A 115,343-nucleotide genomic window follows, 5' to 3' on the forward strand; every position below is an offset into this window, starting at 1 on the left:
GAAACTAAGAAAGCCAGCAAGAAAACGATGAAATTGACGGTAAAGTAAACTTGGAGTTTGGTTTTTTGGCTGACCAATCGGTCGAGTTGGGATTTGTTGGGGCGATTGATTAAATCTTTTTTGCTGTCGTAAAAATTGTTGATGATATAGCCTGAAGCAATGGTTAATCCGGAAACCAAAACAATGATAAACAAGTTGAAATCGAGTAGAACATCGAGTGCTCTTTTTTCGGGAGCCAAAATGAATATGGCCGATAAATATTGAGCTAAGGCAATAACGGGAATATTATAGCCACGAACCACCGAAAACATGCTGATGATTTTCAGTAAAGTGTGTTTGGTTTTTCGGCTTAACATTTTGACAAAATTAGAATTGGTAAACCACTTCCAATTTGTAATCTTTTAGAGAATTTTTTGCCTTTTCTAAATCTTCGGTAAAGCCAAGAATATAACCACCACCGCCTGAACCGCAAAGTTTTAGGTAGTAATCATTGGTGTCGATGCCTTGTTGCCAAACGCCGTGAAAGGCTTCAGGAATCATGGGTTTGAAGTTGTTCAAGACTACTTTAGACAATTGTTTGGTATTGGCAAACAAAGATTTCATATCGCCGCCGAGGAAATTTTCCACACAAGCGTCGGTGTATTTGATGAATTGCGATTTCAGCATTTTTCGGAAGCCTTCTTCTTTTAGGTTTTCCATAAAGATATTTACCATTGGAGCGGTTTCGCCTACGATTCCTGAGTCTAACAGAAACACAGCGCCTTTTCCTGTTGCGCTTTGTGACGGAATGCCGGTCGCTTCGATATTGTCTTTAGAATTAATTAGAATAGGAATGCTCAAATAGCTATTTAAAGGATCAAGACCAGAACTTTTCCCATGGAAGAAAGACTCCATTTGAGAAAAAATGGTTTTGAGTTGCAATAATTTTTCGCGTGTTAAGTTTTCTAAAACCGTGATTTTGTCGTTGGCGTATTTGTCGTAAATCGCTGCCACCAAAGCACCACTACTACCAACACCGTATCCTTGCGGAATGCTAGAATCGAAGTACATACCACGCTCTACATCGGTTTTTAGAACGTCTAAGTTGAAAGTCACTAATTCGGGTTGGTCTTTTTGGAGTTGCTCCAAATAGGTGGCAAAGCGACGTAAACTCGCATTAGATTTGATGGCTTCTTCGGATGGATTTTCGTCCACTTTCAAAGCGCCGTTGTAAAAGTTGTAAGGAATGGATAATCCTTTAGAATCCTTTATAATTCCGTATTCTCCGAAGAGAAGAATCTTTGAGTAAAATAATGGTCCTTTCATATTTTAATTGATAATTAACAATGGATGATTGATAATTATTTTGTTTTAGAAGTATTGATGATACTAGTCAGTAACTTTAATAATTCTATTATTTTTGGTTTTATATTTTCAAACTCAATTTTAGTTAGATAATTTGTTTCAAATAATAAATCTATCCAATATTCAGTTTCATTTGCTTCTTTAAGCGAAATAGATAACTTATTTATAAAATCAGCTTTGCTTTGAGCGTGTTCAGCCTCTCTTATATTAGCACCAATTGATGTTCCGGAGCGTAGCAGTTGTTTTGATAAAACAAACTCTTTTCTTTCAACTAAAATTTTATAAAGAGAAACAACTTCTATCGCAAAAGAAAAATGACTTTTCCTTGATAACGTTTTTCTTCTCCATATTTTAATTTTGCATTATCAATTATCAATTATCAATTATCAATTGACTTCCAACTCCAATTGCATCACAAATATAGTTACCATTTTGACAATAGCCAACTAATTCTGTAGTAATAAATTGCATCGCTTGAACTCTAACGTTTTCGGGATACAAAACATGCACATTGGCACCGGCATCGAGGGTAAAACATATAGGAATATTCGTTTCGTTTCTGAATTTCCAAATCTTATTGATGATTTCCAACGTATTGGGTTTCATTAGGATAAAATAAGGAATTGAGGTCATCATCATTGAATGCAGCGTTAAGGCTTCGCTTTCGACAATTTTGATGAACTCGGTTAAATCACCGCTTTCTAAAACTTTTTTGATCGCCGATAAATTTTGATGTGCTTGCGCGAATCTTTGTTCGGCAAAAAGATGATTGTGCATTAAATCGTGTCCGACTGTGCTCGAAACTTGCTTTTCGCCTTTGTCAACTAACAGAATGGTGTCTTGGTAATTTTTGAAATTGTCGTGAATCTTGGTTGTAAATTCTACTCCGAATAAATCAGAACTGCCTTCAATTTCAGTATGATTTCCCCAAACTACAACACTTCCTTTTACACTTCGGCAAGCGCTTCCAGAACCTAATCTTGCTAAAAAAGACGCTTTTTGGTTGAAGAAGTTTTCGGTCATTTCCAGGTTCAAAGCTTTTTCCAAACTCATAATATTCATTGCCAAAGCTGCCATTCCTGAAGCGGAAGAGGCAATACCTGAACTGTGCGGGAAAGTGTTTTCGGTATCGATGGTGAAATGATAGTCTTTTAAGTAAGGACAATAAACCTCAATTCGCTCTAGGAACTTTTGGATTTTCGGCTTGAAATCTTCTTTGGCTTGGCCTTCGAACAGCAAATCGAAGGAGAAATTACTATCGTTTTCTTTTTTGGTGAAAGCCAATTTAGTTATCGTTTTACAATTGTTCAAAGTAAAACTAATGGAAGGATTGGCCGGAATTTGGTTTTCTTTTTTGCCCCAATATTTTACTAAAGCGATATTGCTGGGTGCGCTCCATTGAAAACTCCCGTTTTCGATTTGCGTTGAAAATGGTTTAGAGATAAAATCCTTTTCGGAAAGCATAGATTAGAAATTTAGACAAAGATACATTTTTTATAAAAAGAACATTATTTTGTTTAGTATATTTGAATAATATTTAAACAAAAATACTATGCAAAAGATTTTAAGAATAGTGCTCGTTGTGGCCACGTGTTTGGTTATAGGTTATTTGTCGGGAATGGTTACCCGTGAAAGTATTACGACTTGGTATCCGACATTGGTCAAGCCTGTTTTTAATCCGCCGAATTGGATTTTTGCTCCGGTTTGGACCATGCTTTATATTATGATGGGTGTTGCCGGAGGTATGATTTGGAATCGAATTGACACTGATGAAGCCAATGTCAAAAAGGCTTTTACCTTTTTTATGTACCAATTAGGGTTAAATGCGCTTTGGTCTTATTTGTTCTTTGGATTGCACAATCCGTTATTGGCTTTGATTGAAATCATTTTGCTTTGGTTAGTGATATTTGAAACCTACAATCAGTTTAAGAAAATTGACAAAGTAGCCGGAATGTTGTTTATTCCGTATTTGGCTTGGGTCAGTTTTGCCACGGTTCTCAATGCGAGTATTTGGTGGTTAAATAAGTAATTTGTATTTAATGCAAGCTAATCACTTTAGCGATTTTCCATTGGTCATTCACTTTTTTCCAAAAAATGGTAAACCGACTGATTTTTTTGGGTTCATTAGGCGGATTAGTGTTGTTGCTAAAAGAATGTAATCCAATTTCAATCGCGCCATAATCTTTTATCGGATAGACTTCAATACTACCCGGAATGAGAGTTCGCGTCACTTTACCGCAAATGTTTTTTTTAGTTCCTTCGAGGATGTCTTTTTTCGAATTGGATAAACCGCCTTGGTCGTGATAAAATTCAATGTCATCCGAATAGAAATCGGCATACGTCTCAAATTTGGTGTCGCAATTATTGTAAGCATCAAAAAACGTACTGTCTTGTTTTACAATTGTTTTGTACAACTCAGGATTATCCGGCGTGTAGTTTTTCGTCAGTTGGAAGTCGTTTGGTTTTGAAGTTCTGCAACTAATGAATGAAATCATTACTGTGATTAAGGCCAAAAAAGAAATGATTTTTTTCATGATGTTGTAATTGAATTCGCTACGATAAAACCACTCGTCCAGGCGTTTTGAAAGTTAAATCCGCCCGTAATCGCATCGATGTTAACAATTTCACCCGCAAAAAATAAGTTTTCATGCAACTTGCTTTCCATCGTTTTGAAATTGATTTCTCTTAAGTCGACGCCACCCGCGGTAACAAACTCTTCCTTAAAAGTACTTTTGCCATTCACCTGAAATTGACCGCTGGTGAGTTGGTTGGTCAAATTCGTCAATTGTACTTTAGTCAAATCGGCCCATTTGGTTTCATCCGAAATACTGGAAGCCAAAACCAAACTTTCCCAAAGGCGGTTCGGAAAGTCAAAAGGTGATTTTTTACTCACGATTTTCTTCGCGTGTTCTTGTTTGAGTTCTTTCAAACTTTCCATCGCTTCGTCAAAAGTGACGTCGTTGAGCCAATTGATTTCGATTACAAATTGGTATTTTTTCTCCGCCAAAATAATCGCACCCCAAGCCGAAAGTCTCAAAATTCCCGGTCCGCTCATTCCCCAATGCGTAATCAATAATGGTCCGGAAGCTTCCAGTTTTGTGCCTTTGACTTTGACATGAGCGAAAGCCGAAACACCCATCAAATCTTTAATGCGAGCGTCTTTGATGTTAAAAGTAAATAGCGAAGGAACAGGAGGAATAATCGTGTGATTCATATTTTCGAGCAGTTCCCAAATCTTAGGATTGCTGCCCGTGGTCATGACTAATTTTTGACATGAATAAGTCTCGTGGTTGGTTTCTACTTTCCAGTAATTGTCGCCATGAAAAAGCGATTGCACACTTTGACCGGTTAGGATATCAATTTTTAATTTCTGGGTCAAGCCAAAAAAACAGTCGATGATGGTTTGCGAGGAATCCGAAGTGGGAAACATTCGGCCATCGTCTTCGATTTTGAGTTCGACGCCGTGTTTTTCAAACCATTCAATCGTATCGCCCGAGCAAAATTGGTGAAACGGACCGCGCAATTCTTTTTCGCCACGCGGATAAAATTTGACCAAATCATTCGGCACAAAACAAGCATGCGTTACATTACAACGTCCGCCGCCTGAAATGCGCACTTTTTCCAAAACAGTTTTGCCGCGTTCTAAAATGACGACTTTGAGTTTGGGATTGTTTTCTACGATGTTGATGGCTGTAAAAAAACCTGCCGCACCGCCGCCAACAATTATAATGTCATAGTTTGAGTTCATAGTCTTTCCGGAAAATCAGTAATGATACCGTCAACGTTTAACGATGTCACAAAGGTAATATCTTCCGGCTCATTTATCGTCCATGGAAAAATTTTAAAGTGCTTTTCCTTTATCTTTTGGACATTTTCAGCGGTTAACAAATGATAATAAGGATGAATGGAATACGCTTTGATAAATTTGGCGAAAGCCAGCGCCAAGTCTAAATCGGTCTCTGTTAAAACGCCAATGCGAATGTCATTATCATGAAAACGAACTTCCTGCAAGGCATTCCAATCGAAACTCGAAATCAGAATTTTGTTTTTATCGAATATGTTTTTGGACATCAAATCCAAAATACTTTGCGTCGCCGAAAACGTTTTGATTTCTACATTAATGTCGCATCGATTTTGGATCAAATTGAAAACGTCTCTTAAAGTCGGAATCCCTAACTTTTGCAACTCTTTAGCGGAATAATCCTTAACTGACCCAACATTTGAAGTAGTTCGGTCAATGGTTTCATCGTGAATCACCATCGGTACTTTGTCCAAACTCAACTGTATATCGAGTTCAATCATGTCAACGCCCAAGTCGATTGCCTTTTGGAATGAAGCCAAAGTGTTTTCGGCTGCATGACCTTTCGCACCGCGATGACCTATTTTGAGCATGGCTATAGTTTTTCCAGTAAAACTAAGGTAAAATTGGTGTCCAAAGTCACTTTGCCATTTTCAACCACATAAGACACATTAGAATAAGCATCTCTGACTTTAGCACCATTCGCAAAAATAGTTCCGACAGCGATTTCTTTTGGTCCTTTTGGCAAATCTAAGCCAACAACTATTTGGTCATTGAAACTACCTTGCTTGTAAGTTCTACTGAAGACATATGGCGATTGCGAAATCAATTGGTGAACTCCGGCACCAACCGCAGGATGATTTTTTCTAAACGTACCCAAAAGTTGATAGTGCATCAACAACTGGTTTTTGATTCTATCCATTTTCAAATCGTCCCAATTCATAAATGAACGCAACGTGGCATCGCCTTGAGCGCCTTCAATTTCTAGTGAACGAGCAAGTTCGTCTCCGTAATACACTTGTGAAATTCCGGGTGACAATAACAATTTGGTTCCGGCTTCGAAAATCTTTTCTCGTTTTTTGTCAAAAGGATAACCGTCGTCATGAGACGTAACGTAGTTCATCACCGTGTTTCCTTTTAAGTCATTTTGCAAGATGTTGGCATATTTGGAGAACAACTCTTCGTAGTTCATTTTGGCTTCGTTTCTAAAGTCGAAATTGATTAATCCGGTGAAACCGTTGGCGTAATAATCGACTTTTTTATCTCCGAAATCATATTGTCTTTTGGCACCGATATTATAACCGTAAACTTCTCCCACGGTAAAGAAACCATTGTTATCTAACACTTTTGAAGGGTTAGTTTTCTTGAAATCGCCGAAAGCTTGGTCACAAACTTTTTTGAAATCGGCCCAAACGTCTTCGGTGGTGTGTTTGGCGGTATCGACTCTATAACCGTCAATTCCATAATCAGTGATATAATCCGAAAGCCATTTCATAATGTAATATTTCGGCGCACGAGGATAACCGGTTTTTTTGAAAAAAGCATCCAATTCGGCTACTTCTTGGTCGTAGCGACCTTCTTTTTTCCATTTTTCGGCTAACATTGGCGGTAAAGCCACGTTTGCATTGCTTTCAGTTTTTACATCGGGAAGATTTTCTACCAGCGTACAATTGATATAAGTGTCGTAAGATTGGTAAGTACATTTTGGCGACGTTCGAACCCAATCGCTCGGATAAACCGGGTCTAATTCGGTTACCGGACCGGTATGATTGATTACGGCGTCCAACATGATGCGAATGCCTTTGGCGTGAGCTTTTTCGACTAATTCTTTTAAGTCTTCTTTAGTGCCGTAACTTGGGTCAACTGCAGTCCAATCTTTGGTCCAATACCCATGAAAACCATAAGTGTTTCCTGTTCCTTCATCGACAGAGCCATGAATTTGTTCCACTACCGGTGTCATCCAAATGGCGTTGATGCCGAGATTGGTAAAATAACCCTCCTCTAGTTTTTGAATTACGCCTCGAATATCACCGCCTTCAAATCCGCGTAAAACTCCGGTGGGTTTGTTTCGATTGATAATTTTATCGTTATCGGGATTACCGTTTTGGAACCTATCAATTAAAAGAAAATAGACATTGGCACTTTCCCAAACAAAAGGCGTTTGGGTAGAAGTTGGTTGTGTTTTTACCGTTTCTTTGGTACAATTACAACCGAACAATAGGAGCGAAGCGGATAGGGTTAGCAATATATTTTTCATATTTTTTAATATTCAATTTTAATTTCTGGCGTAGTGCCTTTTTTCCATTCAATAGGAACTAATAAAGGTTCGTTAAAGGTTTTGAAAACCATTTCTTGACCGTTGACAAAAATGCGTTTGGCTTTAATATTGTGAATCAATACCGAAATGTTTTTATCACTGGTCGTGTAGTTTTTTCCAACGGTTGAAGTTAGTTTTATAACCAATTCTTTGCCATTGTTATTGCTATTGAAATTGAGTATTTCAAATTGTCCTTTTTCAAAAGCTTGTGGCGTTTCCCCGTTGTCGTTGTATAATTTTCCGGTAGAAGTTTTCACCGTTTCGTCAAAATAGAAATGCAAATTGAAGTTTTCTAACGAATATTTAGAAGTGTTTGGAATGGTTTCAATCATTGGGACAAAAGCACCGCCACGAACGAATGTTGGGATAGATATTTCTTCCACTTTTACGGTTTCAGTGGAACCCGCATTGTATTTTTTCCCTGAATAAAAATCAAACCAGTTACTGCTTTTCGGAAAATAAACTTCGGTTGAGGTTACTCCCGATTTGGTGATTGGTTTTACCAAAAACGCATTACCCCAAAGGTAACTTTCCTTTTCGTTCAATAATTTTTCATTCGTTGGTTCTTCGAAGAATAACGGACGCATTAACGGTGTTCCTTTTTGGTTGTTTTCGAAAGCCAAAGTGTAATTGTAAGGCATCAATTGGTAACGCAATTCCACTGCTTTCTTGGCTTTAGCTTTAGTGTGTACATCTTTATAGGTCACTTCCGAAGCCACGTCTTCCTGCGCATGCGGACGGAAAATCGGGTTGAAAACGCCGTATTGCAACCAACGCAAATACAATTCGTTGTCGAAATAATCTCCGGCAAATCCGCCAAGGTCAGAGTGCATATAGGCCATACCTTGCATTCCCATTTGCATCGCGATTTCCATTTGGGATTGCAATCCGCCCCAACTTCTGGACACATCGCCGCTCCAAGGCATCATCCCAAAACGTTGCGAACCCGAATAACCGGCGCGCATCAGGATAAATGGACGTTGGTTTGGAAAATCTCTTTTATAACCGTCGGCTATTAATTTGGCCCAATTATGCCCGTAAATATTATGCACTTCATCCGCTGTTCCGGCTGCCGTCATGGCTTTGGATGGAAAGACTTCGGGTTCTCCCAAATCACCCCACATACCGCCAACACCTTGGTTGATTAAGCGTTTGTAAACGTTCCAAAACCATTGGTTGCCTTCGGGTTTGAAGATGTCTACTACGCTAGTATTTCCGAAATAAAAATCCCAAGTCGCCGGTTTTCCGGTTTTGTCGGTGACCAATATTTTTTTATCGACGGCTTCCTGCCATTTGGATGAGGTGGTTAAGATAAACGGTTCAGTAATCAGTATGGTTTTGACACCTTTCGCATTCAAATCGGCTATCATTTTCTCGGGATTCGGGAATTGGTCTTTGTCCCATTCGAGATTGCCCATCGTGCCTTGAACGGTTTTGCCAAACCAATACAAGTCGAGGATAATCGCGTCCACGGGAATTCCGTCAGCATTAAATCGATTGATGGTTTTTTCAACTTGCTCTTGGTTGTGATAGCCAAATCGGCTCGAAAAGTTACCAAAAGTCCAGCGTGCCGGCATCGGTTGTTTTCCGGTCAAATCCGTATAATTGGCTACTAAATCTTCCCAAGTATCTCCCACAATTACCTGATAGGTTTTTCTGCCCGAAATGGTTTCGTATTCTAATGTATTGTTCTTTTTACTGTCTAAATCTAAATGACCAATCGCAGCGTTGTCGAAATGCACAGCGTACAATTTTGAGGACAACACCAGCGGAATACAAAAGTTCATCAACTCGGCTCGGGTTTCATAACCATAATGGGCTCGGTTGTACAAAGCCAAGCGATTCCCACGACGGTTCATTCCTAAAGCTCGTGCGCCACCGCCGAATAAAACTTCGGAATTGTCTAAGTTGAACTGTAAAACTTCGGTGCTGTCTTTTTTGATGTAGCCGTTTTTCTCGGACAGTAAAACCTTGCCTTTGTTGGAATAGGTAATTCTGAATGGTGATTTATTGATGACTACTGTAATGTCTTTTGTGGAAAGCGAAATGAAACCGGTTGCTTTTGTTATCGATGTTTTAACCTTTTCGGGTGTTTTGATTACCGCATGTGAATTCGGATTAAATAATTCTCCATCCGGAACAAATGATGTTTCAATTATTTTATCGGAATAAGGTTTTATGCGATAAGTTCCGTCACTGGTTTTTATTTCCAACAGGTTGTTTTTCCAGCTGTGGGAAAGGTAATTTCTATTCGCGTTTTGGGCGAATGTTAGAGAAGAGACAAGTAATAAAAAGAGTATTTTCTTCATGCGATTATTTTAATTCCAGTACCAAAACTGATTTTCCTTCGATACTAATATCATTTTTCAAATCAAAAGAAGCGTCGCTTAAAACGTCTTTTCCCGATTTGTAATTTTTTAGATTTTCTTGAAACGTGTTGGATTTGAACGTTTGTTTTTCTTCGTTATTGTTAACTACAACCATTATACTTTCTTTCTCGTTGTAGCGGAAATAAACATAAACGTTATTTTCGGGAATGTAGTGCGTAGTTTTTCCGTTGTGGATTACCGTTTTACTTTTTCGCCAATTGAATAGTTTAGCGGTAAAGTCGAAGAATTTATTTTGTTCTTCGGTTCTTCCGGTTTTGGTAAACGCATTGTTGGTGTCGCCATTCCAGCCACCCGGAAAATCTCTACGGATATCACCGTCGCCTTTGCCTTTATCTCCTGCCATTCCAATTTCGGAACCGTAATAAACTTGAGGAATACCGCGAACAGTGGCAATAATTGTCATTGCCATTTGGTATTTCTTGAAGTCGTTTTTATACACTTCATTGAGGCGATTGGTGTCGTGGTTTTCGGCGAAGAGCAAAATTTTATTGACGTCCGGATATAAAAAGTCATTGGTAAAACTATCGTACAATTTGGTTACGCCTTCATTCCAATTGCCTTTATTTTCATTAAAAACACCACCGCCTAAAATGCCTTGTAACATAAAATCCATCACACTCGGCAGATTGGAATTGTAACTTTGAATGGCGGCAACTTTACTGTCTTTTTGCCAATAGGCAATTTGGGCATGAGTGTACAACCAAGCTTCTCCTACGATATTAAAATTCGGATATTCATCGGTGATGGCTTTGGTCCAAGTAGCAATGCCTTGTTTGTCTGCATAAGAATAAGTATCTACGCGGAAACCATCTAAATCGGCATATTCTATCCACCAAATGGCATTTTGAATCAAATAATTCAACACCAATGGATTGTTCTGATTTAAATCAGGCATTGATTTGACGAACCAGCCGTCCATACAATTTTTGGTGTCGATTGCTGAAGCATTGGGATCGAATTGGGTAGTCATTTTGTAGTTGGTTTGTTTGAATCCCGGAAATTGGTTTAGCCAATCGTAAGTCGGTAAATCATTCATCATCCAATGTTTGTAACCCCAATGGTTGGTCACATAATCCATGATATTTTTCATGCCGCGTTTGTGCAATTCGGCACTCATGCGTACGTAATCTTCATTGGTTCCGAAACGCGCATCAATTTTATACACGTCGGATTGGCCGTAAGTGTGATACGAACCTCTTTCGTCATTGTCTTCGCAAAGCGGTGTTGGCCAAACGGCAGTAGCACCTAATTCTTTGATGTAGTCTAAGTTTTTGATGATGCCTTCGATATCGCCACCGTGTCTTCCGTTGTCTTTGGTTCGGTCGGCTTTTTCGGTTAAAGCATCATTGTTGTCGTTGTTTGGATTGCCATTGGCGAATCGGTCCGACATGATTAAATACATCATATCCGAGCTGTCAAAGCTTTTGCGAAAGCGGGAGTTTTCTCTTCTTGATTTGAGCGAATAGGTTTGGGTAAATGACTTTTTACCGTTTTTAAACGTGAAAACAAAATCCTGGGCAGGGATGTTTTTGGTTTCAATGGTTACGAAAAGATAATTCGGGTTTTCGGTTTTTTGAATGCCTTTGATGATAATGCCATTGGAAACAGTGACTTCGTTTTGGGCAATATTTTTACCGTAGAACATAATTTGTACATCGGAATGTGTCATGTCATTCCACCAAAACGGTGGCTCGACTTTGTCAATTTGGGCGAAAGCCGAAATAGAAATCAATAAAGCGAAGAGCAGTTTTTTCATTTGATTATAAATAAAAAACCCTCTCAGCATGGTGTCCGAAAGGGTTTTGATTGTTTGAATTATACGGTTACCAAGCTGTTTGGCTCAACTAAAACTTCTTTTCCATTTACAAAAACTGAAATCGCTGTTTCGCCTTCTAAAGTAAAGTTGGTTTCATTTTGGTGAACAGCAACTTTTAGGATTTGGTTTCTGAAATTGATTTTGAAGGAATAGCCATTCCAGTCTTTCGGAATTCTTGGTTCGAAATGCAAAGTGTCATTTTTCACTCTCATTCCACCAAAACCTTCTACGATACTCATCCAAGTTCCGGCCATGGAGGTGATGTGTAGACCTTCTTCGACTTCTTTGTTGTAATCATCTAAGTCCAAACGTGACGTTCTTAAATAGAAAGTATACGCTTGTTCCATTCGGCCCAAATTAGCGGCTTGAATCGAGTGAACACATGGTGATAATGAACTTTCGTGAACAGTAAACGGTTCGTAAAAATCGAAATGTTTCTCCAATTGTTCTCTGGTAAAATGATCTTCGAAGAAGTAAAAACCTTGCAATGTATCAGCCTGTTTGATATAAGGCGAACGCAGGATTCTGTCCCATGACCATTTTTGGTTTATTGGTCGTTGTGATTTGTCTAAATCGTGTACTTTGACCAATTCTTTGTCTAAGAAACCGTCTTGTTGTAAATACACATCGTGTTCTTCAGAATAAGGGAAATACATGTGGTCTGCCACTTTTTTCCAATGAAGGATTTCAGTTGGTTCCAATTTCACTTTGCTCATGATTCTTACAAAATCAGAAGCATATTCTTGTTTTACTTTTTCGATTTGCTCGATGGTATAATCGATACACCATTTGGCAATATAATTCGTGTAGAAATTATTATTGACGTTGTTTTCGTATTCATTCGGACCGGTTACGCCCAAAATCACGTACTGATTTCTATAAGTAGAGAAAGTCGCTCTTTGGTGCCAAAAACGGGCTATTCCGATTAATACTTCCAACCCTTTTTCAGGAATATAACTGTAATCTCCGGTGAATCGGTAATAGTTGAAAACCGCGAAGGCAATCGCACCGTTTCGGTGAATTTCTTCGAACGTGATTTCCCATTCATTGTGACATTCTTCACCGTTCATGGTTACCATAGGATATAATGCTGCGCCGTTTTTGAAACCTAATTTTTCGGCATTTTCGATGGCTTTGTCCAATTGGTTGTAACGATACGCCAAAAGGTTTCGCGCTACTTGTTGGTCTTTAGTGGCCATGTAAAAAGGAATACAATACGCTTCGGTGTCCCAATAAGTGGAACCGCCGTATTTTTCTCCGGTAAATCCTTTCGGACCGATATTTAAGCGAGAATCTTTGCCTAAATACGTTTGGTTCAATTGGAAAATATTGAAACGAATTCCTTGTTGGGCTTTTACATCACCATCAATAGTAATATCACTCATTTCCCAGATTTTGGCCCAGGCATCGATTTGGTTTTGCAATAAAGTATCATAGCCTAAAGCCAATCCTTGTTGGATAACTTTTTGCGCAGCCGGAATCAATTCGGCAGCAGCATGATTCATGGAAACGGTGTAACCACCCAATTTTTGGAACGCTACGTTTTGGCCTTTTGAAACCAATTGCTCGTAGGTGAAAACCACTTTATCTGAAGTAGTGTCTACGAAAGTTGGTTCGGCATTTTGATTTTCGTTATTGATAAAGATGCTATTGTGCATGTAAGTTGCTACTTCAAAATGCGTTTTGAAAGTACGCGCTACCACAAAAGCTTCGTTATTTTTATGTTGGGTTTCCAAGGGTTCCCAAAATTTTTCTTCCCAGTTGGCGTCTTCGTTGTGTACTCCGGCGTCTAAATAAGGTTTGAAAACTATAGTGGCATCATTGTTTTTCGGCGTGATTTCGTATTTGATTACGCCCAATTCATCTAAATCCAAAGACAAGAATCTTCTAACGTTAACATCGATTTCGATTCCTTTGTTCAAAGTGGCTGAGAAAGAGCGATTGTACCAACCTTCTTTCATGTTCAATTCTCGTCTGAAGTTGGTTAATTTGCAAGCCGCAATATCTAGCGTTTCGCCATTGATTTCGATTAAGATTCCAATCCAAACCGGTGCGTTTAATACTTTGGCGAAATATTCCGGGTAGCCGTTTTTCCACCAGCCCACTTTGGTTTTGTCCGGGTAATAAATCCCGGCGATATAACTTCCTTGGAAAGTATTTCCTGAATAGAATTCTTCAAAGTTGGCTCGTTGACCCATAGCACCGTTTCCGATGCTGAATAAACTTTCCGAGGATTTTACTCTTTCTAAATCAAATCCTTCTTCAATAATTGACCAGTTGTCCGGTTTTATATAATCTTGGTTCATTGTAATTTTTTTATTGTCCTTTTATCATTCAATTTTAGTCGAGGAGCGCTTCTATAAAAGAAAAATCCATAAACGTAAAATCTTTAAAATTGTATTTTGCTTCGTGTAATATTTCGGCATCACCAATACCGACGCTTATCATGTTGGCAACGTTGGCGGCTTGAATTCCGGCAACACTGTCTTCAAAAACGATACAGTTCTTGTTATTGGCTTTTACCAGTTTTGCGGCTCTTAGAAAAACTTCCGGATCGGGTTTGGCATTGGCTACATCATTACCATCAACGATGGCGTCAAAGAAGTGCAAAATTCCGGTCTTTTCTAAAATAGGTCGGGCATTTTTACTGGCCGAACCTAAGGCAATCAGTTGTTTTTTTTCTTTAATAAATTGAAGAACGTTGATTACTCCCGGTAATAATTCGCTTTCGTCCATATCTACCAAATAGGATAAATACTCTTCGTTTTTTTGGATTAGCCACTTGTTTTTGTCTTCTTGAGAAGCTTTGACATTGCCCAGTGCTAAAATAATGTCAAGAGAACGAACGCGGCTAACGCCTTTTAATTCTTCGTTGTGTTCCGGGGTAAATTCGATTCCTAGTTCCTGAGCTAACTTTTGCCACGCCAAAAAATGGTATTTGGCTGTGTCAACGATTACTCCGTCAAGGTCGAAAATGAATGCTTTTTTACTCATTAATATCAATCTTTTTGTTTGTCGATACGGTCAGGGTTAATAAACCTGCCAATATCATAGAGATTCCGCCAATTATTAGGGCATAAATGGGTTCGTCATTAAAAAATGTGTTGACCAAGAAGCCTAAAATGGTTCCGGCCACAATTTGCGGGATTACAATAAAGAAGTTGAAAACTCCCATATAATATCCCATTTTGCTTGAAGGTAAAGAACCCGAAAGCATAGCATAAGGAATGGATAAGATACTTGCCCAAGCAATACCAACTCCAACCATGGCTAATAATAAACCAACTTTGTCCGACAAAAAATAAACAGAAATCAATCCTAATCCTCCGGCAATTAAAGCCAGCATATGAGTGAATTTGTTGCTTGTTCTTTTGGCTAAAACAGGTAATAAGAAAGCGACCGCAGCAGCCACACCATTGTAAACAGTAAACATCACAGAAACCCAGTCGGCAGCGTCATTGTAAACTTTTGAGGTGGTGTCATTGGTTCCAAAAACATGGCCGGTAACGGCTTTGGTAGTATAAATCCACATGGCAAATAAAGCAAACCACGAGAAAAATTGTACCCAAGCCAATTGTTTCATGGTTTTTGGCATGTTTAATAAATCAGTAATGATAATGGTAAAACCGTTGCGGACTTTGTTTTTTCTAAGTAGGGAAACCAAAGCGAATAAAACACCTGCGACAAGAATTCCGATAGAAAGAATGTATAATTCTTTGTGGCTGTTTTCACTTTTGGCATTCATGTCATGAACGAAATAAGACAATATCAATCCGATAACGGATAAAACCACACCGATGTTAAATTGTCTTTTTTCTGTACAACTTGTCTCAGTATCTTTTTCATTTGTTTTTTGCGCTTCTTTTTTGGCGTTTTCGAAAGCCTCTAATTCTTCAGGAGAATATTCCTTGGATTTCATAACAGTCCATAAAACCGCTAAAAAGAAAACAATTCCGCCTACATAAAAGGACCATTTTACTGACGGTGGGACAATTCCCTCCGGTGCAGTATTTTCGATATCAAACCAATTGGTAAAAACGTAAGGCAAGGCCGAACCAACAACTGCACCAAGTCCGATAAAGAAACTTTGCATGGCAAAACCCAGTGTGCGTTGTTTCTCGGATAGATTATCTCCTACAAAAGCTCTGAAAGGTTCCATCGAAATGTTGATAGAAGAATCCATAATCCACAAAGTTCCAATGGCAATCCAAAGGGTTGGTGAATTGGGCATAAAAATCAGTGCGATGGAGGATAAAATGGCACCAGCCAGAAAATAAGGTCTTCTTCTGCCTAATCGAGTCCAAGTTCTATCTGAAAAATAGCCAACAATTGGTTGGATGATTAAACCGGTTAAAGGAGCAGCAAGCCAATAAAGTCCTATTTTATCAACTTCGGCGCCTAAGGTGTCAAAAATTCTTGAAGTGTTCGCGTTTTGCAGGGCAAAACCAAATTGTATCCCTAAGAAACCGAAACTCATGTTCCAGATTTCCCAGAAACCTAACTTACGCTTTTCCATTATCGTAATGTATTGATTTATAAAACGATAAGCGCTTTGCTTATCAAAACTTTAATCTATTTTCGAAGTAAAGTACAAGCTTTGATAATTATGGTAAAGATAATAAAGAATTTATATTGTGATGATTCTCTTTAAAAAAAATGACATTGACAAGTTACGCAAACGTTTTTTGTTGATAAAAATCCTTTTATTTCGTGGATTCTCTTTCGACCAATTCGGTTTCGATAACCTCGGTTTTATATTGTTCTTCGTCCTCTTCTTCTGCTTCTAGTCTTTCTATCAGCATTTTGGCGGCTTTGCCACCCATTTTTACGCCGTTTTGACTAACAGTAGTAATGCTTGGAGAAGAATATTTCGAAATAATTCCGTCTGTAAATCCGATGATAGAGATGTCTTCCGGGACTTTTTTGCCCAATTTATTGGCTTCTTTTATGGCGGTTACGGCGAATAATTCGTTTACGGCAAAAACGGCATCAATTTCATTGTTAGCCAAAAGATTGGCTATACTTTCTTCAAAGTTTTCTGTGTCTTCGATTTTGAGAATGAGATTTTCCTCTATTTTTAAATCATTGTTTTTTAGCGCTTTGATGTAGCCTTCAGTTCTTAATTTTCCAACACTGACATAATCTACGGTTGAAATAAGGCCGATTTTTTTAAACCCTTTATCAATTAAGTATTGAGTGGCGTTGAAAGCAGCCAAGTTGTCGTCAATGATTACCTTGTCGCAAAGAATTTCATTGGTTACACGGTCAAACATTACAACCGGCATTCCTTGATTGATTACTTCAACGATATGGTGAAAATCTTTCTTTTGTTGGGTTTCTTTTGATAGCGACATGATAAAGCCATCTATGCTGCCATTGGCCAACATTTCCATGTTAATTACCTCTTTATCAAATGATTCGTCAGAAAGGCAGACTAAAACATTATAACCGTTTTCATTGGCAACATTTTCGACGCCACTGATTACGGTGGCAAAAAAGTGATGAATAATTTCAGGAATAATTATACAAATGGTCTTAGTTTTTTTGTTTTTTAAACTTAGCGCAATATTATTGGGTTTGTAGTTGTATAATTTGGCAAATGCCTGAACTTTTTGACGGGTGTCTTCGCTGATTTCTAAACTGTTTCTAAGGGATTTGGAGACAGTTGAAATGGATACGTCCAGCTCTCTGGCAATTTGTTTGAGCGTTACTTTTCTTTTCATGAGATAAATACTGATTTCTGAATAAAGATATACGTTATTTTTTATTCTGTCAATTTTAACCTTAAAATAATGAAATAACGAAAAAGTTTTCAACACGAAAACGTTTTCGGTGTATAAATAACAAGTGTTAATTCGGTAGATTCAATTTTTTACATAAATTTAACATTCGAAGTAATAAATACAAGCACAAAATTAAATTTTTAACCTAAACAAAACGTATGAAAACAATTTACAAAAAGTTGTTATTTTTATTCCTGCTACTCCCTTTCGGCGCTCTTGCACAGAGTACTTTGAGTGGAGTTGTTGTTGATAGTGGATCAAACCAACCATTACCGGGCGTAAATGTAATTGTTCAAGGTGCGAACAGCAGCACCACAACAGATTTTGACGGAAAATTTCAGTTAGGAGGCCTAAAAAACGGAGACAAAGTTGTCTTTTCGTTTATTGGTTACGATTCCAAAACGGTTACCTTTTCAGGTCAAAAAACGGTTAACATTAGCTTAAGTGAAAGCGCCAACCAATTACAAGAAGTTGTAGTTCAAGTTGGTTATGGAACTGTTAAGAAAAAAGATGCTACCGGTTCTGTAACAACAGTAGGAGCCAAGGACTTTAACAAAGGAGCTAACGTTACAGCAGAGAATTTGCTTAACGGTAGAGTAGCCGGTTTGACCGTAAATACTAGTGGTGCACCGGGCTCAGGTTCTCAGATTAGAATTAGAGGAGGTTCGTCTTTATTTGCTTCGAATGATCCTTTGATTGTTATTGATGGATTACCTATTGATAATACAACCAATACAGGGGCAACATCAATACTTTCTTCATTGAATCCAAATGACATCGAAAGTTTTACCGTACTCAAAGATGCTTCTGCTACTGCTATTTATGGTTCACGAGCTTCAAATGGTGTAATTATCATTACTACCAAAAAGGGAGGAAAAAAACTAGCGGTTGATTACAACTTCCAATATGGTTCAGGAAGGTTAGTAGATAAAATTGATGTATTCAGTGCTAATGAATACCGTAATTTAATAGCCGGTGTTTTTGATGAACAAGGAAACCAAATTACTCCAGGAATAGGTTCGCCTTCACAAGTGGCATTATTAGGAAATGCAAATACTGATTGGCAAGATGAAATCTATAGAAGAACGGATTTCGTAGATAACAATATCTCTATTAGAGGAAACTTGTTTGGAAAAATTCCTGCTCGTTTGTCTTTTGGTAATACTTACCAAGAAGGATTGAGATTAACTAACAATTTTACTAGAAATACAGTGTCAACTACATTAAATCCGAGCTTTTTTGATGATCATTTAAAATTGAGATTAAATGCAACTTATGCAAATGAGAGAAATAGATTTGCGGATGGTGTTGAAGGTTCGGCTTTGAGATTTAACCCAACAAATCCGGTTTATGATGCTGATTCTCCTTATGGTGGATTTTTTGAATACTACAATCCAGACGGAACTCTTGTCGCAGGTGGAAGAAACCCTGTAGCACAATTGCTTCAAAAGAATGACACCGGTATAAATAATAGAATATTTGGAAATTTTGAATTAGATTATAAATTCCACTTTTTTCCTGCTTTAAGAGCGGTTATTAATGTTGGTTTTGATGAGTCAAACGGAGAAAGAAACACATTTGTTTCCAATCAAGCAGCCTCTGGACCAAGTAACGCCAACGTGCCATTTGGTCAAAATGAGCAACAAGAAAGAATTGCAAGAAATAAGTTGTTTGATGCTTACTTGGTATACACAAAAACATTTGGTAAAGTAGATTTTGAAGCACAGGCAGGATACTCCTATCAAATACGTCAATCGCAATATCAAACTACAGGAAATACTTTCGATCCAAACTTACCGGACAACTTCCCGGAAACCACAATTGATACTGATAATGTTCTTTTAGGATACTTTGGAAGAGCGAAGTTCTCTATTAGCGATACGTATTTATTTACTTTCACTATGAGAAGAGACGGATCTTCAAGATTCCCTGTTGATGAAAGATACGCTAATTTCCCTTCAGCAGCTTTTGCTTGGAAGTTGAAGAATGTTGCGTTTAAAGATTCAAAAACTATATCTGACTTAAAATTAAGATTAGGTTACGGTGTTACAGGTCAACAAGAGTTTGGTAGTGGTGCAGAAAGAAATTTCTATTTGCAACAATATACTACCGGTAGTGGATCAAGTCAGTATATATTTGGTGCTGTTCCAACTCCAATTGCTATCTCAAACCCATACAATCCTGTGTTGAAATGGGAAGAAACTACAACATACAACGTAGGACTTGATTACGGATTATTTAACGATAGAATTACCGGAGCTTTAGATCTTTTTTACAAACAATCGGATGATTTAATTGTGAATGCAGCTTTCCCTGATGGAGGTAATTTCTCTAATGCCGGTTTCCAAAACATCGGTAGTTTTACCACTAAAGGTATCGAATTCTCTATAGCTTCAGATATAGTAAAGAATGATAATTTTACTTGGAATGTTAATTTTAACGCTACTAAATTTGAAAGAAGAATTCAAGATTTAGCGTTTGATTCTGATATTTTCTTAGGCGCAACTGGCGCAGGAACTGGTGGAACAGCTCAAATTTTAAGAGAAGGTTACACCCCGTATTCATTCTTTGTATACAAACAATTATATGACACATCCGGTGCGCCTATTGAAGGAGCTTACGCAGATTTGAACGGTGATGGTATAATTAATGGTGATGACCGATACATTTATAAAAATTCAGATCCTGATGCCACTTTCGGTTTTGCATCTACAATTAATTACAAAAACTTAGATTTCTCATTCAATGTAAGAGCAAGTGTTGGTAATCGTATTTACAATGCAGTAAATGCCGGTAGAGCTCAGTATGATGCGATTCAGGATGTAGCTGTAATTGCCAATTTACCAACATCAGTATTAGATACCAATTTCAATACTACTTCTGATGTTGTTTTGTCAGATGTTTACATTGAAAATGGATCTTTCTTAAGATTGGACAACGTGACCTTGGGCTATACTTTCCCTAAATGGATTGATGGAAAAGCTTCATTAAGATTGTTTGCCGGAGTTCAAAATGCCCTTTTAATTACGGACTACTCCGGACTTGATCCTGAGATAACAAATGATGGTATTGACAATACTATCTATCCTAGACAGCGCTCATTCTTATTTGGTGCCAATATTAAATTTTAAAAAAAAAACTATGAAAAAATTAAAAATCAATGCCTTTTATTTGCTAGGCTTTTTCCTTGTACTAAGTTCTTGTACAAGTGATTTAGATGTAGTGCCTGAAGATGATGATATTTTCTTATCAGAGCAATTTTTTGCTCAGCAAGGTGCATACAAATCAGGTTTAGCCGGGGTTTATGGTAATTTATCATTAACCGGTGCCGGTGATGCAGGTTCATCTTTCCTTCAAGGAATTGATGCAGGAACTAGTCAGTTTGGAAGATGTTTATGGTATCTTCAGGATTTGACAACCGACGAAGTATTGTGGAGTTATGAAAATGACCCGGGAACCAGAGAGCTTCAAAGAAATATTTGGAACGATAGTAACCCAATTATTCTTGGGATGTTCAGTAGAACTATGGCAGAAGTAGCTTTGGCTAACGAATACTTAAGACAAACTACTCCGGCTAAATTAAGCGGAAGAGGAGTTACAGATGCTGCTTTATTAGCTGAAATTGAAGATTATCGCAATGAAGTAAAAGTTTTAAGAGCTTATGCCTATTACAACTTGATGGATTTATACGGTAAAGCACCTTTCTTAACTGAAGCAGATCCTGTAAATTTTGCAGGTCCTGAGTATAACAGACAGCAATTATTTACCTTTATTGAAACTGAATTAACCAATGTTTTGCCTGACTTAAAAGCACCACGTACTAATGAGTATGGTAGACTTGATCAGGCTTTTGCCCGTATGGTTTTGGCTAAAATATATTTGAATGCAGAAGTATATATCGGCACCGCTAAATATGCTGAATGTGTAGCGCAATGCAACCAAATTATTTCAGGTGGATATACATTAAATTCAAACTACCTTAACAATTTCACCGCTGATAATCACACTTCTCCGGAAATGATTTTCTCATTGCAATCTGATGGTCAGGTTACGCAAAACTATGGACCAACCACTGTAATGGTTAACGGACAAGTTGGTTCTATTGAACAAAATGGTGTTTCTTTCGGAGTAGGCTCTGGAGGATGGGGTGGAGCTTTACGTTTGAGAAAGCAGTTTGTTCAAAAATTTGATGGCGCTGATTTTGATAATGATGCTAGAAATACAATTATTTCAGGGGCTAGAGAAATAGAAATCAACGATGTTGCCAACAGAGATCAAGGATATATTTTGGCTAAGTTCTCTAACAGAACATCAGCAGGAGTTGCAGGTCCAAACTCTACCTTCGTCGATACAGATTTTCCTTTATTCAGATTAGCAGATGTATATTTAATGTATGCAGAATGTGCTTCAAGAGGAGCTGCAGGCGCTACGCTATCACAAGCTGTAACTTATGTAAATGCATTGAGAGAAAGAGCTAATGGCGGAAGTACTGCTGCTAATATAGATGCAGGAGAATTGAGTTTAGATTTTATCCTAGACGAGAGAGCCAGAGAACTACACTGGGAATCTCACAGAAGACAGGATTTAATTAGATTTGGCAAATATACAGGAGGAAGTTATAACTGGGCTTGGAAAGGAAACGGTACAAACGGTATCGCAATTTCTAACAACCTAAAATTATTTCCAATCCCTGCACAATCTTTAGCTTCAAACCCTAATTTGACTCAAAATCCAGGTTATTAATATTTTAAATAAATAAAAAGATACAACAATGAAAAATATAGTTAAATCATTATTAGCAGTTACCCTAATCACCGGGTTTGCCTCTTGTACAGACGAACAAGATTTAAAATTTTTAGATAATGCAGCCGAATTTAAAATTCTTTCACCTGTTTCTGGTGAAGGAGTTGTTCTAAATCCGGAAACACCAACCAATCCTGGTCTGTCAATGACTTGGGAAGAAATGGACTATGGTACACCAACAGAGGTAACCTACACTATTCAAGTAGATAAATCAGGAGATGATTTTGATTCACCAATTGATTTAGTAAGTACTACTAATAATTATGTAACGGTAACTTCTGATGCTTTGAATGGCGCATCATCTGCAGCAGGTTTAACACCTTTTACCCAAGGTGGACTTGAAATCAGAGTTCGTTCAACAGTAGGTACTACTGGTAGTGAAGAAAAATTCTCTGATGTTATTACTTACTTAGTAACTCCTTACTCAACGGATTTACCAAAATTAGCCGTACCAGGTAATCACCAAGGGTGGAATCCTCCAACAGCACCAAGAATAGCTTCTTCTGCTTTCGGGGAAACTGATTACGAAGGATATATTTGGTTAGATGGTGGATTCAAATTTGTAGCGCCGGATCCTGCAGGAAACTTCAATTGGGGTAATACTGATTATGGAGATGACGGTTCATTCTCAGGAGTTCTTGCCGAATCAGGAGAGTCTGATATTACTGCCACTGCGGGTTATTACAGAGTTAGAGCAAACACTAGTACACTATTGTATACTATAGAACCAACTACTTGGGGAATTGTTGGAGCTGCCACACCAGGCGGATGGGATAACAGTACTGCTTTAACCTATAATTCTTCAACCAAAAAATGGGAAGGCGCAATATCTTTATCTGCCGGTGAATTTAAATTTAGAGCTAACAATGCTTGGTCAATTAATTTAGGAGGTGATCCGGATGAAGATGGGTCTATGAACTATGATGGTCCAAATTTATCAGTTGCTGCAGCCGGAACTTATAATGTTGTTTTAGATTTAAGTAATCCAAGACAATATGCTTATTCGGTGACTTTACAATAAGTAATTTACAATAACTAAAAAAGGGTTTCCTTTGGAGACCCTTTTTTTAAAATTTCACGCTATGAAAAAAGTTTTTTTATTCCTTTTGTTTGGAATAGTTAGTAATGCAACTTTTGCCCAAGTTACTTGGCAAGGAGGAACAAATCCTGATGCTACAGCTCCGGCTACTATACTCTTTGATAAAACAGGAACTGGATTAGCTACATATACAGGAACAATTTACGCACACACAGGGCTTACTGTAAACGGAACGCCTTGGCAAAATGTTAAAGGAAGTTGGGGCAATAACACTACACAACCCGCACTGACTTTAGTCTCAGGAAATATATATAAACTAGATTTAACACCAACAATTTTAGCTTTTTATGGTTTGGCCTCTGGTTCAGTAACCAAAGTTAATATAGTTTTCAGAAATGCTCTAGGGAATGCGCAATCAGTTGATTTGTCGTTAGATGTAGGAGCTTTTCAAGCAGCATTAGTAACCCCTTCAGAATATAGTAATACCATAATCAATAGCGGTCAAAACTTGACAATAACGGCTAATAATACTAATGGATCTGCTAATTATAATTTGTTGGCCAATGGTGTAAGTATCAATACTTTTACAGGAACAAGCTATAATTATACGGATACTAATATCACCGTGAATAAAAGTTATGAATTGCAAATTACTCAAGGTGCTACTTTTTTTTCAAAATCTTTTGGCGTAATTGTTAATGCAGGAACGGTAAACCAAGTAATGGGCTCCGGCTTAGAAGATGGTATCAATTATAATCCATCGGATGCAACTAGAGCCACAGTGGTCCTTGATGCACCGGGAAAGGATTTCGTTTATCTTGCCGGAAGTTTTAATAATTGGCAGCCGGGAACAAATTATTTAATGAAAAAAGACCCGGGAACAGGTAAGTTTTGGTTAGAATTAACCGCTTTAACTCCGGGACAACAATATACTTACCAATATTGGGTTGTTGACAGTACACCAACTACCAATTCACCTGCAGTAGTAAAAACAGCGGATCCTTATTCTACTTTAGTTTTATCTCCTTTTGATGATCCTTATATTCCAGCCTCTAGCTATCCTAATTTACCGGCATTTCCTGCTGGACAAGAAAGAGAGGTTACTGTATTACAAACCGGTCAATTGCCATACAATTGGAGCTCAGCGACTACCGGATTTGTAAAACCCAAAAAAGAAGATTTAGTAGTATATGAAGTGCTTGTAAGAGATTTTGATGCTGATAGAAACTACCAAGATTTAATTGATAAAATTGATTACTTCAAAAACTTAAAAATCAATGCCATTCAATTGATGCCTGTAATGGAATTCGAAGGTAATGAAAGTTGGGGATACAATACCTCTTATCATATGGCATTAGATAAATTCTACGGTAACGAAAATAAATTCAAAGAGTTTATCGATTTATGCCACCAAAATGGAATTGCAGTAATTTTAGATTTAGCCTTAAACCATGCCTTTGGAAGAAATCCAATGGTAAGAATGTGGATGAAAGATGCAGATGGTGATGGTTGGGGAGATCCAGCCGCTGACAATCCTTATTTCAATGAATTCGCTAAACATAGTTATAGTGTTGGATCCGATTTCAATCATTCTAGCGCGAGAACTAAATATTATACTAAAAGAGTTATCAAACAATGGATTGAAGAATTCAAAATTGATGGTTTCCGTTGGGACTTAACAAAAGGTTTCACTCAGGCTTGTTCTGGAGGAGATGATACTTGTACCAATGCCTACCAAGCAGATAGAGTAGCGGTTTTGAAAGAATATGCAGATTACTCATGGTTACTGGATGCCAATCATTATGTAATCTTCGAACATTTAGGTGGTGATTCTGAAGAGCAACAATGGGCAAACTATCGTTTAGGGGAAACTCCAAGCAAAGGAATAATGATGTGGGGAGAATTACACGAAGCTTACAAACAATTGGCTATGGGGTATTCTACTAATGCCGACATTACCAGAATGGGTCACGTGAGTAGAGGATTTACCGGTAAAAGATTGTTAGGCTATCCTGAAAGTCACGATAAAGACAGATTGATGTATGAAGCTGTAACCTTTGGAAACGGTGGCGGAACTGCTCCACCATTAAACAATTTAAACAATGCCGTTGGAAGAATGTCAGCGATTGGAGCATTGTCTATTTTAGTTCCGGGACCAAAAATGATCTGGCATTTCGCAGAATTGGGAATGAACACCTCAATTTATACTTGTGAAAACGGGACTGTGAATTCAGAGATCGATGTAACAATCGGAGACTGTAAATTAGCCACAAAACCACAACCACAATGGGTAAACAATTGGCTAACGATGACTACTCCCAACAGACAACAAGTTTACAATGATTGGAAGCGTTTAATCCAAATGAAAATCGACGAACCGGTTTTTGAAGGGGATTATACCATCAGTCCTGATGGAAATAATATCAGACAAAGAATCTATGTATATAATAACTCATTTCCGTCAACACAGTTGAAAAATGTAGTAATTATTGCCAACATGTCTGTAGCCAGTCAAAACATTAATCCTAGTTTTCCGTACACTGGAAACTGGTATAACTTAATGGACAATACACTTTACAATGTATCCAATACAACCGCAACAATTACTTTACCACCAGGTGGTTTCAGAGTATTCGGAAACCAGCCTGCAACGTTAAGTAACGATGAATTCAGTGCAGCATACAATGTTAGTTTATACCCAAATCCAACTTCCGGAACATTTAATATCAAAGGTGAAGTGACTAAAGTTGACATCTATTCCATTACCGGTCAATTGGTTAAGTCTTTTGATAATGTTTCCTCTGAAGAGTACCAATTTGACATTAATGACTTAAACAATGGGGTTTATTTGGTCAAAGCATTTGACCTTAATAACAACTCAAAAACCATGAAAGTCATCAAACAATAAGGTTAGATTAGTTATATAATTATTTTACAAAAGCCACGTTTTTCTATCCGTGGCTTTTGTTTTTAATAAATATTTTCACATTAAAATTTTTTTGTCTCTCCGATGAATTGTATTTTTGATTTATGAAAAAACCACCAAAGGCTGTCATTGTCAAAATTTTAAAGGTTACCGGAATCACTTTTGGCTCCATAATCTTGTTCCTGTTTTTGATGCCAATTCTTTTTCCTGGGAAAATTGCGGAAGAGGTAAAAGCATTCGCTAATAAAAAACTAAACGGTGAGTTGAATTTTAAAGAGGCCAACCTTTCCTTCTTCAACCACTTTCCTTCATTGACTTTAACGCTAACGGATTTTTCTTTAAAAGGATCGGCACCTTACCAAAAAGAAACGCTGATTTCTGCTAATGAAGTGTCGTTTGGAATTGACATCCGCTCTTTGATTTTTGACAAAAGTGTTACTATCGATAAAGTTTTTGTGTCCAATGCGCTGATTAATGTAAAAGTTAATGCTAAAGGAGAAGCCAATTATAACGTCTATATAGCCGAAGAAGAAACTAAGCCAAAAGATACTACCAGCAATACCTCACTTCGATTAGATAAAATTGCAATTGAAGATTCTCATCTGGTTTACAATGACCAATCAACTAAAGTTTTAATCGATGCCAATGGCTTTAATTACATTGGGAATGGCGACTTAGACCAATCCATTTTTGATATTTATACCGAAGCTGAAATAGAAGACTTCGACTTTACTTATGATGGCCAACAATACCTGAAAAACAAAAAAGTCAAAGCCGATTTGATTACCAAAATTAATACCAATTCCCTAGCCTTTGTTTTCCAACAAAACAACCTAAAAATCAACAAACTACCGGTTGAATTTAATGGTAAGTTTGACTTCCTCAGCAATGGCTATGATATGGATTTCAACATCAAATCCGAAGACAGTAAGCTCAACGATTTCTTTACCGCATTGCCACCGGCTTATGTAACTTGGTTGGACAAAACCAAAGTCAAAGGAAGAACCGATTTGTCCTTTACGCTAAAAGGAAAATATATTGCGTCTAAAAACCAAAAACCCGATGTGGCTTTCAATATGAAAATCCGCGACGGTTTAATTGAATACAAAGATGCACCATTTCCGGTGTCGAATATCTTCTTGAATTTTGATACTAAATTACCGTCATTGGACACCGAAAAATTAAAAGTCAATATCGATTCTATTTTCTTCAATGTCGATAAAGATTATGTCAAAGCAATTATTAAATCGGAAGGATTGTCGAAACCGTACATCTCTGCCAGAATCAACTCTAAAATCGACTTAGCCCAAATGGACAAAGCCTTCGGATTGGAAAATATGGATTTGCGCGGCGTTTTGAATATGGACATCAAATCCATAGGGGTTTACGACAAAAAGAACGCTAAGATTCCGGTAACCAACGGGAAAATCAATTTCAAAAACGGCTACGTTAAAACCGATTATTACCCAAATCCTATTCAAAATATCAACGTAATTGCTACAATTTTAGATAAAAAAGGCTCGCTCGAAGATTTGAGTATCAACATTACTCCAGCCTCTTTTGAGTTTGAAGGCAAACCGATTTTTGTCAATGCCAAGTTGCAGAATTTCGAAAATATCAAATACGATATCAAAGCCAAAGGCGAATTGGATTTAGGTAAAATCTACAAAGTGTTTTCCCAAAAAGGACTCGATGTTGAAGGTTATGTCAATGCCGATGTTTCTTTCAAAGGTTCGCAAGATGATGCCACTAATGGCAGATATGCTAAGTTGCAAAACAAAGGAACTTTGATTCTAAAGAACATCAAAACTACCTCAGAATATTTGCCTAAACCTTTTGTCATCAAAGAAGGAACATTTGTCTTCAATCAGGATAAAATGAACTTCAATGATTTTATCGCAGCTTATGGTCAGTCCGATTTTAAAATGAATGGTTATCTGCAAAACGTAATCGATTTTGTGTTGACTGACAAAGCCATTTTAAAAGGAAACTTAGAACTCCACTCTGATTTTATCAATGTCGATGAGTTTATGGCACAAACAATAGCGGTTACGGATACCATAGAAAATACGGAAGCCAATGCTACGCCGGCGGGAGTTGTGGTTATTCCGTCAAATTTCGATTTGCAGTTCAATGCCACGGCCAATAAAATCAATTTCGATGGTTTGACGATTGATAATCTGAAAGGTAATATGAAAATCAACAAAGGCCAATTGGAATTAAAACAATCCGGTTTTGATTTAATTGGTTCCAATGTTAAAATGGATTTGGTTTACGGAAGTCAATCAACAGAAAAAGCCTTTTTCGATTTTAAAGTTTTGGCCAAAGAATTCGACATCAAACGCGCTTACAACGAAGTGAAAATGTTCAAAGAAATGGCATCCGCTGCTGAAAGTGCTGAAGGTATTGTTTCGTTAGATTATAAAGTAGCCGGAATTCTTGATGCCAATATGCAACCGGTATATCCATCATTAACCGGTTCCGGAGTTTTATCGGTGAAGAAAGTCAAAATGAAAGGCTTTAAACTATTTGGCGCCGTTAGCAAAAAGACTGGCAAAGACGCCATCAAAAACCCCGATTTGTCTCAAGTCGACATCAAAACGACCATTAAAAACAACATCATCAATATTGAGCGTTTCAAGTTCAAAGTCGCGGGTTTCCGTCCGAGAATTGAAGGCCAAACGAGCTTTGATGGCAATCTGAATATCAAAATGCGTTTGGGTTTACCGCCATTCGGCATAATAGGTATTCCAATTAAAGTCACCGGAACGCAAGACAATCCTAAAGTTAAATTAGGCAGACAAACCGAGGATTTACAAGAAACTGAATACGAAGGCGATGTGCCGCAACCCATTTCTGCGGAAGTAAAACCACAATAATTTTCAATGCTTTTTTGGGCAACAAATTCACTCGCTATCACTTATCTTTGTAGCTACTAAACTTTACGATTTTATATGAATAATGCAGTTGCCGGCTTTTCCAAATTGACCAAAGAAGAAAAAATCAATTGGATTGCCAACGAATATTTCAGTAATCCAATAGAAGCGATTGCCACCATCAAACAATATTGGAACAACGATGCCCAATTGCAACAATTGCACGACGAGTTCATAGAAAACACGATTACCAATTTCTATTTGCCAATGGGTATCGCCCCAAATTTCCTTATCAACGACAGGTATTATTCGGTGCCAATGGTGATTGAAGAAAGTTCTGTAGTTGCGGCGGCGGCCAAATCAGCTAAATTTTGGAGCACGCGAGGCGGATTCAAAGCGACCGTTTTAAATACGGAGAAAATAGGACAAGTTCACTTTTTGTTTAAAGGAGATTCGGCTAAACTAGAATCGTTTTTCAATACAGTTAAATCCTCTTTAATCGATTCTACCGAAAGCATTACCAAAAACATGCAAAAGCGTGGTGGTGGTATTTTAGGATTGGAACTCAGAGATAAAACTTCAGCTTTAGAGAATTACTTCCAATTGCACGCCACCTTTGAAACCAAAGACAGTATGGGCGCGAATTTCATCAATTCGTGTTTAGAGCAATTGGCTAAAACGTTAAAAGAGGAAGCTCAAAACTATACCGACTTTAACGAAACCGAAAAGAACATTACCGTTGTAATGAGCATCTTGTCAAACTATGTTCCGAATTGCATTGTTCGTGCCGAAGTGTCTTGTCGAGTAGAAGAGTTAGCAGAGAAAAAAATCGAAAACCCACAAGAGTTTGCCGAAAAATTCGTCCAAGCCGTTAGCATCGCCGAAATAGAACCTTTCCGTGCCGTAACGCACAACAAAGGGATTATGAATGGTGTTGATGCAGTGGTTTTGGCTACCGGAAATGACTTTCGAGCCGTAGAAGCCGGAGTGCATGCTTATGCTTCGCGTAACGGACATTATTCAAGTTTGTCTCATGCTAAAATTGAGAACGGTATTTTTACCTTTTGGATGGAAATTCCTTTGGCATTAGGAACCGTTGGCGGATTGACCTCCTTACATCCGTTAGTTAAAATGGCTTTAGAGATTTTAGGTAAACCTTCTGCAAAAGAATTAATGCAAGTAGTTGCCGTTACCGGATTGGCCCAAAATTTTGCCGCTTTGCGTTCGCTTACCACAACCGGAATTCAAGAAGGACACATGAAAATGCATTTGAATAATATTTTAAACCAATTTGAAGCCAATCCTGAAGAACGAAAAGCAATCCTAAAGCATTTCGAAAAAAATACCGTGACGCATGCTGCAGTAGTAGCGCTGATTGAAAATCTAAGAAAATAATCTTTTGAAGAAAACCTTTTACAGCAACGGAAAATTACTCATCACAGGAGAATACGTGGTACTTGATGGTGCCCAAGCTTTTGCATTACCAACCAAATACGGTCAAAATCTGATTATAGAGGAAGCTGAAGGCAATGCCATTCAATGGACGAGTTATGACAGCGATAAAAGTATTTGGTTTGAAGACACTATTTCGTTTGACTCGATTCTTAGAAAGGAACGTCATGATGATGTCAAAAGCATCAAAAATACTTTAATCGAAATTCTACACGAAGCCTATTTGATGAATTCCGATTTTATTTCGACCTCCAAAGGACACAAAATTACTACCGAATTGACTTTTCCCAAATTATGGGGTTTAGGAACGTCTTCTACGTTAATTAACAACATTGCCCAATGGTTGCAAATTGATGCCTTTGAGCTGCTGAAAAGAAGTTTTGGTGGTAGTGGATACGATATTGCCTGCGCACAAAATGACTCCGGAATTTTATACCAAATTGTCAATGAAAAACCGGTAGTGGAAATTGTGGATTTCAATCCTGATTTTACCGACAAAATCTTCTTTGTTTATCTGAATAAAAAGCAAAACAGTAAAAACGCCATTGCTTCTTATTACAGCAACCAAGTTGACATCAGAAAAACGATTCCGGTAATAAATCAAATTACTAGATCAGTTGTTGAGGCTGTTGAGCCCAAAACATTTGCTTTGGCTTTAGCACAACACGAAATTGAATTGAGCAATATTTTAGAATTAGCCACTGTAAAAGAAATTCTTTTCCATGATTTCGATGGCGTTGTTAAAAGTTTGGGTGCTTGGGGCGGCGATTTTGTTTTGAGTATTTCCAAAGATGATCCAACCAAGTACTTTAAAGAAAAAGGTTTTGAGATTGTCATTCCCTACGACGAAATGATATTATAATAAAAAACCCTGTCTCATTTCAGTATGAGACAGGGTTTTTTTAGGATTGTAATTTACTACTAGTAAAAATCAGCTCTATTGTCTTGGATGTCTGCATCATTTTTCAATGCTTGCATAAATCTTCCGGCATTACCTACAGCTTGTGGTTTTAATTTATTCACATAGTCTGTGTATTTTGGAAGCGCAGGTGCTTTAGAAACTGTTTTAGTTACCAATATATAAACACCGGAGTTACCGTCGATAGTTTTTGAAAGTTGACCAGCTTTTGAAGAGAAGGCAGTTCCCACTACTTTAGGTTCAAATCCGGCACCCGGAACCGCAGCGTTTTCGATAGTTAAATCAACTGCACTCATAATGGTTACTTTATTTGAAGCAGCAATAGCAGCTAATGAACTTCCGGTCATTTTTGCTTTGATCATTTCCGCTTTCTTTTTGTTTTTCAAAAGACCTTCTACTTGTGGTCTGGCTTCTTCAACCGACATTAAGCCTTTTTCAGTTATTTTTTTCAATTTGGCAATTACATGACCAACATTTGCAATTTCGAAACGTTTTACATTACCAATATTTGTATCACCGGCAAATGCCCATTTTACGATTTGTCTTTGGTTACTAATTTGACCAAAATTCTCATCAATAGGTTTTACTCTCACAGATGGATTAACCGTTAATTTAGCTTCTTTGGCTAAAGCAGCAAAGTCTTTGTTGGCAGCATCCATTTCAAATTTAGTTGCTTGTGTATAGATTTTGTCATTGGTAGCTTCTGAAGGCTCAATTTTTTCTGCAATAGTAGCCAATCGGATAGCATCTTGCTTGTCGGTAACGTTGATGATGTGGTAACCAAATTCTGTTTCAACTAAACCAATTTTTCCAACCGGATTGTTGAAAACAAAATCATTAAATGGTTTAACCATAGCACCCGGAGCAAAATAGCCTAAATCACCACCTTGTTGTGCTGATGAATCATCAGAATTAGACATGGCTAAAACCATGAACATAGCTGGATTGGCTAGTGCTTGTGCTAATAAACCTTCAGCTTTGGCTTTCGCTTCTTCTTTGGTTCTTTTTTCTTTTTTGTTTGGCACTTGAGTACCTTCCCAACTGATTAAGATGTGACTTGCTTTTGATTTAGCACCCGCTTTTCTTCCTAAAGCTTTAGAAATACAGTAGTAGTTGCTAAACATATAAGGTCCGTAAACTTCACCTGTTGCCAAGGCAAACAATTGCTCAGCGTGTTCTGCCGGCAAATCTTGTTTGGCAATGTAAGTAGAGTCAAAAGGAATATCTGAATTTTGGTTTACAAAGTCAGCCACATTAGTAGCAGATCTGAAACTTGGAAGCGTATCATTTTTACCGTCTTTAAATTCAACACGACTGGTTAATAATGAATTGATTTTGTTTTTAACTTCTGCTTCGTCTTCTGCCGATGGTTTTTCTTGGATAAGAACGTAATCCAATTCACGAGTTTCTTCTGATTTGAATTTTTTCTCTTTGGTTTTCATGTAAGTTAAAATCTCTTCGTCGGTGATTTTAACGTCGCTGTCTTTGATGCTTGAGAAAGGTACAGAAACAAAGTCAAAAGTCACTTTGTTCATTTCAGCTTCATATTTAAACTTACCTTCTGCTTCAGTAGTGAATAAACCACCTTTTACTAAAGCATTGTAAATTTGGTATTTCGCATTCAATTCTGCGTCTTTTTCTCTTTCTTTCAAGATTTGAATTCCTTCCGGATTGGATTTGAAGTACTCTTTGAATTTTTTTACATCAAATTTTCCTGTAGCGTCCAAAAACATTTGGTTTTGGCCAATGTTTGGATCTGCTTTGAATACTTCAACAATATGTTTTTCGCCAACGCGCAAACCTAATTTTTCAAACTCAGCGGTAAGTAAATTAACACTTACTTCTTGGTTCCAAACTTGGTTTGAAGCTTGTAATGTAGTCAGCTGTTGCCCATTTTGCCCATTTTTTTCTGCATTTGCTACTTTTATTCTGAAGTCTTCGTAAGCAATATCTTTTCCATTAACGCTTCCAACGTCTTTTGAGATGCTTTTGAATCCATTGCTAAATAAATCTTGCACGACGAAAGCCAATAATGCAAAACCTATAAGTATTAAAAGTAAGCCTGAGCGATTTCTAATTTTTGATAAAATTGCCATTTCTATTCTTGTTAATTTTTAATTCAGTTTGCGAAAATACAATTATCTGTGAAATAATAATACTCACTTAGTTATAATTTCAACTATTTTTTAAATTTTTTACAGAAACTAATCGAATAGTGTCATTTTAACCAATTCGATTTTCTTATTCGATGCTTCTTCAATCGTAAATTGGAAGTTTTGAATGGTGATTTGTTCCCCTTTTTGGGGTATTTCTTTGGAGAAATCGACTATAAATCCTCCCAAAGTACCATAAGAATCACTTTCAGGAATGTTCAATTTATAGGTTTCATTAAGGTATTCTACATCTAACCTTGTGGAAAACAAATAAGTAGATTGGTCCAATTGTTCTTCTATCAAAGCTTCATCGGAATCGTGTTCGTCCTCAATTTCGCCAAATAGTTCTTCTACAATGTCTTCAATAGTAACAATACCGGAAGTTCCGCCATATTCATCAAGGACAACGGCGACGCTTTTTCGTTTTTTCGTAAGGATATTCATGACGTCTTTGATGAAAATAGTTTCGGGTACAAATTCTACCGGAATCATAACCGATTTGATGGTTCTAGGTTTTTTAAAAAGTTCAAACGAATGAACGTAGCCAACAATATCGTCTAAAGTGTTGATGTAAACTAAGATTTTGGAATACCCCGTTTCTATAAATAGCGTTCTCAAATCGACTACAGAACTGTACAAATCAACCGCTACCAATTCGGTTCGTGGTGTCATAATATCTCTTGCTTTCACGCCTGAAAATTCCAAAGCGTTTTGGAAAATCTGAATTTCTGAATCTACAGTTTCATGGTCTTGCACGGAATTCATTTGTTCCGAAATGTAATTGCCCAATTCGATTTTACTAAACGAAAGAGTTATTTGATCGCCTTCGGTTTTGAAAAATTTCTTCAAAATATAATCGGAAATCCAAATCATAAAGGAGGAAATATAGTAAAACAACCAATAGAAGAAGTAAGCCGGTAAGGCAAAAAACTTCAGGAAACTATTGGCATAAATCTGAAAAAACACTTTGGGTAAAAACTCAGAAGTCATTAAAACAAGCAATGTTGAAAGCAATGTCTGCAATAATAAGTTGGTTAAATCCGAAAATTGATAGCCTAAAGTAACAAACCAGCCCATCAACAAATCGCCCATAAAAAAACCGTAAACAACCATGGCAATATTGTTGCCTACAAGCATACTGGCAATGAATTTTGAGGGTTTTTCGGTAAGCTTGATTAAGATTTTGGAAATGAAATTATCTTGCTTTTTTTCAATTTCGAGATAAATTTTATTGGAGGAAACAAAAGCAATTTCCATTCCTGAAAAAAATGCGGAAAGTATCAAACATAGGATGATGATTCCGATTTCCATGGTTTAGGGTTTTTTATTGCGCTCAGCAAATTTTTGGGCAAACCTTCTTCTGAAGAAAAAAGTAAACACACAAACGGCAGCAAATAATGCGCTGATGATAAAATTTTCGCCGTCTCTCCATGAGATAAAAGCATCTACGGCAAATAAAACTGCAGCAAGTAAGTAAGCGTATTGGGTAAATCTTAAGTAGTTCATAGTTATTCTGATGATTGGACTTGTCCGGATATTTTTTGAGAGTTTACTTTTTTGAAATCTTTACTAAAATCGATTCCTTCTCCGTAGGAAACTCCTTTTAATGAGGTAAATTTAAACTTTTTTTCGGTAAAAAACCATTCGTTTTTTTGGTCGTAATACAATTGTTCGGTTTCCAACAATTCTCCGTTTTGGTTGGAGATTTTCACATCGCCTTGCAGGTCAATGATGTTGGTTGTTTTGTGCGAAATCGCATATTTGGCATCGATTAGGGTTTGTTTGCCGTTTTTATCAAATAAAGTCAAATGTATGCCATTCGGAAATTCGGTATAAGGAAATTCCACAGTAGCATAATCGAGCATTTTCGGGCTGATTAGATTGGCCGTAATTCTACCCGAATCGGTGTATTTTAAATTGATGGAATCGGCGTCTCCACTTGGCGTAAATTCGGAAACGCTCATTTTTTGGACCTCTCTGAAATTCCCTTCACAAGAAGCAATTAGCAAGCAAAGTAAAAGGGCTAAGTACGGAAGTTTATTTTGAGAAGCGCGTTTCATTATTTCGTTGGAAAAGTAATGGTTTCATTAATCCAACAACCAATAGTTAATGATTTGCCATTCATTTTTTCTTTATTGATTTCGGCTTGAGAAAAAGATTTTGGAGTCAATCTTTCTACCATCTTATCGGCAGCACCTTTCAATGTTGGTTCTGCTGCACTGGCTTTTTTAGCGGTTTGTATGGCTAAATAGTTAATCGCTTTTTTATCAAAATCGGTCTTGCCACAATCTTTAGAAGCATTGGCATAAAGTTCGGCTAGAAACAAATAAGCACTTCCCATTTTTGGATCGGACAAAACGGCTTTGTTTAAACTTTCTTTAGATTTTGCTTTGTCACCATACAATAATCCGGTTGCTAAAGTGTAATATATTTTGGCTTTAGCTTGCGGATTGGTTTCTAAATCTGCGGATTGGCTGTAAAACTTTATAGCTTCATCAAATTTCTTTTGTTTTAATGAGGCCAACGCCATAAAATAAGAAGATTGCGCTGTGGTTTTGTTGGCATATAAATTTTCTGCCATTTTGCCAAAAATGGGTTGGGCACTACATTTATCTCCAATACTTGTTAAAGCACTTGTAATCCAATCTAAATTGGTTTGATTGAGCTGGTATTTTTTTTCGTAATAAATGGCCAAATTATCACAAGTTGCCAAATCTTTAGCCAAAGAAATTATCCCGCGTTGTGCAGTTCTGTAATCATTGGCTTTTTCAGTATTTGTATTCTGTAATTTGGTTAACATGCTGTTGACTAAAGTGTATTTGTCCAAAAGCAATTCGGTATTGAACTTTGGATTACCGGCTTTGTATTTTTCATGACACAAACTAAAATAGGTGTAAATAGCATTGGCATTGTTAATACTGTCGGAGGCTTTAGAAAAACCGTCATCGAGTAAACTTAGAATTTCATCTTTGACCTCAATTTTATTGTCGTGTAAAGCCATGGCTTTGTTGACTTCAAAATCGGTTGTTGTTAATGGGAAGTTTTTATTGTATTGGTCGTACAATTTCATTAGGTCACGTACCAAAGATTCTTTTTCTTCGGCCTCAGCGGCATTGTCAATTTTGTATTGAAGGATACCTATTCCGTCGGTGTAGATGGTTTCACTTTGTTTTGGGCAATTTTTTCTTACTTGGCTCCAAGTTTCAAAAGCATCTGCAATCTTCCTGTCCTTAAAAAGTTCTTGGTAGGTTGTAATTGTGGATGAACAGTCAAACTTTTGAGCATTGCTATTGGTGAAGCACAAAATAGCAATTAGTAAAAAAAATGCTTTCATAATGAACTTTTTTTAGTCGATTTTGCGTTTCACAAACCATCTGTCGCTTAAGGATAATCCAACGCTGAGGTTAAAATAGTTTTCTTCAACCAAGTTGTAATAAGTTGTGCCTCTTTTACCCATTTCTAATCCAATGTTAATTTTGGAAAAAATACCGCCTAACGGAAGTCCGAAACCCGCATTTACTGCAGTGTCTGTAATGGATTTGCCTTGAATTACCAAACCGGTATTTTCATAACGTATTCCGGCACGGTAAGTGATTCTTTTAAAATAACTGGAATAGGAATTGAAGTTAGGGATAAAATATCCGCCCAAACTATATCGGGTTGCATTTTCGAAATAAGCACCTTGAATGTCAGTAAATCTATTAGTAGTTACACTGGTATTCAAGAAAGTTACTTCTGCACCAATCAACCATTTTTTTATTTGACCAAAACCTGTACCCAATGCCAATTTTGATGGGAGTTTGATGGTTGTGTCGTCAATACCTTCAACTTCTTGTCTTTCAATCACATCAATTGAGCCAACGCTTGAAAACTGTATAATGTCAATGGTTCTTCGGTTGCCCAATTTAACCTCAGATTCAGGAGAATATGTTAGACTGCTGAAAAAAGAAAATTTACTGTTTATTTTGGTTTGATATGTTGCTCCGAATGTAGCATTCAACCCACTTACTTCGGAAGTGTTAATTTCTCGGGTACCATATTGAATAACGTTTTGGTATCTTAAATTGGTGGTTTCAATCGTTCCGAAATTATATTGAATATCGGCACCGATATTGATTTTTTTTGTCAATTGATATCCTGCGCCTACAAATACTTTATTCACGCCGCCAATTCCACTGTATCTTGAAAAAATAGGATTTTCATCATCGGATAAAGTTTGAATTTTGTACCCAACAGAAGAATAAGGAATTAATCCAAAACCAAAGCCTAATTTTCCAACCGGAATTCCAATGGCTAAGTAGTCTAAAGCTGTTCTTCTGGCTTTTTCTTCTTGAGTTTCAGTTTTAGATTTGGTATTGGCATAAGTACCGCCAAGGGCAAAAACAGTCAGTTTCAAACTCGCTAACTGGGCTGGATTTTGAAGATTTAAGTGAATACTGTCCGGAAAAACAGAGACACCACCCATAGAACGGGTGTCAATGGTTCCTTTAAATTTTACGTCTCCGATTCCATAAAAAGAATAAGGTGAAGATGTTCCTTCTTGAGCAAAGGCAGAGAATGAAAAAAGTAAACAAAGGCTTACTATAATTTTTTTAATCATTTTTGATTGTATTGAAAAGTTTGGTTCAAACTTTCCAGCAGAAAATTTGAATTGGCAAATATGGTATTTTTTAATCGTTTAGCCAAAAATTCTGCATCGCCACCCGTTAAAATTATGATAAATTTAGCGTATTGTGCTTTATATTGTTCAATAAAGCCGTCAATTTCAAGAGTTATGCCATTGACTACACCAGAATGGATGGATTCTTCTGTAGAATTCCCGATCACATATTCCGGATAAGCTTTATTTAGTAAAGGCAGTTTAGCGGTAAATTGATGCAGTGATTCATAACGCAAACGAATACCGGGTGAAATAGCGCCACCAAGATACCGATTGTCTTCATCTACAAAATCATAAGTGATACAAGTCCCGGCATCAATTACCAAACGATTTTGATTGGGAAATTGCAACGTAGCACCTGTGGCCAAAACCATGCGGTCAATGCCAAGCGTTTTTGGGGTAGTATATAAATTAGCAAACGGAAACTGACTTTCATGAGAAATAAAGTGAATCGAAATCTTTTTTTCTAAAGTATGAAAGACCGATTTATCCATATTTCCGACAGAAGCAACCACAATTGAAGTTATTTTCAAAAATTTTTCTAGTATAAATTCAATTTTTTCGACCATTTCTTTTTTGTCGAAAATGATAAGGTCTAAAAGAGTATTATCTTCAAATACAGCCGCTTTGATTCGGGTATTTCCAATATCTATGGCTAATAGCATGCTAGTGTTTTTAATGAGGCTAAGGTACGAATAGATTTTTTTTATTATTTGTTTTGGATAAATTAAAAATCGTTCTATATTTGCACCCGCAACAAAGCAAGGTATCTTAGCTCAGTTGGTAGAGCAATGGACTGAAAATCCATGTGTCCCTGGTTCGATTCCTGGAGATACCACCACAAAACCTCGATAAGAAATTATCGGGGTTTTCTGTTTTTAGTAATTCTGCAATTCAAAAATTCAGCTCAAACTGCATTTAACATAAAAATATGAGGTAGTTTCTAATTTTTTCACTAAAATTGACCTCTTTTATAATCAATCGTTACAATGAAATTAAAACAAGCAGTTGTAGTGTTCCTGTTATCGTGCTTTTCACTATCGGCACAACAAAAAATTAGTGTAGAAGAAATTTACACGGGAGCATTCAGAGCACAAGGCATGGACGAACTCATCGCCATGAAAAACACCAACCAATACACGGTGCTTAACTTTGACAGAACTTCCAGAACCATGCAAATCGATTTATATGATTTTGCAACACTTAAAAAAGTCAATACCTTGATTGACACCAAGAACTTCTCAGAATTAGCTAACGGTATTGACAGCTATGTTTTTAGTAAAGACGAAAAGCAATTGCTGATTGCCAATAATTCTAATCCAATCTTCCGTCATTCATTTACAGCAGATTATTTCCTGTATAATTTAGAAACCAAAAAACTAACCAAAGTACTTGAGCAAGTACAGGAACCAACCTTTTCTCCGGATGGTACTAAAATAGGTTTCGCCCAAAACAACAATCTTTTTATTTATGAAATCGCTTCCGAAAAAGTAACTCAGGTTACTTCAGACGGGAAGAAAAACAGCATTATCAATGGAATTACCGACTGGGTTTATGAAGAAGAATTTGCCTTCGTAAGAGCTTATGATTGGAGTGCCGATGGAAAAAAATTGGCCTACATTCGTTTTGACGAAAGCGAAGTGCCCGAATTTTCAATGAATGTTTTCAAGAAAGATTTGTATCCAACGGTAGAAACGTTTAAGTATCCAAAGGCAGGTGAGAAGAATGCTGTCGTTTCCTTGTACGTTTATGATGTGACCTCGGCCGCTTCAAAAACCATCAATTTAGGAAATTACAATGATTTCTACATCGCCAGAATGAAATGGACTAATGATGCCAATGTGCTTTCGGCCCAAGTTTTAAACCGCCACCAAGACAATTTAGACTTGCTTTTTATTGACGGAACTACCGGAAATGCAAAAGTGGTTTTGAACGAAAAAGACAAAGCGTATGTAGATGTTACTGATAACCTAACATTTTTAAAAGACAATAGTTTCATCTGGACTTCGGAAAAAGACGGATACAATCACATTTATTTATATGACAAAACCGGGAAGTTGAAAAACCAAGTTACCAAAGGCAATTGGGAAGTGACCGCTTATTACGGTTTTGATGAGAAAAACAAAACGGTTTTCTATCAGTCGGTAGAAAATGGTTCAATTGGTAGAGATGTGTACCGAATTGGGTTAGACGGAAAAGGGAAAGTGAAATTATCTCAGCAAATAGGTACTAATTCAGCGACTTTCAGTCCGAATTTTGAGTATTTCATCAATACGTATTCAAGTACGACTCAGCCAACAGCTTACACTTTGAACAGTTCAAAAGACGGAAAACAAATGCAATCCATTGTTGACAATAAAGCTTTAGCCGAAAAACTTAAAAAATACGATTTACCTAATAAAGAGTTCTTCGAATTAACCACTGAAAAAGGACACAAGTTGAACGCATGGATGATCAAACCCAAAGATTTTGATGCCACCAAAAAGTATCCGGTTTTTATGTTCCAATATTCAGGTCCGGGTTCACAACAAGTGGCTAACCAATGGTTGAATTCTAATGATTATTGGTTTATGATGTTGTCTCAACAAGGCTATATTGTGGCTTGTGTAGACGGAAGAGGAACCGGTTTTAAAGGTGCCGATTTCAAAAAATGCACTCAAAAAGAATTAGGTAAATTCGAATTAGAAGACCAAATTGATGCTGCAAAAGTAATCGGAAATTATGCTTATGTAGATAAAACCAGAATCGGTATATTTGGCTGGTCTTATGGCGGATTCATGAGTAGTAATTGTCTTTTCAAAGGTGCCGATGTTTTCAAAATGGCCATTGCCGTAGCACCGGTTACCAACTGGCGTTTCTATGATAGTATTTACACCGAAAGATACATGCAAACACCACAAGAAAATGCTAGTGGTTATGATGACAATTCGCCTATAAATCACGTAAGCAAACTAAAAGGAAATTTCCTTTTAATTCACGGAACAGCAGACGACAATGTGCATGTTCAAAATACGATGCAAATGATTGAAGCGCTGGTTCAAGCTAACAAGCAATTTGATTGGGCTATTTATCCCGACAAAAACCATGGGATTTACGGAGGCAAAACCAGAATTCAATTGTACAACAAAATGACGAATTTTATCAAAGAGAAATTATAACTAACCAATACAAACTAAAACCAATATTATGAGTGAAACTACAGTAAAAACAGGACATCCTAAAGGACTTTGGGTGCTATTCGGAACCGAAATGTGGGAACGATTCAACTTCTACGGAATGCGCGCGATTCTGACATTGTTTATGGTAAATGCCCTAATGTTAGGAGAGTCAAATGCATCAATTATTTATGGTGGATTTTTGGCTTTATGTTATCTAACACCTCTTTTAGGAGGTTTTATTTCAGATAAATATTTGGGAAACAGAAGTTGTATTATGCTTGGTGGAATTTTGATGGCAATTGGTCAGTTTTCATTGTTTTACAGTGCTACCATATATGATAATAATTTAGGTTTATCTAAAGGTGTTTTTTGGTTAGGTCTTTTTGTTATTATTTTTGGAAATGGATTCTTTAAACCTAATATCTCCTCTATGGTTGGAAGTTTATATCCACCTCAAGAAAAGACTAAATTAGACTCTGCTTTTACTATTTTTTATATGGGAATTAATATTGGTGCTCTATTAAGTCAATATTTTGTTCCACTTTTTGCCGATGTAAAGATTAATGGAGTACAAGATCCTACAGTTTTTAAATGGGGTTATTTAATGGCAGGTATTGCTATGGTTTTAGGAACATTAGTTTTTTTCTTTTTAAAAGATAAATATGTTGTTTCACCTGATGGAACTCCAATTGGAGCAAAACCTAATAAAGATTCTTCAAAAGGTGAAGTTGAAGAACAAGCAAAATTCACAAGTAAATCAATAGGAATTGCAACAATTTTATTTTTTGTTTTATTTTTTACTTTCAGATACTTATTAGTTTCAGAAATTGGATTTAGTAATTTTGAAATAGGAACTTTAGTTAAAGGAATCATTTATCCTATTATTTATGGTGCAGGAATTTCATTGGCTTTTTTAATCATGAGCTCAGCTGAAAGCAAAATTGAGAGGGAAAGAATTTCGGTGATTTATATTGTTTCGTTTTTCATTATTTTCTTTTGGGCAGCCTTTGAGCAAGCTGGTTCATCATTAACTTTTATTGCTTCAAATCAAACTGATAGAACTTTTATCTTTGGATGGGATATGCCAGCATCAATGGTTCAGATTTTTAATGGGCTTTTTGTTGTTATTTTAGCTGTACCATTTAGTATAATGTGGGATAGATTAAGAGCAAAACAAAAAGAACCAATCTCACCAATGAAACAAGCTTTAGGACTAGCTTTGATTGCTTTAAGTTATTTTATTATTGCTCATAATGTTAAAGATCTAGGGAATAGTGGTTTATTAGCAATAAAATGGTTGGTTTTATTATATTTCATTCAAACAATGGGTGAGCTTTGTTTATCACCGATTGGATTATCTTTGGTTGGAAAGTTAGCACCAAAGCGTTTTGCTTCATTATTATATGGTGTTTTCTTTATTTCTAATGCTGCCGGATATGCTTTAGCTGGTTCACTTGGAGCAATCATTCCAGCTACTGGGGATAAATTTCTAAAAGCAGAAACATTAGGTGTAAATCTTCAAGATGTTTTAGATAAAAAAACAACGTTAACAGTTGAGCAAGTTGCTATGTTCGATAAAGAACAATTACCAACCGCTTACACTTCATTTGGAGGTTTTGAAATTCATAATTTATATGAGTTTTTCATGGTTTTTGTTATTTTATGTGGAATTGCTGCGATTATTTTAGCGGTTTTGACCCCAAAATTGAAGAAAATGATGCACGGCGTGAGATAATCACATATTAAAAATATTTTATATCTTTCAAACCTACAAGAAGCTCTTGTAGGTTTGTTTTTTTAAATCAAAAAATTATGTGGAAAAGTCATCCTAAAGCACTGCCTTACTTATTTTTATCCGAAATGTGGGAGCGATTCGGTTACTATTTAATGATTGGAATTTTTACCTTATTTCTCAAAGATGTTGAAGCCGGTTTTTCCATGACTGAGAAAGAAGCGTCCGATTTATATGGTACTTTTATTGCCTTAGTATTCTTAACGCCATTTATTGGTGGTTTGGTTGCCGATCGATATTTTGGCTATAAAAAATCAATTGTCATTGGAGGTTTAATGATGGGTGCCGGTTATATGCTGATGGGAACACAAGACGTCACCATGCTTTATGTTGCTATGACATTGGTCATTGTTGGTAACGGCTTTTTCAAACCAAACATTTCAACGCTTTTAGGAAATTTCTATAACGACGAACAATACAAAGACAAGAAAGACGAAGGCTATAATATTTTCTACATGGGAATCAATATTGGTGCTTTCATTTGTAATTTCTTTGGTGCGGCACTAAAAATTCTTTTCGGATGGCAGGAAGCTTTTATGGCAGCCGGTGTTGGAATGTTTATTGGGGTAATTGTATTTTTGTTGGGAAGCAAACATTATGGAGATAAGACCGAGAAGAAAGGCGTGCAAGAAGGTGATATGCCCTTTTATAAAATTGTATTATTTATCCTTGTTCCTTCGGTAATTTTTGGAGTTATCGGTTGGTTTTTAAAAGGCGTGCAATCAGACGCAAATCCGAATTGTGCCGTTTTTGGATCAGACAGTACCGATGCTTTTATCTTTGCTTGTATTCCGGTAATTTTCTTTTATGGGAGTTTATATTTCAAGGCTAAAGTTGAAGACAAAAGACCTATCGGAGCATTATTAGCCATTTTTGGTGTAGTAATTTTGTTTTGGGCCGTATTCAAATTAAATGGTTCGGCACTCAACAATTGGGGTGATAAATATACCGATAGAGAATTAACAGGAACTACTCAAATGATAGCATCCAAGTTGGTACTTACCGATACGTTGACTTATAAGAAAGATTCTGTCGCTCTTTATGATCAAGCTTTCCGAATCCAAAAAAAAGAGGGAGAAGTGATTAAAACAGTGGATTATCCTTTATACTTCAGAAATGTACACAAAGAAAAATTGCCTGAAGAAAGCAGCAAAGTATTCACTTGGTCAGCCAATTTGAGTCAGTCTATTAATCCGGGTTGGGTGATTATTTTAACCCCATTGGTAGTGGCCTTTTTTACTTATTTGCGCAGCAGAAAGAAAGAACCAAGTACACCAACTAAAATAGCTTTCGGTTTATTAATTTCAGCCTTATCTGTTTTAGTGATGGTCGCTGCAGTGCATATTGGGAATAATGGAAGCGAAAAAGTTTCCGTTTGGTGGTTAGTAGCCAATTACGGTGTCATCACCATCGGAGAATTATTCCTAAGTCCGATGGGATTGTCAGTGGTTTCTAAGTTATCACCAAAGAACATTACTTCTTTAATGATGGGCGGTTGGTTTTTATCCACCTCTATCGGAAATAAAATGTCGGGTGTTTTAGCGAGTTTGTGGGACACTTACGATGACAAAGCCAACTTCTTTTGGGTGAATTTTGCCCTTTTGATGTTTGCTACCTTGTTGATGTTTACTTTGTTGAAACAATTGAATAAAGTAATGAAAGAAAAAGGAATTAACTAATATGGAAACCAATCAAACAATAGCACAAATACAAGATTTTAAAGGCAAATACCCTAAACAACTTTGGTATTTATTTTTCAGCGAAATGTGGGAACGATTCAGTTTCTATGGAATGCGAGGCATGTTGTACTACTTCATGGTTCATGAATTGTTTATGAAAGATACCGATGCCAATTTACAATATGGTGCTACTCAAGCATGGGTTTACGCTTTTACTTTTATAGGAGGATTGTTTGCAGATAAAATATTCGGATTTAGAAAGTCACTTTTTTGGGGCGGATTATTAATGATTGTTGGAAGTATTATTTTGACCATTGATCCAAAACAATTTTTCTTTTTGGGCGTTAGTTTTAATATTGTAGGTACCGGATTTTTTAAACCCAATATTTCTTCAATGGTTGGAAAGCTTTACCGTGATGATGATAATCGTCGTGATGCCGGTTTTTCTTTGTTTTATGCAGGAGTTAATCTTGGCGCATTAATTGGTGGATACATTTGTATTGCTGTTGGGAAAAGCGAACTTTGGGCGAATATAGTACCAGAAAATTTGCGTTGGAACGCTGCTTTTGGTTTTGCCTCTGTCGTAATGATTCTAAGTTTGCTAACCTTTACACAAACACAAAAAAGTTTGGGAGAAATAGGATTGTCTCCTCTTTTAAATGTCACACCAAATAAAAAAAGAATACTTGAATGGTCTACTTATATAGGTTCAATTTTAATTGTGCCAATTATAATAGTAATGGTCTCCAATACCCAATACACAGATTATTTTATGTATGCTATTGGCCCAATATCAATACTGTATCTTCTTTATGAAATGAAAGGGTTTTCAGTTGCCGAGAATAAAAAACTGATTGCAGCCTTGATATTTATGTTGTTCTCTATTGTTTTCTGGGCGTTTTTTGAGCAAAGCGGGGGTTCACTTAGTGCATTCGCTGCCGATAATTTGAATAATACCGTATTAGGAATAAAACTAGATCCTAATGGCGTGAATAATTCGGCCAATTCATTGTTCGTAATTGTCTTTGCGGCTTTGGTTGGAATCGTTTGGCTTTGGATGGCTAAAAAGAAAATAGAACCCAATACAGTGGTAAAATTCGGGTTAGGGTTTCTATTCTTAGCGGGTGGTTTTTGGGTGTTTTATTACACTAAATTCTTCGCTGGTTCGGATGGAAAGACTTCCTTGGATTTATTCACTTTTGGATGGTTTATTATAACTTTTGGGGAATTGTGTTTATCACCAATAGGCATGAGTGCGATGACTAAACTTTCACCTCAAAAAACACAAGCGGTAATCATGGGAATGTGGTTTTTAGCCAGTGCTTACGGTCAGTATTTTGCCGGATTACTTGGGGCAAACATTGCAGAAGCTTCTGAGAATTCGTCAAACTTAGAAAAATTAAATGTTTATGCGGATGGCTATGAACAATTAGCGATTTATGCGCTGATAGCCGGAGTTGTCCTTATTTTGATTTCTCCATTGGTCAAAAAATTAATGCAAGATGTAAAATAGCCGACAGTTTTTGGTACTGTTTTTGTATATATTTGTAAAAAATTAATAACACATGAAAAAAGTATTCCTTACGTTATTCCTGGTTTTAGGGTCTTTAACGATACAAGCACAAGAATTAACCTGGCAAACAGATATCAATAAAGCCATGGAGATTTCAAAAAAATCAAAAAAACCAATTATGTTATTCTTTACCGGAAGTGATTGGTGTGGTTGGTGTATCCGTTTGCAAAAAGAAGTTTTAAAAACACCAGAGTTTGCTAAATGGGCCAAAGATAATGTTGTTTTAGTGGAATTAGATTTTCCTAGAAGAACACCACAACTACCTGAAATTCAGAAACAAAATATGGAATTGCAACAAGCGTTAGGCGTTAGAGGATATCCTACTGTTTGGTTTGTGAATGCAACCAAGAAAGATGGTAAAATTAATCTAGAGCAATTAGGAAGCACAGGTTATGTAGCCGGCGGACCAACTCCTTGGTTGGAAGGCGCTAATAAAATTTTAGCTCCCAAAAAAGCCTAATCTATTTGTTTTAAATTTTATAGAATCCCTTTTCATTTGTATAGTGAAAAGGGATTTTTTCTTTTCTGCATGTGGCTTCCCAAAGACGGACATAACTTTTAAAGTTTGAACCATCCGCTATAATTTCTTTGGGTTTACAAACATAAAGTAAGCGCTCTAAGTTAAGTTTTGGCGAATGAGTGATAATCAATATATCAGGTTTTATTTTTTCAGAATAAATGGCCAAACTGTCAATTAACAGTATCTTTTTTTCTTTGAAATAAAATAGGTTTTGAAGCTTCATTTTTTTCTTGACTTCACAAAAGTTTCCAACCAAATAAGATTGTATAGATAAATTTTGATGCAAAGTATTCAAAATGCTGTCATTGCTGTACACGATTACCGATTCATTCTGTCTTTGGACCATAATCGTGTTTTTTCTAGCGTGGAATACAATTAATTCTTGGGTATGGTTTGTTCTAAATTTGGTGCCGATACTAACGGCTTGTAACACAATAATACTTATCAAAACTGTTGCTGTTCTTTTGAAGTCTGGTTTTTTATAGCAAAGAAATATTGCGATTATAATCAAATAGGAAGCCCAAAGCATTGTTGAAGTAAACGAAATGTTTGTGAAGACAAAATCTTCAAAGGAAGCAATCCACTGAATAAGATTGTTTTGCAATTCGATTAGTAATTCTAGAGGTTTTACAATAATCAATGGGACTTTTTCAAAGCTAGCTATTACAATAGCCACTAAACCTAAAATCATAATAATTCCCAGCAAAGGAAGTACTATAACATTGGTCAAAAAGAACAAACCGGGGAATTGATGGAAATAATATAAACTTAAAGGCATTGTGCCAATTTGTGCCGCAAAAGAAACGGTCAATATGCCCCAAATATATTGAGTGATTTTATGTTTTGGTTGCCAGATATCAGTTAACAAAGGTTGAAGCCAAAGTATAAAAAACAAGGCCAAATAACTCAATTGAAACCCAACATCAAATAAAAATGAGGGTTTCCAAAGCAGAATTAATAACATTGAAACCAGTAAGGTGTGAAAGTTATTTATGGTTCTTCTAAAATGATTTCCGATAGCAACAATCGAAAACATGGTCACAGAACGTACTACAGAAGGCGCTAATCCGGCCAATATGCCATAACTCCATAATGATAAAAGAATCAGCAGTAGTTTGATTAATGCATTTTTCCGGGTATTAGCCATTGGCTTTAAAAGAAAGGTGATAAACAACAGTATGAAGCCAACATGAAGTCCGGAAACCGATAAAATATGAACAGCGCCAGCCCATTGGTAATCCTTTAAAGTTTCCGGAGAAATGTCTTGTTGTTGCCCAAGTAATAAAGCAATCATAATATTGAGCTCTTCTTTTTTGAAATTTGAAAGCTGAAGATTTTGTATGATTTGGGTTCTAAAATTGGAAAAGGCAGTCCAAAGATTCGATTCGGTTTCGTCAAGAATAATTTGCTTTTCATTCACATAAACTTGCCCATAAATCTCTTGATTCTCTAGGTATTTGCCATAATCAAACTGATTGGGATTGTAGGGGTTTTTATTTTGGTAAATACTGCCAATTACTTCTACATGACTACCAATGGACCAATCGTCAATTTGATTAGGCTTTCTAATATTGAGAATAAGATTGCCCAAACTTTGTTGATTGTCAATGCTGGTAACTGTTGAGATATAGCGAGAATTTTTAGCAGTATTTTTTAATTTTTCATGAAGAACAAGCTTAATTTTGTGTGATGAATTCTCTTCAATCTGATGGAGATAATGATTTGGACGTAAAGATTCCTTGTGAAAAATGCAAGTTGTAATGCCAATAATAAAAGAAACCAATAAAGTGAAAGTCCCAAAAAGGAATTTATAAATGGGTTTTTTAGAAAAAAAATGAAATAGAGTTAAAAATAGGACTCCAATCAAAAGACTTATCAATGCCCAAATCGGTTCAGGCGGGTACTTTTGATAAAAAAGTATCCCCAAAACAAAGCACAAAGTTAGCCTTGCTAATGGAAATTGTAAGATTTTCATGTAACTAAATTACACGAAAACTTTCAAATATGAAAGAAAATTACATTAAAATTCTATTTATTTGTACGAAAGTTCTATTATAATAGGGTTCTCGTGTGGAAGAAATGATAACGCCACTTTGAGTAGAGGAATGGATAAACTTAACTTCATCATTGTTGACTTCAATGACCATGCCTACATGATTGATTCTTCTGCCACGATTGATAAAGAATATCAGGTCGCCTTTTTTAGCATTCGATAAATCAACTTTAGTGCCAACAGTTGCCATTTCATGAGACGAACGCGGTAATGTAATGTCAAATTTTTTGAAAGTAGAATAAACCAATCCGGAACAATCAAAACCGGATTTAGTCGTTCCACCGGGACGATAACCAACACCCAAATTGTCTGAAGCACTATTAATCAGTTGTTTGATTAAATAACTTGCCTCTTCATTTTCTATAACAATATCATCGTCATTTTTATGGTTAAGACCAATAGTCTTTTGTGTGGTATTTTGCTTTAAGGCAAGATCCTGACTTTTATTTTTCTTTATTTTCTCGGTATACTTTGCAGTAGTATTAGTTGTCGGTTTTGGCTCAGAATACAATCCTTTTTTTACGGCAAGGTCTTTTGAAGTAACTATAGTAGAAGTCGGTTTACAAGCCGTAAAGAGAAGAAAAAGAAGCGATATGTATGTGATATTTTTCAAATAAAAGTATTTGTACAAAAGTAAAAAAATGCGTTTGGAATCAAAACTACTTCAAATCATTTATGATAAATTTAGCAGTTTTTTCACTGGCCCCAATACCTCCTAATTTGGCTTCCAGTAGGTTGTATTTTGCTAAAAGTGATTTTCTGTAATCTTCATTTAGTAACTTAAAAAGTTCTTTTTTTAGATTTTTTGAGTTGAATTGGTCCTGAATTAATTCGGTTACTACTTCTTCATCCATAATTAAATTGACTAAGGAAATGTATTTCAAAGTTATAATTCTTTTAGCAATTTGATAAGAGATGAAACCGCCTTTATAGCAAACTACTTCAGGTACTTTGAACAATGCAGTTTCTAATGTAGCCGTACCGGAAGTTACCAAAGCGGCTTTGGCTACACTCAACAAATCATAAGTTTTGTTCGAAATGAATTTCACATTTTTATTGGTCAAAAATTGCTCATAAAAATGATAATCCTGACTCGGCGCACCTGCAATTACAAATTGATAATCACTGAAATCATCTACGATACTTAGCATTACACTCAGCATTTTAGAAATCTCTTGTTTTCGGCTTCCGGGAAGAATGGCAATAATGGGTTTGTCATCTAGATTGTGTTCTTTTCTAAAAGACGATTCGGTAGTTTTTTCTCTATTGTGAATCGCATCTATCAATGGATGACCAACAAAATCAACTTTAAAATGATGCTTAACTTCAAAGAATTCTTTTTCAAAGGGAAGAATGACAAACAGTTTGTCAAAATCTCTTTTTACCGCTTTAATTCGGTTTTCTTTCCAAGCCCAAATTTGGGGTGCAATATAATAATGGGTTTTGATGCCACGTTCTTTAGCCCATTTGGCAATGCGCATATTAAACCCAGGATAATCAATAAAAATAATCACATCTGGATTGAACTTTTCGATATCGGCTTTGCAAATTTTTATGTTATTCAGTATGGTTTTCAGATTCATTATCACTTCAGCAAATCCCATAAAGGCCAATTCACGATAGTGTTTTACCAAAGTGCCGCCAACGTTTTGCATCAAATCACCACCCCAAAAACGGATTTCTGCTGAAGCGTCTTCTTTGTAAAGTGCTTTCATCAAATTGGAACCATGTAAATCGCCTGAAGCTTCGCCGGCAATGATGTAATATCTCATCTGTAAAATATTATAAATCCCAAGAATTTAATTGCTGAATAGCATGATGTGCTGTCAAATCAAACTGCACAGGAACTATTGAAATATAGCCTTTAGACAATGCCCATTCATCAGTGTCTTCCCCTTTGTCTTGATTAACAAACTCTCCGGTTAACCAATAATAATCTTTGCCATATGGGGTTTGTCGTTTGTCAAATTTCTCCATCCAAATGGCTTTGGCTTGGCGACAAATTTTAATGCCTTTGATATCATCGTATTTCAATTTCGGAAAGTTTACATTCAAAATCGTGCCTTCGGGTAATTTTTTGGTCAAAACTTCTAAGGCAATTTTCTTGATAAAAGGCTTTATGGTTTCAAAATCAGCATTCCAAGCATAATCCAATAAGGAAAAGCCTATTGCCGGTATACCTTCAATACCTGCTTCAACCGCAGCACTCATGGTTCCCGAATAAATTACATTAATCGAAGAATTTGAACCGTGATTGACGCCTGATACACATAAGTCGGGTTTCTTTTTCAAAATTTCATTGACGGCCAATTTCACACAATCCACAGGAGTTCCGGAGCAAGCGTATTCTGTAATGACTGCATTTTCGGCAGAAACTTTGTTTAAATATAAAGTACTGTTGATGGTAATAGCATGACCCATGGCGCTTTGAGGACTGTCAGGAGCAACGACAATAACATCTCCGATTTCGGCCATGACGTCAATTAAAGCTCTAATTCCCGGCGCATTGATGCCATCGTCATTGGTAACTAAAATAGTGGGTTTGGTTATCATTTTTTTTAAATTCTGTAACAAAGAAAGTTATTTTAACGACTTACTGTGTATGCAAAATTAACCATTTTAAGGCTTTACCACGCTACATTTTTTTATAACTTTGAAGCAATTGCCGTTCTGTGAGGAACGAAGCAAATCATTTTAACAAAATTTTATCTGACAAGGAAAATCTTGGCATGGTTTTTTGTTTAATTTAGACCAAATAATTAATGAATATTATAATGCAGTTTATGAAAAGAAATTATAAAGCATTACTGGTAGTTTTAACACTATCGGTGGCCTTATTGGGATTCAGTTTGTTTCCAAGTAAGAAAGAATCCGATCCGGAGAAAGATAAGTTGTTGATTGAGTTGTTGACTTTTGTAATTGAAAAAGGGCATTATGATCCGGCCGCTATTGATGATACTTTTTCAAAAGGGGTTTATAAAGATTATTTGAATGCTTTAGATCCCTCAAAACGCTTTTTTTTACAATCCGATATTGATGAATTCGCTAAATATGAAACGAAAATCGATGATCAGATTTTAAACAAAGAATTGGATTTTTTCGATTTGACTTACACTCGATTAATGAAGCGAATGGAGGAAAGCAAAAACTACTATAAAGAGGCTTTAGACAAGCCATTTGATTATAAAAAAGAGGAAACTTTTAATGCGGATTATGAAAATTTGCCTTATTGTAAGTCGGTTTCAGATTTAAAAGAAAGATGGCGTTTACAAGTGAAACTTTCAGCATTATCGTCTTTGGTGGAAAAACAAAAACTGCAAGAAGATTATGCCAAAGATTCTAAAAAATCGATTGAAGAACGATTGAAAGAATACAAAGAAAGTTTAGGGGAAAGAATAACGCCTGAATTGGAAAAGAAATTTGTAGAAAATGCAAAGAAAAAACAATCAGAAGCTCCAAAAACATTCGAGCAATTAGAGAAGGAAACCCGAGAAAGTACACTAAGTTCTCTAAATGACAATTTCAACTTTATAAAAGATTTAGAACGCGAAGATTGGTTTTCGGTATATGTAAATGCCATTGCTTCTCGTTTTGATCCGCATACTTCTTATTTTGGACCAAGCGAAAAAGAACGTTTTGATTTGAGCATGAGTGGCAAATTAGAAGGAATTGGGGCGCGTTTGCAAAAGAAAAATGACTTTACTGAGATTTCTGAATTGATTTCAGGTGGTCCGGCATGGAGAGGAAAAGAATTAGAAGCAGGTGATGTTATCTTAAAAGTAGCCCAAGCTGATGGTGAACCGGTTGATGTTGTAGGTATGCGTTTGGATGATGTGGTTAAAAAGATTAAAGGGCCAAAAGGAACAGAAGTTCGTTTAACCGTAAAGAAAACTGATGGAACTATTAAAGTGATTACGATTATCAGAGATGAGGTAGAAATTGAAGAAACTTATGTAAAATCGAGTGTAGTAGAGAAAGATGGTTTCAAATACGGTATTATTTATTTACCAAAGTTCTATATCGATTTTGAAGATCAAAACAGTCGTGATGCCGGAAAAGATGTTGCTATTGAAGTAGAAAGATTGAAAAAAGAAGGTGTTCAAGGAATTGTAATGGACGTTAGAGATAACGGAGGCGGTTCTTTGAAAACCGTTGTAGATATTGCCGGATTATTTATTGAGCAAGGACCAATTGTACAAATCAAATCGGCTGCCGGTAAAAAAGAAGTGTTGTATGATAGAGATGCTAAAGTACAATGGGACGGACCATTAGTAGTCATGATTAATGAGTTTTCGGCCTCAGCTTCTGAGATTTTAGCTGCAGCGATTCAGGATTACAAACGTGGCGTTGTTATTGGAAGTAAACAATCTTACGGTAAAGGTACGGTTCAAAATGTGATTGATTTAAATCAGTTTGTCCGCGGTAGTACTTATGGTGATTTAGGAGCTTTGAAAACAACGACGCAGAAATTCTACAGAATTAACGGTGGTTCTACACAGTTAGAAGGAGTGAAAAGTGACATCGCCATTCCGGACCGATATGCTTATTTGAAAATGGGTGAAAGAGACATTGACAATGCCATGCCTTGGGACAAAATTGATGCTGCTGATTATAAAATATGGGACAAACAAAACAATTTCGATTTGACCATATCCAAAAGCAAAACCAGAATGCAAAACAATAAACAATTGCAATTGATTGATGACAATGCAAAATGGTTAGACGAGCGAAACAAAGAGAACGTTTACAGTCTAAATATTGATAAGTTTAAAGCAGAGCAAAAAGCTTTAGAAGAAAAAAATAAAAAGTACAAACCCATTGTAGATTATAAAAATGCTTTCGATTTTAATTCACTTCCTTATGAAATAGAAAGTATGAAAAATGATTCGGTACTTAAAGAGAAGCGTGACAGATGGCATGAAAGTTTGTCAAAAGATATTTATATAGAAGAAGCAATTCATATTTTAAACGACTTACAATCGGAGAACAATAAAGGATTGTCTACTAAATTAAAAAAAGATAAAGTTGTAAAATCTTAATGGTATTTATGCCAAAAGAAAAGCCACCAATTTGGTGGCTTTTTTTATTTAGCGTCTTAGTTTATTTAATTTTTTTTCAGTCTCGGCAATATCTTGTTCTATTTTTGTAACTTTTATTTGAAGTTTACTAACCTTGATGTTTTCTTTTTCAATTTCAATCGCGGAAAGTTTCCCTTTTGATTTCTGTCTCTGAAACTTTTCTGTTTTTTTTGAAAGTTCTTTTCGGGCATCTTCCAGTTTCTCCTTTTCTTTGATTAAATCCTTTTCAACAGAGGCAATTCTTTTTTGAGTTTTTTCAAATTCTTTCTTTTCATCTTCCAGCTTTTTAGAATTCTTTAATGCTTTCTTTTCAGATTTGAGTTTTTCTTTCAATCTCTTTTGCTCTTCTTTCTTTAGTTTTTCGGCTGCTTTTAGGTCGTCAGCAGATAGAGCTGCAGCGGCCACAGCTGCTTCTAAAACAGGAGCTTTGTTAATATGCAGCGAGTCAACGGTTGTTGAAGTGGAATCTTTGACTTCTTGCGTAAGACCGACATGAATATTCAAAAAGACAATAGCTAAAAAAATAATTTTGGATTTCATAATACCTAAATTTAGTTGTTGATAAATTTTAAGCAATTCAAACTTAAAGAATTGCATTATCAAATTTAAGTGATTTAATCAAATTAAGAATATTATTCCTATTTTTTTTACCATTCATTTACCTTATTTGCATCCATTTTAAGGAAAATGAAAAGAAGTATGGTAAAGCCCCATAGTCCGGAACCACCATAGGAGAAGAAAGGCAAAGGCACACCAATAGTTGGAAATACACCTACTACCATAGCAATATTGACAAAGAAATGGATGAATAGTATTCCGGCAACACAGTAACCATAGACTCGACTAAATTTGGTTTTCTGTCGCTCTGCGAGATAAATGATTCGGATAATCAGAATGACAAATAGGGCAATGACAAATAATGAACCTACAAATCCCCATTCTTCACCGACTGTTGTGAAAATATAATCGGTATGTTGTTCAGGAACGAATCCACCTTTAGTTTGCGTGCCTTCAAGATAACCTTTTCCGAACCAACCACCGGAACCAATGGCAATTTCTGATTGATTGGTGTTATAACCAACCCCTTTCATATCAACTTCTTTACCCAAAAGTATATTGAAACGATCTCGATGGTGTTGCTTAAATACATTGTCAAAAACATAATCAACCGAAAATACAAACCCAGAAATACCAACTAAAATGATAGCACTCATTATCCAATTTCGGTCAATAATTCGACTTCTGTAATAGATAAACAAGATGATGACTAAAGCGATTGCAATAATCGCTATTGGTTCAATAATTAGCGCCAAAACAAATAAAATGATGGCAATAAATCCGGTCCAAACATACCATGATGGTAGACCTTCTCTATATAAAACTAAAATAAAAACAGTATAAATTAAAGCACTCCCGGGATCGGGCTGCGGCAAGATGAGGATTACCGGAAGAAAGATAATTACCAATGCTTGTAACTGACGATTAAAGTCTTTTAGATTCACTTGTACATCGCTTAAATATTTAGCTAAAGCTAATGAGGTAGCCGCTTTGGCAAACTCTGAAGGTTGAAGGGTAAAACTCCCGATAGCATACCAACACCGCTGTCCGGCTATTGTTTTTCCAAACAGGAACAAACCCATTAAAGACAATAAGGCTACAGTAAATATGATACTGGAATATTTTTCATAAAATTTAGCATCTATTGAAAGTACCACGAAAATCATTGGAACTGAAAAAAGGATAAACAAAAATTGTTTCCCGTAAATTTGACTAAAATCAAAAATCGAAGTTTCTTGTTCAATGGATGACAATGAAGAAGAATATATATTCAGCCAACCCATTATCACTAAGACAATATAGATGACGATACTTATCCAATCTAAATTATTTGTTACACTTTGATTTTTCATCTTAGGTTGAAATTATTGTTGAGGCGTACTCTTTTTAATTTCGTTGGAATCTTTGACAGTCTTCTTAACGGGTGTTTTAATGCTTTTGTTTATTAAAGTATCCAGAATCGGATTAGCAATATACTTGTTGTATTCGGCTTGAAGACTTCCTTCTAACATTCTTTTTTCTAAATCTTTTCTGGTAATTTTTCTTTTGATGTACTTTTCAATCATTAAACTCGTAATTGGTCCAGCCCAACGGGAACCCCAATACCCATTTTCTACAAAGACCGCAATAGCAATCTTTGGATTGTCTTTCGGAGCAAAAGCAACAAAAATAGAATGGTCTTGAAGTTTGACTCTTTTGCCATTTATTTTGGTATAATTTTCTGCAGTTCCAGTTTTTCCGCAAATGTCAATTCCTTCTACATTCAATCCGTGAGCAGTACCAAGGTTATAAACATCGAATAAACCATTAATCATGGGCTCATAATATTTTCGGTCAATGGTGGTTAGATGCTTTGTGGTAAATTTTTTATCAATTTGACCACCTTTAATCTTTTTGATGATATGAGGAGTATAATAAAAACCTCTATTGGCTACAGTAGCAATCATATTGGCCAATTGGATGGGTGTCATCAATACTTCTCCTTGACCAATAGCATTAGAAACAATAGTTTTACTTGACCAACCCCAGCCAGGATACATTTTTTTATAGGTTTTAGAAGTTGGAAGGCTGCCTTTTTTACCGGTTGGTAAGTCATATCCCATGAATTGTCCTAATCCAAAACTTCTTAAATGTTTGCTCCAAGCATCAACGCCAACAGGTGGGCTTGAAAATTTATTAATGGTTTTCATGTAAATACTAGCAAAGTAGGTGTTACACGAATTATAGATTCCGTTATGTAATACAGATACGCCGGAATCGTGGCATCTCATGAATCGCCCTGGAGCATAACTGAAGCCATGATGACAAACAAAACTGGTATTTTCGTCAATTACTCCTTCTTGTAAGGCAACTAAACCGGTTAGAATTTTAAATGGCGAGCCCGGGGTATATTCTGCTAAAAGTCCACGGTCATATAATGGTTTTGCAATAGAATCATGATACAACATGGTATAATTTTTAGAGCGCTGTCTTCCCACCAAAATGGCTGGATCATAAGATGGCGCTGTAACTAAAGCCAAGATTTCACCTGTGCTTGGTTCAATGGCAACAATACCGCCACGTTTGTTAATCATTAATTCTTCGCCATATTTTTGCAATTCTGCATCGAGTGTCAAATTAATGTCTTTTCCTTGTACAGCAATAGTATCAAATCTACCTTCCTTATAAGAACCAATATCACGATTGTATTTGTCTTTTTGAATGTACTTTATACCTTTAATACCGCGTAAAATATCTTCATAACTTTCTTCAACACCTTGTCTTCCTATTAAATCACCACTATTATAGTATTTGTTTTTGGCAATAATACCTTCGTTTACTTGGGTAATAAAACCAAAAACATTAGCTCCAAAAGCTACTTGATAATCTCTTAAAGAACGTTTTTGGATGTAAAATCCATTAAATATTCTTTGCATTTCCTGAAAGGCAGCATATTCTTTTTTGTTTAATTGTGCCAAAAATACTGAAGGAAGACGTGGACTGTATACCCTAGCTTTTTCAATTTTTTTAATGAAATCTTCTTTGGTAATATTAAGTAAAGAACAAAATTCAGTGGTATCAATATCTTTGACATCTTTTGGAATCACCATGATGTCATATGAGGGTTGATTGGCTACCAAAAGTTTGCCGTTTCTGTCGTAGATATAGCCTCTCTCAGGATATTCGTATAATTTTTTAATGGCGTTATTGTCTGACTTTAACTTTAAAGTATCATCAATTACTTGCAGATAAAAAAGGCGTATTACAAGTAAAATGGCAACGACAAAAATGATGGTGGGCAACAAAACTTTTCTCATCGTTTACTTGGCTTAATGATGTAGATGATAATAATACAAGTGATAAGCGTAAAAACGGTACTTAAAAGAGTTCGCAACAAAATGTCCCAAAGGAAACTCAACTTAAATACCTCGAGTACAAATAAAACAATATGGTGTAAAACAACGGCAATTAGTATAAATGAAAATCGTTCAGGGGTTAAAACATCATTCAATTTTACCGTTTGGTATTCATAACTCAATCCGAAAGAAAATTTAAATATCGCCGGTCTGAAATAAGCCAGCATGATACAGGCGGCAGCGTGAACGCCACCCGAATTACAAAACATATCCATCAAAATTCCTATAAAGAAACTGGCCATCAAAAGACCGGTTTTATTTCCGTTTACCGGGAAAAGAATGATAAATAAGACATAGGGAAACGGATTGATAAATCCGAACAAATCAATTCTGTTAAAAATCAAAACTTGTGCAGCAAGCAACAAGATGAAACGGGCGATATTTCCTAATAAAGCACTATTCATCTTTCTTGTTTTGGTTTTCTAAGTTTGTAATTTCTGCGGCATCTTTGTTTTTAATGATGTAGACGTGACCTAAATTGGTCATGTCATTAAACAATTTAATGTTCAGTGTATAATAATTCGTTTTGTCGTCAATGTATACGTTTTCGATAGTTCCGATGCCTATGTTTGGAGGGAAAATAACCGACTGTTCGCCAGTTACAATCGTGTCGCCTTTACGAACACCAGCCAATCTTGGTACGTCAATTAACTGAACAAATCCGGTGCTTTTTCCGTTCCAAACTAAAGAGCCAAAGTGATTGGACTTTTTGATTTTAGCATTGATTTGAGATTTGACATTCAAAATACTAATAATAGTGGAGTAGTTTTTTGAGGTATTGTCTACAATTCCAATAATACCGGAGCTATTAATGACACCCATGTTTGGTTTAATGCCTGAAACGGAACCATTATTAATGGTCAAGTAGTTTTCGTGAACACTATAGGAATTGCGAATAACTTTAGATACTATGATGTCAATTTTTTTGATGCCTTTTATCGAATCAATTTGCGGTAATTTGGTGGTATCTTTTTGATTGAATAAAAGCGATTTTAAACGTGCATTTTCTTGTGCCAATTGATCGTTTTGTGATTTCAAATTAAAATACTCATCGATATTATTGACCTTTTCATAGATGCCGCCAGTGAAGAAATTGGCAGAACTTATGACCTTACTTTTATGATAGGAATGCGACTGAATTGTCAAAGAAAAGGATATTACCAAAAGCAGCAAAAACAGTAAGCGATTACTGTTTTTTAGTATGAAATTAAAAATTTGCTGCATCTTTTTTTAGTATTCAGTGTTCAGTATTACTTCGTCAGTTCGCTTGAGTCAGTGTTCAGTATTTTAACAACCAACACTATTTTATAAGTATGCTTCGGAATTTCGGAATATTTTTAAGGGCCATTCCGGTGCCGCGAACTACCGCTCTTAATGGATCTTCAGCAATATATACCGGTAAATCTGTTTTTTGAGAAATACGTTTGTCTAGACCTCTTAACATTGATCCTCCACCGGCAAGGTAAATTCCGGTGTTGTAAATATCTGCCGCTAATTCCGGTGGCGTTTGTGATAAGGTTTCCATAATCGCATCTTCAATACGTTGGATAGATTTGTCTAAAGCTTTGGCGATTTCTCTATAAGATACTTCCACTTGTTTTGGTTTTCCGGTCAATAAATCTCGACCTTGTACCGACATGTCATCCGGTGGTGTTTCTAAATCATCTGTAGCGGCTCCGATAGTAATTTTGATTTTCTCAGCCGTACTTTCTCCAACAAATAAATTGTGTTGCGTTCTCATGTAGTAAACGATATCATTCGTGAAAACGTCACCGGCAATTTTAACCGATTTGTCACAAACAATTCCACCCAAAGCGATAACCGCAATTTCTGTTGTTCCACCTCCGATATCGACAATCATGTTTCCTTTTGGTTGCATAATATCGATCCCAATACCAATTGCCGCAGCCATTGGTTCGTGGATTAAGTAGACTTCTTTTCCATTTACGCGTTCACACGATTCTTTTACCGCTCGCATTTCCACTTCAGTAATTCCCGATGGAATACAAACTACCATGCGAAGTGCCGGAGTGAACATTTTTTTCTTTAAAGCCGGTATGCTTTTGATAAACATACTGATCATTTTCTCAGACGCATCAAAATCGGCAATAACCCCGTCTTTCAACGGACGTATGGTCTTAATGTTTTCATGGGTTTTACCCTGCATCATATTGGCTTCTTTTCCTACCGCTATGATTTTGCCTGATATTCGGTCACGAGCTACAATTGAAGGGCTATCAATTACAACTTTGTCATTGTGAATTATCAGTGTGTTGGCTGTACCAAGGTCAATGGCTATATCCTCGGTCATGAAATCAAAAAATCCCATAAGTCTTTTAAGGGTTTAAACGTTTATATAATTTTTAACGCACAAAGTTAAACAAATTAATGTTTGAAATGACGTGTTCCTGTAAATACCATTGCAACTTTATTTTCGTTGCAAAAATTAATACTCAATTCATCTTTTATAGAGCCGCCGGGCTGAATAACTGCCGTAATTCCTGCGTTGTGAGCGATTTCAACACAATCCGGAAAAGGGAAAAAGGCATCACTCGCCATCACTGCTCCATTCAAATCAAACCCAAAAGTAGTCGCTTTTTCAATCGCTTGTTTCAAAGCATCCACTCGCGAAGTTTGTCCGGTTCCCGATGCTACTAATGTACTGTTTTTTGCAAATACAATCGTATTTGATTTGGTATTTTTACAAATTTTTGAAGCAAATAATAAATCATCGATTTCTTGTTCGCTGGGCTTTGTATTAGTAACGTAAGTTAGGTGTGTTTTATTGTCCGTGATGTTGTTTTTATCTTGTACTAACAAACCATTCAAACAAGTTCTCACTTGACGGTTTGGCAATTCCACATCGTGTTGCACCAAAATAATTCTGTTTTTCTTTTCGGATAAAATGGCAATTGCTTCGTCATCATAGCTCGGAGCGATTACTACTTCACAGAACAAGCTGTTGATTTCGTTTGCCGTAGCTTCATCAATATTTCCGTTGGCAATCAAAACACCACCAAAGGCTGATGTTGGATCACCCGCTAAAGCGGCTAAATAAGCGTTTTTCATGTTGCTTCTCGTAGCTAAACCGCAAGCGTTGTTGTGTTTTAATATGGCGAAAGTTGGGTCGTTTTCTTTGAATTCTAAAATCAAGTTTACCGCTGCATCAACGTCTAATAAATTATTGTATGACAATTCTTTTCCGTGTAGTTTGGTGAACATTTTTTCAAATTCGCCAAAGAAAAATCCTTTCTGGTGTGGATTTTCTCCGTAACGCAACACTTGTCCGTTATCAATGCTTACTTTGAAAATGGTTTCGTCGGTATTGAAATAATTAAAAATGGCACTGTCATAATTCGAAGAAACATGGAATGCTTTGGCCGCCATCACTTTTCTTTGTTCCAATGTTGTAGCACCATTTTGAGTTGAAATCAAATCCAGCAAAAGGGAATATTCATTTACCGAAGCTACGATTACGGTGTCTTTAAAGTTTTTAGCAGCAGCGCGTATCAATGAAATTCCACCAATATCTATTTTTTCAATAATGTCTGCTTCACTTGCTCCGGAAGCCACTGTTTTTTCGAATGGGTATAAATCAACAATCACTAAGTCAATTTGAGGAATATCAAATTCTTTCATTTGTTCCACATCTGAAGAATTGTCTTGACGGTTTAAAATTCCACCAAAAATTTTTGGGTGCAAAGTTTTGACTCTTCCGCCCAAAATTTCCGGGAACGAAGTGATTTCTTCTACGGGAACTACAGGAATTCCTAATTTATTGATGAATTCTTCTGTCCCGCCGGTGGAATAAAGGGTTACATTTTGTTCGTGTAGTTTGCGAACAATAGGCTCTAAACCGTCTTTTGAAAAAACTGAAATCAAGGCTGATTGGATTGTTTTTGGTGTGCTCATGTTGTGTGTGTTGTTGTTGTCTGTTGATACAGAGTTTTAAGGGGACAAAAGTAGTTTTTTTAAGGGTAAAATTCAAGCAAGAGTTGTAACAATATTTTGTTTTTTGACACAAATAAGTCTGTAAACAAAACAGTAGGGATTTTCAATATTTTTATTGAAATTTACCATGACTAAAATCAGCGATAAATGTTACTCTATCTAAGACTGCTTAAAGAAAGTTTTGCCTTTGCCATGAATGCTTTGCGCAACAATAAATTGCGAACCATGCTTTCTTTGTTGGGTGTAACAATTGGTATATTTTCGATTATTGCGGTTTTGGCAGCAGTAGATTCTTTGGATCGAAAAATAAAAGCAGATTTAAGTACGCTAGATAAAAACACCATTTATTTGACCAGCAGATCATTTGGTCCAAGTGATATTCCCAGATGGAAGCGAGACCAATTTCCGAAAGTAAATTATGAAGAGTACCAATATTTAAAAAATTCTCTGAATAATGTGGAAGATGTATGTTTTCAGTATTTTACTTTAAACCAAACGCTAAAATACGAAGCGAATACTGTAGACAATGTCAATATGGTTCCGGTTACCGCTGAGTTCACAGACATACAACGAATGGAATTTTCATCCGGACGTTTTTTTAACGAGTCAGAGTCAAATTCGGGAAAACAAGTGGTGGTTTTAGGACACGACATAGCCGAATCACTTTTTGGAAATATTGATCCAATCGGAAAATCAATTCGCATGTATGGACAAGAATTTAACATAATTGGTATAACCAAAAAGAAAGGCGAATCTATGCTGGGTATGGGCGGAGGTGATGATGTTTCAGCTTTTTTACCCTCTAATTTTTTAAGAAGAATTTATGGCGATAACAATCCGAAAGTTTCAGCATTAATTATAATCAAACCCGAAAAGGGAATCGATATTGAGGCGCTTAAAGGGGAAATCACTCAAAAACTAAGAGCCTTTAGAGGCGTTAAACAAGGCGATATCGATAACTTTTTTATCAGTGTACTTTCCGGATTTACTGATTTGATTGATAGTGCCATCGGTCAAGTGAGGATTGGTGGAATTCTAATCAGTATTTTATCGTTTTTGGTGGGTGGATTTGGAATTGCCAATATCATGTTCGTTTCGGTAAAAGAAAGAACCAGTTTAATCGGTATTCAAAAATCATTGGGTGCCAAAAATAAGTTTATCCTATTGCAATTCTTGTTCGAAGCCATTATACTTTGTTTGATTGGCGGAATTATTGGATTGTTTATTGTATGGTTGTTGGCTATGTTAATGACTAATGTTTTAGAATTCGAATTTGTTTTGGGCTTAAATAATATTATTATCGGAACAGGATTGTCTGCTGTTGTTGGTTTAATTTCCGGGATTTTGCCTGCGATTTCGGCTTCCAAATTAGATCCAGTAGAAGCTATTAGAAGCGGACAATAATTTAGCTTTAGGCAGCATTTTATTATTTTACTATGGTTTTTCCTCTAAATTTCTATTTGCTAATTTTAGTATTATTCTTTAAACAAACTCCTTAACTCTACAATTTTTTGTTGAGTGTTGTCCACATTGATTAAACCACGTCTAGGTCGGTCTAAATCCAAAATCAAAAAAACAGTTAGAGCGGTCATGAGTGAAAAGCCATAAATAAGAACTCGGTTCACTCTCTTTCCATTGGTACTATAACCAATAATAAAACTGGCAGAAAAAATAAGCATAAACAGCAACCAAAAAATGGATTCGGGAACAGTGGCGTTTTTGGTTTCTTCTCGGGTTGTTACTATATCAATCATGCTGTTTAAGGCAGGAATCATTTGTTGCGAGCGTAAAACATTTTCCGGTTTTTGGGATTCAGTCATAACGATGTTCCAAATAGCAGCCGATTTTTGTTCGGTTTTATTTTTGGCAGCACTTATTTTTCCGTTATCAATTCCTGCATCGTAATATTCGATTCGAGCTTCAACATAATCTTTAAAATTTAATCTCAATTGTTTTTTAATGCTGTCAGGATACATGTCACAACGCAATACAGCTGTTCCTATATCATTTGCTTCTTCAATCATTACTTGTCTTCGCTCATCGTATCTTGAGGCTGACATTCCGAAAGTGAAAGACAAAAGCAAGGCTAATAATCCGAGTAGAGAACCTTCAATTGGGCCTAAACCTTCATTTGCAATAAACTTGTCTTTTTTAATATGAGATTGTTTTAGCAAGTGTCCCAACTTATTGAAGACTAACATTAGAATAAACAATGCAATTACGATAAGTAATGCCGGTGTTTGGTATAAAAAGGATTGATTCATAAGCGTTGTTTTGGTAAAAATAAAAAATCCCGAGGATTACTCGGGATTTTTTTATCTAATATCTTGATTCAGAATCAAATCGATATATAAGTTAATTTTGTCTTTCAATTCTTTTCGCGGAGCGATAAAATCAAGGAAACCATGATCCAATACGAATTCAGCCGTTTGGAAACCTTCCGGTAAATCTTTTCCTGTCGTATCTCGAACAACTCTTGGTCCGGCAAAGCCTATTAATGCACCCGGTTCAGAGATGTTAATGTCTCCTAACATGGCATAAGATGCCGTAGTTCCTCCTGTGGTTGGGTCGGTGCATAATGAAATGTAAGGAATTTTGGCTTCGGCTAATTGGGCTAATTTTGCGGAAGTTTTTGCTAATTGCATCAAAGAATAAGCCGCTTCCATCATACGTGCACCACCCGATTTTGAAATCATTACAAAAGGGATTTTGTTTTTGATGGAATAATCGATACCACGTGCAATTTTTTCACCTACAACAGCGCCCATTGAACCACCAATAAAAGCAAAGTCCATACAGCAAACCACCAAGTCTTTTCCTTTTGATTTTCCAACACCTGTTCGAACAGCATCTTTCAATCCTGTTTTGTCGATAGCGTCTTTTAAACGGTCAGAATATTTTTTAGTATCTACAAAGTTCAAAGGATCTTTAGAGGTCATTTTGGCATCTAATTCTTTGAATTCGTTGTTGTCAAACAAGATTTCAAAGTACTCTTTGCTACCAATTCTTACGTGAAAATCATCTTCCGGACTAACCCATAAATTTCTAGCCAATTCATCTTGGTCAATAATTTTTCCGGTAGGCGATTTATACCAAAGTCCTTTGGGAACGTCTTTTTTGTCTTCTGTAGCGGTTTGTATTCCTTTTTCTGTTCTTTTAAACCAAGCCATAATTAATTGTGAATTATGTATTATGAATTACGAAGTATAAGTTGACCCAATAATTCGTAATTCGTAATTTGAAATTTATAATGTATTTACGTTATTTAAGTCGGCAAACGCTTGCTCTAATCGGGTGTTGAAAGTCACTTCCCCTTCACGAATCCATTTTCTTGGATCGTAGTGTTTTTTGTTAGGGGAATCAGCGCCTTCCGGACTTCCGATTTGGGTTCTTAAATAATCAATTTTTGAGACCATATAATCTCTGATGCCTTCCGTGAAAGCAAATTGTAAGTCGGTATCGATGTTCATTTTGATTACTCCATAAGAAATCGCTTCTCTGATTTCTTCCAAAGTAGAGCCAGAACCACCATGGAAAACAAAGTCAACCGGATTTGGTCCGGTATTGAATTTATTTTGAACATAATCTTGAGAGTTTTTCAATATTTTCGGAGTTAATTTTACGTTACCCGGTTTGTAAACCCCGTGTACGTTCCCAAAAGCTGCTGCTATGGTAAATTTTGGAGAGATTTTCATCAACTCTTCATAGGCATAAGCTACTTCTTCCGGTTGTGTGTATAATTTAGAACTATCTACATCTGAATTGTCAACGCCATCTTCTTCACCGCCTGTAATTCCTAACTCGATTTCCAAAGTCATGCCCATTTTGCTCATACGAGCTAAGTATTCTTTACAAATCTCGATGTTTTCTTCAATCGGCTCTTCCGATAAATCAATCATGTGTGAGGAGAATAAGGGTTTTCCGGTTTCAGCGAAATGTTTTTCAGAAGCATCTAATAAACCATCAATCCAAGGTAATAATTTTTTAGCACAATGGTCAGTATGCAAAATAACAGTTGCGCCATAAGTTTCTGCTAAAGTATGAATGTGTTTGGCTCCGGCAATTCCACCGGCAATGGCTGCTTTTTCACCTGCATTTGACAATCCTTTTCCGGCATTAAACTGAGCGCCACCATTTGAAAATTGGATGATAACCGGTGCATTTAATTTAGCAGCCGTTTCCAATACACCATTTATAGTGCTCGAACCGATTACGTTTACTGCAGGAAGAGCAAATCCCTTTTCTTTAGCATAATTAAAAATTGCTTGTACTTCATCTCCGGTAGCAACTCCTGGTTTGATATTGTGCGCCATTTTTTGTGTCGTTTTTAAGTTAATCCCGATTGTTCGGGTTACAAAAATAATAATTTCTAATTTTAGAAAGGATAATTTATTCCAATATTTAGAACGGATTTGTTAAAACGTAATTCTCTCAACCATCTTTCATTTTCTTCTAATGCCGGGTTATAGGTTTTAAACCCTAGATCCAATCGAATAATAAAAAAATTAAAGTCGTAACGGAAACCGAATCCGGTGCCGACCGCAATATTTTCAAGTGATTTTATACCGCTGAAAACAGATGGTTTATTGGTAGTGTTGTCTAACACGTTCCAAATATTTCCCACATCGGCAAAAAGCGCTCCATTTAATTGTTGGAAAATGTTAAACCTGAATTCGCTACTGAAAGTCAGTTTCATGTTGGCTTCATTAAAATCCAAAAAACTTCCGCTTGCTCCAGGTCCCAAACTATACGATTGCCAAGCTCTGATATCGTTGGTACCACCGGCAAAATAACTTCGAGAGAAAGGAATACTGTTTGAGTTTCCATAAGGAATGGCAATACCGCCAAAAGCTCTGAAAGCCAATATTTTTTTACGACTTAAATCCCAATGTTTAATGTATTCAAATTCAGTTTTGATGTATTGTGAAAATTCTACATCTAAAAAAGTGTTGGCGCCATTTTGATTTTGTAATTGTTCAGAAGCTTTAGCAATTAAGGCGAGTATATTTCCAGCGGATTCAACTTTAGCTTTAATGGCATAAAATTCATTGTCAAACAAATCCTTTTTGGAGGTTTTGGTAAAGGTAATATTAGAAGCAAAAATCAAGTTGTTTTCAATTAGTCTTTTCCTTCTTTCCATGATGCTTAAAAGTGATTTGGCATCGGTTATAGTGATCGGCACTTCTTGATTGGCAACATCAGTAACAAACCCAAGTACACCGTCTTCAATAATCAAATCATCATTGTCATTAAAATAGTCTGAATTTACAGTAGGATAACTTTGTGCAATTTCATTAATAGTATTGTAAGATGATTTGTAAATATTAAAGTAATTTGAAGGATTTAAATTTTTTACAAATTGGATGTTGAATAAATCAACTTTAAAAGTCATATTTCTTTTGGGCGTCCAATTATAGCTGAGTGAGCTCGTAAAGTTTTGCTTGTCCAATCCAATATTTGTCTGTTTTGAATAACCCACACTCATAGTGGTGTAGGGAATCATAGTTTTTGGAATAATTTTATCTGTTTTGAATGGAAAAAAGATGCGAGGAAAATTCAATTTAGCATCCACTCCAATTTCAGAAATATTAAAGAAAGTGTTATTTGGGTTGGCTAAATCTTTTGATGACCCAATATTACCTCTGAAACCTAATTCAAAAGTTTCAGCACCGTTAAAAACATTTCGAATAGCCAAAAAAGTATTTCCTGATATACCAAAATCCTGAATGTTGGAGTGGGTAAAGTCAGTAGAAAACCCGAAAGTGTATTTTTTTCTTGGAGTTAAATAAACATTGGCAATCAAACTGTTTTTCTCGTTTTTGTCTTCCACGTATTGGATTAACGGATAGTTGAAAACTTTCAGGTTACTCAAATATCTTGACGTCACTGAAGTTCTGAAATCTGAAAAATAATTGCCTTTGGTTACAAAAATTCCGTCAGTAAGTGCTTTGGGACGGTATTTTAATTTGTTGACACTGTACAAAGTGATGTCGTTATAAGTGATACTGTCTTGAATGGCAGCGTTAGGGTTGGTTGGACTGTGGTCAGTAAAAATATTTACTTTACTGATTTTATACAATTCGAAAGGTTTGGTTTGGATGCTGTCTTCAAACCGAATGCTTTCATCCTCGATTATTAAAGTCACATTAGGGTTGTATTTTCTGCCTATGGTATCAATATCAAAGTTAACATAATTCTGTTGGAACCGAAAAGCACCATTGTTTCTAAAGTCCTCGGTAATGCGTTTTTTTTCTTCGTTAAAATTGCTTGTTTCGTAACGCTGACCTGACTTTATGTATGAATTTCTTTTTCTCAATTCGAACATAGAGTCTAAAGGCTTACTTGAAATATTAGCGGTAATGCTATCCAAAATGTAAGGTTTGCCAGTATTGATATTGTATTTTAGTTTGACTTTTTTAGGGTCAAGGCTGTCTATTTTATATTGAGCTGTTACGTCAAAATAACCTCGATTATAATAATAGGACTTCAATCGGCGAATTGATTTTTTTGTACTAGACGTGTCCAATATCACAGGTGCTTCTCCGGTTTTTCTCAAAAAATTATCAAGACCTGAATACAAGAAAGATTCTCCTAATCGTTTGACTTGTTTTTTTGAAAGCCATTTGGCTTTTCGGTAATAACGCTTAGGGTTTTTAATCATTTTGTCTCTGAACAACGAATCTGATTTTGGTTTTGCCAAATTATAAAGATTCAAACGCAGACGATAGCCTAATAGTGAGCTGTTCTGTTTTTGATAGAGCTGATTCGTGATTTCTTCACCATTGTCTTTTTTGTCATCAATATAAATGTCATTTTTGGTCAGTAGTCTTTTTCCATCAGGAACCCTTTTTGTAGAGTTACAACCAAAGATAATTAGTCCGGTTAGAATAAATAGTGATATTTTTGTGATACTCTTTTTCAAGTGGTGTGAAATATTTAATTCAAAAATACAGTATTTTATGGTTAGTAAAAACCAAATAAAATTAATTACCAGTCTTCAACATAAAAAATACCGAAACGAGCATCAATTGTTTATAGCCGAAGGCGTAAAAGTAATACAGGAATTGTTACTATCAAATATTGTGCTCGAACATTTATTTGTTACCGAAGCTGTTTTTGAAAAGATTGCACTTTCGCATAAAACACTCATAAATGAAGGAGAAATGAAAAGAATTTCGGCCTTGACTTCACCAAGTTCTTGTTTGGCAATTTTTAAAATTCCAAAAGAAGTTAAGGTAGAAGAGAAAGGATTAATTGTAGCTTTAGATGATATTAGAGATCCCGGAAATTTAGGAACGATTATCCGTCTTTGCGATTGGTTTGGGATAAAGCAATTGCTTTGTTCTAATGAAACGGTTGATGTGTATAACCCAAAAGTGATTCAAGCCACGATGGGTTCTATTACTAGGGTAAATATTAATTATGTAGATTTAAATGCATTTATTTCTACTACTTCACTACCGGTTTTCGGCACTTTTATGGATGGAAAGAATATCTATAAAGAAAGGCTGCCGGCACAAGGTATTTTAGTATTTGGTAATGAAGCCAATGGTATTTCAGCAACTTTAGAAAAAAGCATTGAAAACAGAATTGCCATTCCGAGATTTGGAGATATTCAAAAAACAGAAAGTTTGAATGTAGCTACAGCTACGGCTATATTTTTAAGCGAATTTAGGAGAAACGCTTAATGAAAAGTAAAGTTAATTAAAACCGCACGGGTTTTCAACGATTCAATATTGCCTGTCCATGGACTGTTTGGGTCATCATCACGAATTAACTCATCGTTAAACCCAAAAACACCTCGAATAGAAGGAGAAAATTTGAAATATTCAAAATACAAATCAATGCCAAAACCAAAGGTATAATTTTGAGTCCAAGGTTTTACTCTAAACTTTTGTTCCGAGTTGTCATCTTTTGATTTAGAATTACTCGATAAGTTCAACGTACTTCCAACGCCTCCAAGCAAATAAGGTCTGACGTTTCCGGTTCGTAAAGACATAAATTTAAGCATCAGCGGAAAATCGATGTACGTTGCTTTTACTTCTCTTAGTGCATCTCTTTCTTGGGTAAATCCGGAATAAGTTAGTGTTCTGCTAGCATAATACAACCCCGGTTCGAAACGCAATTCTAAATATTCGTGTAATCGTAACACACCAACCAAACCTACATTAAAGCCGCTATTCCCTTTTACATCAATGTCTTGTCCCGGTACTTTATAATCGGTTTTGAAATCAAAGGTGCTAAAACCTAAAAAATAACCCCAATAGACTCTTTGTTTGTCAAAGTTTTCCAAATTGATAATAGGGTCTTTCGAAAAGATACTTGTCCCAAATTGTGCTTGAGCATTTAGGGAAAAGAGTATAAAAAGGACAATTATTTTTTTCATGCTAAGGCTGAAAATTCATTTTTATTATTTTGTGGCGGTGTAAATGGTGGCTACTCCAAAAGTTTGTGGCATGGCATTACATTCTTTAAACGAAATTTTTCGCAAAATATTGTTTAAGGCTTCGCCAAAAGGAAAATTTGCCGCAGATTCAGACAGATAGCCATACGCCTTGTTGTCTTTAGAAAACAATTTCCCTATTAATGGCAGAATGAATTTAGTGTAAAAACCATAACCTTGCTTGAAAGGAAATTTCGTAGGAACCGAAGTCTCTAAAATCACAAAAATTCCATTTGGTTTTAAAACTCTATAAATTTCGGCCAAACCTTTTTCCAACGTTTCAAAATTTCTGATGCCAAAAGAAACTGTAATCGCGTCAAAATAATTATCAGGATAAGGAATGTTTTCACTGTCGCCAACGACCATTTCTATTTTGTCTGCCAGATTTTTATCGAGAATTTTTTTCTTACCTACTTCAAGCATGCCAACAGATAAATCCAAACCAATAATTTTTTTAGCAGCAGTTGATTCGGCCATCATGATCGCTAAATCTCCTGTTCCGGTGGCAATGTCAAGGGCATTTTCGGGGTTTTTAGCTTTAACCAATTCGATTACTTTCTTACGCCATTTGACATCAATTCCCATTGAAATAACTCTGTTCAACCCATCATATTCTCCGGAAATGGTGTCAAACATTTGGGTGACTTGTTCTTTTTTACCTAATGTTGATTCTTTATAAGGTGTTATTTGCTTTGACATTCTCGAATTTTTGACAAATATAAGCCAATATTTTAATTGCGATAAAGCATATCGTTTTCTTTAAGAATTGTGGAACTAATTATTGTTTTCGAACAAAGGTTTGAAAAGTAAAATCGAATTCGTGTCGGTCGTCTTTAGGATGGAATTCTTCAAAAACCAATTGCCATTCTTTTAAATCAATCTCAGGAAAATAAGTATCGGCTTCAAAAGAATGATGTACCCGTGTGATGTCAACTTTATCTGCAATGGCGATTGATTGTTTGTAGATTTGACCGCCGCCAATGACAAAAATGTCTTCTTCTTTAGGGCAAACTTCAATGGCTTTCTCTAAAGAATCAACTACTATACAGCCTTCAGGTTTGTAGTCTTTTTGACGAGAGATGATTATATGGGTTCTATTGGGCAAAGGTTTTGGAAAACTTTCAAATGTTTTTCTACCCATAATAATATAATGACCGGAAGTCAGTGTTTTGAATCTTTTAAAATCATCTGGTAAATGCCAAAGCAGTTGGTTGTCTTTGCCCAATGCATTGTTTTCCGACACAGCGGCTATAAGTGTTATCATTATTTTGTAGGGTTTGAATTTTCCAAGTCGTTTTTGAGTTGTTCAATTTTTTTGGATTGTTTGAGCATCAACTTGTCTATTTGGGCTCTTTCCCAGTTTTTATTCATAAAACTATCAGTGAAAAGTACTTTGATAACATGAAAAACGAACAGACAACACCAAATCACTACTATCCATATCCACCAATTGGTTTCGTCGTGATAGTTTAATAAATGATTCGCAGTAAATAAAAACATGCTGCCAATGCAAAGCACAATAAAGTGCTGAAACAAACGCTTTTTTTGGTTGATTCTGTTCCTGGCGTATTCGTATAATTCGTGTTGGTTGCTCTCCATAAGACGAAATTTGTGCATTAAAGGTAAAATTTATTTTTAAAATAGTACAATCCCTTTTTGTAATAATGTATTACGAAACCGATTTCTTAATTACAGATGTAAAATTTTAATGCTTTTAAATTGTAAATCTTCTTTTTATTTGGCTATGTTTTTAGCAATGTCATAAAAATAATTGAGCGTGTAAAAGATATAAAAAAATCACTTTACTTTGCCTCAGTAATCTATAAATGAATTAGTTATGGCTATCAAAAAACAAGTTATAAAAACAAAACCGGTTGTTAAAGTTACCTTTTCAATCGAAGCAAAAGAAGCAAATACTGCAGCAGTAATAGGAGATTTCAACAATTGGAATCCGGCTGAAGGCGAATTATCTAAATTGAAAAACGGAACATTCAAAGCAACTTTTGATTTACCAAAAGACAACTCATTTGAGTTTAAATATTTAGTGGATGGTTCTTATGTAAACGATCCTGAGGCAGACAGTTATGCATATAACGAATTTGCCGGCGCAGAAAATAGTGTGTTAGCACTATAGGTTTTAGTTTTGGTTAGAAGAAAAAATCCGTCTCGATTTCGAGACGGATTTTTTTATAGGATAACCCGATTTATTGTTCTGCGGTTATAGTAATGGGTATCGTGTAATGTACACGGACGATTCGACCTCTGTATTTTCCGGGTTCCCAATCCGGATAAGATTCAATCAAACGAATGGCTTCGTTATCAAGCTCTTCTCCGGCACTTTTAAGCACTTTTATGTCACTGATAGTTCCGTTTTTTTCAACAATAAAAGACAATACTATTTTCCCACTTTGTCTCTCTGTTTTTTTTGTAAATCTGAACTTTTTGCCAATGTATTTATAGAAGTGTTCGTATCCTTTTCGAGGTTTTGCACTTTCCCTAACCGAGGTGTAGCTTTGTTCATTTGACACGCTGTCCATAGAAACGCCTTTGATTAGTTTCCCGTTTTCGTAATCCTCTTCAAACTTGATTTTAAATCTTTTATCAACGCCTTCCCATTTGCCGATTCTTAATCCGTTTTGAAGTTTTCCTTTTTCATAACAATGGTTTTCTTCACCTTCAAAATAACCATTGCCATCGATAACCTTTTGAACATTATTAATGTCCCAAAATTGGAGAATTCTAACCGTTGAGATTAACTCGTTTTTTTCTTTAAAATAATCTTTAACGTATTTTTTATTCCCATTTTCATACCAAGCCGTTTGATTTCCTGCTATAGAACCTTTATCGGAATAATACTCTTCTTTTCTATTTCCATTTTCAAAATAGGTAGTAATAAATCCGTTTTGGAGGATGGATTTATTGGAACGTGTGTTTCCCTCTATATAAACTTTTCCGGATTTGTAAAAAGTTTTAAATTTATATTCTTCTTTGTTGGTATTTTCGTCTTCAATAATTCTGTAATAAGGGCTATCCGAGTTTTCGGTTTCTTTAAATAAGGAATCTAAATAAACTCTTCTGTCTTCAGAATTTTGGGCATAAAAAAGATTTGAAAATAATATAAACAGGAAGTATAACTTTTTCATAGACAATAACATTAAACCGCAACTATACCCTTTATATGCGGATGCGGATCATAATCTACTAACGTAAAATCTTCAAAAGTAAAATCGAAAATATTTTTCACTTCCGGATTTAAAATCATTTTTGGTAATGGTCTTGGTTCGCGCGACAATTGTAATTCTACTTGTTCGAAATGGTTATTATAAATGTGTGCATCGCCAAAAGTGTGAATAAATTCTCCAACTTGTAACTCACAAACCTGAGCAATCATCATGGTAAACAAAGCATAAGAAGCAATGTTAAAAGGAACGCCTAAGAAAATATCAGCACTTCTTTGGTACAACTGACAGGACAATTTTCCATCGGCTACATAAAACTGAAAGAATGCGTGACATGGCGGTAAAGCCGCTTTGCCATTGGCCACATTTTCGGCAAATGATTTAGAAGTATCCGGCAATACTGAAGGATTCCAAGCGGAAACCAACATACGGCGGCTGTTTGGGTTTTTCTTTAAGGTTTCGATTAACTCCGTGATTTGATCGATTTCTTCGCTGTTCCAATTGCGCCATTGGTGACCGTAAACCGGACCTAAATCGCCATTTTCATCGGCCCATTCGTCCCAAATTTTTACGCCGTTTTCTTTGAGGTAAGCAATATTAGTATCGCCTTTTAAGAACCAAAGCAATTCATAAACAATCGATTTTAAATGCAGTTTTTTGGTCGTCACCATGGGGAAACCTTCATTTAAATCAAAGCGCATTTGGTAGCCAAAAACACTTTTGGTTCCCGTTCCGGTTCTGTCTCCTTTTTGGCAACCGTTTTCCAAAACGTGTCGCACTAAATCATGGTACTGCTTCATGGGTTTTAGTATAAATTATAAATTCTGAATTATAAATTATTAGCAATCCATTTAAAATTTATCATTCAAAATTTAAAATAATTTTTAGCTTTCTCTTTTCGAAATTTCGTCTCTAATCTTCGCTGCCTTTTCGTAATCTTCGTCCTGAACGGCTTTTTCCAATGATTCGTGCAGTTCGGAAAGACTCATGCTAACATAAATATCGCCTGCTTTACCTTCGCTGTCCAATCCGAAAGTTTCCGGTGTAGATAATACGCCTTCATCTTCGATGTTTTGATTTTCGAGGTCGGTTGGATTGGTGTTGAGGTAAATTCCGGCTTTGTCTAAGATGTTTTTATAGGTAAAAATTGGTGCGTTGAATCGAAGTGCCAAAGCAATAGCGTCTGAAGTTCGGGCATCGATAATTTCCTCTATTTTGTCGCGTTCGCAAATGATACTCGAGTAAAAAACACCGTCAACTAATTTGTGGATGATGACTTGTTTAACTACGATATCGAATCTATCGGCGAAACTTTTGAATAAATCGTGGGTTAAAGGTCGTGGCGGTTTGATTTCTTTTTCCAAAGCAATAGCTATGGATTGTGCTTCGAAAGCGCCAATGACAATAGGTAATTTTCTTTCGCCGTCTACTTCATTTAAAATCAGGGCATAAGCACCGTTTTGCGTTTGGCTATAAGAAATTCCTTTTATGGTTAGTTTTACTAAACTCATTTAGATTTTAGATTTCTGATATTAGATTTTAGATTTCAGAATTGAAATAAATAGTCGAAAAAGTTTCCAAAAGTTCAATACAATTCCCCTCTTAGCCCTGACAGTAACGTAAAGCTCCCGATTCATCGGGACTTGCAGTGTATGGCAGGAATATGGACTGCAAAGTAACAAAAACTTTTCGCTTCTAAAAATGGAAAGCACAAAAAAAGAGTCGCTAAAAAATAAAGTTTTCAACGACTCTTGGAATGAATTAATAACGGTTTATGCGTTTTGCGCTTTAAACTCTTTTAGTTTTTGTGTCAAACGGGGTAAAATGTCAAAGGCATCACCAACGATTCCGTAATCTGCTACTTTGAAGAAAGGTGCTTCGGCATCACTGTTGATTACTACTTTTACTTTAGAAGAGTTGATTCCGGCAATGTGTTGAATGGCTCCGGAAATGCCCACGGCTATGTATAAATTGGTCGCTACCGGTTTTCCGGTTTGGCCTACGTGTTCGCTGTGAGGTCTCCAACCTAAATCAGAAACAGGTTTCGAGCATGCAGTTGCAGCACCAAGAACTGAAGCTAAATCTTCAATTAATCCCCAATTTTCCGGACCTTTTAAACCACGTCCGCCGGATACTACAACATCGGCATCGGCAATGGTTACTTTGCCTGAAGATTTTTCTACTGATTCTACTTTTACATTAAAATCGGCGTCGTTTAAGTTGGGGGCGAAATCTTCTTCGGTAGCTGAAGCAGCGCTTTCTACTAAACCATAAGAGTTTTTGGCTAAGCTTAATACTTTAACTTCTGTTGAGATTTCAGTGATGTTAAACGCTTTGTTTGAAAACGCATTTCTTTTTACTTGGAAAGGTGTAGTGCTCAATGGCAATCCCACTACATTCGAAGCAAATCCGGCGTCTAAACCAACGGCTACCAATGGCGCCATGTATAAACTGTCGGTAGTAGAAGAAAGCAAAATGACTTTCGCACCTTCTTTTTGCGCGGCTTGTTTCACTACGTCAGCATAGGCTTTTGCATTAAAGTTGGCTAATTTGTCGTTAGATACTTTTAATACTTTGTCTACACCGTATTTTGATAAATCGGATACATTACCGGCGTTAACTGTTACAGCGGTTACGGTTGTTCCCAGTGATTCGGCTACATTTTTCGCATATGACGCCAATTCAAAAGCTACTTTTTTGAATTTTCCGTCGGCCGATTCTGCGTATATTAATAATGACATAATTTTTATTATTTTGAATGTTGAATTATAAATTTTAAATGACTTTTAATTCATCATTTAAAATTCAAAATTTAAAATTAAATTACTTTTGCTTCGTTGTGTAAGGCATTTACCAATCCGTCCAAATCATCAGCAGAGAATAATTTTACCGCAGATTTTGGCGCCGGTTTTTCAAATTTTACGGCTTTTGTATTTATATTGGCTCCAACAGGTTCCAACACCGTTAATACTTTGGTTCTGGCGGTCATGATACCACGCATGTTTGGAATGCGCAGGTCTTTTTCTTCTACTAATCCTTTTTGGCCTCCAATAACTAAAGGTAAAGAAGCGGCAATCGTTTCTTTTCCACCGTCAATTTCACGGGCTGCTTTGGCTGAGTTTCCGTCGATAGTCAATTCGGTACAAGAATTTACAAAGTTGTAATTCAATAATCCGGCTAACATTCCCGGAACCATTCCGCCGTTGTAATCCAAAGATTCTTTTCCGCAGATTACTAAATCGTAAGCGCCATTTTTTACTACTTCTGCTAATTGTTTCGCCACAAAAAACCCGTCAGTAGGCGTAGCGTTTACACGAATCGCTTCATTAGCACCTATCGCTAATGCTTTTCTTAAGGTTGGTTCAGTATCGGCACCGCCAACATTTACGACAGTTACATTCGCGCCTTGTTGTTCTTGGAACCAAATCGCTCTGGTTAACCCGAACTCGTCATTAGGGTTGATTACGAATTGCACCCCATTGGTGTCAAATTCAGAATCACCGTTCACGAAGTTGATTTTTGAAGTAGTATCAGGCACATGACTGATGCAAACTAATATTTTCATTGCAATATTTATTTAGTGATTTTTTCTGAGCGTAAAAGTATAAAATATATTTCTAATTTTTATATGCATGCATATAAATTTTTCAATTTTCAATCGATTTCGTAAGAGATGAAAAACAAGCTTGCTTCGAAGACTTGTTAATAGGCTATTAATTAAGGGCAAGAAATGTTTTTTAATCATTTTTAATTTTTATTTTTGCCTTTCAAAATTATGGACAGTAACACAATCATATATGAGAACGATACAATTTAGAGAAGCGATTGCCGAAGCGATGAGTGAAGAAATGCGTCGCGATGAATCAGTCTATTTAATGGGAGAAGAAGTAGCCGAATACAACGGTGCTTATAAAGCCTCTAAAGGAATGTTGGACGAATTTGGACCCAAAAGAGTAATTGATACACCAATTGCAGAGCTAGGTTTTGCCGGAATTGCCGTTGGTTCAGCAATGAACGGTTGTCGTCCGATTGTAGAATACATGACATTCAACTTCTCATTGGTTGGTATTGATCAAATCATCAACAACGCTGCTAAAATGCGTCAAATGTCGGCCGGACAATTCCCAATGCCGATGGTTTTCCGCGGTCCAACGGCTTCAGCCGGACAATTAGGAGCAACACACTCTCAAGCTTTTGAAAACTGGTTTGCCAATACACCGGGTTTGAAAGTTGTAGTACCATCAACAGTTTATGATGCCAAAGGTTTGTTGAAAGCCGCCATTCGCGATAATGATCCGGTGATTTTCATGGAATCAGAGCAAATGTACGGTGACAAAGGCGAAGTGCCGGAAGAAGAATACACGATTCCATTAGGAGTAGCCGATATTAAAAGAGAAGGAACTGATGTAACCATCGTTTCTTTTGGAAAAATCATCAAAGAAGCATTTATTGCAGCAGACGAATTAGCGAAAGAAGGTATTTCTTGTGAAATCATCGACTTGAGAACGGTTCGTCCAATGGATTATGATGCGATTATCAATTCGGTTAAAAAAACAAACCGATTGGTTGTTTTAGAAGAAGCTTGGCCATTTGCCAGTGTGGCTTCTGAAATAACTTATATGGTTCAGGAAAGAGCGTTCGATTATTTAGATGCCCCAATTCAAAGAATCACAACGGCAGACACGCCAGCGCCTTATTCACCAACCTTATTAAAAGAATGGTTGCCAAATGCCGAAGATGTGGTTAAAGCTGTCAAAAAAGTAACTTATAAATAGATTGTTAGATCGTTAGATGTTTAGATTGTTAGAAAATTCAATCCAAAAATCTAATAATCCAGAAATCTAATAATCTAAATACTTATATTTGAAACTTCATCCTACTAAATAAGATGGAGTTTTTTTTTGCCCATGAAAAAGATATTTGCACTATTTATTTTTCTTTTAACTTACAGTCTTTCGGCCCAAACTAAAGTCAGCGGAATTGTTGTCGATAATTCCAATGAACCTATCCCTTATGCTAATATTGTTTTTAAAGGCTCTCAAGTTGGGGTAGTTTCCAATGAAGACGGAAGATTTTACATTGAATCTCCCGAGACTTATACCGCTTTGATTGTTTCCTTTGTAGGGTTTCCCGATAAAGAAGTCAAGTTACCGAAATTGGTTAATTACGATTTTAAAATTGTGTTGACCGAAGGAAACGCTTTAAAAGAAGTCAAAATATTTGCCGGTAAAACGTCTAAGAAAAATAATCCAGCGCTTGATATTTTAAGGAAAATTTGGGAACGCAGAAGAAAGAACGGGCTAAAAATGTTCAAGCAATACCAATACGAAAAGTATGAGAAAGTAGAGTTTGATATGAACACTATCGACAGCGCTTTTATGAAAAGCAAAATTTTTAAAGGCATGGAGTTTGTCTTCAAAAACATCGATACTTCCAGCGTTACCGGAAAAACCTATTTGCCTATTTTTATCAACGAATCACTCTCTGATTTTTATGGTGATAATGAAGCCAAAAAAACCAAAGAAATCCTCAAAGCAAATAAAAATTCAGGTTTAGGAAATGGCGATGGCGTGAATATGTTTATCAAAGATTTGTACAACGATTTTGACATTTATGACAACTATTTAAACTTCTTTGACAAGAGTTTCGTGAGTCCGTTATCGCGCACCGGAATTGACGTTTATAATTATGTTTTAACCGATACCGCGTTCATCGACAACAAGTGGTGTTACAATATCGTGTTTTATCCGAGACGTAAAAACGAGTTGACTTTTAAAGGAGATTTTTGGGTAAACGATTCCACTTTTGCCATCAAAACCATCAATATGGCGGTGACGAAAAGTGCCAACATCAACTGGGTAAAAGACATTTATATCGAACAAGAATTTGAAGTGTTGAACGATTCTGTTTTCTTGCCAACCCGTGATTATATGATGTCCGATTTCGCTTTGCGCAAAAAAGAAGAATCCAAAGGTGTTTATGGCAAAAGAACCACTTTGTACCGCAATTTTAAATTTGACGAAAAGAAACCGGAGAAGTTCTACAAAGAGGAAGTCAATTTTATCGATAATGAAGTCTACGCCAAAACCGATGAATATTGGGAAGAAAATCGTTTTGAAAAACTCAATAAAGATGAGCAGAAAATCTATGAAATGATTGATACGCTCAAAACGGTTAAGAAATTTAAACGACTTTACAGTTTGGTTTCCATTTTAGGAAGTGGTTATATCGAAATTCCGAAATGGCATTTGGATTATGGACCGATTTTTTCCACCGTTGGATTCAATGAAGTGGAAGGTTGGCGTTTGAGAGCCGGCGGAAGAACTTATTTCGGGCCGAATGATACTTGGCGTTTGCAAGGCTACACTGCTTACGGATTTGAAGACAATAAATTCAAATATGGTGCGTCAGGAAAATGGATGATTGACAAAAAAAACCGAATTATTCTTTCGGGAGGAAATAGGCGTGATGTGGAGCAAATAGGTGCGAGTTTGACCACAACCAATGATGTTTTAGGTAGAAGTTATGCTTCGTCCGGATTGTTTACGACTGGCGCTAATGGGAAGTTGACTAATATCAATTTGACTTCGCTTGCCGCAGAAATCGAACCGGTGAAAAACTTAACCTTCCAACTCGGATTTACCTATCGAACGTTAGAATCAGCTTCGGATACTTTTAGTTTGAATTACTATACCGATGATACTTTTACTACCACAGCCAGTGAAGTAAAACAATCAGAGTTGAACTTACAGGTGGAATATACGCCGAAGCGAAAAACCATTGGTTACGGAGTAGAAAGAAGAGAAGTTGACAGTCCGTACAGCCGTTTCTTTATCAACTATAGTCAAGGTTTCAAAGGATTAATCAGTAGCGACTTTGACTATCAGAAAATCCAATTGTACTACAAACAACCCATTGTTATAGGGCCATTAGGCCGTTCTAATTTCACAATGGAATTAGGGAAAACCTTTGGTCAAATTCCGCTAGGTTTAATGAGTGTGGTTCCGGGGAATCAAACTTATTTTATCATACAAAATACCTTCAGCAATTTGAATTTCTACGAATTTGTAGCCGATGAATATGCTACTCTTCAATGGGAGCACAATTTCAACGGGAAAATATTTGCTCGAATTCCGGGATTGCGAAAATTAAATCTGCGCGAAATTGTGGGTGTCAGAGGTGTTTACGGAACCATTTCCGATGAAAATCGTGCCATAAATGCTTCCGGATTACTATACAAAGCGCCTGAAAAACCGTATTGGGAATACAGCGCCGGTATTGGTAATATTTTCAAAGTATTCCGTTTGGATTTTGCATGGAGAGGCAACTACAGAAACTTACCGGATACCGATAATTTTACCATCAAAGGTTCGTTCGGATTCTATTTCTAAAATGGATGCGATTGCTTATTTGGTCGAGAAAGATGACATTTTTAAAAAATTGCATCAGCAATATGGCAATCCATATATTCCATCCCGACCGGAAGGTTTTCAAACGTTGTGCAAACTCATTTTAGAACAACAGGTTTCCATCGAATCTGCTCGTGCTTGTTATGTCAAAATTGAAAATTCATTAGGCGATGTTACTGAGCAAACCATAATTTCGGCTTCAGAAGAAACACTCAGAAATTGTGGTGTCAGTAGGCAAAAAACCATTTATTTAAAAGCTTTGGCAGAAGCTATTTCGAATAAAACCTTAGTTTTAGATAGCCTTTCTCAAAAACATCCCGACGAAGTCAGAAGCGAATTAATCAAAATCAAAGGCATTGGCCATTGGACTATTGATGTCTATTTGATGTTTTCCTTGCAATCGCCGGATATACTTCCGATAGGCGATATCGCTGTGGTTAATACCATTAAAGAGCTTTATGGTTGTAAAGAAAAAGAGGAGATGATTATTCTATCCGAAAACTGGAAACCTTACCGAAGTATGGCGACTTTTTTTCTTTGGCACCATTATTTGGTCAAACGAAACCGTAAATTTATCGTGTAGTTTTATTTGAAAATTCCATATTTGAAAATGCAATAAATCGCGTGAAAACCATCGCGCCAACTGATTTTTTTCCCTTCTTCAAAAGTTCGTCCGTAGTAACTAATCCCCACTTCATAAATTCTGATTTTTGGAATGCGAGCCACTTTAAGCGTGACTTCGGGTTCGAAACCAAAACGTTTTTCTTTGAGTGTAATCGATTTCAAAACATCGGCACGAAACATTTTATAGCAAGTTTCCATATCGGTTAAGTTCAAATTGGAAAACATATTGCTCAAAAAAGTCAAAAATTTATTCCCGATACTGTGCCAAAAGAAAAGAATTCGATGTGGTTTTCCACCCATAAACCGACTGCCGTATACTACATCGGCCACTTCATCAACTATGGGTTTTAAAAGGATATTGTATTCCTGTGGATCGTATTCTAAATCGGCGTCTTGAATCACAATCACATCGCCGGTAGCTTTTGCAATTCCGGTGTGCAATGCCGCGCCTTTCCCTTTGTTTTCAATGTGTTCCAAAAAAACAATAGACAATTCAGGATTACTTTCAATATAAGTTTTAATACTTTCAACCGTGTTATCCGTACTGCAATCATTCACAATAATGACTTCTTTTTGAATATCATTAAGGAGAGAAACAGCTTTTATTTTGTCCAATATTTTATAAATAGTCGGGCCTTCATTATAGGCTGGAATTACGATAGAAAGGGTTTTAATCGCCATTTGGATTTAAATATTTCTCAAAAATAGTTTTTTTGGTTTAGTAAGCAATAATTTACTTTAAATACATGTATACCAATTGAACTAATATTCCCGAATTATATTGTTTTTATTTGTTAAAGTTTTGTTACTTTTGCGACCGATAAAATTTATAACGAAAATTATATTTATGGAATCAATGATGATTTATGTGCCGATAGTAATGGCATTAATTGGTTTGCTTTTTATGGCAATCAAAAGAAGTTGGGTTTTAAAACAAGACGCCGGTGATGGTAAGATGAAAGAGATTTCAGATTACATCTATGAAGGAGCCTTGGCTTTCTTAAAAGCGGAATACAGATTACTAGCCATCTTTGTTGTATTGGCGAGTGCAGTATTGGCCGGAATTTCTTTTGTTGTTCCTACAACACACATATTAATTGTAGTAGCTTTTATTTTCGGAGCTTTCTTTTCGGCTTTAGCCGGAAATATGGGGATGAAAATTGCTACGAAAACTAACGTAAGAACTACACAAGCAGCTCGTAGCAGTTTGCCACAAGCCTTGAAAGTTTCTTTCGGTGGTGGAACTGTAATGGGATTAGGAGTGGCCGGTTTAGCCGTTTTAGGGTTAACAGGTTTCTTCATTATTTTCTTCAATTACTTCATGAAAGGTGCTTGGACAACTACAGAAGACATGACTATCGTTTTAGAAACGTTAGCCGGTTTCTCTTTAGGAGCTGAGTCTATCGCTTTGTTTGCTCGTGTTGGTGGTGGTATTTATACCAAAGCGGCTGACGTTGGTGCCGACTTAGTAGGTAAAGTTGAAGCAGGAATCCCGGAAGATGATCCAAGAAATCCAGCTACAATTGCTGATAACGTTGGAGATAACGTAGGTGACGTTGCCGGAATGGGCGCCGATTTATTCGGTTCTTATGTAGCAACCGTTTTAGCTGCTATGGTTTTAGGGAACTACGTAATTAAAGACATGGGCGGAAAAATCGAAGACGCTTTTGGAGGTATCGGTCCAATTTTATTGCCAATGGCCATCGCCGGTTTCGGAATCTTATTCTCAATCATCGGAACGATGTTAGTTAAAATATCAAGTGATGATGCAAAAGAAAAACAAGTACAAGGTGCGTTAAACGTTGGAAACTGGGTTTCTATCATCTTAACCGCTATCTCTTGTTTCTTCTTAGTACAATACATGTTACCAGAAGTAATGACTATGGAATTCTTCGGTGAAGGAGCACAACAAATCTCATCCATGAGAGTATTCTACGCTACTATCGTTGGATTAGTGGTTGGTGGAGTTATCTCTTCTGTAACAGAATACTACACAGGTTTAGGTACAAAACCGGTTTTGGCTATCGTACAAAAATCTTCAACAGGTGCAGGAACTAACGTAATCGCCGGTTTAGCGACGGGTATGATTTCTACATTCCCAACCGTATTATTATTCGCCGGTGCTATCTGGGCTTCTTATGCTTTTGCAGGTTTCTACGGGGTGGCTTTAGCAGCTTCTGCTATGATGGCAACTACTGCAATGCAATTAGCAATCGACGCTTTCGGACCAATCTCTGACAACGCCGGTGGTATCGCTGAAATGAGTGAATTACCAAAAGAAGTTCGAACAAGAACAGACATTTTGGATTCAGTGGGTAACACAACTGCTGCAACAGGAAAAGGTTTCGCTATCGCTTCTGCAGCGTTGACTTCATTGGCCTTATTTGCGGCGTATGTAACTTTTACAGGAATTGATGGTATCAATATCTTCAAAGCGCCTGTACTAGCTATGTTATTCGTTGGAGGTATGATTCCGGTTGTGTTCTCTGCTTTGGCAATGAATTCTGTTGGAAAAGCTGCAATGGACATGGTTTACGAAGTACGTCGTCAGTTCAAAGAAATTCCGGGTATCATGGAAGGTACAGGAAAACCGGAATACGGTAAATGTGTGGAAATTTCGACTAAAGCAGCTTTAAGAGAAATGATGTTGCCGGGCGTTTTAACTATCGGTTTCCCAATTGCAATCGTATTATTAGGTAAATTAGTTTATGCTGATAACAACCAATTAATCGCTGAAATGTTGGGTGGTTATATGGCCGGAGTTACCGTTTCTGGTGTACTTTGGGCTGTGTTCCAAAATAACGCCGGTGGTGCTTGGGATAATGCTAAAAAATCTTTCGAAGCGGGTGTTGAAATCAACGGAGAAATGACATACAAAGGTTCTGATGCTCACAAAGCGGCCGTAACCGGAGATACTGTTGGTGATCCATTTAAAGATACTTCTGGTCCGTCAATGAACATCTTAATCAAATTAACTTGTTTGATTGGATTGGTAATTGCTCCAATTTTAGGAGGTCATGAAGCTGGTGCTGCAGACATTAAAGCCATGAATTGCAATATGGAAATGAAAGGAATGGAAGGCAAATGCGATATGAGCAAATGCAAAGACATGACTAAAGAAGAATGTGCTAAAATGTGCGATTCTTTAGGTTGTACACCTGAGCAAAAAGAAGCTTGTTTGTCACACTACGGTGCTGACGGGAAATTCATCGCTGATAAAAAAGACTGTTGCGCAAAACCGGAAGTAGCTACAGCGACTAAAGATGTAAGAGTTGAAATTACCAACAACAACGGTAAAGCAACAGCAACGGTAACTACTACAGTAGGCGGAACAGCAACTACTCAAAAATTTGAAGGTACAGAAGCAGAAGTAAAAGCTAAAGTGGACGCTTTGAAATAATCGCAAGATTTTAATATAAGAAAGATGCCTCGCAATTGCGGGGCATTTTTTTGTCTTTTTTGTGTAAATTAGCCAATACAAACACAACTTCCATGACTTATAGATTGACTGTATTTTTGGTACTGCTTTTCAATATTACCTTTTCGCAAAATCCATTGCCTTTAATTCCGCAACCCGAATCGATTGAAATTCGAAAAGGACATTTTGTTTTAAATAAAGAAACAGTAATTCAGGCTGATGAAAATTCGTTTGAAGCACAATATTTGCAACAAGCCATAAAACAGCAAACGGGTTTACTATTAGCCATTGTTGCAAAATCAAATGTAGATTCTAAAATCATTTTGAAAGAAATGTACCCGATTGATCCTTATTGGAGCAAGGAAAGATATAATATTAACATTTCACCCACAGAAGTAATTATAACAGCTCCTTTCAATCATGGTTTTTTTACCGGAATCCAAACCTTACTTCAGTTGGTTCCAATTGATAAAAATGAAACGTTTGTTTTGCCTTGTCTAAATATTTTTGACCAACCCAAATACGCCTGGCGAGGCATGCATCTCGATTGCGCCCGACATTTCTTCTCCCTAGATTTTGTCAAAAAGTATATCGATTACCTGGCTATGTACAAGTTCAATACCTTTCATTGGCACTTAACCGATGACCAAGGTTGGCGCATCGAAATCAAACAATATCCTAAACTAACAGAAGTCGGAGCCTGGCGAAACGGTTCCATGATTGGCCATTACAACGAACAAAAATACGACGACAAACGTTACGGTGGATTTTACACCCAAGACCAAATCAAAGAAGTTGTAGCTTATGCAAAACAACGTCATATTACAGTAGTTCCCGAAATCGAAATGCCGGGCCATGCCGTAGCCGCTTTGGCTGCTTATCCACAATATTCTTGTACCGGCGGACCATTTGAAGTGGGCAAACAATGGGGTGTTTTAGACGATGTGTTTTGTCCCAAAGACGAAACGTTTACTTTTCTGGAAAATATTTTAAGCGAAGTGATGGCGCTATTTCCATCACAATACATTCATATTGGCGGAGATGAATGCCCGAAAACGCGTTGGAAAAACTGCCCGCATTGTCAAAATTTAATGAAAGAAAAAGGACTAAAAGACGAACACGAACTCCAAAGTTATTTCATCCAAAGAATTGAAAAATTTGTCAATGCCAAAGGCCGAAAAATCATCGGTTGGGACGAAATCCTAGAAGGCGGTTTAGCTCCAAATGCTGCCGTAATGAGTTGGCGTGGCACTGAAGGCGGAATCGCAGCCGCAAAACAAAAACATTTCGTCGTAATGACTCCCGGTTCGCATTGTTATTTCGACCATTATCAAGGTGACCCAAAAAATGAACCATTGGCCATTGGCGGTTATACTCCCGTAGAAAAGGTGTATGCATTCAACCCCATTCCAAATGAACTATCCAACGAAGAATCAAAATACATTTTGGGTGCCCAAGCTAATGTTTGGACAGAATATATCGATACACCCGAACAAGTGGAATACATGATTTTTCCTCGAATGTTGGCGCTTTCCGAAGTGCTTTGGGGAACTTCCAATCCCCAGAAATACGCCGATTTCCAAAACCGAATGATACAGCAGTTTCCAACATTAGACAAAAAGGGAATCAATTACAGCAAAGCCATTTTCGAAATCACTACGAAAGTTAACCCGTCAACTGATGGTATTTTATTCGAATTAAACTCGGCCAATGATGCCAAAAAAATCAAATATACTACGGATGGAACGGACCCAACTATAAGCTCTAACGCATACGCCAATCCAATCGCAATTACTAAAAGTCAAACCATTAAAGCGGCTTATTTTGAAAGCGGGAAACAACAAAGCGCTACCATCGAACAAGCCTTTAATTTAAACAAAGCCACCGGAAAGAAAGTTACTTTGGTCAATTTGCCACACGAAAATTACAGCAACGGCGGTGCTTTCACCTTGGTAAACGGCATTTCAGCCAGTCGCGGTAAATTGGGTAAAGATTGGTTAGGTTTTTCAGGAAAAGATATGAATGCTACTATTGATTTAGGGAAATCGGAACCAATTAATAAAGTCAGTATCAGCGTGCTGGAAAGCCAAGGCAGCTGGATTTATTATCCAAAAGAAATAGCAATATTGGTCTCCAATGACGGACAGAATTTTCAAAGCATACACCAACTTTCTTTAGCCGAAATCAAAGAAGTAAAAGGAACAGTTGCCGTGAATTTTAAATCTCAAAATGCTCAATATATCAAAGTAATCGCCACCAATCTCGGTAAAATCTCCGAAGGAAATCCCGGCGCCGGTTCCGATGCTTGGTTGTTTGTGGATGAAATCGGTATTGAATAAAAATATAAAGGTTATGTCAAATCGCAGAAATTTTATCAAAACAGCCGCAGCCGGTTCAGTGGCTTTGGCATTGCAATCGTTTACTTCTAAAGAAGATAATTCGGCCAAGTCAAAAGGCAAAGCCAATAAGCCTATCGTGCTTTCTACTTGGAATTTTGGTGTAAAAGCCAATGGCGCTGCGTGGGAAGTTTTAAAGAATAACGGTCGCGCGCTCGATGCCGTTGAAGCCGGTGTGAAGATTCCGGAAGGCGACCCAACAGAAAGAAGCGTAGGCTATGGAGGGCGACCTGACCGAGACGGACGAGTAACGCTCGACGCTTGTATCATGGACGAGTTTGCCAATATCGGTTCGGTAGCGGCTTTGGAGCACATCAAACATCCAATTTCTGTCGCAAGAATGGTGATGGAAAAAACGCCACATGTAATGTTAGTAGGTGACGGCGCTCTGCAGTTTGCCTTGGCTCAAGGATTCAAAAAAGAAAATCTCCTAGTAGAAGCTTCCGAAAAAGAATGGAAGGAATGGCTCAAAACCAGTCAGTACAAACCCATTGCTAATATCGAAAACCACGATACGATTGGCATGATAGCCTTGGATGTTCACGGAAATTTGTCCGGAGCCTGTACTACGAGCGGAATGGCGTTCAAAATGCACGGTCGGGTAGGTGATTCCCCTATTATCGGTGCCGGTTTGTATGTCGATAACGAAATCGGAGCTGCCACCGCCACCGGTCATGGCGAAGAAGTCATCAGAATTGCCGGTTGCCATTTGGTAGTCGAATTAATGCGTCAAGGAAAATCACCGCAAGTTGCCTGTGAAGAAGCCGTTTCACGCATCGTAAAACTGACCAAAAACAGAAACAAAAACTTAAAAGACATTCAAGTAGGTTTTATTGCTTTAGACAAACAAGGCAATTATGGCTCGTATTGCATTCAAGGCGGATTTAACTATGCGGTAAACGACAATTCCGGAAACAAATTAATTGATTCTGATTATTTCCTCAAGTAATGGCTAAACTCGAAATCGCTTGCTTTAATTTGGAATCAGCACTTATCGCCCAACAAAATGGAGCCGATAGAGTGGAACTTTGTGCCGAAATTGAAATGGGCGGAACCACAACCGATTTTGAAATCATTCAACAGGCAAGAGAGAATTTAACCCTCGATTTGTATGTGATGATTCGACCGCGTGGTGGCAATTTTGTTTATTCTGATGAAGAGTTTCAGCAAATGCAAAAGAATATTTTAGCCGTAAAAGAATTGAAAGTTAACGGTTTTGTTTTTGGGATTTTGAAGGAAGACAACACTATTAATTCAGAACAAAATAGAGCTTTGGTTGATTTGGCCAAACCATTTCCGTGTACGTTTCACCGCGCGTTTGACGAAGTACAACATCCTTTTGAGGCTTTGGAACAACTCATCGACTGCGGTTTTAAAACGATTTTAACGTCGGGTCAAGCCCAAAATGTAACGGAAGGCATGAACCGTTTAACCGAATTAGTTTCGAAAGCCAATAACCGAATCACAATCATGCCCGGCGGTGGTTTACGTTCAACGAATATTGAAGTCATCCAACAAAAGACTAAAGCGATTTTTTATCATTCTTCGGCGATAACTGATGGTAGTGAAACGGCTTCTGCTACTGAAGTTCAAGCCTTAAAATCTAAACTCCAATGAGAAAATTGTGGTTGACATTCGTAATCGTTTTTTTGTGGCCAATGGTACTTTGGGCACAAAATACCGAACGCAATTTAAGTTCCGAAAAATGGCAATTCAAAAGCGTCCATAACGATAAATACAAATGGTTTCCAGCCAAAGTTCCCGGAACGGTACACACCGATTTGTTGGCTAATAAACTCATTTCCGATCCTTTTTTTGGTGCCAATGAAAAGCAGTTGCAATGGATTGAAAACGAAGATTGGCAATACCAAACGACTTTCAAACTTTCCAAAGAAGAACTGAATCATCAAAATGCCATTTTACAATTCGATGGTTTAGACACTTTTGCGGAAGTCACATTAAACGGAACCAAAATTCTCACCGCCAACAATATGTTCCGAACATGGAAAGTAGATGTGAAAAAGCTGTTGAAAATTGGCCAAAACAAACTCGAAATCACCTTTGCTTCCGCCGTTAAAAAAGGTAAAGAAGAAGCTAAAAAACTAACTTACACTTTACCCGGAGACGAAAAAATATTCACCCGAAAAGCGCAATATCATTTCGGTTGGGATTGGGGACCAAGATTCGTCACCGCTGGAATTTACAAGAAAGTAGCGCTCTATTTTTGGGATAATGTTCAGATAACCCATATCAAAACCAATCAGGATTTGACGAATAAAGATGTGGCGAAAGTTGAGTTTACTCTCGAAATAAACAGTGCTAATGCTTCTCAATATGAATTAAAAATCAATGAGAAATCGGAATTCCTTCCACTTAAAAAAGGGAAAAATAACCTGACTTTGTTTTACGAAATTTCGAATCCAAAATTGTGGTGGCCCAACGGCTTAGGCAAAGCACATTTGTATCCGTTTGAAATTAGTTTAGTTCAAAATAATGCAATTATAGATTCCAAAAAACTAAACATCGGCCTACGCACAATTGAACTGGTTCAAGAGAAAGATGAAATTGGGAAGAGCTTTTATTTTAAAGTGAACGGAAAACCGGTATTTATGAAAGGCGCTAACGTCATTCCTCCCGATAGTTTTTTACCCAGAGCAACCGATTTGGATTATAAATCAATTGTCAAAAATGCCGTCGTTGCGAATATGAATATGCTCCGAGTTTGGGGTGGAGGCGTTTATGCTGAAGATGTTTTTTATGACGAATGTGATAAAAACGGCATTTTAGTGTGGCAGGATTTTATGTTTGCTTGCGCGATGTATCCCGGAGATGAAGCCTTTTTAGCCAACGTAAAACAGGAAGTCATCGACAATGTAACCCGTTTGCAAAACCATCCGAGTATAGCGCTTTGGTGCGGCAATAATGAAAATGACGAAGGCTGGCACAATTGGGGTTGGCAAAAACAATACAACTATTCGGAGCAAGATTCGACTAAAATTTGGGCCGATTACCAAAAGCTGTTTCACGACTTAATTCCGAAAACTTTAGACGGTTTATTAGCTAAAAACGAGAACCGTTATTGGCCGTCATCGCCTTCTATTGGTTGGGGAAGAAAGGAAAGTTTACTTAGTGGCGATGCCCATTATTGGGGCGTTTGGTGGGGAATGGAACCGTTTGAGATGTATCAAAAAAAAGTCGGACGTTTTATGAGTGAATATGGTTTTCAAAGCATGCCGGATATTAAGACGTTTCAGGCTTTCGCCCAAAGTGACGAACTCAACTTTAATTCGGAAGCGGTCAAAAATCACCAAAAACACCCAACGGGTTACAAAACCATCAACGAGTATATGGCGCGAGATTACCAAGTGCCAACGAATTTTGAAGACTATATTTACGTTTCCCAAGTACTTCAAGCCGAAGGCATGAAAATCGCTATTGAGGCCCATCGAACCGACCCAAAATGCATGGGAACTTTATTTTGGCAAGGCAATGATTGTTGGCCCGTGACTTCCTGGAGTTCGGTGGATTATTATGGAAGATGGAAAGCTTTTCAATACCAGGCGAAGCGAAGTTTTGAGGATTTGTTGATTTCCATTAAGGAAAATGAAGTCAATTATGAAATTTATTTGGTTAGTGAAGCTTCTCACTCCGACAAAGTAAGGTTTGAAATTGAATTATTGGATTTTTACGGAAAGCTAGTGGAAAAAGATGAAGTAGAATTTGATATTACGGCCGATACAAGAGATTTGTTTGTAGCGCTTCCAAAAGAGAATTACAGCGATAATAATTTAAAGGAGTTAGTCTTGTCGGTATCTTGTATATTACAAAATGGTAAAAAAGCAAATGCGCTATATTACTTTGTCAAATCCAAAGACTTACAATTAACCAAACCCAAGATTCAAATTACCAAGCTTGATGAGCAGACTTATGAAATATTTTCTGATGTCTTGGCCAAAAATGTTTTTCTATCTTCGGAAGAAGAGACTTTTTTTAGTGATAATTATTTTGATATTTTGCCGGGACAAAAAGTGGAAATTAAATTGTCTAAACCGGTGAAAGAGGTTCGTGTAAAATCGCTTTTTGAGGTTATTAAAAACTGATTTTGAAAAAGACAAAACCTAAATAGCCCCGATAGTAATGAAAACAAAAATGTCCCGATTTATCGGGACATTTTGTTGTAATGTATAGCGGGAAAATGGATTGCAAAAATGCCCAAGCCATTCGCTCCTTATTTTAAAACAACCCGTTAATCTCCGCGTCAATTCTATTAATAATCATTCCTAAATCCTCCGGATTGTTTACAAAATCAACATTATCAACATCAATAATCAATAATTTTCCTTTGTCGTAAGTCGTAATCCAAGCTTCGTAGCGCTCGTTCAATCGGCTCAAATAGTCAATGGAAATAGTGTTTTCGTAATCGCGACCGCGTTTGTGAATTTGGGAAACCAAATTAGGAATGGAACTTCTCAAATAAATCAACAAATCAGGCGCGCCAACTAAACCTTCCATCAATTCAAAAAGTGAAGTATAATTTTGGAAATCACGGTTGGTCATTAAGCCCATCGCATGTAAGTTGGGTGCAAAAATATGTGCGTCTTCATAAATCGTTCGATCCTGAATGATATTTTTGCCGCTTTCGCGAATTTGTAATACTTGACGAAAACGCGAATTCAAGAAATAAATTTGCAAGTTAAAACTCCAGCGTTCCATTTGGTGATAGAAATCATCCAAATACGGATTGTCAACCACATCTTCAAAATGAGGTTCCCACTTGAAATGTTTGGCTAAAAATCGGGTTAAAGTAGTCTTTCCTGCTCCTATATTTCCTGCTACTGCTATGTGCATTATGGTAGTTTTATTTTAAAATTCTTAATTTGTTGGTTGGTAAAAATAGCTAAAATTTGGTCTTTGTAATAAAAATTTTGGAACGATTTCTCAACAATGTCGATTTCGAAAACGGTTTTCGTTTGATTGTTCAGGCAGTAGAGCGTATTGTCTTGTAAAAACAATAATTGATCACGGTCAATAATCTGGATTTTTTCAAAAGGCGGAAGGTTAGCCAACAAAGTCACTTTGCCAAAAATATCAATCGCATACCAGTTGTTGATTTCATCAATCCAATAAAAAGTATTAAAATCCGTTTGGGTGTATTTGATATTTTCTGCAATCGGATTGCCAATGTTTTTAGACGTGTTCTTCAAGTAATCAAATAAAAGAATTTGTTGGGTTAAAGCATTGTAAATCCATAATTGATTTTGTGATGCCATGCCTATTTTAGAAGCGAAAATGGTATTGTCAATTTCAAAAAAATTGAGTTTTTGGATTTCATTTAATTGGTTATCAAGCGTAATAAGGGTATTGAAATCTTCATAGAAAAGGACAATTTTCAGTGGATTAACATAATCAACCGAAGTAATTTTCCCCAAAGCCACATTTTTATATTCCCAGGTTTGAACTTTATCCTGCTTGATGAAAACATTGTTTTTAAGGTAGTATTTGTTGCCCAATCCATCAAAGCCCAAATAGATTTTGTCTTCTACTATTTCAGTATCAATGACAGTTGTTTTGAGTTTTGGATTTTGTCCAAAACCATGGGCAGAGATGACTAGTAATAGAAGATAAAATGTCTTTTTCATCATAAGGCTAATTTACGGTAAACCAAATTAATTTAATGAAGTCTTACCTAATATTTTAACAAAAGATTGGTAACAGATTTCGATTACTATCGTCATATTTGTTGTATCCAAAAACCTAAAACAATGAAAAAAATAGTATTCGCTTCGTTTTTAGTATTCTCTTATTTAGCTACCCATGCCCAAAAAGACTTTCAAGGGATGGCCGTTTACGAATCAAAAACCAGTACTGCCGATTTCAAATCCCGTTTTGAAGGCAACAGAGAAATTACTCCCGAAATGCAGAAAATGATTGAAGAGCGCATGAAAAAAATGTTTGAAAAGACTTTTTTTCTAAACTTCGACAAATCGGCTTCCATTTATAAAGAAGAAGAAAAGCTTGATGCTCCGGGCCAAGGTGGTGGTGGCATGAGAATGATGGCTTCCTTTATGGGCGGCGGCGGAACGTATTATAAAAATGTAAAGGACAAAACGTATAAGGTCGATAAAGAATTTATGGGCAAAGAGTTTTTGGTGAAAGATTCTTTGAAAACCTATAATTGGCAAATGAGTAGTGAAACCCGAGTGATTGGAGGTTATAATTGTTTCAAAGCTACTGCTGTAATTCCGGCAAGTAAAACGGATTTTAGAAATTTCCGCCCTAAAAAAGAAGAAGAAAAAAAAGACGATAAAGCTAAAGAAGAAACCAAAGAAGGTGCCAAAACAAGTTTTATGGATCAAATTGAGTTACCGAAAGAAATAACAATTACGGCTTGGTACACTCCGGAAATTCCGGTAAGTCAAGGTCCGGAAGGGTATTGGGGTTTACCCGGATTAATTTTGGAAGTCAATGATGGAAAAACCACCATTCTTTGTTCTAAAATTGTTTTAAATCCAAAAGAAAAAGCTGAAATCAAAGCGCCAAGCAACGGCAAAGAAGTGACACAAAAGGAGTATGACGAAATCGTAACTAAAAAAATGGAAGAGATGAGCGAGATGAATAATGGACGTGGCGGCTTCCAAATGAGAATGAGTAGATAATCAATCAACAATCAATTTTATAATGACTAAAGTTATACTTGTTTTCACTTTTTTATTCGTGGGTTTGCAATCGGAAGCACAAGAATTCCAAGGGAAAGCCGAATATTTTTGGAAACGAATTCCAAAGAAAAAAACCGAAAAAGTACAATCGGATAAAAAAGAACCTATTGATCCAGAGTTTGAAAAGGAGATTCAAGAAGCAGTGAAAAGAGCTTCTGAGAAACAATACGTCCTAACTTTTAACAAAACAGAGTGTCTGTACGAAGAAGAGAAGGCATTGGAAAAACCTAAAAACAATTCAGATGAAATCTCTATTTCGATTACTTACGTTTCAGCCGGCAATAAATACCTGAATACAAAAGAGCTGAGCAGTGTAGTGGAAGACAATATTTTCGGCAAAGAATTTTTAGTGGTAGAACCGTTGGTTAAGCAGGATTGGAAATTAATTGATGAAACCAAGAAAATAGGCGATTATAATTGCTTCAAAGCTGAATTAGTTATTCCTGTCAGCGATAAGCAGCAGCAAGCCTATGAGGACTTTTTAAAAAAAGACGCCAAAAAACCGGCACTTTTTAAAATGAATAAACCCGAAGATAAAGTAGTTACCGTTTGGTATACTCCTGAAATTCCGGTGAGTTTTGGTCCGGATAATTATTGGGGTTTACCGGGATTGATTTTAGAAGTCAATGATGGAAATGCCATTTTGTTGTGCACTAAAGTTACCCTGAGTAACAAAGAGAAAACCAAAATTAAAGCACCAACTAAAGGAGAAAAAGTCACCCAAAACAAATTTGATGAAATCAAAAAGAAAAAAGAGGACAGCATGAAAGATGAAGACGGTGTCATTTACTTTCAACATTAATCGATAAATTATCTAAGCCTAAACAATGAAAAAAACAGTACTCTTTGTATTTCTTTTTATTACAACAATTTCTTTTGCCCAAACCATCCGATTTGAAGGGACAATCCAAGACAATGCTAAAGCACCATTGGAAATGGCCAATGTTATGGCGATGAACCAAGCGACCAAAGCCATGGATGCTTATGCCATTACCAATGATAAAGGGAAATTTTTGCTGAACTTGAAAACCAACACAACTTACACCATTAAGCTAAGTTATTTGGGCATGCAAAACAAAGAAATTATAATTACCACCAATACAGAAAACATTTCCCAAAACATCACCATGGAAAGTGGCGGCATCGAATTAGACGGTGTCGAAATCGTACGGGAAATGCCGGTTTCTATCAAAGGCGATACGATTGTTTACAATGCCGATTCGTTTAAAACCGGAACCGAAAGAAAACTCGAAGACGTACTGAAAAAATTACCCGGTGTAGAAGTTGATGCCGAAGGTCAGGTAAAAGTCGAGGGAAAAGCAGTGACCAAATTGATGGTGGAAGGCAAAGATTTTTTCGATGGTGATACCAAATTAGGCGTAAAAAATATACCGGCCGATGCCATAGATAAAGTGCAGGTGTTGCGTAATTACAATGAAAATTCCATCCTAAAAGGCGTGGAAAACAACCAAGATAATTTGGCCATGAACATCAAATTGAAAGAAGGAAAGAAAAACTTTTGGTTTGGAGATATGACAGCCGGAATTGGAGTTGGCCACGAAGACACACGCTATGTTGTAGCACCCAAAGCCTTTTATTACAGTCCGAAATACAGCATCAACATTATGGGGAACAGTAATAATGTGGGTCAGCAAGCTTTCACCATCCAAGATTATTTCAGGTTTAGTGGTGGTTTCAGAAATATAATGGGCAAAGGCGGCGGAAGCATCAATGTGGGAAGCAATTCACTCGGCATTAGCTTTTTTCAAGACAATCGCGTTAAGGAAATCGAATCGCATTTTGGCGCTACTAATTTCTCCTACAATCCTTCAAAAAGTTGGAGTTTGAGCGGATTTATTATTGCAACTTCGACCTTAGTGGACACTGAAACCAATTCAACGGTTAATATATTGCAACCCAATACTACCAATGTTTCTTCTTCTGAAATTAGAGACGACGCAGGAAGTCAGAAAAATAATTTGGGCTTATTCAAGTTCAGCGCCACTTATAAACCATCGGCTAAATTTCAATTGGATTACGACATCTTAAACCGAATTTCAGCGCAAAGAGAGAACAACGAACTCAACCGTCAAGTGTTTAATTACGTTTCAGGCATAAATACAGATGAAAGTGTTTTCACCTCTAAAAAGCAAGATCCGGTAAACATCAATCAAAATTTGAGTTTTTATTATACGCCAACAGACAAACATATTTTTGCCTTCGAAAGTCAGCATTTGTACCAAAACGAAGATCCGTTGTATAATGCTAATTTAGAGTTTCAACCTTTTGACTTTTTTGGATATAATGAAAATCAAAACCGAAATGACCTTACGCAAAGCCGATTTATCAAAACCAACAAACTCGACAGCCGTTTGGATTATTACTATGTGTTAACACCAAAGACCAACTTGAATTTTACGTTGGCCAATTCGTATGTTTACCAAAGTTTAAACTCGTCCATTTTTCAACGTTTGGACGACGGAACGGTCAATACGTTAAGTGCTGCAGAAAATAACAATGACGTCAGTTATCGTTTTAATGATACTTTTTTAGGCTTTCATTTTAAATGGTTGACCGGTAAATTTACGTTTACACCCGGCGTTACTTTACACCGATTTGACTTGACCAACACCCAATTAGGCACTGATGTCAATCAGGAAATAGTTCGTTTGTTGCCCGATTTTCAAATGATTTACCAAATAAAAAAATCGGAGACCTTAACGTATAATTTCGGAATCTCTAACAATTTTACCAATATCAACAATTACGCCTTGGGAACGATTTTCAACAGTTACAGCAATCTGTTTTCCGGTAATCGTGATTTGGAAAATTCTGTGGTTCAAAGCCATACTTTGTCGTATCAAAAATTTAATATGTTCAACTTTGAAAACTTCGGTGGCTTTTTAAACTACACTAAAACCAACGAGGCCATCAAAACCAGAGCATTATTTGAAGGCGCAAATCAAATAGGTTCCCCTTTTAATTCGCCTTTTGGCGATGAAAATTTTTCGGCGAATGTACGTTACGGACGTTCTTTTTTAAAGTATTACAAAGCCAATGTTAGCGCCAATGTAAATTGGAGTAAGTTCTATAATATCCAAGTAAACCCATTAAATGCTGCTGAGAATATTATCGATACCGAAAGCTTTACGCACAATTATCGTTTTAGTGCTTCCACTAATTTTAAAAATATGCCCAATGTGGAATTGGCTTATTCTTACGCGGTAAACCAATACCCAAATGACACTTTTTACACCGATAGTCCATCCGTTAAATTGGATTATTTCTTCTTAAAAAGTTTTTCTTTTGTAAGCGAATATGAGTTTTTTCATTATTACAACAAAGCCAAAACAGTGGATCAAGAATACGACTTTTTATCGGCTAGCTTGACTTATCAAAAAACAAAAGACAGTAAATGGGAATACAAGGTTGCCGCTACAAATATATTAAACACCACTTCGTTAAATGACGATAGTTTCTCGCAGTTCTCTACCCGAAATTCCCAGTACCGAGTGCAACCAAGGTATATTATTTTTAGTTTAAGGTATAATTTGTAGATTTGTTAAAAAAAAGATGACTACTGAACAAGAAGCTAAGTTGCTGAAAAGCTTAGGGATTTTTACTCTACTGGTATTTTTGCCGTTAAATATTTTTGTAATAAAAAATGACATCGTCAAATTATTAATTTTTATTCCTATTTTAGTTTTGTTTTCCATACTTTATGTTCGACAATATAAAAGAGATAAAGCGGCCAACAAGGATTTGTCAAGATATAAAATGCTGCTTTTTTTTCTTGGAATTTCACTACTGATGTTGGTTGCGGCCTTAGTTTATCCAAGTATATAAAAAACAAAAAACCCAACTCATTGAGTTGGGTTTTTCTTTGCGAACTTCGCGTATAACTTTGCGTCTTTGCGGTTAAATTCCGAAAGCCGTTTTCACTTTGTCAACATAATCCAATTTCTCCCAAGTAAACAACTCTACCGTTACTGTTTTTGGAGCGCCATTCGGCAATTGGAAAGTTTTAGTAACCGTTTCCGGTGTTCTTCCCATGTGACCGTAAGCTGCTGTTTCGCTGTAAATTGGGTTTCTCAATTTCAAACGTTGCTCAATAAAGTACGGACGCATATCAAAAACGTTTTCAACTATTTTACTAATCTCTCCGTCTGTCAAATTCACTTTTGAGGTGCCGTAAGTTACTACGTTGATTGAAGTTGGTTTTGCTACTCCAATCGCATAAGAAACTTGTACTAAAACTTCATCACATAATCCTGCAGCCACTAAGTTTTTAGCAATGTGACGTGTTGCATAAGCCGCAGAACGGTCTACTTTTGAAGGATCTTTTCCTGAGAATGCACCACCACCATGAGCTCCTTTTCCACCATAAGTGTCCACAATGATTTTTCTTCCGGTCAAACCGGTATCTCCGTGTGGTCCTCCAATAACGAATTTTCCGGTTGGGTTGATGTGGTAAGTAATATTGTCATTGAATAAATGAGCGTATTGTGGGTATTTTGCTTTAATTCTCGGAATCAAAATCGAAATCAAATCGCTTTTGATTTTAGCCAACATTTCTGCTTCCGGACCGAAATCATCGTGTTGTGTTGAAATTACAATCGCGTCAATTCTAACCGGTTTGTTGTCATCAGAATACTCTAAAGTAACCTGCGATTTAGCATCAGGACGAAGGTATTTGATTTCGTTGTTTTCTCTTCTTAAGTTAGCCAATTCGATTAACAAAGCATGAGACAAATCCAAAGCCAATGGCATATAGTTTTCAGTCTCATTTGTTGCGTAACCAAACATCATTCCTTGGTCACCTGCGCCTTGCTCTTCTTTACTAGCTCTGTCTACACCTTGGTTAATATCAGCAGATTGCTCGTGAATGGCCGAAAGAATACCGCAAGAATCAGCATCAAACATATACTCACTTTTAGTATATCCGATTTTTTTGATTACTTCTCTTGCAATTTGTTGAACGTCAAGATAAGTGCTTGATTTTACTTCACCAGCCAAAATTACCTGACCTGTAGTAACCAACGTTTCACAAGCTACTTTTGACTCAGCATCAAAGGCTAAAAAGTTGTCGATTAACGCATCACTAATTTGGTCTGCAACTTTGTCCGGATGTCCTTCACTAACCGATTCCGACGTAAATAAATAAGCCATAACTATATTTTAGTTTAATATTAATTTTAGTGAAAAAAGAGGAGATTGCTACAAAAGCTAAAGGAGAGTTTCTGCTTTAGCATTTTTTTACGAGGTTGCAATCAGTTCAAATTTTTCCTCTCATTTTTCGAGTGCAAATGTATAAAGACTATTTAGAATACAAAAAACTATTTTGCTTTTTTTATTTTTTTTATGATTATTTCAAAATTCTAAATACGTAGTATTTAAATATATATAAACTATTCCCAAATGTTAAATTTTCAAATTTTGTTTGGTCAATTGAAAAAACATTCAGAAGTTTGCTCCATCAAATAACAACAAGAAAATGAAATTAATTATTTGCAATATGTGTCGCATGATGTGGAAATCTCCGCAGAGGACGCTTATGGCATAATTTTAAATTTAAAATATATCCATCAAACCTCTGCCAACAGCAGAGGTTTTTTTTTACTCTGAATTTAGTTCAGAGTCTAATGAAAAGTAAAAACAATAATTTAAAACAGATGCTGAAACGAGTTCAGCATAAAACAATGAAAGTAACAGCAAAAAATATGATGATGAACAACCGTATGATGCACGTGATGATGTGTTGTTGTATCGACATACCCTGTTACCAAAAGCGAAAGACGTAATCAAAGTTTATATACTTGTTCTTAAAGTCCTTTTGGTAAGCCATCCAAAAGGACTTTTTTTATTTCCAAAAATTAATAATCTAAATAGCTAACAATTAAATTTTAAAATCATGAGCACACAAAAATTCGCAACAAACGCCTTACACGCAGGACACGACGTTACTAAAAACGCAGGAACCAGAGCCGTTCCGATTTACCAAACGACTTCGTATGTATTCAACAATTCTGACCACGCAGCCAATCTTTTTGGTCTAGCCGAAGCCGGATTCATTTACACTCGATTAAACAATCCAACCAACGACATTTTGGAACAACGCTTAGCCGCACTCGAAGGCGGAATCGGAGCCGTGGTTACCGCTTCTGGAACTGCAGCAATTGCTACGAGTTTATTGGTTTTGCTAAAAGCGGGTGACCACATCGTAGCCTCCAACAGTCTTTACGGCGGAACTTACAACTTGTTGAGTGTAACCTTACCAAGATTAGGCATCACCACCACTTTCGTAGATCCGTCTAATCCTGAAAACTTTACCAAAGCCGCCCAAGAAAATACCAGAGCTTTTTTCGCAGAAAGTTTGGGCAACCCTAAACTAGATGTGCTGGATTTGAAAGCAATTTCCAAAGAAGCCAAAGGGTTTAAAGTGCCTTTCATTGTGGACAACACAGTCGCTACGCCTTATTTGTTAAACCCAATTCAACATGGTGCTGATATTGTCATTCACTCGCTAACCAAATACATTACCGGAAACGGAACTTCACTTGGCGGTGTAATCATCGATGCCGGAAACTTTGACTGGAGCAACGGGAAATTCCCTGAATTTACCGAACCATCAGCCGGTTACCACGGTTTGAAATACTATGAAGCTTTGGGCGCAGCGTCATTCATCGCCAAAGTAAGAATTGAAGGTTTGCGCGATTTCGGTTCATCTTTAAGTCCATTTAACGCCTTCCAAACGATTCAAGGGTTGGAAACTTTGGAAATCAGAATTAAAAAACACAGCGAAAATGCTTTGGCCTTAGCCCAATGGTTGCAAACCCAAGAAGAAGTAGCATGGGTAAATTATCCCGGATTAGAAACTTCTAAATACAAAGCTCTAGCCGATGAATATCTACCGGAAGGCAAAAGTGGCATCGTAACTTTCGGTCTGAAAGGTGGCTTTGAAGCAGCCAAGAAAGTAGCTGATGAGACTAAATTATTCTCGTTGTTAGCCAACATTGGTGACACTAAATCCTTAATCATCCATCCGGCAAGCACGACGCACCAACAATTATCTGACGCCGAACAAGAGTCAACCGGAGTAACCAAAGACTTAATCCGTTTATCCGTTGGTTTAGAAAATATCGACGACTTGAAAGCCGATTTGAAAGAAGCCTTTGTAAAAATTAAAACCCCACAAACCGTATAACATGAGCACAAAAACCGTAAACATAGTTGGTTATGCCAAAGAAAGCAATCAATTCGTAGTCAAAGCCCAAAACTTCGACATCAGAATTAGTAAAAATGATCAATTTCCTGAACTAGAAGGACCAAGTCCGATAGAATACATTTTGGCCGGTTATGCCGGTTGCATCAATGCTGTCGGGAAATTGGTAGCCAAAGAAAAAGGCATCGATTTAAAATCACTTCAAGTTGAAATCTCGGGAACCTTAAGTTTAGACAAATACCAGGGAAAAATTAGCGATGAAAGAGCCGGATTTAAATCTATTGAAGTTACGGTAAAGCCAACAACTGATGCGACTTTGGACCAATTAAAGGATTGGTTAATCACCGTTGAAAACCGTTGCCCGGTTCAGGACAATTTGATCAATCCAACGCCGGTTTCTGTAGTGTTGGTTAAAGAATATGAAGCTACAGCAACAACGCTTTAAAAGAAAACCATTGGTTAGGTTTTATTCCGCTGCGCTCCAGATTAATTAATTTTTCTTAATCTCAAATGCCTCGGGTTGTTTGTTTGTTAAGGCTGTCTTCAAAGTTGAGTTTGAAGGCAGTCTTTTAAAAAACTTTAAAAAAATAATATGAAAAAGTTGGAAAAAATAGTTTTGTTCAATTTTAGTTTGGAAAACGGAAAACAACGCCCTTATCTTCCGTTATTTTATCAAACTTTTGGTCAGCCCATTAGTACCGCGCCGGTCGTGGTAGTCAATCACGCATTAACAGGCAATTCCAATGTCACCGGAGAAAACGGCTGGTGGAACGATATAATCGGTGAAGAAAAAATCATCGATACCAATCATTTCACGGTAATCGCTTTCAACATTCCGGGAAACGGTTACGATGACAACTTCGGTAATTTGATTTCCACTTACAAAGATTTTACCATTCGCGATGTCGCCAGAATTTTTTGGGAAGGTTTAGATTTCCTCAAAATCGAACAAGTTTTTGCGGTTATCGGAGGAAGTTTAGGCGGAGCAGTTGCGTGGGAAATGGCGGTTTTGAAACCGAATGCTGTTCAAAATCTAATTCCAATTGCCACCGATTGGAAAGCCACCGATTGGGTCATCGCCAATGTCCTAATCCAAGACCAAGTATTGAATAATTCTGATGATCCAATCGCAGATGCCAGATTGCACGCTATGTTGTTGTATCGAACACCTCAATCGATTAACCAACGTTTTCAAAGAAGCAAATTCAATGATTCCTCAGTGTTTCAAATCGAGAATTGGTTGGCCAATCACGGCGTAAAACTCAAAAACCGCTTTCGGTTATCGGCTTACAAATTGATGAACCACTTGCTCAAAACCAATGACATTACTCGTGACCGAAATGATTTTTTGGCTCTAGCCAAAGCCATTCAAGGAAACATTCACGTAGTCGCTGTTGATACTGATTATTTTTTTATTCCGGATGAAAATCGGGAAACGGTTGAAAACTTAAAACCGATAAAAGAAAATGTCTTCTATCACGAAATAAAATCCATCCACGGACACGATGCTTTTTTAATCGAATTCGAACAATTAGCCCAAATTTTATCACCCATTTTTAACAAACAAAAACAACAAACTTATGTCAGCGCTTAGAATCAATATAGTCCTTTTCGGTATCGGAAATGTCGGTAGTACTTTAGTCAACCAAGTTATTGAAAGTCAAAAATTCTTCCTTGAGAAGAAGAATATCGATTTGAGATTTCCCATCATCACCAATTCCACTTTAGCTTTCTTCGAAAAAGACGGTCTCAAAAACCAATGGGAAGCCAATTTCGCCCAATCCGCCATTCCGTTCAGAATCGAAGACATCATCGAATATGTTCAAGAACAACAATTGGAAAACCTGATTGCTGTGGATGCCACTGCCAGTCAGGACATCATCAAAAATTATATTCCGCTTATCCAAAACGGTTTCAATATCGTCGCCGCCAATAAAAAAGCGAATACATTGCACTTCGACTTCTACAAAGAACTGAGAAGAAACCTCAAGAAACACGACAAAACATTTCTTTACGAAACCAATGTCGGAGCCGGTTTACCGGTCGTTCAAACAATAAACGACTTGCACTTTTCGGGCGAAGAAATCACTAAAATCCGTGGCGTATTCTCGGGTTCGCTGAGTTATATCTTTAATAGATTTTCTTCCGAAGACTTACCGTTTTCCAAAATCTTACTCGATGCGGAGAAAAACGGCTATACCGAACCCGATTCCCGTGATGATTTATCCGGACACGACGTCGCCAGAAAACTATTGATTCTCGCCCGAGAAATCGAACAGGAATTTGAATTCACCGATATCAAAATAGAATCCCTTTTGCTTCCAAACCTAAATGAAAAAAGCGCCAAATCGGAATATGCAGTCAACAAGCAATTGTTTGACAAACCGTTCCAAATTGCCAAAATTACCCAAGCCGATAACCATGTCTTGCGCTATGTGGGCGAATTAGATGTCAAGACCAAGCAACTAGAAGTAAAACTGATTTCAGTTCCGAAGACTTCAGCGCTTGGCCAACTCAAAGGCGCCGACAATCTTATTGAAATTTACACCAAATCCTATGGCGAAATCCCAATCGTCATTCAAGGCGCCGGAGCCGGAAAACAGGTTACGGCTCGTGGCGTTTTGACTGATATTCTCAAAGTCGCCGAGAAAATCAAAATCAAAGAAGCGATTTGGTTATAAACCGATTCAAATATAACTAGCCAACCATTCACCCCAAAAACCTACAGCGCGAAAACGTTGTAGGTTTTTATTTTTCCAAAACCCTTGCAAATGTGAATTCTGTGTCATTACTTTGCAGCGTTCATAAACTTATTGTTCGTTATCACGAAAGCTGGAGGGAATAGACCCGTTGAAAGCTTAGCAACCCTTTGCCAAAAGAAGGTGCTACATTCTATCTCGATTTATCGAGAGCAGATAACCCCGAGAATTCTTCTCACTTTCACGATAACATACTATAATTTTTTAGGAGCGAATGGCTTGCGCATTTTTGCAGTCCATATTCCCGCTTTCCGTCTCGTTCCAAAAAACGAGACTGCAATCGGGGCTAATTAGTAAATCATAGTACAAATTAAACTCTGCAACTTTGCAACTTTGCGACTTTGCAACTCGAAAAAGACATGTCAAAAATTCAAGACGCCATCAAAGAAAGAATTCTCGTTCTCGACGGTGCGATGGGAACCATGCTGCAGCGCAACAACTTCTCCGAAGAAGACTTCCGAGGCGAGCGTTTCAAAGATTTTCCACATCCGCTAAAAGGCAACAACGATTTGCTTTCCATCACCCAACCCGAAGCGGTAAAACAAGTTCATCGCTTGTATTTTCAAGCCGGAGCAGATATTGTTGAAACGAATACATTCTCAGGAACCACCATCGGGATGGCCGATTACCACTTAGAAGATTTGGTTTACGAACTCAACTACCAATCCGCCAAAATAGCCAGAGAAGTCGCCGACGAATTCACCGACAGACCGCGTTTCGTAGCCGGTTCCATCGGACCAACGAACAGAACAGCAAGTATGTCACCGGACGTAAATGATCCTGGATTTAGAGCCGTAACTTTTGACGATTTACGCATCGCCTACAAACAACAAGTAGAAGCTTTGATTGATGGTGGTTGCGATGTTTTATTGGTAGAAACTATTTTTGATACACTTAACGCCAAAGCCGCTTTATTCGCCATAGAAGAAGTAAAAGAAGAACGCAATCTCGATATACCCGTAATGGTGTCAGGAACAATAACCGATGCGTCAGGAAGAACTTTATCAGGTCAAACGGTAGAAGCGTTTTTAATTTCAATTCAGCATATCGATTTGTTGAGTGTTGGATTTAATTGTGCACTCGGAGCCGACCAATTGAAACCTTATTTAAAAAGATTAGCCCACAACACCACTTTAAATATTTCAGCACATCCAAACGCCGGTTTACCCAACGCTTTTGGGCAATACGACCAAACACCGGAGGAAATGCAAGCACTTATTAAAGAATATTTACAAGACAATTTAGTCAACATCATTGGCGGTTGTTGCGGTACGACTCCGGAACATATTAAGGCTATTGCTGATGTAGCCAAAGATTTCCAACCACGTTCATTAGAATTAACATAAAAAATTATTTGTGCATTCGTGGCAAAAACAAAACAATAATGTCAGAAACAAAATATTTAAAATTATCCGGATTAGAACCGCTAATCGTTACGCCAGAAAGTAATTTCATCAACGTAGGCGAACGAACCAACGTAACCGGTTCGCGTAAATTCCTCCGTTTAATCAAAGAAGAGAATTACAACGAAGCCCTAACCGTAGCGAGAGACCAAGTAGAAGGAGGAGCGCAAATCATCGACGTCAATATGGACGAAGGAATGTTGGATGGTGTTTACGCCATGACCAAATTCCTAAACCTAATCGCCGCCGAACCCGATATCGCTCGTGTACCGGTCATGATTGACAGCTCCAAATGGGAAATCATCGAAGCCGGTTTGAAAGTCGTGCAAGGTAAAGGTGTAGTGAATTCTATCTCACTTAAAGAAGGAAAAGAAGCGTTCATTCATCACGCCAAATTGATTAAAAGATACGGCGCAGCAGTAATCGTAATGGCTTTCGACGAAGAAGGTCAAGCCGATAACTACGACAGAAGAATTGAAATCTGTAAACGTTCGTATGATATTTTAGTGAATGAAGTCCATTTTCCTGCAGAAGACATCATCTTCGACCCGAATATTTTCCCTGTCGCCACCGGAATGGAAGAACACAAACTAAACGCATTAGACTTTTTCAGAGCGACCAAATGGATTCGTGAAAACTTGCCTTATGCCGGAGTTTCAGGTGGTGTGAGTAACGTTTCGTTTTCGTTTCGTGGGAATGACAAAGTGCGCGAAGCAATGCATTCGGCTTTTCTTTATCATGCCATTAAAAACGGCATGACGATGGGCATCGTAAATCCGGAAATGCTCGAGATTTATGATGAAATCGATCCAATTTTATTGGAACATGTAGAAGATGTTTTATTGAACAGAAGAGAAGATGCTACCGAAAGATTATTGGATTTGGCTGAAAGTTTCAAAGGCGATTTCAAAACCAATGAAAAGGCGATTCAAGAATGGAGAAACGGTTCAGTGCAAGACCGATTAACCCATTCGTTAGTCAAAGGAATTGACGAATTTATAGAGATTGATGTCGAAGAAGCACGACAATTAGCCGAAAAACCCATCGAAGTCATTGAAGTCAATTTGATGGCCGGAATGAATGTCGTAGGTGATTTATTCGGAAGCGGAAAAATGTTCTTGCCACAAGTAGTCAAATCGGCACGAGTGATGAAAAAAGCCGTGGCCTATTTACTACCTTATATAGAAGCTTCGAAAGACGGAAAATCTTCCTCAGCCGGAAAAGTGTTGATGGCAACGGTAAAAGGTGATGTACACGACATTGGTAAAAATATAGTAGCGGTAGTTCTAGGTTGCAACAACTTCGAAATTATCGATTTAGGCGTAATGGTACCGCCGGAAAAAATCATTGAAGCTGCAGTTCGTGAAAACGTAGACATCATTGGTTTAAGCGGATTGATTACGCCGTCATTAGACGAAATGGTGTATTTGGCCAAAGAAATGGACAAACTCAACATCAAAATTCCGGTAATGATTGGCGGTGCAACGACTTCGAGAGCGCATACGGCTGTAAAAATTGCCCCGGAATATAAAGAAACTGTCGTTCACGTAAACGATGCGTCGCGTGCGGTAACGGTTGCAAGTAACTTGCTTCAAGCGGAAACCAAAGTAGAATACGCCAAAACCGTTCGGGCAGAATATGACAAACTCCGTGAAGGTTATTTAAATAGAAGCCGAGACAAAAATTACCATTCGATTGAAGATGCGCGTAAAAACAAATTACAATTGGATTGGAACAATTTCACACCTGTAAAACCGAATTTTATCGGCACCAAAACCGTTACAGTGGAATTATCGGAACTGGTTGATTTTATTGACTGGACGCCGTTTTTCAGTTCGTGGGAATTGTTCGGGAAATATCCGGCGATTTTGACCGATGTGGTTGTAGGTGAACAAGCAACTTCGTTATTCGCAGACGCGCAAAATATGCTAAACCAAATCGTTTCCGAAAAGTGGTTAGTCGCTAAGGGAATTCTCGGGATTTATCCGGCAAACCAAGTCAATGATGACGATATTCAGGTTTCCGATGAAAGCGGAAAAGACTTGGTGAAGTTCCTAACTTTAAGACAACAATCGCAAAAAACTGCAGGCGCACCTAACATCGCATTAGCCGATTTCGTAGCGCCAAAAGACAACGGAAAACAAGATTATATTGGTTGTTTTTGTGTAACTACCGGATTTGGGGTCGATGAAAAAGCAACCGAATTCGAAAAACAATTAGACGATTACAACTCGATTTTAGTGAAAGCACTTGGTGACCGATTGGCCGAAGCTTTCGCAGAATATTTACACTTAAAAGTGCGTAAAGAAATTTGGGGCTACGCTTCCGATGAATCTTTATCAAACCAAGATTTGATTGACGAGGAATATAAAGGGATTCGTCCAGCGCCGGGTTATCCTGCGTGTCCTGATCATTTGGAAAAACCAACGATTTGGAAACTTTTAAATGTCGAACAAGAAATAGGCGTCAAACTGACTGAAAGCATGGCGATGTGGCCGGCTTCTTCGGTGTCGGGCTATTATTTTGCCAATCCGGAAAGTAAGTATTTCGGACTCGGAAAAATCAAAGAAGACCAAGTAATTGATTACGCCAAAAGAAGAGGAATTTCAACAGAACAAGCCACTAAGTGGTTAAGTCCAAATATAGCAGATTAATTTAGTCGTAAAGTCAAAAGTCATAAAGTCTGTAATGGACTTTCGACATTAAGACATTAAAATATTAAGACATAAAAAAATGAAAGTAACCCAACATATCGAAAACGCCAACGGGAAACCGTTATTCTCTTTCGAGATTTTACCGCCATTGAAAGGGCAAAATATCCAATCGATTTTTGACAGTATTGATCCATTGATGGAATTCAATCCGCCGTTTATTGATGTGACGTATCACCGTGAGGAATACGAATACAAAGAATTGCCAAGCGGTTTGTTGCAAAAGAAAGTAGTGAAAAAACGTCCGGGAACGGTTGGGATTTGTGCCGGTATTCAGAACAAATACAATGTCGATGCTATTCCACACATATTATGTGGCGGATTTACCAAAGAAGACACCGAGAACTTGTTGATTGACTTAGATTTCTTGGGCATTGATAATGTTGTAGCCCTTCGCGGCGATGCTTTGAAAACCGAAACCTATTTTCATCCGGAGAAAGATGGAAATATGTATGCTACCGAATTGGTTACCCAAATCAGCAATTTGAACAACGGAATTTATTTGGATGAAGATTTGAGAAATTCGGCGCAGACTAATTTCTGCATTGGTGTTGCCGGTTATCCTGAGAAACACATGGAAGCGCCGAGTTTGGACAGCGATATTCATTTCTTAAAACAAAAAATCAAAAACGGCGCTGAATATATCATCACGCAAATGTTTTTTGACAATAAAAAATTCTTTGATTTTGTGGATAAATGTCGCGCTGCCGGAATCACGGTTCCGATTATACCGGGTTTGAAACCGATTGCGACTAAGAAGCAATTGAATTTGATTCCGCACCGATTTAGTTTAGAATTGCCCGATGATTTAATCATGGCGGTTGTAAAAGCCAAAGACAACGATGACGTAAAGCAAATTGGAATCGAATGGTGCATAGCACAAAGTAAGGAACTGGTTGCGGCCGGAATTCCGGTGTTGCATTATTATTCAATGGGGAAAGCAGAAAATATTAAGGCGATTGCGAAAGAAGTTTTTTAAACAGATTTCGCAAAAGACAAATCCTAACTAGCCCCGATTGACAGTGTTACCGTGTAACACCAAAAGCGGGAACAAGGCCAACAAAAATGCCCTAACTTTTCGCTCCAGATTTCTCCTTCGTCGAAATGACAATTAGGTATTCTATTAATTATATTCTACTATATTTGTGCGTTTTAAATTTTAGGATGAAGAAAATTTACCTGCTTTTTTTATTGTTTTCCCTTTCCCTCTTAGGTCAGAATGCCAATCCTTTTGCCGTTGAAGCATCAGTTTTAAGAGGAAATATTTTGCCGCATACCGAAGACATGCATCATTTGGTTAACGGCCATCCGCAGGGTTTTATGTTGAGTTTTATCAAAAAAACCGATGGTTCTAAAGAATGGCATCGAGCTTATAATTACCCGGATTATGGCGGTTATTTTTTGTATCAGGATTTTAAAAGTCAGCCGTTAGGACAGAATTATGCGGCAGGTGTTTTTTACAATTTTCACTTCTGGAAAAGGCGATTGCAATTTAGATTGTCCCAAGGAATCGGGTACAGCACGAATCCGTATGACAAAGTGGATAATAGTAAGAATAAAGCTTTTGGCAATCAATGGATGGCCAATACGAATTTCGGGTTAACTTATACTGCGCCGCCTTTGTTTAATGCTGTTAGCTTGCAGGCCGGACTTCTATTTACGCATTATTCTAATGGAAGAGTTGTATCGCCAAATAGCGGTATTAATACTTATGTGTTAAATTTAGGGATGCATTATGATTTTGCAGAAGATTTTAAAAGGAAAGCGGATACCACGACTGTCCAAAAATCTTATAAAGAACCTATTCGATATAATGTTGTGTTTCGAACCGGAATCAATGAAAGTCCGATAATTAATAGTGGTCAATATCCTTTTTACCATATTGGTTTTTATGCCGATAAGCGTATCAATAGAAAGTCGGCTTTGCAATTGGGCGCCGAATTATTTTTAACCAAATCTATTGAAGAGTACATTAATTATTATTCAGTGGCATATCCTGAAGACGGAATCGATTCGGATACGGATTATAGAAGAATTGGGATTTTTATTGGGCATGAATTAATCATCAATAAAATTTCCATTGAAGCACAATTGGGGTATTATGCTTACCAACCTTTCAAAAAGGATATTGCCATATACGACAGAGTTGGGATGAAATATAGGTTATCCGATAAGCTTTTTGTTGGATTTTCACTTAAAACGCATTTGTTTTTGGCAGAAGCTTTAGAAATTGGCATTGGATATAGAATTTAAACAGACAGTATGAAAAAGTTTTCAGTATTGATAATGTTGTTTTGGCTCTTCAACGCTTGTGAAAAACCGAGTGATTGTATTGAAAGTTCGGGCGCGATAATTACCAAAGAAGTAACCGTTCAACCGTTCAAAAAGATAAAGGTCTACCGTGGGATTGAAGTGGTCATTACGCAAGGCGCAGAATACAAAGTAGCAATTGTAGCCGGTGAAAACTTTATTGATAATGTGGAAGTACGCCAAAATGGTGACCAACTGATTTTTAAAGATGACGCCAGTTGCAATTGGGTTCGTGCTTACGGAACCACAAAAATTTTGGTGACAACGCCAACTTTGGAAGAAGTGTATTCAAAAACCGATAGAAATATTAGTTCCAATGGCGTTTTGACATTCCCAAATATTGCTTTTATTGCTATGGATAAAGACGGCGATGGAGAAAGCGGTGCCGGAACCGGAGATTTTATGCTGAATGTCAACAATAGTTATTTGTATATCGCCAATAATAATGTGTCTCGGTTTTATCTTTCGGGGCAAACCAACTTGGCTGAGTTTAATTTTTATTTTGGGGATGGCAGAATTGAAGCCGAAAGTCTAACCGCACAAAACATCAAAGTTTTTCACCGTGGTTCTAACGATATGACGGTAAAACCCATTCAAAGTATTATTGGCACTATGAATAGTACCGGAAACATCATCTTAAAAAACGTACCGCCGGTAGTTGATGTAGCTGAGTTATACCAAGGGAATGTGATTTATCCTTAAATTACTGAACAGTAACAACTGAACACTGAACACTACTTCTTAGTCTTCTCCCTAAAAATCTGCTCCAAATTTTTACTCTTCAAACTAATCTGTAGTGTTTTCAACCCGTTGTCATGAGCAAAGTCGAATATTTTCGGGCGCATGTCTTCTTCGGTGTTGAAGGTAAGTAGCCAAAGGTTGTCGTTTGTGTTTTTGTAAGTTTTGATGTTCGCTAGATTGGCTAATAAATTGGCGTTAATGGCTTTGTCAAATTCGACTTCAATGAGTTGTTCTTTTTCTTCCGAAACCAGTTTGTCCAGTTTTTTGTCGGTTACAATTTTGCCATGGTCAATGATGATTACGCGGTCGCAAATGGCTTCCACTTCTTGCATGATGTGCGTGGAAAGAAATACTGTTTTGTCTTTGCCCACATTCTTAATCACGTTTCTGATTTCTACCAATTGATTTGGGTCAAGACCAGTGGTTGGTTCATCCAAAATCAACACATCCGGATTGTGTAAAAGCGCAGTGGCTAAACCAACACGCTGGCGAAATCCTTTAGACAATTGCCCTATTTTTTTATGACTTTCCGGAGTTAAACCGGTTAATTCGATTACTTCTTCGATGCGTGATTTGGCTACTTTATACACATCGGCATTGAAAGCTAAATATTCGCGAACGTATAAATCCAGATATAACGGATTGTGTTCGGGTAAATACCCAACGGATTTTTGCACCAAGATTTGAGCTTCGTTTACATCATTGCCATTCACAGCTGCGGAACCTTCATCGGCGTTGATATAAGTCGTTAAAATTTTCATCAAAGTTGATTTTCCGGCGCCATTCGGACCCAAAAAACCCACGATTTCTCCTTTTTTAATGGAAAACGAAACATTATCTAATGCTTTTTGAGCACCGTAACTTTTGGAAATATTTTGAACTTCTATCGACATAAACATACTATTTGGAGCAAATGTAATAATTAATAAAAGTATAACGAAGAATTACTGCTTTTATGATGTTCACGAAAACGATTCCTTAAATTTTTTTGCCAAGTCTTGTAAAACCTACACTTTAATTTTTTACATTAGCCAAACAGAATAACAACAATGAGACAATTCAACACTTTTTATACCTATTTCTTTTATTTCTTCTTCGGACAGAAAAAGGGATTAGTATTGTGTTATGTGAAAAAGTAAATTTTAAAACAACAATAATATAGATCCCAACGAAAGTTGGGATTTTTTTTTTGACTATATGGAAGTAAAAATAGCAATACAAGGAATCAAGGGTTCGTTTCACCACCAAGTGGCGCAAGAATATTTTGAAGATGTAAATGATTTAGATGAATGCATGTCGTTTGATGATTTGGTGAAAAGTTTAGTGAATAATCAAGCACACAAAGGTGTCATGGCGTTGGAGAATTCTATCGCCGGTTCGATTATTCCCAATTACGCTTTAATCGACCGCAATAATTTACACATCATTGGCGAGCATTATCTTGACATTCACATGAATTTAATGGTGTTGAAAGGCCAAACGATTGAAGACATCAAAGAAGTCCATTCGCATCCGATTGCCTTGTTGCAATGTGCCGTTTTCTTTAGCCAATATCCGCATATCAAATTGGTCGAAAGTGGCGATACTGCCGAAACTGCGCGCAGAATTCAAGAACAAAAACTAACCGAAATTGGCGCTGTTGCCGCTCCGATTGCCGCGAAATTATACGATTTAGAAATATTAGCTGCCGGCATTCACACCGTGCAAAGTAATAAAACCCGTTTCGTGATTGTCAAAACCACAAATAAAGAATTACCCATAGAAATGATAAACAAAGCCTCAATCAAATTTGAATTGGATGACACTCCGGGTAGTTTGGCTACGGTTTTAAATGTCATGAACAATTGCAAATTGAACCTGACTAAAATCCAGTCGATGCCAATCATAGAAACGCCTTTTCAATATTCTTTTTTTGTGGATGTGATTTTTGAAAAGTACAAACATTACGAAAAAGCCAAAAATATTTTAGCCCTAATGACCACCCATTTCAAAGTTTTGGGTGAATACAAAAGAGGAATACAATAACAATAACAAAAATCAATAGAAGATAACGAGTATTGAATTTTGCCATTGCCATTGAATTTTGAAATTGAAATAAAAAGACATGATTAAAACAGCAGAAAGACTAAACAGCGTTCAAGAATATTACTTCTCCAGAAAATTGCGAGAAGTACGCCAACTCATAGCCGAAGGAAAACCTGTCATTAATATGGGTATCGGCAGTCCCGATTTAGCGCCAGATAAAACCGTAATTGACGCGATGAGCCAATCTATGATGGATGAAAAAGCCCACGAATACCAAAGCTATCAAGGCTTGCCCGAATTGCGAAAAGGCATGGCTGATTTTTATGCCAATCAATTTGGAGTAGTATTGGATTTCAATACAGAAATTTTACCATTAATGGGTTCCAAAGAAGGCATCATGCATATTTCGCTAGCTTTTTTAAACGAAGGCGATGAGGTGTTGATACCCAATCCGGGGTATCCGACTTATGCTTCGGTCACCGAATTGGTACAGGCGAAAGCAATCAGTTATGATTTGACGGAAGCCAACGATTGGCAACCCGATTTTGAAGCTTTGGAGCAAACGGATTTGTCGAAAGTCAAACTCATGTGGGTTTCGTATCCGCACATGCCAACCGGAGCCAATGGTACAAAGGAATTGTTTGAAAAATTAATTGCTTTTGGTAAAAAACACCATATTTTAATCGTAAACGACAATCCGTATAGTTTTGTCTTAAACGACAATCCAATATCGATTTTGCAAGTTGAGGGTGCCAAAGACATTGCTTTAGAGTTGAATTCTTTATCCAAAACCTACAACATGGCCGGTTGGCGTGTGGGAATGGTTTTAGGAAATCCAACGTTAATCGATGCGGTGTTGAAAGTCAAAAGCAATATGGACAGCGGGATGTTTTACGGAATTCAGAAAGGTGCGATTGAAGCATTGAAATTGGACAAAGATTGGTTTGGCAAGCAAAACGAAATTTACACTAAACGCCGAAATCGTATCTTCCAATTGGCTGAAAAATTGGATTGTACTTTTGACAAAAACAGTGTCGGTTTATTCGTTTGGGCCAAATTACCGCAAGGTATTTCAGCGGAAGCCTTCATCGATAAGGTTTTAATCGAAAAGCACATTTTTATTACACCCGGAATTATTTTCGGTAGCAATGGCGAAGGTTACATCCGATTTTCGCTCTGCGTTACCGAAGAAAAAATACAAGAAGCAATTGCCCGATTTTAAACGAAAAGAAATTAATTTTACAGAAGATAAAAAGCTATGAATATAACAGCAGAAAACAGAAAATGGTTAGATGATTTCAAGTTGAGTCATCCCTTGGTAATTGCAGGACCATGCAGTGCGGAAACCGAAGAACAAGTGTTGAAGATAGCACACGAATTGAAAGATTCTGATGTGTCTATTTATCGTGCCGGAATTTGGAAACCGCGAACGCGTCCGGGCGGATTTGAAGGTGTTGGAGTCATCGGTTTAAAATGGTTGCAAAAAGCCAAAGCAGAAACAGGTTTGTTAATGGCGACCGAAGTGGCTAATGCAGCGCATGTAAAACTAGCCTTGGAACACGATATCGATGTGCTTTGGATTGGCGCAAGAACTACGGTAAACCCATTTGCCGTTCAGGAAATCGCCGATGCTTTGCAAGGAACGGATAAAATTGTTTTAGTGAAAAATCCGGTGAATCCCGATTTGGCGCTATGGATTGGCGGAGTTGAGAGATTGTACAATGCCGGCATCAAAAAACTAGGCGTTATACACAGAGGTTTTTCGACTTATGACAAAACCAAATACAGAAATATCCCCGAATGGCAATTGGCTATCGAATTACAAAGCCGTTTTCCCGATTTACCTTTGATTTGTGATCCGTCGCACATTACCGGAAGACGCGATATGATACAGGAAGTGTCGCAGCAAGCTTTAGATCTGAATTATGACGGCTTAATAATAGAAACCCATAT

At 36.9% G+C, this 115,343-nt stretch carries 90 protein-coding genes, 1 tRNA gene and 1 riboswitch (2 of these 92 only partly in view); of the genes, 41 read left to right on the forward strand and 50 right to left on the reverse strand.

Translation table 11 applies throughout. The features are described 5' to 3' along the window. The 4 genes in view from ICG50_RS03340 to ICG50_RS03355 are tightly spaced (at most 35 nt apart) and all read right to left on the reverse strand, a layout consistent with a single transcriptional unit that may run on beyond the window. Nucleotides 1-356: the start of a geranylgeranylglycerol-phosphate geranylgeranyltransferase gene (locus ICG50_RS03340; RefSeq protein WP_187659480.1), read on the reverse strand. 571 nt of this gene lie to the left of the window's left edge; only the first 356 of its 927 coding nucleotides appear in the window; it begins with the start codon at nt 354-356; the stop codon falls past the left edge of the window. Nucleotides 357-366: 10 nt separating this feature from the next. Further along, on the reverse strand, nt 367-1,305 hold the full coding sequence (locus ICG50_RS03345) for a mevalonate kinase family protein (protein ID WP_187659481.1): 939 nt from the start codon (nt 1,303-1,305) through the stop codon (nt 367-369). 35 nt (nt 1,306-1,340) lie between these two features. Next, the gene (locus ICG50_RS03350) at nt 1,341-1,700 is read right to left on the reverse strand and encodes a four helix bundle protein (RefSeq protein ID WP_341431807.1); all 360 of its coding nucleotides are present in this window, start codon (nt 1,698-1,700) and stop codon (nt 1,341-1,343) included. Nucleotides 1,701-1,716: 16 nt separating this feature from the next. Then, nucleotides 1,717-2,808, reverse strand: coding sequence for a diphosphomevalonate decarboxylase (locus ICG50_RS03355; protein ID WP_187659482.1), 1,092 nt, complete (start codon nt 2,806-2,808; stop codon nt 1,717-1,719). 88 nt (nt 2,809-2,896) lie between these two features. On the opposite strand from ICG50_RS03355, the gene ICG50_RS03360 reads away from it, so the two are divergent. After that, complete coding sequence (locus tag ICG50_RS03360; RefSeq protein ID WP_187659483.1) at nt 2,897-3,373, forward strand: TspO/MBR family protein; 477 nt, start codon at nt 2,897-2,899, stop codon at nt 3,371-3,373. A gap of 7 nt (nt 3,374-3,380) precedes the next feature. Here the strand turns inward: ICG50_RS03360 and ICG50_RS03365 are convergent, their stop codons facing one another. From ICG50_RS03365 to ICG50_RS03410, 10 genes are all read right to left on the reverse strand, one after another. Continuing rightward, entirely contained in the window at nt 3,381-3,878 is a 498-nt protein-coding gene (locus tag ICG50_RS03365) for a nuclear transport factor 2 family protein (RefSeq protein ID WP_187659484.1), read from the reverse strand. Continuing rightward, the gene (locus tag ICG50_RS03370) at nt 3,875-5,092 is read right to left on the reverse strand and encodes a BaiN/RdsA family NAD(P)/FAD-dependent oxidoreductase (protein ID WP_187659485.1); all 1,218 of its coding nucleotides are present in this window, start codon (nt 5,090-5,092) and stop codon (nt 3,875-3,877) included. Before ICG50_RS03370 ends, ICG50_RS03365 begins: the two co-directional genes overlap by 4 nt. After that, nucleotides 5,089-5,736, reverse strand: a complete 648-nt coding sequence (locus ICG50_RS03375; protein ID WP_187659486.1) for a glycerophosphodiester phosphodiesterase — start codon at nt 5,734-5,736, stop codon at nt 5,089-5,091. Before ICG50_RS03375 ends, ICG50_RS03370 begins: the two co-directional genes overlap by 4 nt. A 2-nt stretch (nt 5,737-5,738) precedes the next feature. After that, entirely contained in the window at nt 5,739-7,400 is a 1,662-nt protein-coding gene (locus ICG50_RS03380; protein WP_187659487.1) for an alpha-amylase family glycosyl hydrolase, read from the reverse strand. A 5-nt stretch (nt 7,401-7,405) separates the two neighbouring features. Continuing rightward, nucleotides 7,406-9,769 (reverse strand): glycoside hydrolase family 31 protein, encoded by a 2,364-nt coding sequence (locus ICG50_RS03385; protein WP_187659488.1) that lies wholly within the window; start codon nt 9,767-9,769, stop codon nt 7,406-7,408. A gap of 4 nt (nt 9,770-9,773) precedes the next feature. Next, nucleotides 9,774-11,606: a glycoside hydrolase family 13 protein gene (locus tag ICG50_RS03390; protein ID WP_187659489.1), complete on the reverse strand. Its 1,833-nt coding sequence runs from the start codon at nt 11,604-11,606 to the stop codon at nt 9,774-9,776. 59 nt (nt 11,607-11,665) lie between these two features. Beyond that, nucleotides 11,666-13,972: a glycoside hydrolase family 65 protein gene (locus ICG50_RS03395; RefSeq protein WP_187659490.1), complete on the reverse strand. Its 2,307-nt coding sequence runs from the start codon at nt 13,970-13,972 to the stop codon at nt 11,666-11,668. Nucleotides 13,973-14,006: 34 nt separating this feature from the next. Continuing rightward, complete coding sequence (gene pgmB, locus ICG50_RS03400; RefSeq protein ID WP_187659491.1) at nt 14,007-14,660, reverse strand: beta-phosphoglucomutase; 654 nt, start codon at nt 14,658-14,660, stop codon at nt 14,007-14,009. After that, on the reverse strand, nt 14,653-16,182 hold the full coding sequence (locus ICG50_RS03405; protein WP_187659492.1) for an MFS transporter: 1,530 nt from the start codon (nt 16,180-16,182) through the stop codon (nt 14,653-14,655). The genes pgmB and ICG50_RS03405 overlap by 8 nt, the downstream gene beginning before the upstream one ends. Before the next feature lie 187 nt (nt 16,183-16,369). After that, nucleotides 16,370-17,389: a LacI family DNA-binding transcriptional regulator gene (locus ICG50_RS03410; protein ID WP_187659493.1), complete on the reverse strand. Its 1,020-nt coding sequence runs from the start codon at nt 17,387-17,389 to the stop codon at nt 16,370-16,372. Between the two features lie 218 nt (nt 17,390-17,607). On the opposite strand from ICG50_RS03410, the gene ICG50_RS03415 reads away from it, so the two are divergent. From ICG50_RS03415 to ICG50_RS03445, 7 genes are all read left to right on the forward strand, one after another. After that, nucleotides 17,608-20,580: a SusC/RagA family TonB-linked outer membrane protein gene (locus tag ICG50_RS03415; RefSeq protein ID WP_187659494.1), complete on the forward strand. Its 2,973-nt coding sequence runs from the start codon at nt 17,608-17,610 to the stop codon at nt 20,578-20,580. Nucleotides 20,581-20,590: 10 nt separating this feature from the next. Continuing rightward, complete coding sequence (locus ICG50_RS03420) at nt 20,591-22,192, forward strand: RagB/SusD family nutrient uptake outer membrane protein (RefSeq protein ID WP_187659495.1); 1,602 nt, start codon at nt 20,591-20,593, stop codon at nt 22,190-22,192. A 28-nt stretch (nt 22,193-22,220) separates the two neighbouring features. After that, nucleotides 22,221-23,273: a SusE domain-containing protein gene (locus ICG50_RS03425; protein ID WP_187659496.1), complete on the forward strand. Its 1,053-nt coding sequence runs from the start codon at nt 22,221-22,223 to the stop codon at nt 23,271-23,273. 61 nt (nt 23,274-23,334) lie between these two features. After that, nucleotides 23,335-26,199: an alpha-amylase family glycosyl hydrolase gene (locus ICG50_RS03430; protein WP_187659497.1), complete on the forward strand. Its 2,865-nt coding sequence runs from the start codon at nt 23,335-23,337 to the stop codon at nt 26,197-26,199. A gap of 122 nt (nt 26,200-26,321) precedes the next feature. After that, nucleotides 26,322-29,096 carry an AsmA family protein gene (locus tag ICG50_RS03435; RefSeq protein WP_187659498.1) on the forward strand — a complete coding sequence of 925 codons (2,775 nt, stop codon included), beginning with the start codon at nt 26,322-26,324 and terminating at the stop codon, nt 29,094-29,096. A 75-nt stretch (nt 29,097-29,171) separates the two neighbouring features. Further along, complete coding sequence (locus ICG50_RS03440) at nt 29,172-30,488, forward strand: hydroxymethylglutaryl-CoA reductase, degradative (protein ID WP_187659499.1); 1,317 nt, start codon at nt 29,172-29,174, stop codon at nt 30,486-30,488. Nucleotides 30,489-30,492: 4 nt separating this feature from the next. Next, on the forward strand, nt 30,493-31,407 hold the full coding sequence (locus tag ICG50_RS03445) for a GYDIA family GHMP kinase (RefSeq protein ID WP_187659500.1): 915 nt from the start codon (nt 30,493-30,495) through the stop codon (nt 31,405-31,407). A 59-nt stretch (nt 31,408-31,466) separates the two neighbouring features. On the opposite strand, the gene ICG50_RS03450 is transcribed toward ICG50_RS03445, so the two are convergent. From ICG50_RS03450 to ICG50_RS03480, 7 genes are all read right to left on the reverse strand, one after another. Next, a complete protein-coding gene (locus tag ICG50_RS03450; RefSeq protein WP_187659501.1) occupies nt 31,467-33,560 on the reverse strand; it encodes a peptidylprolyl isomerase in 2,094 nt (697 codons plus the stop codon). 108 nt (nt 33,561-33,668) lie between these two features. Then, a complete protein-coding gene (locus ICG50_RS03455) occupies nt 33,669-34,928 on the reverse strand; it encodes a hemolysin family protein (RefSeq protein ID WP_187659502.1) in 1,260 nt (419 codons plus the stop codon). A gap of 3 nt (nt 34,929-34,931) precedes the next feature. After that, nucleotides 34,932-35,123, reverse strand: a complete 192-nt coding sequence (locus ICG50_RS03460) for a hypothetical protein (RefSeq protein ID WP_187659503.1) — start codon at nt 35,121-35,123, stop codon at nt 34,932-34,934. A 2-nt stretch (nt 35,124-35,125) separates the two neighbouring features. After that, nucleotides 35,126-35,677 carry an LPS export ABC transporter periplasmic protein LptC gene (gene lptC, locus ICG50_RS03465; RefSeq protein WP_187659504.1) on the reverse strand — a complete coding sequence of 184 codons (552 nt, stop codon included), beginning with the start codon at nt 35,675-35,677 and terminating at the stop codon, nt 35,126-35,128. After that, a complete protein-coding gene (locus ICG50_RS03470; protein WP_187659505.1) occupies nt 35,677-36,951 on the reverse strand; it encodes a tetratricopeptide repeat protein in 1,275 nt (424 codons plus the stop codon). Before ICG50_RS03470 ends, lptC begins: the two co-directional genes overlap by 1 nt. 12 nt (nt 36,952-36,963) lie before the next feature. Continuing rightward, the gene (gene bamG / locus ICG50_RS03475) at nt 36,964-38,217 is read right to left on the reverse strand and encodes a BamG family beta-barrel-assembly machinery protein (protein ID WP_187659506.1); all 1,254 of its coding nucleotides are present in this window, start codon (nt 38,215-38,217) and stop codon (nt 36,964-36,966) included. Next, nucleotides 38,214-38,942: a type III pantothenate kinase gene (locus ICG50_RS03480; RefSeq protein WP_187659507.1), complete on the reverse strand. Its 729-nt coding sequence runs from the start codon at nt 38,940-38,942 to the stop codon at nt 38,214-38,216. The genes bamG and ICG50_RS03480 overlap by 4 nt, the downstream gene beginning before the upstream one ends. Before the next feature lie 100 nt (nt 38,943-39,042). On the opposite strand from ICG50_RS03480, the gene ICG50_RS03485 reads away from it, so the two are divergent. The 6 genes from ICG50_RS03485 (at nt 39,043) to ICG50_RS03510 (ending at nt 46,939) form a co-directional block, all read left to right on the forward strand. Further along, nucleotides 39,043-39,118: transfer RNA gene (locus ICG50_RS03485), tRNA-Phe, on the forward strand. Between the two features lie 148 nt (nt 39,119-39,266). Continuing rightward, entirely contained in the window at nt 39,267-41,435 is a 2,169-nt protein-coding gene (locus ICG50_RS03490) for a S9 family peptidase (RefSeq protein WP_187659508.1), read from the forward strand. A 28-nt stretch (nt 41,436-41,463) separates the two neighbouring features. After that, nucleotides 41,464-43,170: a peptide MFS transporter gene (locus ICG50_RS03495; RefSeq protein WP_187659509.1), complete on the forward strand. Its 1,707-nt coding sequence runs from the start codon at nt 41,464-41,466 to the stop codon at nt 43,168-43,170. Nucleotides 43,171-43,247: 77 nt separating this feature from the next. Beyond that, nucleotides 43,248-44,906, forward strand: a complete 1,659-nt coding sequence (locus ICG50_RS03500) for a peptide MFS transporter (protein ID WP_187659510.1) — start codon at nt 43,248-43,250, stop codon at nt 44,904-44,906. 1 nt (nt 44,907) lies between these two features. Further along, nucleotides 44,908-46,419, forward strand: a complete 1,512-nt coding sequence (locus ICG50_RS03505; protein WP_187659511.1) for a peptide MFS transporter — start codon at nt 44,908-44,910, stop codon at nt 46,417-46,419. Nucleotides 46,420-46,471: 52 nt separating this feature from the next. Beyond that, nucleotides 46,472-46,939, forward strand: a complete 468-nt coding sequence (locus ICG50_RS03510; RefSeq protein WP_187659512.1) for a thioredoxin family protein — start codon at nt 46,472-46,474, stop codon at nt 46,937-46,939. 10 nt (nt 46,940-46,949) lie between these two features. On the opposite strand, the gene ICG50_RS03515 is transcribed toward ICG50_RS03510, so the two are convergent. From ICG50_RS03515 to surE, 4 genes are read right to left on the reverse strand one after another with little or no spacing between them, the layout of a single operon-like run. Further along, entirely contained in the window at nt 46,950-48,974 is a 2,025-nt protein-coding gene (locus tag ICG50_RS03515) for a ComEC/Rec2 family competence protein (protein ID WP_187659513.1), read from the reverse strand. A gap of 40 nt (nt 48,975-49,014) precedes the next feature. Then, complete coding sequence (locus ICG50_RS03520; protein ID WP_246448713.1) at nt 49,015-49,665, reverse strand: C40 family peptidase; 651 nt, start codon at nt 49,663-49,665, stop codon at nt 49,015-49,017. 46 nt (nt 49,666-49,711) lie between these two features. After that, a complete protein-coding gene (gene lpxB, locus ICG50_RS03525) occupies nt 49,712-50,824 on the reverse strand; it encodes a lipid-A-disaccharide synthase (RefSeq protein WP_187659514.1) in 1,113 nt (370 codons plus the stop codon). 10 nt (nt 50,825-50,834) lie between these two features. Then, the gene (gene surE / locus ICG50_RS03530) at nt 50,835-51,605 is read right to left on the reverse strand and encodes a 5'/3'-nucleotidase SurE (protein ID WP_187659515.1); all 771 of its coding nucleotides are present in this window, start codon (nt 51,603-51,605) and stop codon (nt 50,835-50,837) included. A 209-nt stretch (nt 51,606-51,814) separates the two neighbouring features. Here surE and ICG50_RS03535 point away from each other — a divergent pair, with 209 nt between their 5' ends. Continuing rightward, entirely contained in the window at nt 51,815-54,091 is a 2,277-nt protein-coding gene (locus tag ICG50_RS03535) for a carboxy terminal-processing peptidase (protein WP_187659516.1), read from the forward strand. Nucleotides 54,092-54,139: 48 nt separating this feature from the next. On the opposite strand, the gene ICG50_RS03540 is transcribed toward ICG50_RS03535, so the two are convergent. The 7 genes from ICG50_RS03540 to purH all read right to left on the reverse strand — a co-directional run bounded on the left by ICG50_RS03540 (nt 54,140) and on the right by purH (nt 61,995). Continuing rightward, on the reverse strand, nt 54,140-54,670 hold the full coding sequence (locus tag ICG50_RS03540; RefSeq protein ID WP_187659517.1) for a hypothetical protein: 531 nt from the start codon (nt 54,668-54,670) through the stop codon (nt 54,140-54,142). A 107-nt stretch (nt 54,671-54,777) separates the two neighbouring features. Beyond that, nucleotides 54,778-56,040, reverse strand: a complete 1,263-nt coding sequence (gene rodA, locus ICG50_RS03545; RefSeq protein WP_187659518.1) for a rod shape-determining protein RodA — start codon at nt 56,038-56,040, stop codon at nt 54,778-54,780. A 12-nt stretch (nt 56,041-56,052) separates the two neighbouring features. Continuing rightward, nucleotides 56,053-57,984, reverse strand: a complete 1,932-nt coding sequence (mrdA, locus tag ICG50_RS03550) for a penicillin-binding protein 2 (protein ID WP_187659519.1) — start codon at nt 57,982-57,984, stop codon at nt 56,053-56,055. Beyond that, entirely contained in the window at nt 57,981-58,487 is a 507-nt protein-coding gene (locus ICG50_RS03555; RefSeq protein WP_187659520.1) for a rod shape-determining protein MreD, read from the reverse strand. Before ICG50_RS03555 ends, mrdA begins: the two co-directional genes overlap by 4 nt. Continuing rightward, nucleotides 58,480-59,307 carry a rod shape-determining protein MreC gene (mreC, locus tag ICG50_RS03560; protein WP_187659521.1) on the reverse strand — a complete coding sequence of 276 codons (828 nt, stop codon included), beginning with the start codon at nt 59,305-59,307 and terminating at the stop codon, nt 58,480-58,482. Before mreC ends, ICG50_RS03555 begins: the two co-directional genes overlap by 8 nt. A gap of 76 nt (nt 59,308-59,383) precedes the next feature. Next, a complete protein-coding gene (locus ICG50_RS03565) occupies nt 59,384-60,412 on the reverse strand; it encodes a rod shape-determining protein (RefSeq protein WP_121312631.1) in 1,029 nt (342 codons plus the stop codon). A 56-nt stretch (nt 60,413-60,468) separates the two neighbouring features. Beyond that, a complete protein-coding gene (gene purH, locus ICG50_RS03570) occupies nt 60,469-61,995 on the reverse strand; it encodes a bifunctional phosphoribosylaminoimidazolecarboxamide formyltransferase/IMP cyclohydrolase (RefSeq protein WP_187659522.1) in 1,527 nt (508 codons plus the stop codon). Nucleotides 61,996-62,181: 186 nt separating this feature from the next. On the opposite strand from purH, the gene ICG50_RS03575 reads away from it, so the two are divergent. Continuing rightward, nucleotides 62,182-63,438: an ABC transporter permease gene (locus ICG50_RS03575; protein WP_187659523.1), complete on the forward strand. Its 1,257-nt coding sequence runs from the start codon at nt 62,182-62,184 to the stop codon at nt 63,436-63,438. A gap of 71 nt (nt 63,439-63,509) precedes the next feature. Here the strand turns inward: ICG50_RS03575 and ICG50_RS03580 are convergent, their stop codons facing one another. From ICG50_RS03580 to tamL, 4 genes are all read right to left on the reverse strand, one after another. Beyond that, nucleotides 63,510-64,298, reverse strand: a complete 789-nt coding sequence (locus ICG50_RS03580; protein ID WP_187659524.1) for a bestrophin-like domain — start codon at nt 64,296-64,298, stop codon at nt 63,510-63,512. A gap of 51 nt (nt 64,299-64,349) precedes the next feature. Then, nucleotides 64,350-65,204, reverse strand: a complete 855-nt coding sequence (accD, locus tag ICG50_RS03585) for an acetyl-CoA carboxylase, carboxyltransferase subunit beta (protein ID WP_187659525.1) — start codon at nt 65,202-65,204, stop codon at nt 64,350-64,352. A 75-nt stretch (nt 65,205-65,279) separates the two neighbouring features. Continuing rightward, entirely contained in the window at nt 65,280-66,347 is a 1,068-nt protein-coding gene (gene fbaA, locus ICG50_RS03590) for a class II fructose-bisphosphate aldolase (RefSeq protein ID WP_187659526.1), read from the reverse strand. 62 nt (nt 66,348-66,409) lie between these two features. Further along, the gene (tamL, locus tag ICG50_RS03595; RefSeq protein ID WP_187659527.1) at nt 66,410-68,956 is read right to left on the reverse strand and encodes a translocation and assembly module lipoprotein TamL; all 2,547 of its coding nucleotides are present in this window, start codon (nt 68,954-68,956) and stop codon (nt 66,410-66,412) included. A 37-nt stretch (nt 68,957-68,993) separates the two neighbouring features. Between tamL and ICG50_RS03600 the strand changes: the two genes are divergently transcribed. After that, the gene (locus ICG50_RS03600; protein WP_187659528.1) at nt 68,994-69,722 is read left to right on the forward strand and encodes a TrmH family RNA methyltransferase; all 729 of its coding nucleotides are present in this window, start codon (nt 68,994-68,996) and stop codon (nt 69,720-69,722) included. On the opposite strand, the gene porT is transcribed toward ICG50_RS03600, so the two are convergent. The 4 genes from porT to ICG50_RS03620 all read right to left on the reverse strand — a co-directional run bounded on the left by porT (nt 69,719) and on the right by ICG50_RS03620 (nt 72,076). Next, complete coding sequence (porT, locus tag ICG50_RS03605) at nt 69,719-70,420, reverse strand: type IX secretion/gliding motility protein PorT/SprT (RefSeq protein WP_187659529.1); 702 nt, start codon at nt 70,418-70,420, stop codon at nt 69,719-69,721. The two genes, ICG50_RS03600 and porT, sit on opposite strands and share 4 nt — an antisense overlap. Nucleotides 70,421-70,444: 24 nt before the next feature. Next, a complete protein-coding gene (ubiE, locus tag ICG50_RS03610) occupies nt 70,445-71,176 on the reverse strand; it encodes a bifunctional demethylmenaquinone methyltransferase/2-methoxy-6-polyprenyl-1,4-benzoquinol methylase UbiE (protein ID WP_187659530.1) in 732 nt (243 codons plus the stop codon). A 79-nt stretch (nt 71,177-71,255) separates the two neighbouring features. Next, complete coding sequence (locus ICG50_RS03615; protein WP_187659531.1) at nt 71,256-71,741, reverse strand: dihydrofolate reductase; 486 nt, start codon at nt 71,739-71,741, stop codon at nt 71,256-71,258. Further along, nucleotides 71,741-72,076, reverse strand: a complete 336-nt coding sequence (locus ICG50_RS03620; protein WP_187659532.1) for a 2TM domain-containing protein — start codon at nt 72,074-72,076, stop codon at nt 71,741-71,743. Before ICG50_RS03620 ends, ICG50_RS03615 begins: the two co-directional genes overlap by 1 nt. A gap of 238 nt (nt 72,077-72,314) precedes the next feature. Here ICG50_RS03620 and ICG50_RS03625 point away from each other — a divergent pair, with 238 nt between their 5' ends. Continuing rightward, nucleotides 72,315-72,611: an isoamylase early set domain-containing protein gene (locus tag ICG50_RS03625; protein ID WP_187659533.1), complete on the forward strand. Its 297-nt coding sequence runs from the start codon at nt 72,315-72,317 to the stop codon at nt 72,609-72,611. A 70-nt stretch (nt 72,612-72,681) separates the two neighbouring features. Here the strand turns inward: ICG50_RS03625 and ICG50_RS03630 are convergent, their stop codons facing one another. The 5 genes from ICG50_RS03630 to ICG50_RS03650 form a co-directional block, all read right to left on the reverse strand. Continuing rightward, nucleotides 72,682-73,620 (reverse strand): energy transducer TonB, encoded by a 939-nt coding sequence (locus ICG50_RS03630; RefSeq protein WP_187659534.1) that lies wholly within the window; start codon nt 73,618-73,620, stop codon nt 72,682-72,684. Between the two features lie 11 nt (nt 73,621-73,631). Then, entirely contained in the window at nt 73,632-74,456 is an 825-nt protein-coding gene (locus ICG50_RS03635) for a thymidylate synthase (protein WP_187659535.1), read from the reverse strand. Between the two features lie 84 nt (nt 74,457-74,540). Further along, nucleotides 74,541-75,167 carry a bifunctional nuclease family protein gene (locus tag ICG50_RS03640; RefSeq protein ID WP_187659536.1) on the reverse strand — a complete coding sequence of 209 codons (627 nt, stop codon included), beginning with the start codon at nt 75,165-75,167 and terminating at the stop codon, nt 74,541-74,543. A 261-nt stretch (nt 75,168-75,428) separates the two neighbouring features. Continuing rightward, on the reverse strand, nt 75,429-76,397 hold the full coding sequence (locus tag ICG50_RS03645; RefSeq protein WP_187659537.1) for an electron transfer flavoprotein subunit alpha/FixB family protein: 969 nt from the start codon (nt 76,395-76,397) through the stop codon (nt 75,429-75,431). 77 nt (nt 76,398-76,474) lie between these two features. Further along, nucleotides 76,475-77,221, reverse strand: coding sequence for an electron transfer flavoprotein subunit beta/FixA family protein (locus ICG50_RS03650; protein ID WP_187659538.1), 747 nt, complete (start codon nt 77,219-77,221; stop codon nt 76,475-76,477). A 232-nt stretch (nt 77,222-77,453) separates the two neighbouring features. Between ICG50_RS03650 and ICG50_RS03655 the strand changes: the two genes are divergently transcribed. The 3 genes from ICG50_RS03655 to ICG50_RS03665 all read left to right on the forward strand — a co-directional run bounded on the left by ICG50_RS03655 (nt 77,454) and on the right by ICG50_RS03665 (nt 81,648). Further along, on the forward strand, nt 77,454-78,431 hold the full coding sequence (locus ICG50_RS03655) for a pyruvate dehydrogenase complex E1 component subunit beta (protein ID WP_187659539.1): 978 nt from the start codon (nt 77,454-77,456) through the stop codon (nt 78,429-78,431). Between the two features lie 132 nt (nt 78,432-78,563). Continuing rightward, entirely contained in the window at nt 78,564-81,047 is a 2,484-nt protein-coding gene (locus ICG50_RS03660; RefSeq protein WP_187659540.1) for a DUF5686 and carboxypeptidase-like regulatory domain-containing protein, read from the forward strand. Between the two features lies 1 nt (nt 81,048). Further along, entirely contained in the window at nt 81,049-81,648 is a 600-nt protein-coding gene (locus ICG50_RS03665; RefSeq protein WP_187659541.1) for a DNA-3-methyladenine glycosylase family protein, read from the forward strand. A gap of 2 nt (nt 81,649-81,650) precedes the next feature. Here the strand turns inward: ICG50_RS03665 and ICG50_RS03670 are convergent, their stop codons facing one another. Next, complete coding sequence (locus ICG50_RS03670; protein ID WP_187659542.1) at nt 81,651-82,370, reverse strand: glycosyltransferase family 2 protein; 720 nt, start codon at nt 82,368-82,370, stop codon at nt 81,651-81,653. A 166-nt stretch (nt 82,371-82,536) separates the two neighbouring features. Here ICG50_RS03670 and ICG50_RS03675 point away from each other — a divergent pair, with 166 nt between their 5' ends. From ICG50_RS03675 to ICG50_RS03695, 5 genes are all read left to right on the forward strand, one after another. After that, complete coding sequence (locus ICG50_RS03675; protein WP_187659543.1) at nt 82,537-85,089, forward strand: sodium-translocating pyrophosphatase; 2,553 nt, start codon at nt 82,537-82,539, stop codon at nt 85,087-85,089. 92 nt (nt 85,090-85,181) lie between these two features. Continuing rightward, nucleotides 85,182-87,446 carry a glycoside hydrolase family 20 protein gene (locus tag ICG50_RS03680; RefSeq protein WP_187659544.1) on the forward strand — a complete coding sequence of 755 codons (2,265 nt, stop codon included), beginning with the start codon at nt 85,182-85,184 and terminating at the stop codon, nt 87,444-87,446. 13 nt (nt 87,447-87,459) lie between these two features. Continuing rightward, on the forward strand, nt 87,460-88,452 hold the full coding sequence (locus ICG50_RS03685) for an isoaspartyl peptidase/L-asparaginase family protein (RefSeq protein ID WP_187659545.1): 993 nt from the start codon (nt 87,460-87,462) through the stop codon (nt 88,450-88,452). Further along, on the forward strand, nt 88,452-89,120 hold the full coding sequence (locus ICG50_RS03690; protein ID WP_187659546.1) for a copper homeostasis protein CutC: 669 nt from the start codon (nt 88,452-88,454) through the stop codon (nt 89,118-89,120). The genes ICG50_RS03685 and ICG50_RS03690 overlap by 1 nt, the downstream gene beginning before the upstream one ends. Then, nucleotides 89,117-91,603: a beta-mannosidase gene (locus tag ICG50_RS03695; protein ID WP_187659547.1), complete on the forward strand. Its 2,487-nt coding sequence runs from the start codon at nt 89,117-89,119 to the stop codon at nt 91,601-91,603. The genes ICG50_RS03690 and ICG50_RS03695 overlap by 4 nt, the downstream gene beginning before the upstream one ends. Nucleotides 91,604-91,736: 133 nt before the next feature. On the opposite strand, the gene ICG50_RS03700 is transcribed toward ICG50_RS03695, so the two are convergent. Together ICG50_RS03700 and ICG50_RS03705 are read right to left on the reverse strand one after the other, a co-directional pair. Further along, nucleotides 91,737-92,351, reverse strand: coding sequence for a deoxynucleoside kinase (locus tag ICG50_RS03700; protein WP_187659548.1), 615 nt, complete (start codon nt 92,349-92,351; stop codon nt 91,737-91,739). Next, a complete protein-coding gene (locus ICG50_RS03705; protein WP_187659549.1) occupies nt 92,351-93,142 on the reverse strand; it encodes a hypothetical protein in 792 nt (263 codons plus the stop codon). Before ICG50_RS03705 ends, ICG50_RS03700 begins: the two co-directional genes overlap by 1 nt. 123 nt (nt 93,143-93,265) lie before the next feature. Here ICG50_RS03705 and ICG50_RS03710 point away from each other — a divergent pair, with 123 nt between their 5' ends. The 3 genes from ICG50_RS03710 to ICG50_RS03720 are packed head-to-tail and all read left to right on the forward strand — an operon-like array spanning nt 93,266 to nt 97,776. Beyond that, entirely contained in the window at nt 93,266-94,159 is an 894-nt protein-coding gene (locus ICG50_RS03710) for a GLPGLI family protein (RefSeq protein WP_187659550.1), read from the forward strand. A gap of 22 nt (nt 94,160-94,181) precedes the next feature. Continuing rightward, a complete protein-coding gene (locus ICG50_RS03715; protein ID WP_187659551.1) occupies nt 94,182-95,021 on the forward strand; it encodes a GLPGLI family protein in 840 nt (279 codons plus the stop codon). 25 nt (nt 95,022-95,046) lie between these two features. After that, nucleotides 95,047-97,776 (forward strand): carboxypeptidase-like regulatory domain-containing protein, encoded by a 2,730-nt coding sequence (locus tag ICG50_RS03720; RefSeq protein ID WP_187659552.1) that lies wholly within the window; start codon nt 95,047-95,049, stop codon nt 97,774-97,776. A 361-nt stretch (nt 97,777-98,137) separates the two neighbouring features. On the opposite strand, the gene metK is transcribed toward ICG50_RS03720, so the two are convergent. Then, entirely contained in the window at nt 98,138-99,388 is a 1,251-nt protein-coding gene (gene metK / locus ICG50_RS03725) for a methionine adenosyltransferase (protein WP_187659553.1), read from the reverse strand. Nucleotides 99,389-100,130: 742 nt separating this feature from the next. Here metK and ICG50_RS03730 point away from each other — a divergent pair. From ICG50_RS03730 to ICG50_RS03770, 9 genes are all read left to right on the forward strand, one after another. After that, a complete protein-coding gene (locus ICG50_RS03730; RefSeq protein ID WP_187659554.1) occupies nt 100,131-101,423 on the forward strand; it encodes an O-acetylhomoserine aminocarboxypropyltransferase/cysteine synthase family protein in 1,293 nt (430 codons plus the stop codon). A gap of 1 nt (nt 101,424) precedes the next feature. Next, nucleotides 101,425-101,886: an OsmC family protein gene (locus ICG50_RS03735; protein WP_187659555.1), complete on the forward strand. Its 462-nt coding sequence runs from the start codon at nt 101,425-101,427 to the stop codon at nt 101,884-101,886. Nucleotides 101,887-102,033: 147 nt separating this feature from the next. Continuing rightward, nucleotides 102,034-103,035, forward strand: coding sequence for an alpha/beta fold hydrolase (locus ICG50_RS03740; protein ID WP_187659556.1), 1,002 nt, complete (start codon nt 102,034-102,036; stop codon nt 103,033-103,035). Further along, nucleotides 103,022-104,122, forward strand: a complete 1,101-nt coding sequence (locus ICG50_RS03745) for a homoserine dehydrogenase family protein (RefSeq protein ID WP_187659557.1) — start codon at nt 103,022-103,024, stop codon at nt 104,120-104,122. Before ICG50_RS03740 ends, ICG50_RS03745 begins: the two co-directional genes overlap by 14 nt. A gap of 136 nt (nt 104,123-104,258) precedes the next feature. Beyond that, nucleotides 104,259-104,363: riboswitch (SAM riboswitch) on the forward strand. A gap of 196 nt (nt 104,364-104,559) precedes the next feature. After that, complete coding sequence (locus ICG50_RS03750) at nt 104,560-105,546, forward strand: homocysteine S-methyltransferase family protein (protein ID WP_187659558.1); 987 nt, start codon at nt 104,560-104,562, stop codon at nt 105,544-105,546. Beyond that, the gene (gene metH / locus ICG50_RS03755) at nt 105,531-108,257 is read left to right on the forward strand and encodes a methionine synthase (RefSeq protein WP_379761223.1); all 2,727 of its coding nucleotides are present in this window, start codon (nt 105,531-105,533) and stop codon (nt 108,255-108,257) included. The genes ICG50_RS03750 and metH overlap by 16 nt, the downstream gene beginning before the upstream one ends. Nucleotides 108,258-108,336: 79 nt before the next feature. Then, entirely contained in the window at nt 108,337-109,293 is a 957-nt protein-coding gene (gene metF / locus ICG50_RS03760; RefSeq protein WP_187659560.1) for a methylenetetrahydrofolate reductase [NAD(P)H], read from the forward strand. Between the two features lie 185 nt (nt 109,294-109,478). Then, nucleotides 109,479-110,567, forward strand: coding sequence for an acyloxyacyl hydrolase (locus ICG50_RS03765; RefSeq protein ID WP_187659561.1), 1,089 nt, complete (start codon nt 109,479-109,481; stop codon nt 110,565-110,567). Between the two features lie 9 nt (nt 110,568-110,576). Further along, entirely contained in the window at nt 110,577-111,326 is a 750-nt protein-coding gene (locus ICG50_RS03770) for a head GIN domain-containing protein (protein ID WP_187659562.1), read from the forward strand. 32 nt (nt 111,327-111,358) lie between these two features. Here the strand turns inward: ICG50_RS03770 and gldA are convergent, their stop codons facing one another. Next, on the reverse strand, nt 111,359-112,258 hold the full coding sequence (gene gldA, locus ICG50_RS03775) for a gliding motility-associated ABC transporter ATP-binding subunit GldA (RefSeq protein WP_187659563.1): 900 nt from the start codon (nt 112,256-112,258) through the stop codon (nt 111,359-111,361). Nucleotides 112,259-112,562: 304 nt separating this feature from the next. On the opposite strand from gldA, the gene ICG50_RS03780 reads away from it, so the two are divergent. The 3 genes from ICG50_RS03780 to ICG50_RS03790 all read left to right on the forward strand — a co-directional run. Next, nucleotides 112,563-113,390 carry a prephenate dehydratase gene (locus ICG50_RS03780; protein WP_187659564.1) on the forward strand — a complete coding sequence of 276 codons (828 nt, stop codon included), beginning with the start codon at nt 112,563-112,565 and terminating at the stop codon, nt 113,388-113,390. Between the two features lie 79 nt (nt 113,391-113,469). Then, complete coding sequence (locus ICG50_RS03785; protein ID WP_187659565.1) at nt 113,470-114,612, forward strand: pyridoxal phosphate-dependent aminotransferase; 1,143 nt, start codon at nt 113,470-113,472, stop codon at nt 114,610-114,612. Between the two features lie 36 nt (nt 114,613-114,648). Further along, a protein-coding gene (locus tag ICG50_RS03790) for a bifunctional 3-deoxy-7-phosphoheptulonate synthase/chorismate mutase type II (RefSeq protein WP_187659566.1) crosses the window boundary here: on the forward strand, nt 114,649-115,343 show its 5' portion. 388 nt of this gene lie beyond the right edge of the window; 695 of the gene's 1,083 nt are visible here — the first part of the coding sequence; its start codon is at nt 114,649-114,651; the stop codon falls past the right edge of the window.

This window comes from Flavobacterium buctense, from assembly GCF_014486695.1.
GTDB classification, from domain to species: Bacteria; Bacteroidota; Bacteroidia; order Flavobacteriales; family Flavobacteriaceae; genus Flavobacterium; species Flavobacterium buctense.

Bases quoted from the DNA above. Each gene is read 5' to 3' on its own strand.
- lptC (WP_187659504.1), bottom strand. From the start codon at position 35,677: ATGAAACGCGCTTCTCAAAATAAACTTCCGTACTTAGCCCTTTTACTT.
- ICG50_RS03410 (WP_187659493.1), bottom strand. From the start codon at position 17,389: ATGAAAAGAAAAGTAACGCTCAAACAAATTGCCAGAGAGCTGGACGTA.
- ICG50_RS03555 (WP_187659520.1), bottom strand. From the start codon at position 58,487: ATGAATAGTGCTTTATTAGGAAATATCGCCCGTTTCATCTTGTTGCTT.
- ICG50_RS03680 (WP_187659544.1), top strand. From the start codon at position 85,182: ATGACTTATAGATTGACTGTATTTTTGGTACTGCTTTTCAATATTACC.
- metF (WP_187659560.1), top strand. From the start codon at position 108,337: ATGAAAGTAACCCAACATATCGAAAACGCCAACGGGAAACCGTTATTC.
- ICG50_RS03685 (WP_187659545.1), top strand. From the start codon at position 87,460: ATGTCAAATCGCAGAAATTTTATCAAAACAGCCGCAGCCGGTTCAGTG.
- ICG50_RS03730 (WP_187659554.1), top strand. From the start codon at position 100,131: ATGAGCACACAAAAATTCGCAACAAACGCCTTACACGCAGGACACGAC.
- ICG50_RS03720 (WP_187659552.1), top strand. From the start codon at position 95,047: ATGAAAAAAACAGTACTCTTTGTATTTCTTTTTATTACAACAATTTCT.
- ICG50_RS03665 (WP_187659541.1), top strand. From the start codon at position 81,049: ATGGATGCGATTGCTTATTTGGTCGAGAAAGATGACATTTTTAAAAAA.
- ubiE (WP_187659530.1), bottom strand. From the start codon at position 71,176: ATGTCAAAGCAAATAACACCTTATAAAGAATCAACATTAGGTAAAAAA.
- ICG50_RS03425 (WP_187659496.1), top strand. From the start codon at position 22,221: ATGAAAAATATAGTTAAATCATTATTAGCAGTTACCCTAATCACCGGG.
- ICG50_RS03495 (WP_187659509.1), top strand. From the start codon at position 41,464: ATGAGTGAAACTACAGTAAAAACAGGACATCCTAAAGGACTTTGGGTG.
- bamG (WP_187659506.1), bottom strand. From the start codon at position 38,217: ATGATTAAAAAAATTATAGTAAGCCTTTGTTTACTTTTTTCATTCTCT.
- ICG50_RS03660 (WP_187659540.1), top strand. From the start codon at position 78,564: ATGAAAAAGATATTTGCACTATTTATTTTTCTTTTAACTTACAGTCTT.
- ICG50_RS03625 (WP_187659533.1), top strand. From the start codon at position 72,315: ATGGCTATCAAAAAACAAGTTATAAAAACAAAACCGGTTGTTAAAGTT.
- ICG50_RS03785 (WP_187659565.1), top strand. From the start codon at position 113,470: ATGATTAAAACAGCAGAAAGACTAAACAGCGTTCAAGAATATTACTTC.
- ICG50_RS03500 (WP_187659510.1), top strand. From the start codon at position 43,248: ATGTGGAAAAGTCATCCTAAAGCACTGCCTTACTTATTTTTATCCGAA.
- ICG50_RS03395 (WP_187659490.1), bottom strand. From the start codon at position 13,972: ATGAACCAAGATTATATAAAACCGGACAACTGGTCAATTATTGAAGAA.
- metK (WP_187659553.1), bottom strand. From the start codon at position 99,388: ATGGCTTATTTATTTACGTCGGAATCGGTTAGTGAAGGACATCCGGAC.
- ICG50_RS03710 (WP_187659550.1), top strand. From the start codon at position 93,266: ATGAAAAAAATAGTATTCGCTTCGTTTTTAGTATTCTCTTATTTAGCT.
- ICG50_RS03370 (WP_187659485.1), bottom strand. From the start codon at position 5,092: ATGAACTCAAACTATGACATTATAATTGTTGGCGGCGGTGCGGCAGGT.
- ICG50_RS03750 (WP_187659558.1), top strand. From the start codon at position 104,560: ATGTCAAAAATTCAAGACGCCATCAAAGAAAGAATTCTCGTTCTCGAC.
- pgmB (WP_187659491.1), bottom strand. From the start codon at position 14,660: ATGAGTAAAAAAGCATTCATTTTCGACCTTGACGGAGTAATCGTTGAC.
- ICG50_RS03740 (WP_187659556.1), top strand. From the start codon at position 102,034: ATGAAAAAGTTGGAAAAAATAGTTTTGTTCAATTTTAGTTTGGAAAAC.
- ICG50_RS03540 (WP_187659517.1), bottom strand. From the start codon at position 54,670: ATGAAATCCAAAATTATTTTTTTAGCTATTGTCTTTTTGAATATTCAT.
- ICG50_RS03365 (WP_187659484.1), bottom strand. From the start codon at position 3,878: ATGAAAAAAATCATTTCTTTTTTGGCCTTAATCACAGTAATGATTTCA.
- ICG50_RS03635 (WP_187659535.1), bottom strand. From the start codon at position 74,456: ATGAAGCAGTACCATGATTTAGTGCGACACGTTTTGGAAAACGGTTGC.
- ICG50_RS03600 (WP_187659528.1), top strand. From the start codon at position 68,994: ATGGTTAGTAAAAACCAAATAAAATTAATTACCAGTCTTCAACATAAA.
- ICG50_RS03430 (WP_187659497.1), top strand. From the start codon at position 23,335: ATGAAAAAAGTTTTTTTATTCCTTTTGTTTGGAATAGTTAGTAATGCA.
- ICG50_RS03385 (WP_187659488.1), bottom strand. From the start codon at position 9,769: ATGAAGAAAATACTCTTTTTATTACTTGTCTCTTCTCTAACATTCGCC.
- ICG50_RS03630 (WP_187659534.1), bottom strand. From the start codon at position 73,620: ATGAAAAAGTTATACTTCCTGTTTATATTATTTTCAAATCTTTTTTAT.
- mrdA (WP_187659519.1), bottom strand. From the start codon at position 57,984: ATGAGAAAAGTTTTGTTGCCCACCATCATTTTTGTCGTTGCCATTTTA.
- ICG50_RS03695 (WP_187659547.1), top strand. From the start codon at position 89,117: ATGAGAAAATTGTGGTTGACATTCGTAATCGTTTTTTTGTGGCCAATG.
- ICG50_RS03650 (WP_187659538.1), bottom strand. From the start codon at position 77,221: ATGAAAATATTAGTTTGCATCAGTCATGTGCCTGATACTACTTCAAAA.
- ICG50_RS03480 (WP_187659507.1), bottom strand. From the start codon at position 38,942: ATGCTATTAGCCATAGATATTGGAAATACCCGAATCAAAGCGGCTGTA.
- ICG50_RS03615 (WP_187659531.1), bottom strand. From the start codon at position 71,741: ATGATAACACTTATAGCCGCTGTGTCGGAAAACAATGCATTGGGCAAA.
- ICG50_RS03670 (WP_187659542.1), bottom strand. From the start codon at position 82,370: ATGGCGATTAAAACCCTTTCTATCGTAATTCCAGCCTATAATGAAGGC.
- ICG50_RS03490 (WP_187659508.1), top strand. From the start codon at position 39,267: ATGAAATTAAAACAAGCAGTTGTAGTGTTCCTGTTATCGTGCTTTTCA.
- ICG50_RS03655 (WP_187659539.1), top strand. From the start codon at position 77,454: ATGAGAACGATACAATTTAGAGAAGCGATTGCCGAAGCGATGAGTGAA.
- ICG50_RS03620 (WP_187659532.1), bottom strand. From the start codon at position 72,076: ATGGAGAGCAACCAACACGAATTATACGAATACGCCAGGAACAGAATC.
- ICG50_RS03515 (WP_187659513.1), bottom strand. From the start codon at position 48,974: ATGAAAATCTTACAATTTCCATTAGCAAGGCTAACTTTGTGCTTTGTT.
- ICG50_RS03765 (WP_187659561.1), top strand. From the start codon at position 109,479: ATGAAGAAAATTTACCTGCTTTTTTTATTGTTTTCCCTTTCCCTCTTA.
- rodA (WP_187659518.1), bottom strand. From the start codon at position 56,040: ATGAAAAATCAAAGTGTAACAAATAATTTAGATTGGATAAGTATCGTC.
- lpxB (WP_187659514.1), bottom strand. From the start codon at position 50,824: ATGAGATATTACATCATTGCCGGCGAAGCTTCAGGCGATTTACATGGT.
- ICG50_RS03510 (WP_187659512.1), top strand. From the start codon at position 46,472: ATGAAAAAAGTATTCCTTACGTTATTCCTGGTTTTAGGGTCTTTAACG.
- ICG50_RS03580 (WP_187659524.1), bottom strand. From the start codon at position 64,298: ATGAATCAATCCTTTTTATACCAAACACCGGCATTACTTATCGTAATT.
- ICG50_RS03435 (WP_187659498.1), top strand. From the start codon at position 26,322: ATGAAAAAACCACCAAAGGCTGTCATTGTCAAAATTTTAAAGGTTACC.
- ICG50_RS03415 (WP_187659494.1), top strand. From the start codon at position 17,608: ATGAAAACAATTTACAAAAAGTTGTTATTTTTATTCCTGCTACTCCCT.
- ICG50_RS03780 (WP_187659564.1), top strand. From the start codon at position 112,563: ATGGAAGTAAAAATAGCAATACAAGGAATCAAGGGTTCGTTTCACCAC.
- ICG50_RS03455 (WP_187659502.1), bottom strand. From the start codon at position 34,928: ATGGAAATCGGAATCATCATCCTATGTTTGATACTTTCCGCATTTTTT.
- surE (WP_187659515.1), bottom strand. From the start codon at position 51,605: ATGATAACCAAACCCACTATTTTAGTTACCAATGACGATGGCATCAAT.
- ICG50_RS03745 (WP_187659557.1), top strand. From the start codon at position 103,022: ATGTCAGCGCTTAGAATCAATATAGTCCTTTTCGGTATCGGAAATGTC.
- ICG50_RS03715 (WP_187659551.1), top strand. From the start codon at position 94,182: ATGACTAAAGTTATACTTGTTTTCACTTTTTTATTCGTGGGTTTGCAA.
- ICG50_RS03440 (WP_187659499.1), top strand. From the start codon at position 29,172: ATGAATAATGCAGTTGCCGGCTTTTCCAAATTGACCAAAGAAGAAAAA.
- purH (WP_187659522.1), bottom strand. From the start codon at position 61,995: ATGAGCACACCAAAAACAATCCAATCAGCCTTGATTTCAGTTTTTTCA.
- ICG50_RS03405 (WP_187659492.1), bottom strand. From the start codon at position 16,182: ATGGAAAAGCGTAAGTTAGGTTTCTGGGAAATCTGGAACATGAGTTTC.
- ICG50_RS03345 (WP_187659481.1), bottom strand. From the start codon at position 1,305: ATGAAAGGACCATTATTTTACTCAAAGATTCTTCTCTTCGGAGAATAC.
- ICG50_RS03735 (WP_187659555.1), top strand. From the start codon at position 101,425: ATGAGCACAAAAACCGTAAACATAGTTGGTTATGCCAAAGAAAGCAAT.
- ICG50_RS03380 (WP_187659487.1), bottom strand. From the start codon at position 7,400: ATGAAAAATATATTGCTAACCCTATCCGCTTCGCTCCTATTGTTCGGT.
- ICG50_RS03565 (WP_121312631.1), bottom strand. From the start codon at position 60,412: ATGGGATTTTTTGATTTCATGACCGAGGATATAGCCATTGACCTTGGT.
- ICG50_RS03355 (WP_187659482.1), bottom strand. From the start codon at position 2,808: ATGCTTTCCGAAAAGGATTTTATCTCTAAACCATTTTCAACGCAAATC.
- ICG50_RS03690 (WP_187659546.1), top strand. From the start codon at position 88,452: ATGGCTAAACTCGAAATCGCTTGCTTTAATTTGGAATCAGCACTTATC.
- ICG50_RS03770 (WP_187659562.1), top strand. From the start codon at position 110,577: ATGAAAAAGTTTTCAGTATTGATAATGTTGTTTTGGCTCTTCAACGCT.
- ICG50_RS03575 (WP_187659523.1), top strand. From the start codon at position 62,182: ATGTTACTCTATCTAAGACTGCTTAAAGAAAGTTTTGCCTTTGCCATG.
- ICG50_RS03645 (WP_187659537.1), bottom strand. From the start codon at position 76,397: ATGTCATTATTAATATACGCAGAATCGGCCGACGGAAAATTCAAAAAA.
- ICG50_RS03450 (WP_187659501.1), bottom strand. From the start codon at position 33,560: ATGGCAATTTTATCAAAAATTAGAAATCGCTCAGGCTTACTTTTAATA.
- fbaA (WP_187659526.1), bottom strand. From the start codon at position 66,347: ATGGCGCACAATATCAAACCAGGAGTTGCTACCGGAGATGAAGTACAA.
- accD (WP_187659525.1), bottom strand. From the start codon at position 65,204: ATGGCTTGGTTTAAAAGAACAGAAAAAGGAATACAAACCGCTACAGAA.
- ICG50_RS03535 (WP_187659516.1), top strand. From the start codon at position 51,815: ATGAATATTATAATGCAGTTTATGAAAAGAAATTATAAAGCATTACTG.
- ICG50_RS03700 (WP_187659548.1), bottom strand. From the start codon at position 92,351: ATGCACATAGCAGTAGCAGGAAATATAGGAGCAGGAAAGACTACTTTA.
- ICG50_RS03470 (WP_187659505.1), bottom strand. From the start codon at position 36,951: ATGAAAGCATTTTTTTTACTAATTGCTATTTTGTGCTTCACCAATAGC.
- ICG50_RS03390 (WP_187659489.1), bottom strand. From the start codon at position 11,606: ATGAAAAAACTGCTCTTCGCTTTATTGATTTCTATTTCGGCTTTCGCC.
- ICG50_RS03505 (WP_187659511.1), top strand. From the start codon at position 44,908: ATGGAAACCAATCAAACAATAGCACAAATACAAGATTTTAAAGGCAAA.
- ICG50_RS03640 (WP_187659536.1), bottom strand. From the start codon at position 75,167: ATGAGTTTAGTAAAACTAACCATAAAAGGAATTTCTTATAGCCAAACG.
- gldA (WP_187659563.1), bottom strand. From the start codon at position 112,258: ATGTCGATAGAAGTTCAAAATATTTCCAAAAGTTACGGTGCTCAAAAA.
- ICG50_RS03705 (WP_187659549.1), bottom strand. From the start codon at position 93,142: ATGAAAAAGACATTTTATCTTCTATTACTAGTCATCTCTGCCCATGGT.
- porT (WP_187659529.1), bottom strand. From the start codon at position 70,420: ATGAAAAAAATAATTGTCCTTTTTATACTCTTTTCCCTAAATGCTCAA.
- ICG50_RS03675 (WP_187659543.1), top strand. From the start codon at position 82,537: ATGGAATCAATGATGATTTATGTGCCGATAGTAATGGCATTAATTGGT.
- ICG50_RS03360 (WP_187659483.1), top strand. From the start codon at position 2,897: ATGCAAAAGATTTTAAGAATAGTGCTCGTTGTGGCCACGTGTTTGGTT.
- ICG50_RS03375 (WP_187659486.1), bottom strand. From the start codon at position 5,736: ATGCTCAAAATAGGTCATCGCGGTGCGAAAGGTCATGCAGCCGAAAAC.
- mreC (WP_187659521.1), bottom strand. From the start codon at position 59,307: ATGCAGCAAATTTTTAATTTCATACTAAAAAACAGTAATCGCTTACTG.
- ICG50_RS03420 (WP_187659495.1), top strand. From the start codon at position 20,591: ATGAAAAAATTAAAAATCAATGCCTTTTATTTGCTAGGCTTTTTCCTT.
- ICG50_RS03460 (WP_187659503.1), bottom strand. From the start codon at position 35,123: ATGAACTACTTAAGATTTACCCAATACGCTTACTTACTTGCTGCAGTT.